The organism is Kitasatospora sp. NPDC001132 (genome assembly GCF_053598415.1).
Window position 1 is genome coordinate 386,833 of sequence record NZ_JBSFKF010000003.1, and the last position, 115,343, is coordinate 502,175.

At 73.0% G+C, this 115,343-nt stretch carries 88 protein-coding genes and 5 tRNA genes (1 of these 93 running past the window's edge); 24 read left to right on the forward strand and 69 right to left on the reverse strand.

What is annotated here, in order from left to right:
• Nucleotides 1–107: 107 nt before the first annotated feature.
• The 4 genes from ACWDBE_RS06380 to hrcA form a co-directional block, all read right to left on the reverse strand.
• Nucleotides 108–3,368 (reverse strand): S41 family peptidase, encoded by a 3,261-nt coding sequence (locus ACWDBE_RS06380; protein ID WP_449807383.1) that lies wholly within the window; start codon nucleotides 3,366–3,368, stop codon nucleotides 108–110.
• A gap of 107 nt (nucleotides 3,369–3,475) precedes the next feature.
• A complete protein-coding gene (locus ACWDBE_RS06385; RefSeq protein ID WP_449791807.1) occupies nucleotides 3,476–4,225 on the reverse strand; it encodes a 16S rRNA (uracil(1498)-N(3))-methyltransferase in 750 nt (249 codons plus the stop codon).
• A gap of 79 nt (nucleotides 4,226–4,304) precedes the next feature.
• Entirely contained in the window at nucleotides 4,305–5,444 is a 1,140-nt protein-coding gene (gene dnaJ / locus ACWDBE_RS06390) for a molecular chaperone DnaJ (RefSeq protein WP_387748296.1), read from the reverse strand.
• A 75-nt stretch (nucleotides 5,445–5,519) separates the two neighbouring features.
• Nucleotides 5,520–6,554: a heat-inducible transcriptional repressor HrcA gene (hrcA, locus tag ACWDBE_RS06395; RefSeq protein WP_449791806.1), complete on the reverse strand. Its 1,035-nt coding sequence runs from the start codon at nucleotides 6,552–6,554 to the stop codon at nucleotides 5,520–5,522.
• A 284-nt stretch (nucleotides 6,555–6,838) separates the two neighbouring features.
• On the opposite strand from hrcA, the gene htpX reads away from it, so the two are divergent.
• The 3 genes from htpX to ACWDBE_RS06410 all read left to right on the forward strand — a co-directional run bounded on the left by htpX (nucleotide 6,839) and on the right by ACWDBE_RS06410 (nucleotide 9,292).
• Nucleotides 6,839–7,759 carry a zinc metalloprotease HtpX gene (htpX, locus tag ACWDBE_RS06400; protein ID WP_449791805.1) on the forward strand — a complete coding sequence of 307 codons (921 nt, stop codon included), beginning with the start codon at nucleotides 6,839–6,841 and terminating at the stop codon, nucleotides 7,757–7,759.
• Between the two features lie 90 nt (nucleotides 7,760–7,849).
• The gene (gene pspAB / locus ACWDBE_RS06405) at nucleotides 7,850–8,434 is read left to right on the forward strand and encodes a PspA-associated protein PspAB (protein WP_449791804.1); all 585 of its coding nucleotides are present in this window, start codon (nucleotides 7,850–7,852) and stop codon (nucleotides 8,432–8,434) included.
• A 24-nt stretch (nucleotides 8,435–8,458) separates the two neighbouring features.
• Entirely contained in the window at nucleotides 8,459–9,292 is an 834-nt protein-coding gene (locus ACWDBE_RS06410; RefSeq protein WP_392920165.1) for a DUF3097 domain-containing protein, read from the forward strand.
• Here ACWDBE_RS06410 and ACWDBE_RS06415 read toward each other — a convergent pair.
• From ACWDBE_RS06415 to ACWDBE_RS06425, 3 genes are read right to left on the reverse strand one after another with little or no spacing between them, the layout of a single operon-like run.
• Nucleotides 9,283–9,840, reverse strand: a complete 558-nt coding sequence (locus ACWDBE_RS06415) for a Uma2 family endonuclease (protein WP_449807384.1) — start codon at nucleotides 9,838–9,840, stop codon at nucleotides 9,283–9,285. The two genes, ACWDBE_RS06410 and ACWDBE_RS06415, sit on opposite strands and share 10 nt — an antisense overlap.
• 40 nt (nucleotides 9,841–9,880) lie before the next feature.
• The gene (gene hemW, locus ACWDBE_RS06420) at nucleotides 9,881–11,110 is read right to left on the reverse strand and encodes a radical SAM family heme chaperone HemW (RefSeq protein WP_449791802.1); all 1,230 of its coding nucleotides are present in this window, start codon (nucleotides 11,108–11,110) and stop codon (nucleotides 9,881–9,883) included.
• 58 nt (nucleotides 11,111–11,168) lie between these two features.
• Nucleotides 11,169–13,091, reverse strand: a complete 1,923-nt coding sequence (locus ACWDBE_RS06425) for an AMP-dependent synthetase/ligase (RefSeq protein ID WP_449791801.1) — start codon at nucleotides 13,089–13,091, stop codon at nucleotides 11,169–11,171.
• Nucleotides 13,092–13,404: 313 nt separating this feature from the next.
• On the opposite strand from ACWDBE_RS06425, the gene ACWDBE_RS06430 reads away from it, so the two are divergent.
• Both ACWDBE_RS06430 and ACWDBE_RS06435 read left to right on the forward strand, forming a co-directional pair.
• A complete protein-coding gene (locus ACWDBE_RS06430; protein ID WP_449807385.1) occupies nucleotides 13,405–15,138 on the forward strand; it encodes an ABC transporter ATP-binding protein in 1,734 nt (577 codons plus the stop codon).
• Nucleotides 15,139–15,332: 194 nt separating this feature from the next.
• Nucleotides 15,333–17,231, forward strand: coding sequence for an ABC transporter ATP-binding protein (locus tag ACWDBE_RS06435; RefSeq protein WP_449807421.1), 1,899 nt, complete (start codon nucleotides 15,333–15,335; stop codon nucleotides 17,229–17,231).
• Between the two features lie 170 nt (nucleotides 17,232–17,401).
• Here the strand turns inward: ACWDBE_RS06435 and lepA are convergent, their stop codons facing one another.
• A complete protein-coding gene (gene lepA / locus ACWDBE_RS06440) occupies nucleotides 17,402–19,270 on the reverse strand; it encodes a translation elongation factor 4 (protein WP_449791800.1) in 1,869 nt (622 codons plus the stop codon).
• 329 nt (nucleotides 19,271–19,599) lie between these two features.
• Here lepA and rpsT point away from each other — a divergent pair, with 329 nt between their 5' ends.
• On the forward strand, nucleotides 19,600–19,869 hold the full coding sequence (gene rpsT / locus ACWDBE_RS06445; protein WP_350566336.1) for a 30S ribosomal protein S20: 270 nt from the start codon (nucleotides 19,600–19,602) through the stop codon (nucleotides 19,867–19,869).
• A gap of 448 nt (nucleotides 19,870–20,317) precedes the next feature.
• Nucleotides 20,318–20,995: a hypothetical protein gene (locus ACWDBE_RS06450; protein WP_449791799.1), complete on the forward strand. Its 678-nt coding sequence runs from the start codon at nucleotides 20,318–20,320 to the stop codon at nucleotides 20,993–20,995.
• Nucleotides 20,996–21,126: 131 nt separating this feature from the next.
• On the opposite strand, the gene holA is transcribed toward ACWDBE_RS06450, so the two are convergent.
• Nucleotides 21,127–22,125, reverse strand: a complete 999-nt coding sequence (holA, locus tag ACWDBE_RS06455; RefSeq protein WP_449791798.1) for a DNA polymerase III subunit delta — start codon at nucleotides 22,123–22,125, stop codon at nucleotides 21,127–21,129.
• Between the two features lie 94 nt (nucleotides 22,126–22,219).
• On the opposite strand from holA, the gene ACWDBE_RS06460 reads away from it, so the two are divergent.
• Nucleotides 22,220–22,513 carry a hypothetical protein gene (locus ACWDBE_RS06460; protein ID WP_449791797.1) on the forward strand — a complete coding sequence of 98 codons (294 nt, stop codon included), beginning with the start codon at nucleotides 22,220–22,222 and terminating at the stop codon, nucleotides 22,511–22,513.
• 445 nt (nucleotides 22,514–22,958) lie between these two features.
• Here ACWDBE_RS06460 and ACWDBE_RS06465 read toward each other — a convergent pair whose 3' ends face one another.
• The 15 genes from ACWDBE_RS06465 to ACWDBE_RS06535 all read right to left on the reverse strand — a co-directional run bounded on the left by ACWDBE_RS06465 (nucleotide 22,959) and on the right by ACWDBE_RS06535 (nucleotide 39,162).
• Nucleotides 22,959–25,667 carry a ComEC/Rec2 family competence protein gene (locus ACWDBE_RS06465; protein WP_449791796.1) on the reverse strand — a complete coding sequence of 903 codons (2,709 nt, stop codon included), beginning with the start codon at nucleotides 25,665–25,667 and terminating at the stop codon, nucleotides 22,959–22,961.
• A gap of 69 nt (nucleotides 25,668–25,736) precedes the next feature.
• Nucleotides 25,737–26,744: a helix-hairpin-helix domain-containing protein gene (locus ACWDBE_RS06470; RefSeq protein ID WP_449791795.1), complete on the reverse strand. Its 1,008-nt coding sequence runs from the start codon at nucleotides 26,742–26,744 to the stop codon at nucleotides 25,737–25,739.
• 225 nt (nucleotides 26,745–26,969) lie between these two features.
• Nucleotides 26,970–27,815 (reverse strand): DegV family protein, encoded by an 846-nt coding sequence (locus ACWDBE_RS06475; RefSeq protein WP_449791794.1) that lies wholly within the window; start codon nucleotides 27,813–27,815, stop codon nucleotides 26,970–26,972.
• Nucleotides 27,816–27,941: 126 nt separating this feature from the next.
• Nucleotides 27,942–28,757, reverse strand: coding sequence for a hypothetical protein (locus ACWDBE_RS06480; RefSeq protein WP_449791793.1), 816 nt, complete (start codon nucleotides 28,755–28,757; stop codon nucleotides 27,942–27,944).
• 338 nt (nucleotides 28,758–29,095) lie between these two features.
• Entirely contained in the window at nucleotides 29,096–31,987 is a 2,892-nt protein-coding gene (gene leuS / locus ACWDBE_RS06485) for a leucine--tRNA ligase (protein ID WP_449807386.1), read from the reverse strand.
• Between the two features lie 409 nt (nucleotides 31,988–32,396).
• On the reverse strand, nucleotides 32,397–33,692 hold the full coding sequence (locus ACWDBE_RS06490) for a hypothetical protein (RefSeq protein WP_449807387.1): 1,296 nt from the start codon (nucleotides 33,690–33,692) through the stop codon (nucleotides 32,397–32,399).
• A gap of 98 nt (nucleotides 33,693–33,790) precedes the next feature.
• A tRNA-Ala gene (locus ACWDBE_RS06495) sits at nucleotides 33,791–33,863 on the reverse strand.
• Nucleotides 33,864–34,242: 379 nt separating this feature from the next.
• Nucleotides 34,243–34,315, reverse strand: a tRNA-Ala gene (locus ACWDBE_RS06500).
• Nucleotides 34,316–34,358: 43 nt separating this feature from the next.
• A tRNA-Ala gene (locus ACWDBE_RS06505) sits at nucleotides 34,359–34,431 on the reverse strand.
• Nucleotides 34,432–34,643: 212 nt separating this feature from the next.
• Complete coding sequence (locus ACWDBE_RS06510; protein ID WP_449791809.1) at nucleotides 34,644–35,294, reverse strand: histidine phosphatase family protein; 651 nt, start codon at nucleotides 35,292–35,294, stop codon at nucleotides 34,644–34,646.
• Entirely contained in the window at nucleotides 35,291–35,749 is a 459-nt protein-coding gene (gene rsfS / locus ACWDBE_RS06515) for a ribosome silencing factor (protein WP_355265854.1), read from the reverse strand. Before rsfS ends, ACWDBE_RS06510 begins: the two co-directional genes overlap by 4 nt.
• Nucleotides 35,750–35,953: 204 nt before the next feature.
• A complete protein-coding gene (locus tag ACWDBE_RS06520; RefSeq protein WP_449807388.1) occupies nucleotides 35,954–37,879 on the reverse strand; it encodes a LytR C-terminal domain-containing protein in 1,926 nt (641 codons plus the stop codon).
• Nucleotides 37,880–37,893: 14 nt separating this feature from the next.
• Entirely contained in the window at nucleotides 37,894–38,526 is a 633-nt protein-coding gene (nadD, locus tag ACWDBE_RS06525; RefSeq protein WP_449791789.1) for a nicotinate-nucleotide adenylyltransferase, read from the reverse strand.
• Nucleotides 38,527–38,649: 123 nt separating this feature from the next.
• Entirely contained in the window at nucleotides 38,650–38,805 is a 156-nt protein-coding gene (locus ACWDBE_RS06530; protein ID WP_181970583.1) for a hypothetical protein, read from the reverse strand.
• 210 nt (nucleotides 38,806–39,015) lie between these two features.
• Nucleotides 39,016–39,162, reverse strand: a complete 147-nt coding sequence (locus tag ACWDBE_RS06535) for a hypothetical protein (RefSeq protein WP_392869904.1) — start codon at nucleotides 39,160–39,162, stop codon at nucleotides 39,016–39,018.
• A 329-nt stretch (nucleotides 39,163–39,491) separates the two neighbouring features.
• On the opposite strand from ACWDBE_RS06535, the gene ACWDBE_RS06540 reads away from it, so the two are divergent.
• On the forward strand, nucleotides 39,492–40,607 hold the full coding sequence (locus tag ACWDBE_RS06540) for a M48 family metallopeptidase (RefSeq protein WP_449791788.1): 1,116 nt from the start codon (nucleotides 39,492–39,494) through the stop codon (nucleotides 40,605–40,607).
• Nucleotides 40,608–40,694: 87 nt separating this feature from the next.
• On the opposite strand, the gene ACWDBE_RS06545 is transcribed toward ACWDBE_RS06540, so the two are convergent.
• From ACWDBE_RS06545 to proB, 5 genes are all read right to left on the reverse strand, one after another.
• A complete protein-coding gene (locus ACWDBE_RS06545; protein WP_449807389.1) occupies nucleotides 40,695–41,759 on the reverse strand; it encodes an SCO2583 family membrane protein in 1,065 nt (354 codons plus the stop codon).
• A gap of 154 nt (nucleotides 41,760–41,913) precedes the next feature.
• Entirely contained in the window at nucleotides 41,914–42,498 is a 585-nt protein-coding gene (locus tag ACWDBE_RS06550) for an SCO2584 family spore wall biosynthesis protein (RefSeq protein WP_449807390.1), read from the reverse strand.
• A gap of 89 nt (nucleotides 42,499–42,587) precedes the next feature.
• On the reverse strand, nucleotides 42,588–43,910 hold the full coding sequence (locus ACWDBE_RS06555; protein ID WP_449807391.1) for a glutamate-5-semialdehyde dehydrogenase: 1,323 nt from the start codon (nucleotides 43,908–43,910) through the stop codon (nucleotides 42,588–42,590).
• A 126-nt stretch (nucleotides 43,911–44,036) separates the two neighbouring features.
• Nucleotides 44,037–44,561 (reverse strand): hypothetical protein, encoded by a 525-nt coding sequence (locus ACWDBE_RS06560; protein ID WP_392869914.1) that lies wholly within the window; start codon nucleotides 44,559–44,561, stop codon nucleotides 44,037–44,039.
• Between the two features lie 165 nt (nucleotides 44,562–44,726).
• Entirely contained in the window at nucleotides 44,727–45,863 is a 1,137-nt protein-coding gene (gene proB, locus ACWDBE_RS06565; protein WP_449791784.1) for a glutamate 5-kinase, read from the reverse strand.
• Nucleotides 45,864–46,182: 319 nt separating this feature from the next.
• Here proB and ACWDBE_RS06570 point away from each other — a divergent pair, with 319 nt between their 5' ends.
• Nucleotides 46,183–46,953: a hypothetical protein gene (locus ACWDBE_RS06570; protein WP_449807392.1), complete on the forward strand. Its 771-nt coding sequence runs from the start codon at nucleotides 46,183–46,185 to the stop codon at nucleotides 46,951–46,953.
• Nucleotides 46,954–47,037: 84 nt separating this feature from the next.
• On the opposite strand, the gene obgE is transcribed toward ACWDBE_RS06570, so the two are convergent.
• The 6 genes from obgE to ACWDBE_RS06600 form a co-directional block, all read right to left on the reverse strand.
• The gene (gene obgE, locus ACWDBE_RS06575; protein WP_449791782.1) at nucleotides 47,038–48,519 is read right to left on the reverse strand and encodes a GTPase ObgE; all 1,482 of its coding nucleotides are present in this window, start codon (nucleotides 48,517–48,519) and stop codon (nucleotides 47,038–47,040) included.
• 158 nt (nucleotides 48,520–48,677) lie between these two features.
• A complete protein-coding gene (gene rpmA / locus ACWDBE_RS06580; RefSeq protein WP_030058248.1) occupies nucleotides 48,678–48,935 on the reverse strand; it encodes a 50S ribosomal protein L27 in 258 nt (85 codons plus the stop codon).
• A 14-nt stretch (nucleotides 48,936–48,949) separates the two neighbouring features.
• Nucleotides 48,950–49,267, reverse strand: coding sequence for a 50S ribosomal protein L21 (gene rplU / locus ACWDBE_RS06585; RefSeq protein WP_045696828.1), 318 nt, complete (start codon nucleotides 49,265–49,267; stop codon nucleotides 48,950–48,952).
• A 228-nt stretch (nucleotides 49,268–49,495) separates the two neighbouring features.
• Entirely contained in the window at nucleotides 49,496–53,110 is a 3,615-nt protein-coding gene (locus ACWDBE_RS06590) for an Rne/Rng family ribonuclease (protein ID WP_449807393.1), read from the reverse strand.
• Nucleotides 53,111–53,507: 397 nt separating this feature from the next.
• Nucleotides 53,508–54,308 carry a TIGR03936 family radical SAM-associated protein gene (locus ACWDBE_RS06595; RefSeq protein WP_449807394.1) on the reverse strand — a complete coding sequence of 267 codons (801 nt, stop codon included), beginning with the start codon at nucleotides 54,306–54,308 and terminating at the stop codon, nucleotides 53,508–53,510.
• 751 nt (nucleotides 54,309–55,059) lie between these two features.
• Nucleotides 55,060–57,003 (reverse strand): TIGR03960 family B12-binding radical SAM protein, encoded by a 1,944-nt coding sequence (locus ACWDBE_RS06600; protein ID WP_449791779.1) that lies wholly within the window; start codon nucleotides 57,001–57,003, stop codon nucleotides 55,060–55,062.
• Nucleotides 57,004–57,577: 574 nt separating this feature from the next.
• Here ACWDBE_RS06600 and ACWDBE_RS06605 point away from each other — a divergent pair.
• Complete coding sequence (locus ACWDBE_RS06605) at nucleotides 57,578–58,882, forward strand: M14 family zinc carboxypeptidase (protein WP_449791778.1); 1,305 nt, start codon at nucleotides 57,578–57,580, stop codon at nucleotides 58,880–58,882.
• 125 nt (nucleotides 58,883–59,007) lie between these two features.
• Here the strand turns inward: ACWDBE_RS06605 and rodA are convergent, their stop codons facing one another.
• The 8 genes from rodA to folC all read right to left on the reverse strand — a co-directional run bounded on the left by rodA (nucleotide 59,008) and on the right by folC (nucleotide 67,928).
• Nucleotides 59,008–60,207, reverse strand: a complete 1,200-nt coding sequence (gene rodA / locus ACWDBE_RS06610) for a rod shape-determining protein RodA (protein ID WP_449791777.1) — start codon at nucleotides 60,205–60,207, stop codon at nucleotides 59,008–59,010.
• Nucleotides 60,204–62,528, reverse strand: coding sequence for a penicillin-binding protein 2 (gene mrdA / locus ACWDBE_RS06615; protein ID WP_449807395.1), 2,325 nt, complete (start codon nucleotides 62,526–62,528; stop codon nucleotides 60,204–60,206). Before mrdA ends, rodA begins: the two co-directional genes overlap by 4 nt.
• Before the next feature lie 51 nt (nucleotides 62,529–62,579).
• Entirely contained in the window at nucleotides 62,580–63,218 is a 639-nt protein-coding gene (gene mreD / locus ACWDBE_RS06620; protein ID WP_449791775.1) for a rod shape-determining protein MreD, read from the reverse strand.
• A 3-nt stretch (nucleotides 63,219–63,221) separates the two neighbouring features.
• A complete protein-coding gene (gene mreC / locus ACWDBE_RS06625; protein ID WP_449791774.1) occupies nucleotides 63,222–64,193 on the reverse strand; it encodes a rod shape-determining protein MreC in 972 nt (323 codons plus the stop codon).
• Between the two features lie 115 nt (nucleotides 64,194–64,308).
• Complete coding sequence (locus ACWDBE_RS06630; protein WP_049648984.1) at nucleotides 64,309–65,334, reverse strand: rod shape-determining protein; 1,026 nt, start codon at nucleotides 65,332–65,334, stop codon at nucleotides 64,309–64,311.
• A 328-nt stretch (nucleotides 65,335–65,662) separates the two neighbouring features.
• On the reverse strand, nucleotides 65,663–66,076 hold the full coding sequence (ndk, locus tag ACWDBE_RS06635; RefSeq protein ID WP_030233800.1) for a nucleoside-diphosphate kinase: 414 nt from the start codon (nucleotides 66,074–66,076) through the stop codon (nucleotides 65,663–65,665).
• Nucleotides 66,077–66,184: 108 nt separating this feature from the next.
• Entirely contained in the window at nucleotides 66,185–66,535 is a 351-nt protein-coding gene (locus ACWDBE_RS06640; protein ID WP_449807396.1) for a DUF4233 domain-containing protein, read from the reverse strand.
• A gap of 1 nt (nucleotide 66,536) precedes the next feature.
• Nucleotides 66,537–67,928, reverse strand: coding sequence for a bifunctional tetrahydrofolate synthase/dihydrofolate synthase (folC, locus tag ACWDBE_RS06645; protein WP_449807397.1), 1,392 nt, complete (start codon nucleotides 67,926–67,928; stop codon nucleotides 66,537–66,539).
• 184 nt (nucleotides 67,929–68,112) lie between these two features.
• Between folC and ACWDBE_RS06650 the strand changes: the two genes are divergently transcribed.
• The 3 genes from ACWDBE_RS06650 to ACWDBE_RS06660 all read left to right on the forward strand — a co-directional run bounded on the left by ACWDBE_RS06650 (nucleotide 68,113) and on the right by ACWDBE_RS06660 (nucleotide 72,436).
• Nucleotides 68,113–69,546, forward strand: a complete 1,434-nt coding sequence (locus tag ACWDBE_RS06650; protein WP_449807398.1) for a glycosyltransferase family 2 protein — start codon at nucleotides 68,113–68,115, stop codon at nucleotides 69,544–69,546.
• A 48-nt stretch (nucleotides 69,547–69,594) separates the two neighbouring features.
• On the forward strand, nucleotides 69,595–70,740 hold the full coding sequence (wecB, locus tag ACWDBE_RS06655) for a non-hydrolyzing UDP-N-acetylglucosamine 2-epimerase (protein ID WP_449807399.1): 1,146 nt from the start codon (nucleotides 69,595–69,597) through the stop codon (nucleotides 70,738–70,740).
• Nucleotides 70,741–70,906: 166 nt separating this feature from the next.
• Complete coding sequence (locus tag ACWDBE_RS06660) at nucleotides 70,907–72,436, forward strand: chitinase (RefSeq protein WP_449807400.1); 1,530 nt, start codon at nucleotides 70,907–70,909, stop codon at nucleotides 72,434–72,436.
• A 36-nt stretch (nucleotides 72,437–72,472) separates the two neighbouring features.
• Here ACWDBE_RS06660 and ACWDBE_RS06665 read toward each other — a convergent pair whose 3' ends face one another.
• Together ACWDBE_RS06665 and ACWDBE_RS06670 are read right to left on the reverse strand one after the other, a co-directional pair.
• Nucleotides 72,473–72,997, reverse strand: coding sequence for a hypothetical protein (locus tag ACWDBE_RS06665; protein ID WP_449791768.1), 525 nt, complete (start codon nucleotides 72,995–72,997; stop codon nucleotides 72,473–72,475).
• A 284-nt stretch (nucleotides 72,998–73,281) separates the two neighbouring features.
• Nucleotides 73,282–75,921 (reverse strand): valine--tRNA ligase, encoded by a 2,640-nt coding sequence (locus ACWDBE_RS06670; RefSeq protein ID WP_449807401.1) that lies wholly within the window; start codon nucleotides 75,919–75,921, stop codon nucleotides 73,282–73,284.
• 192 nt (nucleotides 75,922–76,113) lie between these two features.
• Here ACWDBE_RS06670 and ACWDBE_RS06675 point away from each other — a divergent pair, with 192 nt between their 5' ends.
• Entirely contained in the window at nucleotides 76,114–76,983 is an 870-nt protein-coding gene (locus ACWDBE_RS06675; protein WP_449791766.1) for a hypothetical protein, read from the forward strand.
• Between the two features lie 77 nt (nucleotides 76,984–77,060).
• Here ACWDBE_RS06675 and clpX read toward each other — a convergent pair whose 3' ends face one another.
• From clpX to ACWDBE_RS06700, 5 genes are all read right to left on the reverse strand, one after another.
• Nucleotides 77,061–78,350: an ATP-dependent Clp protease ATP-binding subunit ClpX gene (gene clpX, locus ACWDBE_RS06680; protein ID WP_045696864.1), complete on the reverse strand. Its 1,290-nt coding sequence runs from the start codon at nucleotides 78,348–78,350 to the stop codon at nucleotides 77,061–77,063.
• Between the two features lie 278 nt (nucleotides 78,351–78,628).
• Entirely contained in the window at nucleotides 78,629–79,291 is a 663-nt protein-coding gene (locus tag ACWDBE_RS06685; protein WP_392884317.1) for an ATP-dependent Clp protease proteolytic subunit, read from the reverse strand.
• A 56-nt stretch (nucleotides 79,292–79,347) separates the two neighbouring features.
• The gene (locus tag ACWDBE_RS06690; RefSeq protein ID WP_392884367.1) at nucleotides 79,348–79,968 is read right to left on the reverse strand and encodes an ATP-dependent Clp protease proteolytic subunit; all 621 of its coding nucleotides are present in this window, start codon (nucleotides 79,966–79,968) and stop codon (nucleotides 79,348–79,350) included.
• 267 nt (nucleotides 79,969–80,235) lie between these two features.
• The gene (gene tig, locus ACWDBE_RS06695; protein ID WP_449792696.1) at nucleotides 80,236–81,618 is read right to left on the reverse strand and encodes a trigger factor; all 1,383 of its coding nucleotides are present in this window, start codon (nucleotides 81,616–81,618) and stop codon (nucleotides 80,236–80,238) included.
• 303 nt (nucleotides 81,619–81,921) lie between these two features.
• Nucleotides 81,922–81,995: transfer RNA gene (locus tag ACWDBE_RS06700), tRNA-Pro, on the reverse strand.
• 191 nt (nucleotides 81,996–82,186) lie between these two features.
• On the opposite strand from ACWDBE_RS06700, the gene ACWDBE_RS06705 reads away from it, so the two are divergent.
• A tRNA-Gly gene (locus tag ACWDBE_RS06705) sits at nucleotides 82,187–82,257 on the forward strand.
• Between the two features lie 83 nt (nucleotides 82,258–82,340).
• Here ACWDBE_RS06705 and ACWDBE_RS06710 read toward each other — a convergent pair.
• Nucleotides 82,341–82,898 (reverse strand): DUF6197 family protein, encoded by a 558-nt coding sequence (locus ACWDBE_RS06710; protein ID WP_449792695.1) that lies wholly within the window; start codon nucleotides 82,896–82,898, stop codon nucleotides 82,341–82,343.
• Between the two features lie 190 nt (nucleotides 82,899–83,088).
• On the opposite strand from ACWDBE_RS06710, the gene ACWDBE_RS06715 reads away from it, so the two are divergent.
• A complete protein-coding gene (locus ACWDBE_RS06715) occupies nucleotides 83,089–83,880 on the forward strand; it encodes a DUF6348 family protein (protein ID WP_449792694.1) in 792 nt (263 codons plus the stop codon).
• A gap of 57 nt (nucleotides 83,881–83,937) precedes the next feature.
• Here ACWDBE_RS06715 and ACWDBE_RS06720 read toward each other — a convergent pair whose 3' ends face one another.
• From ACWDBE_RS06720 to ACWDBE_RS06735, 4 genes are all read right to left on the reverse strand, one after another.
• Entirely contained in the window at nucleotides 83,938–84,135 is a 198-nt protein-coding gene (locus tag ACWDBE_RS06720) for a hypothetical protein (protein ID WP_359914825.1), read from the reverse strand.
• A gap of 478 nt (nucleotides 84,136–84,613) precedes the next feature.
• Entirely contained in the window at nucleotides 84,614–85,840 is a 1,227-nt protein-coding gene (locus tag ACWDBE_RS06725) for a PP2C family protein-serine/threonine phosphatase (protein WP_449792693.1), read from the reverse strand.
• 356 nt (nucleotides 85,841–86,196) lie between these two features.
• Complete coding sequence (locus ACWDBE_RS06730) at nucleotides 86,197–86,682, reverse strand: ribose-5-phosphate isomerase (protein WP_392884322.1); 486 nt, start codon at nucleotides 86,680–86,682, stop codon at nucleotides 86,197–86,199.
• A 132-nt stretch (nucleotides 86,683–86,814) separates the two neighbouring features.
• Nucleotides 86,815–87,414 carry a biotin transporter BioY gene (locus ACWDBE_RS06735; RefSeq protein ID WP_449792692.1) on the reverse strand — a complete coding sequence of 200 codons (600 nt, stop codon included), beginning with the start codon at nucleotides 87,412–87,414 and terminating at the stop codon, nucleotides 86,815–86,817.
• A gap of 265 nt (nucleotides 87,415–87,679) precedes the next feature.
• Between ACWDBE_RS06735 and ACWDBE_RS06740 the strand changes: the two genes are divergently transcribed.
• A complete protein-coding gene (locus ACWDBE_RS06740; RefSeq protein ID WP_449792691.1) occupies nucleotides 87,680–89,107 on the forward strand; it encodes an amino acid permease in 1,428 nt (475 codons plus the stop codon).
• Between the two features lie 131 nt (nucleotides 89,108–89,238).
• On the opposite strand, the gene ACWDBE_RS06745 is transcribed toward ACWDBE_RS06740, so the two are convergent.
• Entirely contained in the window at nucleotides 89,239–89,871 is a 633-nt protein-coding gene (locus ACWDBE_RS06745; RefSeq protein WP_449792690.1) for a mycothiol-dependent nitroreductase Rv2466c family protein, read from the reverse strand.
• A 225-nt stretch (nucleotides 89,872–90,096) separates the two neighbouring features.
• On the opposite strand from ACWDBE_RS06745, the gene pepN reads away from it, so the two are divergent.
• The gene (gene pepN, locus ACWDBE_RS06750; protein ID WP_449792689.1) at nucleotides 90,097–92,688 is read left to right on the forward strand and encodes an aminopeptidase N; all 2,592 of its coding nucleotides are present in this window, start codon (nucleotides 90,097–90,099) and stop codon (nucleotides 92,686–92,688) included.
• A gap of 146 nt (nucleotides 92,689–92,834) precedes the next feature.
• On the opposite strand, the gene ACWDBE_RS06755 is transcribed toward pepN, so the two are convergent.
• Both ACWDBE_RS06755 and acnA read right to left on the reverse strand, forming a co-directional pair.
• A complete protein-coding gene (locus ACWDBE_RS06755; RefSeq protein WP_449792688.1) occupies nucleotides 92,835–94,142 on the reverse strand; it encodes a glycoside hydrolase family 18 protein in 1,308 nt (435 codons plus the stop codon).
• A gap of 171 nt (nucleotides 94,143–94,313) precedes the next feature.
• Nucleotides 94,314–96,959 carry an aconitate hydratase AcnA gene (gene acnA / locus ACWDBE_RS06760; RefSeq protein ID WP_449792687.1) on the reverse strand — a complete coding sequence of 882 codons (2,646 nt, stop codon included), beginning with the start codon at nucleotides 96,957–96,959 and terminating at the stop codon, nucleotides 94,314–94,316.
• Between the two features lie 694 nt (nucleotides 96,960–97,653).
• Here acnA and ACWDBE_RS06765 point away from each other — a divergent pair.
• Entirely contained in the window at nucleotides 97,654–98,061 is a 408-nt protein-coding gene (locus tag ACWDBE_RS06765) for a type II toxin-antitoxin system VapC family toxin (RefSeq protein WP_449807402.1), read from the forward strand.
• A 96-nt stretch (nucleotides 98,062–98,157) separates the two neighbouring features.
• Nucleotides 98,158–98,691 (forward strand): superoxide dismutase family protein, encoded by a 534-nt coding sequence (locus ACWDBE_RS06770; RefSeq protein WP_449807403.1) that lies wholly within the window; start codon nucleotides 98,158–98,160, stop codon nucleotides 98,689–98,691.
• A 135-nt stretch (nucleotides 98,692–98,826) separates the two neighbouring features.
• Here ACWDBE_RS06770 and argF read toward each other — a convergent pair whose 3' ends face one another.
• From argF to ACWDBE_RS06785, 3 genes are all read right to left on the reverse strand, one after another.
• Nucleotides 98,827–99,828: an ornithine carbamoyltransferase gene (argF, locus tag ACWDBE_RS06775; protein WP_449807404.1), complete on the reverse strand. Its 1,002-nt coding sequence runs from the start codon at nucleotides 99,826–99,828 to the stop codon at nucleotides 98,827–98,829.
• A gap of 178 nt (nucleotides 99,829–100,006) precedes the next feature.
• Nucleotides 100,007–102,724, reverse strand: coding sequence for a polynucleotide kinase-phosphatase (locus ACWDBE_RS06780; protein WP_449807405.1), 2,718 nt, complete (start codon nucleotides 102,722–102,724; stop codon nucleotides 100,007–100,009).
• Nucleotides 102,721–104,307: a 3' terminal RNA ribose 2'-O-methyltransferase Hen1 gene (locus tag ACWDBE_RS06785; RefSeq protein ID WP_449807406.1), complete on the reverse strand. Its 1,587-nt coding sequence runs from the start codon at nucleotides 104,305–104,307 to the stop codon at nucleotides 102,721–102,723. The genes ACWDBE_RS06780 and ACWDBE_RS06785 overlap by 4 nt, the downstream gene beginning before the upstream one ends.
• A gap of 141 nt (nucleotides 104,308–104,448) precedes the next feature.
• Between ACWDBE_RS06785 and dapD the strand changes: the two genes are divergently transcribed.
• Nucleotides 104,449–105,453, forward strand: a complete 1,005-nt coding sequence (gene dapD / locus ACWDBE_RS06790) for a 2,3,4,5-tetrahydropyridine-2,6-dicarboxylate N-succinyltransferase (protein WP_449792681.1) — start codon at nucleotides 104,449–104,451, stop codon at nucleotides 105,451–105,453.
• Nucleotides 105,454–105,660: 207 nt separating this feature from the next.
• Here dapD and ACWDBE_RS06795 read toward each other — a convergent pair whose 3' ends face one another.
• The gene (locus ACWDBE_RS06795) at nucleotides 105,661–105,960 is read right to left on the reverse strand and encodes a DUF6087 family protein (protein ID WP_392884343.1); all 300 of its coding nucleotides are present in this window, start codon (nucleotides 105,958–105,960) and stop codon (nucleotides 105,661–105,663) included.
• Between the two features lie 136 nt (nucleotides 105,961–106,096).
• On the reverse strand, nucleotides 106,097–108,253 hold the full coding sequence (gene helR, locus ACWDBE_RS06800; RefSeq protein WP_449807407.1) for an RNA polymerase recycling motor ATPase HelR: 2,157 nt from the start codon (nucleotides 108,251–108,253) through the stop codon (nucleotides 106,097–106,099).
• 465 nt (nucleotides 108,254–108,718) lie between these two features.
• Between helR and ACWDBE_RS06805 the strand changes: the two genes are divergently transcribed.
• Nucleotides 108,719–108,955: a hypothetical protein gene (locus ACWDBE_RS06805; protein WP_449807408.1), complete on the forward strand. Its 237-nt coding sequence runs from the start codon at nucleotides 108,719–108,721 to the stop codon at nucleotides 108,953–108,955.
• On the opposite strand, the gene ACWDBE_RS06810 is transcribed toward ACWDBE_RS06805, so the two are convergent.
• The 6 genes from ACWDBE_RS06810 to ACWDBE_RS06835 all read right to left on the reverse strand — a co-directional run bounded on the left by ACWDBE_RS06810 (nucleotide 108,901) and on the right by ACWDBE_RS06835 (nucleotide 114,541).
• Complete coding sequence (locus ACWDBE_RS06810; RefSeq protein ID WP_449807409.1) at nucleotides 108,901–109,617, reverse strand: DUF6099 family protein; 717 nt, start codon at nucleotides 109,615–109,617, stop codon at nucleotides 108,901–108,903. The genes ACWDBE_RS06805 and ACWDBE_RS06810 overlap by 55 nt on opposite strands.
• Nucleotides 109,618–109,782: 165 nt before the next feature.
• Nucleotides 109,783–110,157: a nucleotide pyrophosphohydrolase gene (locus ACWDBE_RS06815; RefSeq protein ID WP_449792700.1), complete on the reverse strand. Its 375-nt coding sequence runs from the start codon at nucleotides 110,155–110,157 to the stop codon at nucleotides 109,783–109,785.
• Nucleotides 110,158–110,189: 32 nt separating this feature from the next.
• Nucleotides 110,190–111,692, reverse strand: a complete 1,503-nt coding sequence (locus ACWDBE_RS06820) for an AAA family ATPase (protein ID WP_449807411.1) — start codon at nucleotides 111,690–111,692, stop codon at nucleotides 110,190–110,192.
• A 152-nt stretch (nucleotides 111,693–111,844) separates the two neighbouring features.
• A complete protein-coding gene (locus tag ACWDBE_RS06825) occupies nucleotides 111,845–112,684 on the reverse strand; it encodes a putative RNA methyltransferase (protein ID WP_449792675.1) in 840 nt (279 codons plus the stop codon).
• Between the two features lie 139 nt (nucleotides 112,685–112,823).
• Entirely contained in the window at nucleotides 112,824–113,639 is an 816-nt protein-coding gene (locus tag ACWDBE_RS06830) for an ATP-grasp domain-containing protein (RefSeq protein ID WP_449792674.1), read from the reverse strand.
• Nucleotides 113,636–114,541, reverse strand: a complete 906-nt coding sequence (locus tag ACWDBE_RS06835; protein WP_449792673.1) for an ATP-grasp domain-containing protein — start codon at nucleotides 114,539–114,541, stop codon at nucleotides 113,636–113,638. Before ACWDBE_RS06835 ends, ACWDBE_RS06830 begins: the two co-directional genes overlap by 4 nt.
• Nucleotides 114,542–114,815: 274 nt before the next feature.
• Here ACWDBE_RS06835 and ACWDBE_RS06840 point away from each other — a divergent pair, with 274 nt between their 5' ends.
• On the forward strand, nucleotides 114,816–115,343 hold the 5' portion of the coding sequence (locus ACWDBE_RS06840; RefSeq protein WP_449807412.1) for a GNAT family N-acetyltransferase. The gene runs 342 nt beyond the window's last position; only the first 528 of its 870 coding nucleotides appear in the window; the start codon lies at nucleotides 114,816–114,818; the stop codon falls past the right edge of the window.

Sequence of the window (115,343 nt, forward strand, 5' to 3'; positions counted from 1 at the left end):
CGGTGCCGTCGATGTCGGAGTTGGCGACGTCGGAGGCCTCCGCGCGGGTGGGCCCGGCCGACTTCCCACTCCGGCTTCCCGCTACGAAGCCCCGCCACCGAGCCCCGCTACGCCCAGGGCAGCGGCGGCGCCGTGCGGGCCGGGGTCTCGGCGAGCCCCGCCAGCGCGAGCCGGACGCCCTCGGCCAGCTGGGGGTCCTCGCCGGCCGCCCAGTGGTGCGGGGCGAACGGCACCTCGACGTCCGGGTCGACGCCGTGGTTCTCCAGGCCCCAGCCGTAGTTCTCCATCCAGAGCGCGTACTTGGGCTGGGTGACCAGGGTGCCGTCGACCAGCCGGTAGCGGCTGTCGATGCCGATCACCCCGCCCCAGGTGCGGGTGCCGACCACCGGGCCGATCCCGAGCGCCTGGACGGCGGCGTTGACCACGTCGCCGTCCGAACCGGTGAACTCGTCGGCGAGCGCGACCACCGGGCCGCGCGGGGCGTCCGCCGGGTAGGGCACCGGGTGGTCGGTGTCCCGGATGACGTCCCAGCCGATGATCCGGCGGGCCAGCTTCTCGATCACCAGCTGCGAGGTGTGGCCGCCCCGGTTCCCCCGGACGTCGACGACCAGGCCCTCCCTGGCCATCTCGCTGCGCAGGTCGCGGTGCAGCTGGGCCCAGCCGGCCGTCTGCATGTCGGGGATGTGCAGGTAGCCCAGCCGCCCGCCGGACAGCTCGCGCACCGCGGCCCGCCGCCCGGCCACCCAGTCGTGGTAGCGCAGCGCCTCCTCGTCGGCGAGCGGGACGACCACCGGGTGGCGCCGGTCGGTGCCGTCCTTCCCGGCCACGGTCAGCTCGACCGGCTGCCCGGCGGTGCCGGCCAGCAGCGGCGCCGGCCCGGTGACCGGGTCCACCGGGCGGCCGTTGACGGCGAGCACCGCGTCGCCCGGGCGGATCGCCGCGCCGGGCGCGGCCAGCGGCGATCGGGCCCTGGGGTCGGAGGACTCCCCGGGCAGGATCCGGGCGATCCGCCACTGCTCGCCGTCCCGGACCAGGTCGGCGCCGAGCAGGCCCTGGCGCCGGGCGGGCTCGGTGTACCGGCCGTACGGCATCACGTAGGCGTGCGAGGTGCCGAGTTCGCCGTGCACCTCCCAGAGCAGGTCGACCAGTTCGTCGTGCGAGCCGATCCGCTCGACCAGCGGCCGGTAGCGCTCCAGCACCCCGGCCCAGTCGACGCCGGAGAGGTCGGGGCGCCAGAAGTTGTCCCGCATCAGTCGGCCGTTCTCGGCGTACATCTGCCGCCACTCGGCGGCCGGGTCGACGGTCACCCGCAGCCGGGCGAGGTCGACGGCGGTCTCCTCGTCGTCGCCGCCCTTGTGGTCGGCCGGGACGACCCGCAGTTCGCCCTCGTCCAGCACGGCCACCCGGGTGCCGTCCGCGCTGACCGCGAAGTCGTCCACGCCGTGCACCAGCTGCTCGACCCGGCGCTTGCGCAGGTCGAAGCGCTCCAGCACCGGGCGCGGCCGGTCGTCGTCCAACGAGGCGGCCTCGTCGCCGAGTTCGCCCATCAGCGGGGCCCTGGTCCAGAGCACGCCGTCCTTGGCGGCGGCCAGCTCCTCGAAGCGGCCGCCCTCGACCGGGAAGGGGACGATCCGGTCGGCGATGCCGTCCAGGTCCACCCTGGTCACCGGCGCGGCACCGGCCGCCGCCTCGCCGTCCGCCTTCCCGGCCTTCGGCTCGTCCTCCTCCCCGCCGAGCGGGCGCCCGGCCCGCCGCGGGCCGAACGGGGAGGGGGTGTCGGCGGCCAGCGTGACGAGGTAGGGGCGGCAGCCGTTCGGGAACGACAGGTCGAAGACGTGGGCGTCGTAGACCGGGTCGAAGTTGCGCACCGACAGGAAGGCCAGGTAGCGGCCGTCCGCGGTGAAGGAGGGCGAGGTGTCCACGAAGCGCGGCTGGGTGACCTCGCCGACGGTCCGGGTGGCCAGGTCGGCCAGCACGATCTGGCGCAGCGAGTGCGGGCCCATCCCGCGCACCGGGCGCGACCAGGCCAGCCAGGCCGAGTCCGGGCTGAAGGCGGGCCCGCCGGGCTCGCCGTCGGCGCTGCGATCCAGCTCGTGCACGGCGCCGTCGGCCAGCGAGACCAGCAGCACCCGGCCGTCGTGCACGCCGAGCGCGGCCCGCTTGCCGTCCGGGGAGACCGTCAGCGAGTTGACCCGGCCGAGCCGCCCCGCGGCCAGCCGGCGGCGCTCGGTGCCGTGCAGGTCGGGGGCGAACTCCAGGGCGTCCTCGCCCTCGGCGTCGGTCACCCACAGCACGCCCTGGGCGCCGTCCTCGCCGGGCACCACCCGGGCCAGGCGCCCGCGCACGCCGGGGGTCTCGTCCAGCACCCGGGCCGGGCCCTCGCGGTGGGTCAGCCAGTGCACGCTGCCGCGCACCACCACGGCGCTGCCCCGGCCGGTGCGGTCGGGGGCGACGGAGTCCAGCCAGTGCGCGGCGGGCACCGGGCGGGGGCGGCACCCGGCCCGCGGACCGGCGAGGCGGACGTCCAGCCGGCGCGGCTCGGCGCCCGCCAGGTCGTCCAGCAGCCAGAGGTCGCCGGCCCGGTGGAAGACCACCCGGGTGCCGTCGGTGGTGGCGCCCCGGGCGTAGAAGCCGTCCGGGTCGGTGGTGTGGCGGCGCAGGTCGGTGCCGTCCGGGCGGCTGGACCACAGCTCGCCGACGCCCTCGTGGTCGGACAGGAAGGCGATCCTGCCGTCGCGCCCGTCCTGCCCGGCCACCCACAGCGGCGAGTCCAGCTGCCCGTCCAGCTCCGCGTGGACGCGGGCGAACTCGTCCCGGCCGAGCCACAGCTTGCCGGCCCGCCCGCCCCGGTACCGCTTCCACCAGGCCGGGTCGCGGCCGTTGACGCTGTTCAGCAGCACCCGGTCACCGCCCGGCTCGAAGGCGAGGGCGCCGACCGGCCCGTACGGCAGCCGCTGCGGCTCGCCGCCGTCCAGCGGCACGGCGTGCGCCCAGGTGCGGCGGAAGCTCGACTCGCCGGCGGCGGTGGCGGCGATCGGGCGGCCGTCGGCCGTCCAGCCCAGCACCCGGGTCTGGTGACTGCCCCAGTGGGTGAGCCGGCGCGACGGGCCGCCGTCCACCGGCACCACGTGCACCTCGGGGGCGCCGTCCCGGGTGGTGGTGAAGGCGAGGTGACGCCCGTCCGGGGAGAACCGCGGGTGGTGGACCGGCAGGTGGTCCGCCGTCAGCCGCCAGGCCCGGCCGCCTTCCAGCGGGGCGAGCCAGAGGTCGTCCTCGGCGACGAAGGCGACCAGGTCGCCGTGCAGGTGGGGATGGCGCAGGTAGGCGCCCGCCGAGCTGTTCGGGGAGGTGCTCAGGGAGTCCGTCACCCGGCCAGCCTAGGCAGCCGCGCGTACGGTCCGCGCCGTTTTCCGCAGACTCCCGGCGCCGCCCGCGGACGGCCGTCACACGGCCGCGACCAGGGCGCCGGGGCGCGCTACGACCAGCGGCCGGTGCGCCCCAGCAGCAGTGCGCCGGCGGCGACCCCGGCGGTGGAGGTGCGCAGCACCGAGGGGCCCAGCCGGTACGGCTTGGCGCCGGCCTCGGCGAAGGCGGCCAGCTCCTCCGGGGAGACCCCGCCCTCCGGGCCGACCACCAGCACGATGTCCCCGGCCTCCGGCAGACCGGCGTGCGCCAGCGGCTCGGCGCCTTCCTCGTGCAGCACGGCGGCGAACGCGGCCCCCAGCAGCACCGGCGCCAGCTGCCGGGTGGTCATCACGTCCCGGACCTCGGGGAAGCGCAGCCGGCGGGACTGCTTGCCGGCCTCCCGGGCGGTGGCCCGCCACTTGGCGAGCGCCTTGGCGCCGCGCTCGCCCTTCCACTGGGTGATGCAGCGCGAGGCGGACCACGGGATCACCACGTCCACGCCGACCTCGGTCATCGTCTCCACGGCCAGCTCGCCGCGGTCGCCCTTGGGCAGCGCCTGGACGACCACGATCCGCGGCGCGGGCTCCGGCTCCCGTCGCACGGCGGCGACCGTCACGTCGATCCCGTCCTTGCCGAGCACCGTGTCGACCGTGCCGTCCACGCCGAGCCCCAGCCCGTCGGCCAGGGTCACCGCCTCGCCCGGCTCCAGCCGCTTGACCGCGGCCGCGTGCCGCCCCTCCGGGCCGTCCAGGCGCACCACGGCCCCGGGCGCGGCGGCGGCGATCCGCTCGGTCTCGACGAAGAAGACGGGCGCGGTCATGACGGAAAACCTCCAGAAGTGGGACGGACACACGGAAGGGGTGCCGGGGGCCGAGCCCCCGGCACCCCTCCGCGGACGACTACCGGCCGTTGAAGGCGTCCTTCAGCCGGGAGAAAAGGCCCTGCTGGCCCGGTGCGAACTGGCCGGACGGGCGCTCCTCGCCACGCAGCACCGCGAGGCGGCGCAGCAGCTCCTCCTGCTCGGCGTCGAGCTTGCTGGGCGTCTTCACCTCGACGTGCACTATCAGGTCGCCCCGGCCGCCGCCGCGCAGGTGGGTGATGCCCCGGCCGTGCAGCGGGATCGACTGCCCGGACTGGGTGCCGGGCCGGATGTCGACCTCCTCCAGGCCGTCCAGGGTCTGCAGCGGCACCTGGGTGCCGAGCGCGGCCGCCGTCATCGGGATGGTGACGGTGCAGTGCAGGTCGTCCCCGCGCCGCTGGAAGATGTTGTGGGTGGTCTCGGCGATCTCGACGTACAGGTCGCCGGCCGGGCCGCCGCCGGGGCCGACCTCGCCCTCGCCGGCCAGCTGGATCCGGGTGCCGTTGTCGACACCGGCCGGGATCTTGACGGTCAGGGTGCGGCGGGCCCGCACGCGGCCGTCGCCGGCGCACTCCGGGCACGGGGTCGGCACGACGGTGCCGAAGCCCTGGCACTGCGGGCAGGGGCGGGAGGTCATGACCTGGCCCAGGAAGGACCGGGTGACCTGGGAGACCTCGCCCTTGCCGCGGCACATGTCACAGGTCTGCGCCGAGGTGCCGGGGGCCGCGCCCTCGCCGCTGCAGGTGGTGCAGGTGACGGCGGTGTCGACCTGGAGTTCCTTGGTGGTGCCGAAGGCGGCCTCCTCCAGGGTGATCTCCAGCCGGATCATGGCGTCCTGGCCGCGGCGGGTGCGCGAGCGCGGGCCGCGCTGGCCGGCCGCGGCGCCGAAGAAGGCGTCCATGATGTCGGAGAAGCCGAAGCCCGCCGCGCCGGCCCCGAAGCCGCCCGCACCGCCGCCGCCCGGGGACAGCGGGTCCCCGCCGAGGTCGTAGACCTGACGCTTCTGCGGGTCGGAGAGCACCTCGTAGGCGGCGTTGATCTCCTTGAACCGCTCCTGCGTCTTCGGGTCCGGGTTGACGTCCGGGTGCAGTTCGCGTGCCAGGCGCCGGAACGCCTTCTTGATCTCGTCCTGCCCCGCATCCCGTCGGACGCCGAGTACCGCGTAGTAGTCCGTGGCCACCAAATGCTCCGCTTGTTCCGCCTGTAGTAGTGCTGCGACTGGACGCCGCCGTCGGAGGCCCGACGGCGACCCTTGCTAGGACTCGGCCAGGATCTGGCCCACGTACCGCGCCACCGCTCGCACCGCCCCCATTGTGCCCGGGTAGTCCATCCGGGTCGGACCGATCACACCCAGTTTCGCCACGCTCTCGTCGCCCGAACCGTAGCCGACCGAAACGACCGAGGTGGAATTCAGCCCCTCGTAGGCGATCTCCCGCCCGATCCGGACCGTCATCCCGGCGTCCGCGGTCTCACCCAGGAGACGGAGCAGGACGACCTGCTCCTCCAGGGCCTCCAGCACCGGCTGGATGGTGAGCGGGAAGTCGTGCCCGAAGCGGGTCAGGTTGGCCGTGCCGGCCAGCATGATCCGCTCCTCGTTCTGCTCGGCGAGCGTCTCGAACAGCGTCGCCAGGACCGTGCTGACGGTCGGCCGGTCGGCCTGCTCGAACTGCGCCGGCAGCTCCTCCAGCAGCCCCGGGACCTCCGGGAGGCGCCGGCCGGCGGCTCTCGCGTTGATCCGGGCCCGCAGGTCCGCCAGCACCGTCTCGCCGACCGGGCCCGGGCAGTCGACCATCCGCTGCTCGACCCGGCCGGTGTTGGTGATCAGCACCAGCATCACCTTGGCCGGGGCCAGCGCCACCAGCTCGATGTGCCGGACTGTGGAGCGCGTCAGCGACGGGTACTGCACCACCGCGACCTGCCGGGTGAGCTGGGCGAGCAGCCGCACGGTGCGGGCGACCACGTCGTCCAGGTCCACCGCGCCGTCCAGGAAGTGCCGGATGGCCCGGCGCTCGGGGGCGGTCATCGGCTTGATCTCGGCGAGCTTGTCGACGAAGAGGCGGTACCCCTTGTCGGTGGGGATGCGGCCGGCGCTGGTGTGCGGCTGGTGGATGTAGCCGTCCTCCTCCAGCGCCGCCATGTCGTTGCGGACGGTCGCCGGGGAGACCCCGAGGTTGTGCCGCTCCACCAGGGCCTTGGAGCCGACCGGCTCCTCGGTGCCCACGTAGTCCTGCACGATCGCGCGGAGCACCGCGAGCTTGCGTTCGTCCAGCTGGCGGACCTCACCGGCCATGGGGCACGCACCTCCGTCCTCGCACGTCGTCCGACCGTGTCCCTCGCTGCGGGCCGTTCCGGGGCCCTCGGCCTTGGCACTCTGAACGTACGAGTGCCAGAACCGTACCTGCCAGTGTACGGCCCGGGTCCTGTGGCAGGAACGGCCCGACCGGGGTGATCCTGCCCGCAGTTCCGGACACGGCCCGCGGGGCCCCGCCGGTTCGATCCTCCCGGCGCCGCAGTGGTGCCGGGAAGCCGTCCGGGTGGCAGCATCGAAAGCGACGGCGAACGGAGGAGCAAGCGATGTCGAGCTCGGGCCAGCACACCCGTTTCGCGCCCGACCGCGGCCTGACCAGCCGCATGGTCGCGACGATGTTCGTGATCGGGCTGCTGTACGTCGGTTTCACCGGCCTGCTGATCGCGCTGCTGCGCGGCGCCTGGCCACTGATCGTCCTGATCTCCGGCGGGCTGTTCGTGGCCCAGTTCTGGTTCAGCGACAAGATCACCGAGCGGGCGATGGGCGCCCGCCAGGTGTCCCCGGAACAGTTCCCCCAGCTGCACGGCACGGTCGACCGGCTCTGCGCCCTCGCCGACATGCCCAAACCCCGGGTGGCGGTCGCCGACAGCGACATGCCGAACGCCTTCGCCACCGGCCGCAACCCGCAGAACGCGGTGGTCTGCGTGACCACCGGGCTGCTGCGCCGGCTGGAGCCGGAGGAGCTGGAGGGCGTCCTCGCCCACGAGCTGTCGCACGTCGCCCACCGGGACGTCGCGGTGATGACGATCGCCGGCTTCCTCGGCGTCCTCGCCGGGGCGATGACCCGGATCGCCGTGTACGGCGGGTTCATGGGCGGCGGGCGCAACAACAACGACCAGAACGCGGCCGTCCTGGCGCTGATCATCCCGCTGGTGTCGATCGTCGTCTACGCGATCAGCTTCCTGCTCACCCGGCTGCTGTCCCGCTACCGCGAGCTGGCCGCGGACCGGGCCGCAGCGCAGCTCACCGGCCGGCCCAGCGCCCTGGCCTCGGCGCTCACCAAGGTGACCGGGCAGATCGCGGCCATCCCCAGCAAGGACCTGCGCCAGGCGCAGCCGTACAACGCCTTCTACTTCGCCCCCGCGCTGAGCGCCCGGGAGACCGCCTCGCAGCTGTTCTCCACCCACCCGACGCTGGAGAAGCGGCTGGAGCAGCTGGCGAGGATCTCCGGGCAGCTCGGACACTGAGCCCGACCCGACCCACCGATTCCGTCCCGACCCGTCCCAGCCGATTCCGACCCGACCCGTCCCAGTCCGTTCCGTCCCGAAAGGACCGCCGTGGGATTCCTGGACACCCTGTTCGGCCGCACCAAGCCCGTCAAGCCCGACCTCGACCAGCTGTTCGGCGTGCCGTCCGCCGCGCTCACCCTGGAGGCCGGGGCCGGGTTCACCCCCACCGGGCTCGGCTCGGTCTGCTTCGCCGCCGTCGAGGGCGCGGCCTTCGTCCAGGTCGAGCAGCAGGTCAGGGCGCTGCTGGACGCCGACACCGAGCGCGGCGGCGTCCCGGTGGAGGCCTCCAAGGACGGCTACGGCTACACCTGGCTGCTCGCCCGCCACCGGCCCGAGGAACTGCCGGAGCTGGTGAACGACCTGCACGCGGTCAACAGCGAGCTGGAGGCGAACGGCTTCGGGCCGCAGCTGCTCTGCTCGCTGGTGGCCTTCCGCAACCCCGAGGGGCAGTCGCTGGCCCTGGTCTACCTGTACAAACGGGGAACGTTCTACCCCTTCGCCCCGATGCCCGGCGGCGGGGAGCGGCGCAACAGCCCGCTGGAGCTGCAGGTCAACGCGATGCTGGGGAACGACCTGCGGCTGGAGAAGGACCTCAGCCGCTGGTTCCCGGTCTGGGGCGCGCCGGGCCTGTGACGGTCCGTCCGTAGACTCGCGACCATGCGCAGCCGCCAGTACGGACCCGACCTGACCCCGCCGTGGAAGAAGCAGCAGCCCGCCCCGGAGGTGCCCGCCGAGCGGGACCTGGTGGTCGAGGAGGCGGCGAGCGGCTTCTGCGGGGCGGTGGTGCGCTGCGAGAAGACCGCGGAGGGGTTCACCGTCACCCTGGAGGACCGGTTCGGCAAGCACCGGGTGTTCCCGCTGGTGCCGCGCGGCTTCCTGCTGGAGGGCAGGGTCGTCACCCTGGTCCGCCCGGCCGGCCCGGCGGCGCCCCGCACCCCGGCCCGTACCGCCTCCGGCTCGATCGCCGTCCCGAACGCCCGCGCCCGGGTCGCCCGCGAGTCCCGGATCTACGTCGAGGGCCGGCACGACGCCGAGCTGGTCGAGCGGGTCTGGGGCGACGACCTGCGGATCGAGGGCGTGGTCGTCGAGTACCTGCGCGGCATCGACGACCTGCCCGCGATCGTCGCCGACTTCGCCCCCGGCCCGGAACGGCGCCTCGGCGTCCTGGTCGACCACCTGCTCCCCGGCACCAAGGAGCACCGCATCGCCGCCCAGGTCACCGGCGCCTCGGTGCTGGTCGTCGGCCACCCCTACATCGACATCTGGCAGGCCGTTAAGCCCGCCAGCGTCGGCATCCCCGCCTGGCCCGCCGTCCCGAGGGGCGAGGACTGGAAGGAGGGCACCTGCCGCCGCCTCGGCTGGCCGGTGGACACCCCGGCGGCCTGGAAGCACATCCTGTCGAAGGTGAACAGCTACAAGGACCTGGAGCCCGAACTCCTGGGCCGGGTGGAGGAGTTGATCGACTTCACGGCCCTGCCGGGTCAGGAGTAGGTCTTGAACTCCGAGGTGTCGAGTGTGATGCCCGGCAGGTCCAGCGGAACGGGTTCGCCGAACTTGGTCGTCCGCTCCACCGTGTAGTCCGGGAGTCCGGAGGCGCTCGCCGGGGTCGGCTCGGTCAGGAGCACACAGACGGCCTTGATCGGGTCGACGACCAGGTACACCGGAATCGCGCCCTCCGCGTACAACTCCCGCTTGGTCCGGTAGTCGCGCAGGACGCTGGTCTTGGAGACGACCTCGACCACCAACGTGAGAAGGGGCGCGGGAACCAAACGGCCGGGCCCCTCGAAGGCGTCCCGCTCGAACACGACGAGATCCGGCTGGGGCTCGCTCGTCAGCCCGGGAAGGTCGATGTCCTGCGTGGTCAAGCGGTGCCACCGCGACCGGGGAAGCTGGTCGCGGATGGCTTCGACAATGATGTTGTGGACCAGATCCGGCCCGGCCATCAGCACGATTTCCCCCCTGATGAGCTCGGCTTTGAAGCCTTCGGGGACCTCCAGGTTCTCGAAGATCCCCGTCACCCGGTCATCGATGGCGGTCATGGCGCGCTCCCTCCGACGGCTGACACCACGTTAACGATACTCAGTCCACCAGGTCACGTACCACCGCGTCGGCCAGGAGGCGGCCCCGGAGGGTGAGGGCGGCGCGGCCCCGCTCGTAGGGGCCGGGGGCGAGGAGGCCGTCGGCGAGGTGGCGGGCGGCCCACTCGCGGCCGGTGGCGGTGAGCAGGTCGAGGGGGACGCCCTCGACGAGGCGCAGTTCGAGCAGGACGCGCTCGACGCGGCGGTCCTCGTCGGCCAGCAGCTCGCGGGCCTGGGCGGGGGTGCGCTGCTCGGCGAGGGCCCGGGCGTAGGCGGCGGGGTGCTTGGCGTTCCACCAGCGGACGCCGCCGACGTGGCTGTGGGCGCCGGGGCCGGCGCCCCACCAGTCGGCGCCGGTCCAGTAGAGCTCGTTGTGGCGGCAGCGGCCCTCGGGGGTGGTGGCCCAGTTGGAGACCTCGTACCAGGAGTAGCCGGCGGCGCTCAGCGCCTCCTCGGCGATCAGGTAGCGGTCGGCGTGCACGTCGTCGTCGATCATCGGCAGTTCGCCGCGCTTGACCCGGGCGGCGAGCCGGGTGCCCTCCTCGACGATCAGCGAGTACGCGGAGACGTGGTCGGGCCCGGCGCCGATGGCGGCGTCCAGGGAGGCCCGCCAGTCGTCGTCGGACTCGCCCGGGGTGCCGTAGATCAGGTCGAGGTTGACGTGCTCGAAGCCGGCCGCGCGGGCCTCGGCCACGCACGCCTCGGGGCGGCCCGGGGTGTGGTGGCGGTCCAGCAGTTTCAGCACGTGCGGGCGGGCGCTCTGCATGCCGAAGGAGAGCCGGTTGTAGCCGCCCTCGCGCAGTTCGGCCAGGTACGCCGGGTCCACCGACTCCGGGTTGGCCTCGGTGGTGATCTCGGCGTCCTCGGCGAGGCCGAACTCGTCGCGGATCGCGGCGAGCATCCTCACCAGGTCGCGGGCGGGCAGCAGGGTCGGGGTGCCACCGCCGAGGAAGACCGTCCGCACCGGGAGGTCCGTGTCCCCCAGCACCTTCCGGGCCAGGCGGATCTCGGCGACCACGTTGTCCGCGTAGGTGTCCTGCGAGGCGACCGCCCCGGAGGAGCGCAGCTCGGTGGCGGTGTACGTGTTGAAGTCGCAGTAGCCGCAGCGGCTGGCGCAGTACGGCACGTGCAGGTAGAAGCCGAACGGCCGCGAGCCCAGCCCGTCGAGGGCGTGCGCGGGCAGGGAACCGTCGGACGGCACCGGTTCGCCGTCGGGGAGTGCGGAGGGCATGAGCCCATTGTCCCGTACGGCCCGACCGAACCGGCGGGCCGTACGGGAGCTGGGGTGCTCAGGCCTCGTTGGCGCCCGCGTACATCGCGGCCACCGCGTCCGCGTAGGTCCGCTCGACCACCGGGCGCTTGATCTTCAGGCTCGGGGTGAGCTCGCCGTGCTCGATGTCGAGGTCGCGCGGCAGCAGGTGGAACTTCTTGATCGTCTGCCAGCGCTGGAGGTCGCCGTTGACCCGCTTGACGAAGCCCTCGATCAGCTGGTGCACGGCCGGCTCGACGGCCAGCTCGGCGTAGGACCTGCCGGCCAGGCCGTGCTCGGCGGCCCACGGCAGCAGGACCGCCTCGTCCAGGCCGATCAGCGCGGTGCAGTAGTTGCGACCGTTGCCGATCACCAGGATGTTGCTGACGAACGGGCAGACCGCCTTGAACTTGCCCTCGACCTCGCTGGGCGCCACGTACTTGCCGCCGGAGGTCTTGAACAGGTCCTTCTTGCGGTCCGTGATCCGCAGGAAGCCGTCCGGGGTGAGCTCGCCGATGTCCTCGGTGTGGAACCAGCCGTCCGGCTCCAGCACCTCGGCGGTCTTCTCCGGCAGGTTGTGGTAGCCGCGCATGACGCCCGGGCCGCGCAGCAGGATCTCGCCGTCCTCGGCGATCCGCACCTCGGTGCCGGGCAGCGGGCGGCCCACCGTGCCGATCCGCACGTCCTCCGCGCGGTTGACGCAGGAGCCGGCGCTGGTCTCGCTCAGGCCGTAGCCCTCCAGGATCGGCACCCCGGCGCCGAGGAAGAAGTAGCCGATCTCCGGGGCGAGCGCGGCGCTGCCGGAGACCGCGCCGCGCAGCCGGCCGCCGAAGGCCGCCCGGATCTTCGCGTACACCAGCTTGTCGGCCAGCGCGTGCTGCGCCCGCAGGCCCAGCGGGGCGGAGTCGGTCCCGGTGGCGACCCGGTTCTCCTGCACCACCCGGGCGTGCTCGCGGGCGACCTTGGCCGCCCACATGAAGATCTTGTACTTGGCGCCGCCCTCGGCCCTGGCCTTGCCCGCGATGCCGTTGTAGACCTTCTCGAAGATGCGCGGCGCCGAGGCCATGACGGTCGGCCGGATCGCCGGCAGGTTGTGGATGATCCGGTCCACCCGGCCGTCCACCGCCATCACGTGCCCGGTGGCGATCTGCCCGGAGATCAGCGTCTTGCCGAACACGTGCGACAGCGGCAGCCACATGAACTGCACGTCGTCGGGGCCCAGCAGCCCGCTGGCCTCCTGCGCCCGGCCCTCGTACGCCCAGCAGTCGTGCACCAGGCGCACGCCCTTGGGGCGGCCGGTGGTGCCGGAGGTGTAGATCAGGGTGGCCAGCTGCTCCTTGTCGAGCCCTTCGACGGCCTTCTCCACCGCGCCCGGGTGCTCGGCCAGGTACCGGGTGCCGCGCTCCTCCAGCTCGGCGAGGGTGATCAGGTCGAGGCCGGCGGTCTCGGGGGCTTCGGCGGGCGCGTCGAAGAGGATCACGGTGCGCAGCTCGGGCAGCCGGTCGATCTGCCCGACGGCCTTGGCCAGCTGGGCCGCGTTCTCGGCGAACAGCGCCCGGGAGCCGGAGTCGGAGAGGATGAACGCGGTCTCGTCCGCGTTGGTGCTCGGGTAGACGGTGGTGATCGCGGCGCCCGCGCACATGGCGCCCAGGTCGGCGACGATCCACTCGAGCCTCGTCGAGGAGGCCAGCGCCACCCGGTCCTCGGGCCGGATGCCGAGCGCCATCAGGCCGGCGGCCACCGCCTTCACCCGGGTCGCCGTCTGGGCCCAGGTGAGCGAGCGCCACTGCTCGGCGCCGGGCGCGCCGTCGGCGGCCTGCTCGTCCACGGGCGAGGGGTAGCGGTAGGCCTCGGCGTTCGGGGTCAGGGCGACCCGCTCCAGGAACAGGTGGGCGACGGAGGCGGGACGCCCGGCGACGAGGTCGGGCCTGCCGGAGCCGATCAGGGACTGCGCGGAACTCAACGAGGACCTCCGGTGGCGGGTGGCCGTGTGAGGGATTGTCGCGGCGTCCATGGGGGGCGGCCGCCGGGCCCCCGGTTCACCTGAGCGGTACCGGTCAGTAACAAAGGGGCAATCAGCAGCCTAGGGGGAAAGCGGTCATTCCGTAAGAGGGCAGTACCCGACGGCACGCCCCCGCACCCCCCGTGCCGCACCCTGCCGCAGGGCAAAGGCCGGGCAAACCTCCGGTTCCCACACGCCGAATGGCCCGCCCCGCACCATGGACCACCCAGAATTAGGGGTGGCCAACCCGACCGGCGACGACAAGAGTGTGCTAGTGCTGATCAGACTGCTGAGGGCGTACCTGCGCCCGTACTCCCGACCGATCACCCTGCTGGTGCTGCTCCAGCTGGTGTCCACCCTCGCGGCGCTCTACCTGCCGACACTCAACGCCGACATCATCGACGACGGTGTGGTCAAGGGCGACACCGGCTACATCCTGCGCGTCGGCGGGGTGATGATCGCCGTCACCGTCGTCCAGGCCCTGTGCTCCATCGGCGCCGTCTTCATCGGCGCCCGCACCGCCATGGCGTTCGGCCGCGACGTCCGCGCCGCCGTCTTCGACCGCGTGCAGAGCTTCTCCGCCCGCGAGGTCGGCCAGTTCGGCGCGCCCTCGCTGATCACCCGCACCACCAACGACGTCCAGCAGGTCCAGATGCTCGCCCTGATGAGCTTCACGCTCATGGTCGCCGCGCCGATCATGTGCGTCGGCGGCATCATCATGGCGCTCAACCAGGACGTCCCGCTGTCCGGCCTGCTGCTCGCCGTCATCCCCGCGCTCGGCGTCGTCGTGCTCCTCCTGGTCCGCGCGCTGCGCCCCAAGTTCCGCAGCATGCAGGAGCGGATCGACACCGTGAACCGGGTGCTGCGCGAGCAGATCACCGGCATCCGCGTCATCCGCGCCTTCGTCAAGGACGACCAGGAGCAGGCCCGCTTCGCCGGCGCCAACGAGGACCTCACCGACGTCGCCCGCCAGGTCGGCCGGCTGATGTCCGTCATGTTCCCCGCCGTCATGCTGGTGGTGAACGTCTCCAGCGTCGCCGTGCTCTGGTTCGGCGCGCACCGCATCGACAGCGGCGCCATGGAGATCGGCGCGCTCACCGCGTTCCTCTCCTACCTGATGCAGATCCTGATGAGCGTCATGATGGCCACCTTCATGTTCATGATGGTGCCGCGCGCCGAGGTCTGCGCCGAGCGCATCCAAGAGGTCCTCGGCACCCACAGCAGCGTCGTCCCGCCCACCGCCCCCGTCACCGAGACGGCACGCCGCGGCAACCTGGAACTGCGCGACGTCGACTTCCGCTACCCCGGCGCCGAGGCCTCGGTGCTGCGCGGCATCGACCTCACCGCCCGCCCCGGCGAGACCACCGCCATCATCGGCTCCACCGGCAGCGGCAAGTCCACCCTGCTCGGCCTCGTCCCCCGGCTCTTCGACGCCACCTCCGGCCGGGTCCTGATCGACGGCGTGGACGTCCGCGAACTCGCCCCCGCCGCGCTCGCCGAGAGCGTCGGCATCGTCCCGCAGAAGCCCTACCTCTTCTCCGGCACCGTCGCCAGCAACCTCCGCTACGGCCGACCCGACGCCACCGACGAGGAACTCTGGCACGCCCTGGAGATCGCCCAGGCCAAGGAGTTCGTCGAGAAGCTCCCCGAAGGCCTGGACGCCCCCATCGCCCAGGGCGGCGGCAACGTCTCCGGCGGCCAGCGCCAACGCCTGGCCATCGCCCGGACCCTCGTCCGCCGGCCCTCCGTCTACCTCTTCGACGACTCCTTCTCCGCGCTGGACTACGCCACCGACGCCAAGCTCCGCAAGGCGCTCGCCCGCGAGACCTCCGACGCCACCGTCCTGATCGTCGCCCAGCGGGTGTCCACCATCCGCGACGCCGACCGGATCATCGTCCTCGACGAGGGCGCCGTCGTCGGCACCGGAACCCACCACGAACTGATGGCCGACAACCCGACGTACCGGGAGATCGTGCTCTCCCAGCTCACCGAGCAGGAGGCGGCGTGACCAGCCCCGGAAAGCCCGAACTGAACAAGGGCCCGGCCCCCAGAGCCACCGCCCCCGCGGACGGCCCCGCGAACGCCGCCACGGCCGCCCCCGAGAAGGCCGCCCTCTCCAAGGACGACCCGAAGCCCGCCACACTGCCCAGCGACTCGCAGGCCGCCGCCGCCCGCCGCGGCCCGGCCGGCCCCGGCCGCTTCATGGGCGGCCAGGGCGCCGAGAAGTCCATGGACTTCAAGGGCTCCGGCAAGCGCGTCCTCGGCCTGCTGCGCCCCGAACGCAACACCCTGATCGGCGTCCTGATCCTCGGCGTGCTCGGCATCGGCTGCGCCGTCATCGGCCCCAAGATCCTCGGCGACGCCACCGACCTCATCTTCGCCGGCGTCATCGGCGCCCGCTTCCCGGCCGGCGCCTCCAAGGAACAGGCCATCGAAGGGCTGCGCGCCCACGGCGACGGCGGCATCGCCGACCTGCTCTCCGCCGTCGACTTCATCCCCGGCCAGGGCATGGACTTCGGCGCCATCGGCACCGTCCTGCTCTGGGTGCTCGGCGTCTACGTCGCCTCCGCCCTCTTCGGCATCGTCCAGGGCCGGCTCGCCACCCGGGCCATCCAGGCCGCCGGCTACCGGCTGCGCCAGGACGTCGAGGCCAAGCTCGCCCGGCTGCCGCTCAGCTACTTCGACAAGCAGCCGCGCGGCGAGGTGCTCAGCCGGGTCACCAACGACATCGACAACATCGGCCAGTCCATGCAGCAGACGCTGGGACAGGTCGTCAACTCGCTGCTCACCGTGGTCGGCGTGCTCGCGATGATGTTCTGGATCTCCCCGCTGCTCGCCGTGATCGCGCTGGTCTCGGTGCCGGTCTCGGTGGTCGTCGCCACCAAGGTCGGCAAGCGGGCCCAGCCGCAGTTCGTCCAGCAGTGGATGTCCACCGGCCAGCTCAACGCCCACATCGAGGAGATGTACACCGGCCACACCCTGGTCAAGGCGTTCGGGCGCCAGCAGGAGTCCGCAGAAACCTTCCGCGCGCACAACGAGGCGCTCTACCAGGCCAGCTACAAGGCCCAGTTCATCTCCGGCATCATCCAGCCCGCGATGATGCTGATCGGCAACCTCCAGTACGTGCTGGTCGCCGTCGTCGGCGGCCTGCGGGTGGCGAGCGGCGCGCTGTCCATCGGCGACGTCCAGGCGTTCATCCAGTACTCGCGGCAGTTCAGCCAGCCGCTCACCCAGGTCGCCAGCATGGCCAACCTGGTGCAGTCCGGCGTCGCCTCCGCCGAGCGCGTCTTCGAGCTGCTGGACGCCCCCGAGCAGAGCCCCGAGCCGGCCATGCCCGAACGGCCCGACGTGGTGCACGGCCGGGTCGTCTTCCAGGACGTGTCCTTCCGCTACGACCCCGAGAAGCCGCTCATCGAGGACCTCTCGCTCAAGGTCGAACCCGGCCAGACCGTCGCCATCGTCGGCCCCACCGGCGCCGGCAAGACCACCATGGTCAACCTGCTGATGCGGTTCTACGAGGTCAGCTCCGGACGGATCACCCTCGACGGCGTGGACATCGCCGCGATGTCCCGCGAGGAACTGCGCTCCGGCATCGGCATGGTGCTCCAGGACACCTGGCTGTTCGGCGGCAGCATCGCCGACAACATCGCCTACGGCGCCGAGTCGGCCACCCGCGAGCAGGTCATCGAGGCCGCCAGGGCGGCCCACGTCGACCGCTTCGTGCGCACCCTGCCGGACGGCTACGACACCGTCATCGACGACGAGGGCACCGGCGTCAGCGCCGGCGAGAAGCAGCTGATCACCATCGCGCGGGCGTTCCTCGCCGAGCCGTCCATCCTGGTCCTGGACGAGGCGACCAGCTCCGTCGACACCCGCACCGAGGTGCTCATCCAGCGGGCCATGGCCCGGCTGCGCACCGGCCGCACCAGCTTCGTGATCGCCCACCGGCTCTCCACCATCCGGGACGCCGACGTGATCCTGGTGATGGAGAACGGCTCGATCGTCGAGCAGGGCTCGCACGACGAGCTGATCGCCGCCGACGGCGCCTACGCCCGGCTCTACCAGGCGCAGTTCGCCGAGGCCGTGGCCGAGATGGACTGACGTCCCACCAGTCGGCGGGCCGGGGCGGGGACTTCCCGCCCCGGCCCGCCGCACTTCGGCCCCTCGCACTTCGGCCCGCCGGACGGGCGCGGGCGGAGGGGCCGCGGAAAAGCCGGAAGGGCCCGGGCGGGTGCCCGGGCCCTTCCGGCGCGCGTCGCCGCCGGCCGCCGTTACTTCTTCTCCTTCGGCGGCTCGGCGTCGGTGGACAGCGCGGCGATGAAGGCCTCCTGCGGGACCTCCACGCGGCCGACCATCTTCATCCGCTTCTTGCCTTCCTTCTGCTTCTCCAGCAGCTTCCGCTTACGGGAGATGTCACCGCCGTAGCACTTGGCGAGGACGTCCTTGCGGATCGCGCGAACCGTCTCGCGGGCGATCACCCGGGAGCCGATGGCCGCCTGGATCGGCACCTCGAACTGCTGGCGGGGGATGAGCTTCTGGAGCTTGCCCGCCATCATCACGCCGTAGTTGTAGGCCTTGTCCTTGTGGACGATCGCGGAGAAGGCGTCCACCGCGTCGCCGTGCAGCAGGATGTCGACCTTGACCAGCTGGGCGGTCTGCTCGCCGATGGGCTCGTAGTCCAGCGAGGCGTAGCCGCGGGTCTTGGACTTCAGCTGGTCGAAGAAGTCGAAGACGATCTCCGCGAGCGGCAGGGTGTAGCGCAGCTCGACCCGGTCCTCGGACAGGTAGTCCATGCCCTGGAGGTTGCCGCGGCGGGACTGGCAGAGCTCCATGATCGCGCCGACGAACTCGTTGGGCGCGAGGATGGTGCCGCGCACGACCGGCTCGTACACCTCGGCGATCTTGCCGACCGGGAACTCGCTCGGGTTGGTGACGGTGTGCTCGCTGCCGTCCTCCATGATCACCCGGTAGACCACGTTCGGGGCGGTGGAGATCAGGTCGAGGTTGAACTCGCGCTCCAGGCGCTCCCGGATGATCTCCAGGTGCAGCAGGCCGAGGAAGCCACAGCGGTAGCCGAAGCCGAGCGCGACCGAGGTCTCCGGCTCGTACACCAGGGCGGCGTCGTTGAGCCGCAGCTTGTCCAGGGCGTCGCGCAGCAGCGGGTAGTCCGAGCCGTCCAGCGGGTAGAGGCCGGAGAACACCATCGGGCGCGGGTCCTTGTAGCCGCCGAGCGGCTCGGTGGCGCCCTTGTGCATCGAGGTGATCGTGTCACCGACCTTGGACTGCCGGACGTCCTTCACACCGGTGATGATGTAGCCCACCTCGCCGACACCGAGGCCGTCCGCGACCTTCGGCTCGGGCGAGATGACACCGATCTCCAGCAGCTCGTGGGTGGCGCCGGTGGACATCATCGAGATGCGCTCGCGCTTGGTGAGCTGGCCGTCCACGACACGGACGTAGGTGACCACGCCGCGGTAGGAGTCGTACACCGAGTCGAAGATCATCGCGCGGGCCGGGGCGTCCTTGACGCCGACCGGGGCCGGGATGGTGTTGACGATGTGGTCGAGCAGGTCCTCGACGCCCAGGCCGGTCTTGGCGCTGACCTGGAGCACGTCGGAGGGGTCGCAGCCGATGATGTGGGCGATCTCGGCCGCGTACTTCTCCGGCTGGGCGGCCGGCAGGTCGATCTTGTTGAGGACCGGGATGATCGTGAGGTCGTTCTCCAGCGCCAGGTACAGGTTGGCGAGGGTCTGCGCCTCGATGCCCTGGGCCGCGTCGACCACCAGGATGGTGCCCTCGCACGCGGCGAGGGAGCGGGACACCTCGTACGTGAAGTCCACGTGGCCGGGGGTGTCGATCATGTTGAGGATGTGCGTCGTCCCGGCGTTCGGCCCCGTCTTCGGCGACCACGGGAGGCGGACCGCCTGCGACTTGATGGTGATGCCGCGCTCACGCTCGATGTCCATGCGGTCGAGGTACTGGGCACGCATCTGCCGGGGGTCGACGACGCCGGTGATCTGCAGCATCCGGTCTGCGAGCGTCGACTTGCCGTGGTCGATGTGGGCGATGATGCAGAAGTTGCGGATCAGCGCCGGGTCGGTACGGCTGGGCTCTGGCACATTGCTGGGGGTCGCGGGCACCTTGGTCCGATTCTCCGTTGGTCCGGGGCCGGGGGTGTCCGGGTCATCGCTGACCGGTTTTCCCGGGGACCGGACAGTCTCGTCCGATCGAAATAGTTCCTCCCATCTTCCCACGAGCACGGGGTGGGCTGCCGGTCGGGCGCGGAAGGGGTGCCGGTCGGCCCCGGTCGGGCGACGGGAGGAGCCTTCGCGGGCGGCCGGTTTGGGGCGGGCAGCGGGCCCCTGGTAGCGTGGGCTGCTGCACCTGGCCTCGGCATGCCCTCTCAGCTGGACCGAAGGCCGCCGGGTGTGACCCCGTTCAAATCTTTCAGACAGACTGAGGCTCCTTCGTGGCGAACATCAAGTCCCAGATCAAGCGCAACAAGACCAACGAGAAGGCGCGCCTGCGCAACAAGGCCGTCAAGTCCTCGCTGAAGACCGCTCTGCGCAAGGCCCGTGAGGCCGCTGCCGCCGGCGAGACCGAGAAGGCCACCGAGCTGGCCCGCGCCGCCTCCAAGGCGCTGGACAAGGCCGTGAGCAAGGGCGTCATCCACGCCAACCAGGCCGCCAACAAGAAGTCGGCCATCACCAAGCGCGTCAACGCGGCCGCCCAGGCCTGACGCCCCCGGGGGCTGTGCCCCCACCGCTTCGGGTCGACCGGCCCTCTACCCGGACCCCGAGGCGCGCAAGACTCGCACCGCACGCGGCCTGCGTTCGCCACGCGGGTGCGGTGCAACGAAGCAGTGCGGCAGGCGTCGCAGTCGGCCTCCTCCCCGGAGGCCACTGCGGCGCCTGTCGCGTTTCGTGGTCCGGCCGCTAGGGTCGGTCAGGTTCGACCGGGGTGCGGGGAGCACTCCGGCGCCAGGTTCAGGGGGGACTTCCATGACGACGCCACCGCCGCCACCGGCACAGAACGGACCGGGGTACGGCTTCCCGCCGCCGCAGCAGCCGGGCGGGGGCGCGCAGCCCGTACCGGGGGCTCTCGGGGCTCCGGGGGCTCCGGGGGCTCCGGGCCCGGCGGGAGCCGGCGGCTTCGGACCGCCGCCGGGGCTGCCCACCGCCCCCGGCATGGCACCCGTGTCCGGCATGCCCCCGGGAGCCGTCCCCGCGAGGACCGGGAACCTGCGGCGCAACGCCGTCTGGGCGTTCGTCGGCGCGGTGATCGTCTCGGCCGGCTGGGCCGCCGCCGTGATGGCGATCCCCGGCCTGGTCAGCAGCGACTCCTCGCCGCGCGGCCTGCGCGGCTACCACCTCTCCGACGACTTCTGCACCACCGGGAAGCCCACCAAGCTCCTCCAGACGTACTCCGTCTCGGACAGCTCCGCGCCGACCCACCACACCGACCGGCACCCGGCGCTGGACAGCATGAACTGCTCGATGTCGCTCAAGCGCACCGGCGGCAGCGACAGCGAGTACGCCAACCTCTACATGCGCGCCGACCTGCACAAGGCGGTCAACCCGGCGCCCGAGCTGGCGGCCAACAAGGAGCTCTACCGGGCACGCGGCTACCAGGTCACCGACATCGCGGGGATCGGCGAGGAGGCGTACTTCCTGTACAAGGACGACGGCTCGGGCCAGTACCACAGCGTCTACGCCGAGCTGGACATCCTCGACGGCGGGATGACGTACTACATCAACTACACGGCCAGCTACACCGAGGGCAAGGGCAAGCCGCCGTCCAGGGAGGAGCTGCGCGGCGCCCTCCAGTCCGACGGGCAGGACGCCGTGCGGGCCATGAAGAAGTAGGCCCGGGCCTCGCTGTGCCGTCTCGTCGGCCGCTTCCCGGCGTCGGCCGTTCTCCGACGTCGGCCGCTCTCCGACTCCGGCAGACGGGCAGGCCGGTAGGCGGGCGCCCCCGGCGCCGGCAGGCGGGCCGGTCAGTAGGCGGGACGGGAGCCCGCCCGGGCGGCCCGGGCGACGGCGACCACCGCGCGCTCCAGGGCGAAGGCCGGGTCGTCCGAGCCGCCCTTGACGGCGGCGTCGGCCTGGGCGATAGCGGTCAACGCGGTGGCCACGCCGTCACCCGTCCAGCCGCGCATCTGCTGGCGGACCCGGTCGACCTTCCACGGCGGCATGCCCAGCTCGCGCGCCAGGTCACCCGGGCGCATGTTCCGCCCGGCGCTCGCCAGCCGGCCGATGCTGCGCACGCCGGAGGCCAGCGCGTAGGTGATGCCGGTCGGCGGCTGGCCGACGGCCAGCGCCCAGCGCAGCCGCTCCAGCGCCTCCGCGGCCCGGCCGGTGACGGCCAGGTCCGCCACCTCGAAGCCGGTCGCCTCGGCGCGGCCGCTGTAGTAGCGGGCCACCACCGTCTCGTCGATCGTGCCCTCGACGTCCGAGGTCAGCTGGTGGCAGGCGGCCGCCAACTCGCGCAGGTCGCTGCCGAGCGCGTCGAGCAGCGCCTGGCAGGCCTCCGGCGTCGCCGAGCGGCCCAGAGTGCGGAACTCGCCCTTGACGAAGGCCAGCCGCTCACTCGCCTTGGTCAGCTTGGCGCAGGCCACCTCGCGCCCGCCGGCCTTGCGTCCCGCGTCCAGCAGGCCCTTGCCCTTGGCGCCGCCGGCGTGCACCAACACCATGATCACTTCTTCGGCCGGGGCCTCGATGTACGCCTTGACCTCCTTCACGGAGTCGGCGGAGAGGTCCTGCGCGGCCCGGACCACGATCACCTTGCGCTCGGCGAACAGCGACGGCGTGGTCAGCTCCGCCAGACTGCCCGGCTGCAGGCCGCCGGGCGGCAGGTCCCGCACGTCGGTGTCCGGGTCCGCCGCCTTCGCCGCCGCCACCACCTGGGCGACCGCGCGGTCCAGCAGCAGCTCCTCCTGGCCGACCGCGAGGGTCAGCGGGGCGAGCAGGTCGTCGGGTGCACTCTTCCTGGCCATCGCGTACCAGCATCCCACGGTCCGCGGACACTCCCGACGGGCCACCGGCGCTCCCGCCCGGCGGAGCGGGCGGCCCGACCTGGACAATGACGGGGTGACCGAGAACCGCACCACCGACCTCCCGGACGTCGACGACCCGTACGCCCGGCAACTGCTCGTCCTGCCCGACCGCGACGCCGCCGAGGAGGCCGCCGAGGAGCTCGGCGCCACCCAGCCCGACCTCGGCGAGCTCGAAGTCGTCCGCGACGCGCTCGCGGGCGAGGACGACGCCGAGGACGCCCAGTGGCTGATCGTGGCCGAAGCCCCGGAGAACGGCTGGACGCCCGCACTGCTCCACGCTCTCGACACCCTCGCGGCCGGCTACGAGGGCTGGCGCGAGGAGGCCTGAGAGCCGCAGGGCCGGTGACCGGCGCCTTCCTGATCAGAAGTGCGGAAAACCGGGGGCACCCAGGCGACCACTCCCCCGCACGGTCTGAACCACGGATCCGGGGCCCTCACGCTTGTTGCCATGGAGTGCCGCGGCGCTCTGCCCCCTCGCCCCTCCCGCGCTCCAAGGGACGAGGCTCTTCGCGGCGTGCTCCGGGCCAGGCCCGGAGCACGCCGCAACCTGTTCCCCCATGGCTTCGCGCATGGCTTAGCGCGGTCCCGCGGCACCCGGCTGCGGGCTGCACTTTGCCTGGGCGGCTTGCGAGTCTTCTCCGGCGCGCTCCGGGCCCACCCGGAGCGCGCCGGAACGTTTCTGCTGGCCCCGCTCCCGCTCCTCTCCCCTCCTCCCACAACCCCCTACCCCATCCCTGCCCCACGTGGTTGGTGGGAGGAGGAGAGCGCGGGGGTCACTGGGGCGGGGCTCGGGGGGCGGCAGGGGTCTGCCCAGGGTGGGCGGGGGTGAGGGCTTGGGCTTCGGGGGTGTGGGCTTCACGGGAGTTCCCGCCGTTCCCGCCGGGCCCGCCGTTCCCGCTGTTCCCGCTGTTCCCGCCGTGGCTGCGCGGGTGGCGGGCCGCGTGGGTGGGCTGGGGGTGGACGGCGGCGCCGAGGGTGGCCGGGGAGTCGCCCGTCACCGCGATGTCCCCCTCCCGGTCGGTCCGCAGCACGGTGGCGCCGAGTGCCCGCAGGTGGTCGACCGTCCTCGGGGACGGGTGGCCGTACGGGTTGCCCTCACCGCAGGAGACCAGGGCCAGCCGGGGCCGCAGGGCGCCCGCCAAGTCCCAGTCCTGGTGGGCCGATCCGTGATGCGCCACCTTCATGACGTCGACCCTCCCCACCCGGCCCAACAGCGCCGACTGGGCCTGCGGTTCGAGATCTCCGAGCAGTGCCATCCGTAGTCCTCCTGTCAGTGACACCATCAATGCGACGCTTGCGTTGTTCGGGCCCGGCGCTTCGACGGCCGCGTCGGGGACGGGCCACACCACCTCCCAGGCCAACTCGTGGCCGGCCGAGCGCCGTTCACCCCGACCGGCTCTGAGCAATCGGAGACCGGCGCCTGCGACCCAACCCGCCACCCGGGCGGCCTCGCCCGGTGGGTCGTCCAGCGTGGTGCCCTCGACCGCGCCGACCCTGCGGCCCCGCAACACCCCCGGGACGCCCTCGACGTGGTCGGCGTGGAAGTGCGTCAGCAGCAGTAAGGGCACCGTCGTGATGCCGAGGTCGCGCAGGCACCTGTCCGCGGCGTTCGGATCCGGCCCGGCATCGATCACCACCGCGCTGTCCGGCGCCCCGGTCGACAGGGCCAACATGTCTCCCTGCCCGACGTCGCACACCACCAGTCGCCACCCCGGCGGTGGCCAGCCGGTGGCGATCCGGGTGAGTTGTGGCGGGCGCAGCAGCACAGCCAGCAGGACCGCCGTCAGTGCCCCCGTCACCAGGGTCCGCGCCCAGCGCCGCCGCTTGGGCGCGGGCCTTCCTGGCTCCGACCGCCGGGGCAGCAGGAGCGGCGCCACCCAGCAGGCCGCCAGGACGGCCAGCGCGACCGTCGCCGTTCCGAACCACCCTCCCGGCCAGGCCAGTTGGCCACCCGGCACTTCGGCGCCGCGGCGCGCCACCAGGGCGAGCCAGCCGGCCGGCACCCCGGCCGGTTCCGCGAGCAGACGGGCCAGGGCCGGAAAGAGCGGTTGCAGGGCGAGCACCCCGAAGCCGAGCAGTGTCGCCGGGGCCACCGCCAACTCGGCCAGCAGGTTGCAGGGGATGCCGACCAGGCTGATGTGCCCGGACAGCACCACCGTCACCGGAGCGCACAGCGCCTGAGCGGCCGCCGCTGCCGCGAGCGCGCCCGCCAGGTGAGGCGGCCAGCGCCGGGCCCGCAGGGCCTCGGCCCAGTGCGGTCCGAGGACGAGCAGCCCGGCGGTGGCGAGCACCGAGAGCAGGAAGCCGAACGAGCGCGCCAGGAACGGGTCCAGCAGGACCAGCACCAGGACCGCTCCGGCGAGCGCGGGCACCGCCTTGCGAGGACGGCCGGTGGCCAGGGCCAGCATGCCGATCAGCCCCGTCCCGGCTGCCCGCAGCACGCTGGGCTCAGGACGGCAGACGGTGACGAAGGCCAGCGTCAGCGCGGTGCCCAGCAGCGCGCCGGTGCGCAGCGACAGCCCCAGCACCGCGGCCAGCCCGCGCCGCTCCGGGGTTCCGGCCCGCCCGGGCGCGCCCAGCAGCGCACCCAGGACGATCGCCAGGTTGGCCCCGCTGACCGCGACCAGGTGGACCAGGTCGGTGGCCCGGAAGGCGTCGTCGAGGTCGTCGGGCAGCCGCGAGGTGTCCCCGACGACCAGCCCCGGGAGGAGTCCGCGCGCGTCCGCGGGAAGCCCGTCGGTGGCCGCGCGCAGGCCTTCGCGCAGCCGGCCTGCGATCCGCTGCGGCAGGCTCGGCGGGGCCAGCTGCCGGGGCGGCCCGTGGACGACCAGCAGCGCGGCGGACTCGCTGTCGTGGCCCTCCCCCGCCGGCCGTACCTCGGCCTCCGTGGCCAGCCGCTGGGACGGGAGCAGCCGCTGCCAGGGCCCGCTCTCCGCCCCTCGGGCCATGACGGTCACCGGTGTACGCGTGCGGGTGCTCCGCCCGTCCGGGAGGAGGGTGACGCGGTCGGCCACCGCGTCCACGGTGAGGAGCCGCTGCCCACCGACGGCGCCGCCCCGGGAGGTGTGGATCTTCGGATCCCCGGCGACGGTCAGCTCCACGTCCACCACCGGGGCGGACGCGCCCGGCGCTCGTGGTCCGGCGGCCGTGGACGCGCGGGCGAGCGCCGGTAGTGGCCCGCGGTGAAGGTCGGCGGTGTGCAGCGGGGTGGCGATCGCGGCCGCCGCGCCCGTGAGCAGGACGGCGGCCGACGTCGCCGCGGCCCCGCGCCGGCGCAGGGCCCCCGGCCGGGTGAGCAGCAGGACGGCCGCGAGCGCGGCAGTGCCGGCCGCGGTGAGGACGAGGGGCTCGTACCCCGGTTCCAGCCGTAGGAGCGCCGCCGTGACCGCCCAGGCCGAGACGGCGGGCAGCAGCAGCCGGAAGTCGGCTCCCGGAGAGCGGGGCGCGGCGGCCGGACCGACCGGCATGGTGGCGACGGACACGGCGGTACCTCCCATCGATGGCTGGGGAAGCGGGCAGGGGGCGTGCGGGGGGCGACAGCGGTGGAAGCGTCAGAGGGTCAGCAGCGGGCGGAGTTCCGCGTACGTGCGGGCGCCGATGCCGCTGACCTGCCGGAGTTGGTCGAGGGAGCGGAAGGAGCCGTGCGAGGTGCGGTAGGCGAGGATGCGCTGGGCGAGAGTGGGGCCGACGCCGGGCAGGGAGTCGAGCTGTTCGAGCGTGGCGCGGTTGAGGCTGACGGGTGGTCGGGGCGCGGCGGGTCCAGGGGCTCCGCTTCCGCTCACGGCGGCCGGGGCGGGAGCGGGCTGCTGTTCTCCGACCAGGATCTGCTCGCCGTCCGTCAGGAAACGGGCCAGGTTGAGGCTTCGGGTGTCCGTGTCCGGCAGTGGACCGCCTGCCGCCCGTAGCGCGTCGGCCACCCGGGAGCCGCCGGGCAGGGTGTGGAGGCCGGGGAGGTGGACCCGCCCGCCGACGTCCACGACGACGGCCGCCGCCCCGGCACCGGGGACGGCCGAGGCTCCGGGCGCGGGCCCGGCCCTGGAATCGGCGGCGGAGGCGTCGGCGGGGATTGACGAATCGGACCCTGCCGGTGCCGCGACCGCCGCCAGCGCGGGCACCGCGATCGCCTGCGGGCGGGCCAGCCAGAAGTGCTGCACGGCGTAGCCGACCGCGAACAGCAGCAGGATGGCCAGCCCGGCCACCGCACGCCGGTCGAGCGCCAGCGCCGAGGCGAACGAGGGGAACGACCGGGGCCGCGGATGTGCCCCGGCCTCCGCCGGCTGCACGGCTTCGCCCGGGTCCAGCAGGCCGCCCCCACCCGGCGAAACCGGCATTCCGGCCGGTGCCGCTGACGCCAACGGCACCGCCGACGGTGACATCGACGGAGGCGGCCCGGTGGCAGCCGCAGCCCGCGCCCCCGTCGGCGGCGAGGCCGCCCCGGGCGGACCGCCGGCCGAGCTGCCCTCCGGTTCGTCCCCCACCGGCAGCAGCGCGGCCATCCGCAGCCGCACCGTCTCGTTGATCGCGTGGCGCTTCGCCGCGCCCAGGCTCATGGTCGTCATGCCGAGGACGGTAGGAGTCCTCGGGCGAGCGCGCGGAAATTGGCGAAACCCTGTGGATAACCCGGGGGTTGTGGACAAATAGTGTCACTCACAAGAGTGGACAGGACTCTCCGAAGTTGACCGAGCGGCCAACGGGCCCCACCGACGCCCCCACCGACGGCCCACCCGCCACCAGGCCGACCGACCAAGCCGGCCGACAGGCCCCCACCACCAGCACCGCCCGCCTCAGCGCGGCGCGACCACCACCGCCAGCAGCCCCGGCCCGACGTGCGCGCCGATCACCGCCCCCACCTCGCCCACGTACAGCTCCCGCAGCCCCGGCACCCGGGCCCGCAGCCGCTCCGCGAGCGGTTCGGCCCGGTCCTCCGCCGCCAGGTGGTGCACGGTGATGTCGACCTCCCGCTCCCCCGACCGCTCGACCGCGATCTCCTCCAGCCGCGCGATCGCCCGCGACGCCGTCCGCACCTTCTCCAGCGGTTCGATCCGCCCACCGTCCAGGTGCAGCAGCGGCTTGACCGCCAGGGCCGAGCCGAGCAGCGCCCGCGCCGCTCCGATCCGACCGCCCCGGCGCAGGTGCTCCAGGGTGTCGACGTAGAAGAACCCGCTGGTCCCGGCCGCCCGCCGTACGGCCGCCTCGGCCGCCTCCGCCAGGCCTTGTCCGGCCGCGACGGCCTCGGCCGCCGACAGCACCCCGTACCCGAGCGCCATCCCGACCAGTCGGCTGTCCACCACCCGCACCGGTACGGGCGCCTCGGCGGCGGCCAGCCGGGCGGCCTCGACGGTGCCGGACAGTTCGCCGGAGATGTGCACCGAGACGATCCCCTTCGCCCCGGCCTCGGCGGCGGCCCGGTAGGTGGCGGCGAAGGCCTCCGGGTTCGGCCGGGAGGTGGTCACCCGTTGCTTGCCGCGCAGCGCCTCGGCGACGTCCTTCGGGGAGATCTCGACGCCCTCGCTCAGGACGGAGTCACCGACCGCGACGCTCAGCGGGACCACCGTGATCCCGTGCCGGTCGAGGGCCTCCTGCGGCAGATAGGCCGTGGAATCGGTGACAAGCGCGAGGTCGGAGGGCATGAGCCGGAGGTTACTCCCCGTCGGTCCGGGAGGACAGCGCCTGGTCCGGGACGGCGGTGCCGGGCCCGGGCACCGGTCGAAGGTCGGTCGAACCGTCGGCCGAAGGCCTCGTGACGCGCCGCCGGCTCAGCCCGCCGAGGGCCCCGTCGAAGGCCCGGCCGAGGGCTTGCGCAGCCGCTGCGCCAGCTTGGCCAGCGGATCGGCGAGCCCGAGCAGCTCCTCCGCGCTCGGGCGCCCCTTCCCGTCGGTCAGACCGGCCCGAGCCGCACCCCCCGCGGGCCCTGCCGTACCCGCGGGCCCCGAAGAGCGCGCGGCCCCCGACGTACGCCCGGCACCCGACGTACGCCCGGCACCCGAGCCACCCGAGGCGCCCCCGGAGGAACCGCCCCCCGCGACCCAGTGCCGCAGCGCCCCCGCCTCGCTCTCGCACTCCTGGCTCAGCCGGCTCAGCTCGTCCTCCGCGAACCGGTGCATCCGGTCCTGCGCGGCCCAGCGCATGGTCTCCGCCGAGTGCGTGATCCGCTCGGCCCGCTCGCGCAGCTGGGGCAGCTTGACGGCGATCCGCGCGGTGTCGGGCTCGCGCTCCAGCATCCGCAGCTCGCCGTCGAGCTCGGCGGCGTGCTCGTCGAGCCGCTTCAGCAGGGCCAGCGACTCGCCGAGCTGGCCGTCCTGTGCGAGGCCGCTCTCCAGCACCTGCCGGGTGCCGTCGAGCGAGGTCCGCAGGCCGAGCCGGACGGAGGCGATCTGCGCGGCCGGGCCGACCGTGGTGTACTTCTTCGCCTTGAGGGTGGCGGTCTGCACGGCCCGACGGGCGTTGGCCTCGTGCTTCTCGATCTTCGCGCCGACGGCCTTGGCGGCCTTGACGGTGCCGACCACGGCCAGCGCCATCACCGCGACCCCGATGAGCAGGACCAGGCCGATCATCACGCCGAACACGTCCATCGCGCGCCACCTTCCGCCGTCGTTCCGGCCCTCACCGGGCCCAACGCGGGCCGCATCGCCGAGGGTTCCACGGTAGCCTCCGGAAGCCGCCCGAGGGCAGCCCGAGCGGCCCCCGCGGACGGAGATCAGGGTCAGATCCGGGATCTCCCCGAGGGCCCCGACCACGGCGAACGCCCCCGCGAGCACCCCTCGCGCCCCCCGTGGAACGCCCCCGTGGAACGCCCCCGTGGAACGCCGGACGGGCGGGCGCCCCGAAGGACACCCGCCCGATCAAGCCCGGCGAGAGCTCCACAGAACCCCCGCGAGAGCCCCGAGAGAGCCCGCGGCAACGACCGCACTCAGCCGGTGACGATGTTCACCAGCTTCGGCGCACGCGCGATCACCTTCCGCACCTCGGCCCCGCCGATCGCCGCGACGACCACCGGCTCCGCCAGTGCCAGCGCCTCCAGCTCGGCGTCCGAGATGCCCGGCGAGACCTCCAGCCGCGCCTTGACCTTGCCCTTGATCTGGACCACGCAGGTCACCGTCTCGTCGACCACGTACGCCGGGTCGGCGACCGGGTAGTCGGCGTGCGCCAGCGAGTCGCCGTGGCCCAGGCGGCGCCACAGCTCCTCCGCGATGTGCGGGGCCAGCGGCGCGACCATCAGCACCAGCTGCTCGGCCACCGTCCGCGGCGTGGAACCGCGCTTGACCAGGTAGTTGTTCAGCTCGATGGCCTTGGCGACGGCCGTGTTGAAGCGCAGCCCGGACATGTCGCCGCGGATGCCGTCGATCGCCTTGTGCAGGGCGCGCAGCGTCGCCTCGTCCGCCTCCTCCTCGGTGACGACCAGCTCGCCGGTGGTCTCCGAGACGATGTTGCGCCACAGGCGCTGCAGGAAGCGGTACGAGCCGACGACGGCGCGGGTGTCCCAGGGGCGGGAGACGTCCAGCGGACCCATCGACATCTCGTACAGGCGCAGGGTGTCGGCGCCGTACTCGTCGGCGATGTCGTCCGGTGCGACGGCGTTCTTCAGGGACTTGCCCATCTTCCCGGCCTCGCGCTTGACCGGCTCGCCCTGCCAGAAGTACCGGCCGTCGCGCTCCTCGACCTCGGCGGCGGGCACCGGGAAGCCGCGCTCGTCACGGTAGACGTCGGCGGTGATCATGCCCTGGTTGAACAGCTTGTGGAACGGCTCGACGGACGAGACGTGGCCCAGGTCGTGCAGCACCTTGTGCCAGAAGCGCGCGTACAGCAGGTGCAGCACGGCGTGCTCGGCGCCGCCGACGTACAGGTCGGCGCCACCGGCCGGCTTGGTCTCCGTCGGGCCCAGCCAGTACCGCTCGTTGGCCGGGTCGACGACCGCCGCGGAGTTCGACGGGTCGACGTAGCGCAGCTCGTACCAGCAGGAACCGGCCCAGTTGGGCATGGTGTTGGTCTCGCGGCGGTACTTCCTGACGCCGTCGCCCAGGTCCAGTTCGACGTTGACCCAGGCCTCGTTGCGCGACAGCGGGGTCTCCGGCGAGGAGGAGGCGTCGTACGCGTCGTAGGTGCGCGGCGAGTAGTCGTCGACCTCGGGGACCTCGACCGGCAGCATCGACTCGGGCAGCGCGTGCATGACGCCGTCCTCGTCGTAGACGATCGGGAAGGGCTCGCCCCAGTACCGCTGGCGGCTGAACAGCCAGTCGCGCAGGCGGTAGTTGACGGTGCCCTCACCGATGCCGCGCTCGGCCAGCCAGGCGGTGACGTGGGCCTTGGCCTCGACGACGCTCAGCCCGTCCAGGGACAGCGACAGATCGCCTTCGGAGCGGGCCGAGTTGACGATGACGGAGTCGTAGGTGTCGAACGCGTCGTCCCACTCGGCCGGGTCGGAGCCGCGCCCGTCCGTCGGCTCGACGACGCAGCGCATCGGCAGCGCGAAGGCGCGGGCGAACGCGAAGTCGCGGTGGTCGTGGGCGGGGACGGCCATGATGGCGCCGGTGCCGTAGCCCATCAGCACGTAGTCGGCGATGAAGACCGGCACGGACTCGCCGCTGACCGGGTTGACGGCGTAGGCGCCGGTGAAGACCCCGGTCTTGACCTTGGCCTCGACCTGTCGCTCGACGTCCGACTTGGCGGCGGCCGTGGCGCGGTAGGCGGCGACGGCCTCGGCGGGGGTCGCGGCGCCGCCGGTCCACTCGGTGGGCACGCCCTCGGGCCAGGCGGCGGGGACGATGGAGTCGACCAGGTCGTGTTCGGGGGCCAGCACCATGTAGGTGGCGCCGAACAGGGTGTCGGGCCGGGTGGTGAAGACGGTGATCTTCCCGCCGTCGACGGAGAAGTCGACCCGGGCGCCCTCGGAGCGCCCGATCCAGTTGCGCTGCTGCAGCTTGATGGCCTCGGGCCAGTCCAGCAGGTCCAGGTCCTCGATCAGCCGGTCCGAGTACGCGGTGATGCGCATCATCCACTGGCGCAGGTTGGACTTGAACACCGGGAAGTTGCCGCGCTCGGAGCGGCCGTCCGCGGTGACCTCCTCGTTGGCCAGCACGGTGCCCAGGCCGGGGCACCAGTTGACCGGCACCTCCTTGGCGTAGGCCAGCCGGTACTCGCCCAGCACCTCGTCGCGCTCGGCGCCGGACAGCTCGGCCCAGGCGCGACCGCCCGGGACCTCACGCGCGCCGGACTCGAAGTCGGCGACCAGCTCGGTGATCGGGCGGGCCTTGCGGGCGTCCTCGTCGTACCAGGAGTTGAAGATCTGCAGGAAGATCCACTGGGTCCAGCGGTAGTACTCCGGGTCGATCGTGGAGATCGAGCGGCGCGGGTCGTGGCCCAGGCCCAGCCGGCGCAGCTGCTGGCGCATGTTGGCGATGTTGGCCTCGGTGGAGACCCGCGGGTGGGTGCCGGTCTGCACCGCGTACTGCTCGGCGGGCAGGCCGAAGGCGTCGTAGCCCAGCGTGTGCAGCACGTTGTGGCCGGTCATCCGCTGGTAGCGGGCGAAGACGTCGGTGGCGATGTAGCCCAGCGGGTGGCCGACGTGCAGGCCCGCGCCCGAGGGGTACGGGAACATGTCCATGATGAAGCTGTGCGGCTTCGCGGCGACGTCGCCGGCCGCCGGGTCGGCCAGCGCACCGGTGGGGTTGGGGGCGTGGAACGTGCCCTCCTTCTCCCAGATGTCCTGCCAGCGGGACTCGATCTCCGCCGCCAGCGCGGCGCTGTACCGGAACGGCTCGGTCGCGGTCTCGGCCGCGCCGGACGCAGGGGTCGTCTCGCTCATGGTCCTTCAAGCTCCATCGATGTCAGTTGGCGAACCGCACAGGCGGCCGGCCCGGAAACCCGGCCCGGGACGGGGTCGGGGGCGGAAAACAAAAAATCCCCTCGCAGGAGGGGACGCCACGCCGACTCCGGCACCGCCCGAGGGCGCAGCCGGTCCTGGTCAGCGCGGCCGGCTAAGAAGCAGGCGCACGGTTCGCATGGGCTCAGGGTACCGCAAGCCGCTCGACGGGCTGCGGGGTACACCGCCGGGGCGGCCGCACGCAGGCCCACGGGCCCGTACGGATGCCTGCGAGGGCCGGTACGGAGGCCCGCAGGGGCCCGCACGGAATCCGCAGGGGCCGCACGGAGGCCCGCAGGAGCCCGCCCGGAGGGCGCGCGGGGCCGTGCGGCCCCGGCGGCACGGCCCCGCCCTACCGCGCCGCCGCCCGCCCCGCCGCGTCGAAGTCCCGCAGCGCCTTCGCCAGCCGCTCGGACTGCATCCCCGCCGCGGCCGAGCGCGCCAGCGAAGCCGTGCGGGCCGCCTCCCGCTGGTCGCCGAGCCTGCGGTGGGCCTCGGCGAGGCTCACCATCAGCAGCGCCTTGGAGCGGGCCCGCCCCGGCCCGAGCCCGGCCACGGCCTCGGCGAGCAGCACCTTGGCCAGCCGGTGCTGGCCGAGCGCCAGCCTCCCCTCCCCCACCATCCCGGCGAGGGCGGCCCGGGCCTCCTCGGCGCCGGGCAGGCCGTCCAGTTCGGCGAAGGCCCGGGCGGCGGCGGCCTCGGCCTGCTCGGCCTCGCCCCGGCGGCCGTACGCGCGGGCGAGCCGGCCGTACTGGCGGGCCTGGGCGGTGGGACCGAGCGCGGCACCGTGGGTGTCCAGGGCGGTCGCGAGCGCGGAGACGGCGTCCAGCCCGCGCCCGCCGGTGCCCTGGGTGGCGAGCACGACCAGCGCGCCGAGCACCGGGACCCCGAGCCGGGGGTCACCGCTGACGTGGGCGGCACGCAGCGCGGCGACGAAGGCGCGCTGGGCGGCCGCGTCGTGGCCGAGGTCGTACGCGGCCCAGCCGGCCAGCCGGGCGAGTCTGCTGGCCGTGCCGTAGAGCTCGCGGCCGAGCCGTTCGTCGTACGCGCCGAGTTCCAACAGCTTGGCCAGCATGGCGAGTTCGGCGCGGACGGGGCCGAGGACGAGGCCGCCGCCGCAGGCCCGTTCGAGCTTCTGCTTGCTGCGGTAGGACAGTCCGAGCTCGCCGGCCAGCCCGGGTTCGACGCGCAGTGCGCCCTCCCCGCCGCCGACGGGTGGTGGCGGGGAGTCGAGGCGGGCGGCGGCCTGGTCGAGGTCGGCGCTGCGGAACAGGTCGGTGAGGCGGACCGGTCCGGCGTCGGTGGCGGCCTCGCGCAGCGCGGTCTGGGCGGTGTCGGCGGTCCACGGGTCGGTGAGCAGCCGGGGCGAGAGGATCTTGGCGCCGCGGTGGCCGCCCATCCGTCCCCAGAGCTGCTCGTAGGTGACGGCGATGCCGAGGGTGCGGCTGAGCACCTCGCAGACCGCCTGGTCGTGCGGGCTGCGCGGCACCATGCCGCGGTCGCGCCACTTGTACGGGGCGGTGGAGCTGATGGCGAGGCCCGGCGGCAGGGCGAGGCTCACCTCACGGGCGAGCCGTTCCGGACTCCAGCCGAGCTGGTGGAGTATCCGGGCCAGTTCCTCGTTGCGCCTTCGCTCCAGATCGGCCATGGCACGACGGTAGCGGGATTCGGGGCTCTGCGACCGGTGGCGGGGGCAGAACGGCGAAGAGCCGCCTCCCGATTCCGGGAGGCGGCTCTCGACTACTGTGGAGCTATGGGGAATTGAACCCCAGACCTCTTGCATGCCATGCAAGCGCTCTACCAACTGAGCTATAGCCCCTTGACCTGCGATGTCACCGTGGTTCCCGGTTGTTTCCGGCCGTTTCCCCCGGCGACATCGACTACTTTACACGGTCCGGGGCGTGCTCCTGAAATCCATTCCCCGAGGCCCGCACCACACGCCCCGGGCGCCCCACTTCCCGCGCCCCGATGCCCTGCCCCACGCCCCGGACACAACCTCCCGCGCCCCGATGCCCTGCCTCCGCGCCCCGGGCGCACGCCTCCCGCCCCGGGCGCGCGGCAACCATCGCACGCCCCGCCTCCGCCCCTCCCAGGAATCGAGGGCCGCCACCGGAAGGCCGGACCGCCGGGCCGAAACACCGCGCGCCCGAAACGCCGGAAGGCCGCCACCTCTTGGGTGACGGCCTTCCGAACTCCTGTGGAGCTATGGGGAATTGAACCCCAGACCTCTTGCATGCCATGCAAGCGCTCTACCAACTGAGCTATAGCCCCGTGACACGGGCGACCCTGGCTGACCACGACCGCCGATGCGGAGTGGAGCTATGGGGAATTGAACCCCAGACCTCTTGCATGCCATGCAAGCGCTCTACCAACTGAGCTATAGCCCCGCACTCACCGGATCTCCCGCTTCCCTTCCGGGCCGCGTTCCTTCCCTGCGAACGAGGAAGACTCTAGCTGGTCAGGGCCGGAACTGCGAAATCCGCCCTTCCGGACCCCCGCCGAGCCCCCCTCCGGACCCCTCCGAGCCCCCGCCGCGCCCCGGCCGAGGGCCCCTGAGGGCCCCCGGCACCCGCTGCCGCCCGAGCCGGTGCGGCAACGGTCAGGTGTCGTCGCCGATGACCGGCTGCGGGAGCGTGCCCGCGTTGTGCTCCAGCAGGCGCCAGCCGCGCGCCCCGTGGCCGAGCACCGACCAGCAGCAGTTGGACAGCCCGCCGAACCGCTCCCACTGGGCCGGCTCCAGGTCGAGCAGCCGCCCGAGCATGGTGCGGATCGTCCCGCCGTGGCTGACCACCACCAGCGTGCCGTTCTCCGGGAGCTTGCCGACGGCCTCCAGGACCACCGGCACCGAGCGGTCGGCGACCTCGGTGGCCAGCTCGCCGTCACCGCCGCGCCGCACCGGCTCGCCGGCCGCCCAGGCCTCGTACTCCTCCGGGTAGCGCTCACGGATCTCGGCGTTGGTCAGGCCCTGCCACGAGCCCGCGAACGTCTCCCGCAGGCCCTCGTGGTGCTGCACGTCGAGCCCGGTGACCTCGGCCAGCTCCGCGGCGGTGCGCCGGGCCCGCTGGAGGTCCGAGGAGATCAGCAGGTCGGGACGGAGCCCGGAGAGCAGCCGGGCCGCCCGCTGGGCCTGCAGGACGCCCTGGCCGGTCAGCTCGATGTCCGTGGTGCCCTGGAATCGCGATTCGAGGTTCCAGGAGGTCTGTCCGTGCCGCCAGAAGACGATGCGCGGGCCCCGCGTGCCCCGGCTCAGTGCAGGTCCTCGGGCTTGCCGAAGTCGTCGGCGGGGGCGACGGCGTTGCCGGCCTCGTCGGTGTACGCGTCCGGGCGGTTGCGGGAGGCCAGGGCGTCCTCGGGAAGCGGCAGCTCGGGGCAGTCCTTCCAGAGGCGGTCCAGCGAGTAGAAGGAGCGCTCCTCGGAGTGCTGGACGTGCACGACGATGTCCAGGTAGTCGAGCAGGATCCAGCGGCCCTCGCGCTCGCCCTCGCGGCGCACCGGCTTGATGTCCAGCTGCTCGCGCAGCTGGTCCTCGATCTCCTCGGCGATCGAGCGGACCTGGCGGTCGTTGTTCGCGGAGGCGATCAGGAAGGCGTCGGTGATCGACAGCACCTCGCTGACGTCGAAGGCGATGATGTTGTGCGCAAGCTTGTCGGCCGCCGCCTGCGCGGCGACGGTGATGAGCTGCTGGCTGTGGTCGGTGACGGTCACGGTGTTCTTCCGGCTCGGCGGCTTGGGGCGCCCCGGCGCGCGGCCGGGGTCGCCTTCCAGGATCTCACGCCGCCCGGGCGGGCCCGGAACCGATTTACGCGCCCCCGGGCCCCGACCGTCACCGGGCCGGGGCCGGTGACGGTCGGTGGCGGTCGGGGCCGGTCGGAGCCTGAGCCGGCCCCGGATCGGGGCCGGGCCACCGCCCTACTGGTTCTTCGGCGGCTGGTAGTCCTTGCCGAGCACGACCAGCAGGTCCGCGTTCTGGGTGTCGCCGGTCACCTTCTTCACCGCCGTGTCCGGCAGCCCGAGGCTGGTCGCCAGCGACTTCGCCGCGCCCTGCCGGGTGTCGTCGGTGTAGCGGATCTCACTGGCGGCCTGCGGGGCGGCCTTGGCGCCGCCCGGGATGAAGGTCAGGCCGGAGTTGACGATCTGGACCTGCGCGGCGGCCGCCGCGGCGTCGTTGCCGCTGCCGTCCTGGAGCGCGACCCGGGCCGGGGCGTCGCCGACGGCCGCGGACTTCACGGTGCCGCCCAGCACGTCCTTGACCTGCTTGCCCGCCGTCGCCTCGTCCAGGCTGCCGTCCGGCTTGACGGTCAGCGCGGTGGTCCCGAAGTGGCCGTCCTTCGCCTGCTGGGCGAGCTGGACGAGCACCCCGGCGAGGGCGTCCTCGGGCAGCGAGGGGTCGAGCACCGCGTTCATCCGGTGCACGTCGTCCTTCGCGTCCTTGAACTCGGTCGGCATGGTGCGCACCACGGCGTCCATGACCTGCCCGAACCTGGCCAGCTGGGCGTCCCGGTTCTCGCCGGGGTTCTGCAGGGTGGCGTACGCGACCGCCGCCTTCCCGCTGAGCATGGTGTTCTTCCCGGCCGCGGACAGCAGCTTGCCGTCCGGCTTGCCGCCCTCGTGGGTCTCGGCGTTGGTGTCCACCCGGACGCCGCCGAGTTGGGAGACCAGCAGCTCCAGGTACGGGGTGTCCAGTCGCCAGGTGCCGGCGACCGGGGCGCCGAGCACGGTGGACAGGCCCTCGCGGGTCGCCGAGGCGCCGATGCCGTCCATGGACTGGCCGATCGTGGTGACCGGCGGGTCCCCCGGGCCGGGCAGCCGCAGGTTGTCGGGCAGCAGAAGCACCGTGCCCTTCTTCCCGGAGGCGTCGTTGACCAGCAGCGCGCTGGACACCTTGCCCTGGAGGTCGCGCAGGTGGACGACGTTGACCTGGCGCCCGCCGGCGGCGGTGGCCGCGCTCGGCTTGTCGCCGGCGAGGAAGAGGTAGCCGCCGACGCCGCCGGCCGCGAGCGCCACCACCACACCGAGGCCGATCAGCCGGTTGCGCAGCTTGCGGCGGCGCTCGGCGCGCACCTCGCTGCGGGACTCGGCGAACTTCAGCCAGTCGATGACGTCCTCGGTCTCCTCCGCCTCCTCGTCGACGAAGGTGAACTCGCCCGTCGTGTAACTGTCCCGGGGCGCCTTGCTCCCGGCCTTCCCGGCCCGCGCCCCTGCGACCTGCTCGGACGGCGGCCCGGCCTTGGCCGGCGCCGTCGCCGACTCCGGCTCGGCGGCGGGCCGGGGCACCCGCGGACGCGGCGGGGCGGCGGTGGCCGCCGCGGCAGCGGTGGGGGCGGTGGGCGCGGCAGCGGGAGGCGCGGCGGCCTCGGCCTGCGGCTCGGCGACGGCCGGGGCGGCGGCCTGGTACGGCTGCTGCTGGTACCCCTGGTAGCCCTGCTGCTGGTAGCCGTACGGGTCCTGCCCGTACACCGGCTGCCCGTACTGGTCGTACTGGTCGTACTGCTGCTCGTACTGCTGCCCGTACGACTGCGGCTGCTGCGGCGGGAACTGCCCGGTGTGGCCGCCCTGCTGGTACCCGTCGTACCCCTGGTAGCCCTGCTGCTGGTAGCCGTACGGGTCCTGCCCGTACACCGGCTGCCCGTACTGGTCGTACTGCTGCTGCTCGTACGACTGCGACTGCTGCTGGTGCTGGTGCTGTTGCTGCTGTTGCTGCTGTTGCTGCTGTTGCTGCTGTTGCTGTTGCTGCGGAGGCTGCTGCGCCTGCGGCTGCTGGTACCCCTGGTACGGCTGCTGGTACTGCCCGGTGGACCAGTCCTCCGGCCGCCGGCCGTCGTTGCGATCAGTCATGCACCGCTCCTGGATCAGTCCCCGCGCGGCGCGTACAGCGCCCGCTTGTCGATGTAGCGGACCACGCCGTCCGGGACGAGGTACCAGACCGGCTCCCCCTTGGCGACCCGGTTGCGGCAGTCCGTGGAGGAGATGGCCAGCGCCGGGACCTCCACCAGGGAGACCCCGCCCACCGGGAGCCCGGCGTCCGACAGGGTGTGTCCGGGACGGGTGCAGCCGATGAAGTGGGCCAGCGAGAAGAGCTCGTCGGAGTCGCGCCAGGACAGGATCTGGGCGAGCGCGTCGGCGCCGGTGATGAAGAAGAGGTCGGCGTCCGGGTGCAGGGCGTGCAGGTCGCGCAGGGTGTCGACGGTGTACGTCGGGCCGTCCCGGTCGATGTCGATCCGGCTGACCGAGAACTGCGGGTTCTCGGCGGTGGCGATGACCGTCATCAGGTAGCGGTCCTCGGCCGGGGTGACGTGGCGGTCGCTCTTCTGCCACGGCTGTCCGGTCGGTACGAAGACCACTTCGTCCAGGTGGAACGCGCTCGCGACCTCACTGGCGGCGACGAGGTGGCCGTGGTGGATCGGGTCGAAGGTGCCGCCCATCACGCCGAGGCGCTTCTTCGCCGGTTCCGGTCCGCCGGGATTCCCGGCCTGCTCTCCCATGCCGCCACACCTTACGCGACACCCGTTACGGTGCGGGAACGGCCGGGTGGGGGTTCTCCGCAGATGCGTGAGGGAGCGGCCGGCCGGTGGCCGGACGCTCCCCGAGCGGCCCCAGGACCGGGCTCAGCGGTCCCGGTTGAAGCGGGTGGTGATGAAGAGCAGGACCAGCAGGATGACCAGCGCGGCGCCACCGGTCAGGGCCGGGTTCAGACTGTCGTGGTTGCCCCCCTCGCCCTCGGCGAGCAGGTTCAGAACGGGGAGTGCGGCAGCAGTGCTCATGGTCGGCGGGACCTTCTCGGCTCGGTGAACGGACCTGGGGGTTGTTCCGGGCCGGTGAGGGCCCACCCGTCATCGTACGGGGGGTTACACCGCAACCGCTCGGCGGCCCACCGCCGCTGACCGGGCGTGAGCGCGCACCCGCGGAAGGGCCGGGAACGGGCCGGGGAAAGAACCGGGAAGGGGCCGGAGAAGGACCGGGAACCGGCCGGCCTAGTTGTTCTTGAAGGCGCGGGCCATGATCCAGACCAGCAGGCCGATGCCCACGAAGGACGCGATCACGATGATCCGCAGGAACAGGCCCGGACCGGTCTCGTCGGAGATGGGTGCGGCCAGGCTGACAAGCGTCTCGGTGGACATCTGCGGGGGCTCCTCGAACTGCTCGGTACCGCGGCCGGATCCGGTCTCGGTCGTCCAGGCCTCAGGTTAAACCGGCCTCACACCGGCGCCGCCCACCGGCCCCGGTGACGCGCCCGCCGGGCCGGCACCCTCCGCCCCGGCACCCACCCGCCCCGGCACTCAACGCCCAGTGACGCCCCCGCCGCCCGCCGGGCGGACCGCGCGTACGCTGACCCCTCGGGGACGAGTACGCAACCGCACACGTTGCACAGACAGTCGTTGCAGGCGAAGACCAGCGGGGGGCCGGCCAGCGGGCCGCGGCCGCCGTCGACCAGGAGGGTACTCAGACCATGACCGACACGACCGCGAAGACCCCGAGCCGCCGCCGCGAGCGCTTCCCCGGGATCTCCACCCGGGCCTGGGAGCACCCGGCGGACCGCTCGGCCCTGGTCGCGCTGCGCAGGCTGACCGGCTTCGACGACATCCTGAAGAAGTTGGCCGGCCTGGTCTCCGAGCGGGCGATCCGGCTGATGTTCCTGGCCACCGCCGTGAAGACCTCCGAGCGCCAGTTCCCGGAGCTCCACGACATGGTGCGCGACGCCGCCTACGTGCTCGACCTGGACCAGGTCCCCGACCTGTACGTCTCCCAGGACCCGACGGTCAACGCGTACTGCATCGGCATCGACACCCCGATCATCGTGATCACCAGCGGCCTGGTCGAGCTGCTGGACGAGGAGGAGCTGCGCTCGGTCATCGGCCACGAGGTCGGCCACGCGATGTCCGGCCACGCCGTCTACCGGACGATGCTGATGATCCTCACCAACATCGCCACCCGGATCGCCTGGGTGCCGCTGGGCAACCTGGCGATCACCGCGATCATCACCGCGCTCAAGGAGTGGTTCCGCAAGGCGGAGCTGTCCAGCGACCGGGCCGGCCTGCTCGCCGGGCAGGACCTCCAGGCCTCCATGCGGGCCCTGATGAAGCTGGCCGGCGGCCACAACCTGGCCGAGATGAACGTCGACGCCTTCCTGGAGCAGGCCGAGGAGTACGAGAAGGCCGGCGACCTGCGCGACGGCGTGCTCAAGGTGCTCCAGCTGCTGCCGCAGACCCACCCCTTCGCGGTGGTCCGGGTCGCCCAGCTGAAGAAGTGGGCGGAGAGCGACGACTACCGCTCGATCATGGCCGGCGCCTACCCGCGCCGCTCGGACGACCCGGACGCCTCGGTCACCGACCAGTGGAAGGCCGCCGCCGAGCACTACACGACCTCGGTCAAGGAGAGCAAGGACCCGCTGATGGGCCTGCTCCGGGACGTCGCCGGCGGCGCGGCGACCGTCGGTGGCAAGCTCCGCGACACCTTCACCGGCAACGGCGCCCGCAACGGCTCCTCGGGCAGCGGCTCCTCGGGCAACGGCTCGTCCGGCACCGGCGCCTCGGGCAACGGCTCCGCGGACCGCGACGGCAGCTGAGCCCACCGCGAACGCGACGGCGGCCGGTGTCCCGCCCGGGGCCCCGGCCGCCGCGCCGTTCCCGGCCCCCGCCAGGTCCGGCGCGCCTCAGCCGCCCGCCGCCAGCACCCCGCACACCTGCCAGCCCGGCCGGGCGTGATTGCCGGGGTCGACCGGCGTCGGCGGCGCGACCACCGTGCCCTGCGCGGTGGCCAGCACCGGCTGCAGGAAGCCCGCCGCCGAGGTGCCGCAGGGCTCCGGCCCGGCCTGCACCACCGAGTCCACCAGCCGCAGCTGGCCCGCGGCCAGGTCCACCCGGTCGAACTCGAAGGTCAGCTGCCGCCGCACGGTCTCCAGGGTGACCAGCGCTCCGGCCGGGGCCCCGGCCGGCTTCAGCGCGTAGACGAAGGTGTGGTCGGTGGTGATCTGCAGCGTCCCGCTGTCCGCCTCGTCGACCCGCATCGCACCGGCCACCTTCACGGTGTTCGAGGCCAGTGCGACCTGCGCCGGGTCGAAGCGGACCATCCAGCCGGTCACCGCGTGGTGCCGGTCGTCCACCGGCTGCGCCACGCTCGCGTCGAACTCCGCCTGCTCACCGGGCGTGACGAAGTCCCGCACCTCGGCGGTGGAGCCCTGGACCAGCACGGCCGGGGAGAACGAGGAGGCGACCAGGTAGCGCTGGACGGTGTCGAGCGCCTTGGCCACCTCGGCCCGGCTGAAGTGCCCGGTGGCGGCACCGGTCGGAGTGTTCAGCCCGAGCGCGCCGTTCCCGTACCCGGCTGGCAGCGCCGCGAACGGGTCCGCCCCGTCGGCGACCGGCTGGACGGCCGAGGCCGGCGCCAACGCGACCAGGCTGACGGTCAGTTGACTGCCCTCGGGCCGCGCGGCGGTCCCCTTCGGCGAGGTCACCCCGAAGTACACCGCGGCCCCGAAGGCCAGGAGGATGAGCAGCAGCAGCATGAGCGCCTGGCGCGGCACGGTGCCCAGCGGGCCGAGCCGCACCCGCGGCCGGGTGGCCTTGCCGAAGGAGCCCGACAGCCGCTCCCGGGCGGACAGTTCCCGGATCCGGGCAGCCCGGACGAACGATTCGTCGAAGACGACGGACCGGAATTCGTCCTCGTTGCCGGAACCGCCCTCGGGCGCACCCTCAGGAGGCTCTCGCGGGTCACCCACACCACCAGGGTAGGCGGACACCAGCGCCGCCACGAGGGTCCCGGCGTACATTCCCGGGAACGCTCCGTGACCACCGCCCCGGGGCGTGCGCCCGCGCCCGGGCCGACCGCGCCGCGCAGCAGACCGCACCGACCCGCCGACCGCGCCGACCGGGCTATCCGGTCGGCGCCGTGACCACCAGCGGGGGTTCCGCCGGGGCCTGCCCCGGGCCGACCCCGGCGCTGCTGCTGCCGGACTCGGGGCGTCTGGGTGTGCCCGCGGAGCCGCCCACGCCCTGGTAGACCGCCGCGACCGCGACCGCCAGCAGGCCCACGCCCATGATCACGGCGAGTACCCAGGCCACCGGCCGGTGCCAGCGCTGCTGGGCGACGTACCGCCCGCGGGCGCGCACCGGGTCGTAGCCGCGTCGCCACCGTCGCCGGGCCCTGCGGTCGCCCGACCGGTCCGGCCCCGACCACGGGTCGGGGTAGAGGTGGTCCGCGTCGAGCCCGCTCGGGTACGGGCGCAGCTCCAGCGGCAACCCGTCCCCGGCCGGGACGTCACGGCCCCAGCCCGGACCCGCGGTGTCCGGCTCGAACCTGGCCTCGGCGGCGGCGAGTTGCCGCTCCTTGGCGGTCGGCTCGTGCACGGCGGCGGACCGGACGAAGGCCTCATCGAGGACCACGGTGGCGAACTCGTCGTCCGCACCACCGTGGTCGGCGCCGTCGGGGTACGGGAAGCCCCCCACATCCTCAGCCACGGATTCAGCGTATTACCGGCCGGGCGATTTGTCTGTGGCTCCCGGCAGTTGGTCCGTCACATGTGTGACGGACACCCATCACACGCCGTTCAGCGGCCGTCCGCGGCGCCGCCGACGGTCTGCGTGCTCTCACCACGCACGTGCCCGTCACCAGTGACGATGTACTTGGTGCTGGTCAGCTCGGGCAGGCCCATCGGGCCGCGGGCATGCAGCTTCTGGGTGGAGATGCCGATCTCGGCGCCGAAGCCGAATTCGCCGCCGTCGGTGAAGCGGGTGGAGGCGTTGACGGCCACCGTGGTGGAGTCCACCAGCCGGGTGAAGCGGCGGGCGGCGGCCTGCGAGGTGGTGACGATCGCCTCGGTGTGGCCGGAGGACCAGCGGCGGATGTGCGCGACGGCGGCGTCCAGCGAGGGCACCACGGCGGCGGCGAGGTCCAGCGAGAGGTACTCGGCGCCCCAGTCCTCATCGGTGGCCGGCACCACGGTGGCCGGACCGCCCTCGGCGGCCTTCCGCACCGCCTCGTCGCCGTGCACGGTCACCCCGGCCTCGGCGAGCGCCGCCAGCGCGAGCGGCAGGAAGGCCTCCGCGACGTCCTGGTGGACCAGCAGCGTCTCGGCCGCGTTGCAGACGCTGACCCGCTGCGCCTTGGAGTTCAGCAGGATGCCGACGGCCATCGCCAGGTCGGTCTCGGCGTCCACGTAGACGTGGCAGTTGCCGGTGCCGGTCTCGATCACCGGCACGGTCGAGCCCTCGACCACGGTGCGGATCAGCGAGGCGCCGCCGCGCGGGATCAACACGTCCACGTAGCCGCGGGCGCGCATCAGCTCCTGCACCGAGTCCCGGCTCTCCCCCGGCACCAGCTGGACCGCGTCGGCGGGCAGCCCGGCCGCGGCGACGGCGTCGCGCACGACGGCGACCAGCGCGGTGTTGGAGCGGTAGGCGGAGGCGGAGCCGCGCAGCAGCACCGCGTTGCCGGACTTGAGGCAGAGCGCGGCGGCGTCCACGGTGACGTTCGGGCGGGCCTCGTAGATGATGCCGACCACCCCGAGCGGCACCCGGACCTGCCGCACGTCCAGGCCGTTGGGCAGGGTGTAGCCGCGCACCACCTCGCCGACCGGGTCGGGCAGGCCGGCCACGTCGCGCACGTCGGAGGCGATCGCGGCGATCCGCTCCTCGGTCAGGGTCAGCCGGTCGACCACCGACTCGGCCGTGCCGGCCGCCCGGGCCCGCTCCACGTCCTCGGCGTTGGCCGCGACGACCTCGGCGCTGCGGGCCACCAGCGCGTCCGCGATCGCCAGCAGCGCGGTGTCCTTCGCGGCGCGCGGCAGTGGGGCGAGCGCCGCGGCGGCCTCCCTGGCTCGGCGCGCTACGGCGAGGACGGGACTGTCGGCGGTGGCGAGATCGCTGGTCATGCCGCCAAGAGTAGCGACTGCACCGGCCCCGCCCGGGCGGTATTTCGCCCGGTGAGACGCCGCCTCGACGGCCCCGGCCCCGGCGGCCCGCAGCCCGAGGCCCCCGCCCCGACCGGGCGGCGCGGCTCAGTACGGGTGCACCCCGCCCAGGTGCGGCGGCGGATCACCGAAGCCCTCCGCCACCCGTTTGTGGTACGTCGCCCGGTCGACCACCTCCAGCCCGACGATCTCCCAGGGCGGCAGCTTCGCGGTGACCTTGTGTTCGCCCCACAGCCGCAGCGCGATGGCCGCCGCGTCGTGGAGGTCCCGGGCCTGCTCCCAGTAGCGGATCTCGGCGTGGTCGGCCGCGTAACGGGCGGTCAGGAAGAACGAGTGGTCGTGCGCCAGTTGCTCCAGCGAGGCGCGCAGCGAGGGCAGCGGGGTGACCTGCCCGGCCACGCTCAGCACCACGTGCCACAGCCGGGCCTGCTCGGGCACGGTCGGCGGCTGGGCCGCCCGGTCGCGTTCGGGCCGCAGCCGGCGCACCCCGCCGGGCCTCTGCGACGGCGGACCGGCCGGCTCGGCGGGGCCGTCCCCGCGTCCGCCGTCGATGCTGGTCAGCCGCCGGCCCGCCGTCCCTGCGGTCAGCGCTGCCTCGCGCCTGCGTTCCACCGGCGGCCTCCTGTTCGGCGATGTCCTGTCGTCCCCACCGGCCCCGTCGGCCTCGGCCGAGCGGGACGGCTGCGCCCCTCCTCGCCCGTGGCCGGGCCGCTCCCGGTACGGAGCGGCCCGCCGTCCGCGCTGCGCCGATCGGCCGGTGCCGGCCCGCCGGGCCGGTCAGTCGCGCAGAACGACCAGGTCATCGCGGTGGACGACCTCGCGCTCGTACGCGGCACCGAACTCCTGGGCCAGGTCGCGGGTGGACCGGCCGAGCAGGCGGGGCAACTCCCTCGCATCAAAGTTGACCAGTCCGCGAGCCACGATGTGGCCGTTTTCGGCAAGAAGGTCCACCGGATCACCCGCGGCGAACTCCCCGTCGACCCGGGTGACCCCGGCCGGCAGCAGCGAGGCGCCGCCGGAGACGACGGCCCGGACGGCGCCCTCGTCCAGGTGCAGCGACCCGCGCGGGCTGCTCGCGTGGGCCAGCCAGAGCATCCGGTCGGAGGTGCGGCTGCCGGTGCGCAGGAAGAGGGTGCCGGTGGGCCGGCCGGCCAGCGCGTCGGCGGCCTGGCTGGCGGCGGTGAGCACCACCGGGATGCCGGCGCCGGTGGCGATCCGGGCCGCCTCGACCTTGGTGACCATGCCGCCGGTGCCGACCCCGGCCTTGCCGGCGCTGCCGATCTCGATGCCGTCGAGGTCCCGCGGGCCGCGCACCTCGGCGATCCGGCTGGTGCCGGGGCGGGACGGGTCGCCGTCGTACAGGCCGTCCACGTCGGAGAGCAGCACCAGCAGGTCGGCCCGGACCAGGTGGGCGACGAGCGCGGCGAGCCGGTCGTTGTCACCGAACTTGATTTCGGCGGTGGCGACGGTGTCGTTCTCGTTGACGATCGGCATCGCGCCCATCGCCAGCAGCTGGTCCAGGGTGCGGTAGGCGTTGCGGTAGTGGGCGCGCCGGCTGGCGTCCTCGGCGGTGAGCAGCACCTGGCCGACCCGGATGCCGTACCGGGCGAAGGAGGCGGTGTAGCGGGCGACCAGCAGGCCCTGGCCGACGCTGGCGGCGGCCTGCTGGCGGGCCAGGTCCTTGGGCCGCCGGTCCAGGCCGAGCGGGGCGAGCCCGGCGGCGATGGCGCCGGAGGAGACGAGCACGACCTCCGGTGCCTCGGGGCGGCCGCGCAGCTTGGCGAGCGCGTCCACCAGGGCGTCGACGCGGTCGGCGTCCAGGCCGCCGGTCGCCGTGGTCAGGGAGGAGGAGCCGACCTTGACGACGATCCGTCGCGCGGTCAGCACCTCCTCGCGCAGAGAGTCCTCGCTCATCTCGCTGTACGCCCTTCCGGTGTGGTGGTGCGGGTGCGGCTGGGCCCGGGCCCGGCCGTCACCCCCGAAATCTACGCGATCGGCGCAGGTCACCCATGGGGTGTTTCACCGTCCGGACCCGGGCAGGTCACGGGCTCGCCACGGCCCGGCCGCCGATCGGGGGGCCTGGTATGGTCCCTGACCACAAGCCAGATCGGGGGACGGCTTCTTGCCCGCTGGACCCATGTCGTCATCGACCCTTCCTGTTCACGACGGGCGGCGCCGCACTGGGCAAAGGCCGGCAACGGTCGCGGCCGTGCGCCCAGGAGAAAAGCGCACCATGCGTTCGTACACCACCAAGCTGACCTTCGCCGCGCTCGCGGCGGTCACCGCCCTGTCACTCGCGGCCTGCGGACCGGACAACGCGGACACTCCGGCCGGCGCCGGCGGCGCCACCGGCGCTGCCCCGGCCCAGAGCGGCGCGGCCCCGGGGGCCACCGCCGGAGGCGCGGCCGGCGGTTCGACCGCGGCCCCGTCGGGCGCGGCGACCGGCGGTGCTGCCGCGGGCGGTGCGGCGACGGGCGGTGCGGCGACGGCCGGCGGGGCCGGTACGGCCGGCACCGCGGCCGGCGGGGCCGGTGCCGGTGCGGTCCCGGCGGCCGCGAGCAGCGTGAAGATCGGCCAGCCCGCCACCGTGGACTTCGCCGACAAGACCGCCAAGGTCGCCACCAAGCTGGAGATCACCGTCACCGGCGTCGAGGTCGGTTCGCTGCAGGACTTCGCCGCCGCCAAGATCAACCTCGTCGGCCTGGAAGGCCGCACCCCGATGTACGTCAGCTACACCATCAAGAACCTCGGGGACGCCAGCCTCTCCTTCACCGCCCCGGACTCGAAGTTCGTGCTCTTCGACACCACCGGCAAGAAGGGCCTCAACGCCATGACCGCCGCGACCCCGCTGCCCAAGTGCACCGGCGCGAAGTTCCAGGGCGTGGCCAAGGGCGCCGAGGTCAAGGGCTGCACCATCATCACCACCCCCGGGAACACCCCGGCCGCGGTCGGCTACACCGACCTGGTGGACCCGCTGAAGCTCCAGGCCTCCTGGACCAAGTGACGCTCCGTCGCCGCTGAACACGCGGACGGCCCCCGCCACCTGTCGAGGTGGCGGGGGCCGTCCGGCGTGAAGCACTCAGCGCGCTCAGTAGTCCTCGTCGTCGTCGCCCTCGATGGCGGCCTGGCGGCCGCTGGAGAGCGCCTCGAAGGCGAGGAACTCGGCCTCGGCCGCGTCCCGGCCCTTCTGCTTCTCGCGGCGGCGGTCGACCGCCGGGCGCTGGGTCTCGAAGCGGTGGTCCTCACCGCGGCGGCCGAGCATCTCGGCGCCGGCGGCCATGGTCGGCTCCCAGTCGAAGACGACGGCGTTCTCGTCCGGGCCGATGATGACGGTGTCGCCCTCGTGCGCCCCGACCTTCCACAGCTCCTGCTCGACGCCGAGGCGGGCCAGCCGGTCGGCGAGGTAGCCGACGGCCTCGTCGTTGGCGAAGTCGGTCTGGCGGACCCAGCGCTCCGGCTTGACGCCGCGGATGCGGTAGGCGCCGTCCTCCTCGGTGATGGTGAAGCCCGCGTCGTCGACGGCCTTGGGCCGCAGCACGATCCGGGTCGACTCCTCGGCCGGCTTGGCGGCGCGTGCCTCGGCGACGATCCCGGCCACCGCGAAGCTCAGCTCGCGCAGGCCCTTGCGGGAGGCGGCGGAGACCTCGAACACCCGGTAGCCGCGCTCCTCCAGGGAGGCACGGGTCAGGTCGGCGATGTCCTGGCCGTCCGGGACGTCGACCTTGTTGAGCGCGACCAGGCGCGGGCGGTCTTCCAGGCCGCCGTACTCGGCGAGCTCGGCCTCGATGGTCTCCAGGTCGCTCAGCGGGTCACGGCCGGGCTCCAGGGTGGCGCAGTCCAGCACGTGCACCAGCACCGAGCAGCGCTCCACGTGCCGCAGGAACTCCAGGCCCAGGCCGCGGCCCTGGCTGGCGCCCGGGATCAGGCCGGGCACGTCGGCGATGGTGTAGACGGTGTCGCCCGCGGTGACCACGCCGAGGTTGGGGATCAGGGTGGTGAACGGGTAGTCGGCGATCTTCGGCTTGGCGGCGGAGAGCACCGAGATCAGCGAGGACTTGCCGGCGCTCGGGTAGCCCACCAGGGCCACGTCGGCGACGGACTTGAGCTCCATGACGATGTCACGGGCCTCGCCGGGCTCGCCGAGCAGCGCGAAGCCGGGCGCCTTGCGGCGGGCCGAGGCCAGCGCGGCGTTGCCGAGGCCGCCGCGGCCGCCCTGGGCGGCGACGAAGCTGGTGCCGTGTCCGACCAGGTCGGCCAGCACGTTGCCCTTGCGGTCCAGCACCACGGTGCCGTCCGGCACCAGCAGGACGAGGTCCTCGCCGTCCGCACCGGTGCGGTGGCCGCCGGCGCCCGGCTTGCCGTTGGTGGCCTTGCGCTTGGGCGAGTGGTGGTACTCGAGCAGGGTGGTGACCTGCGAGTCCACGGTGAGGATGACGCTGCCGCCCTCACCGCCGTTGCCGCCGTCCGGCCCGCCGAGCGGCTTGAACTTCTCGCGGTGCACGGAGGCGCAGCCGTGGCCCCCGTTACCCGCGGCGACGTGAAGTTCGACGCGGTCCACGAAGGTGGTCATGGGTTTGCCTCCAGTGCGCGAGAGTCTGCTTGCTACCTGCGTAAAGCGCGAAGGGTGGACCGGAGAATTCCGGCCCACCCTTCACTGTGAGTCTTCTCAGACCCGGTGAGTCCACCCGGACCCGGTGGGTCCGCTCAGACTCGGGAGTCCGCGGGGACTCAGGCCTCGACGGCCACGATGTTGACGACCTTGCGGCCGCGACGGTTGCCGAACTGCACCGCACCGGCGGTCAGCGCGAACAGCGTGTCGTCGCCACCGCGACCGACACCGGCACCCGGGTGGAAGTGGGTGCCGCGCTGGCGGACGAGGATCTCGCCGGCCGAGACGACCTGGCCACCGAAGCGCTTGACGCCGAGGCGCTGGGCGTTCGAGTCACGGCCGTTACGAGTAGAGCTTGCGCCCTTCTTGTGTGCCATTTTTCGCTATCCCCTTACTTGCTGACCGAGTCGATGCTGGTGATGCGCACCGCGGTGTGCTGCTGACGGTGACCCTGACGGCGGCGGTAGCCGGTCTTGTTCTTGTAACGCAGGATGACGATCTTGTCACCCTTGGTCTGGTCGACCACCTCGGCGTGAGCCTTCACGCCGGCCAGGACCCACGGGTCGGAGGTGACAGCGTCACCGTCGACGACGAGGATGGTCGAGAGCTCGACCGAGTCACCCGGCTTGGCCTCGATACGGTCGATCTCCAGCACGTCGCCCACGGCGACCTTGTGCTGGCGGCCGCCTGCGCGAACGATCGCGTACATGCGGTACCTGCTTTCCTTGCTCGGTCGGAACCCCCGACGCCAGCCACCTGGGTACGGACACAGGAGCCTCTCCCGCGGCCCTCCGCGCGAACGCGGCGACCTCGGAAGGTGATGTGCTCGGGAGCATGGCGTAGACACGCCGATGGTCAAGAATACGGACCGGCCGCCCGGGGGGCAAACCGGCCCGTACGGCCCGGGGCGGGATCACTCCCGCCCCGGGCGTGGGCACTACTCGGCCGCCGTATCACCCTCGGCGGCCGCGGCCTTCTTGGCCGCCGCGCTCGTCCGCTTGGTCGCGGTCTTGCGGGCGGTGGTCTTCTTGGCCGCCGCGGTGGTCTTCTTGGCGGCGGTCTTCTTCGCGGCGGTCTTGCGGGCGGCCCGCTTCTTCGGCGCCGGCGCCTCCTCAGCCGGAGCCTCGGCGGCCTCAGTGGCCTCGGCGGCCTCGGCGGCCTCCGGAGCCTCGGCGGCGACCGCGGCCTCCGCGACCACGACCGGCTCGCCCGGCGCCTCGACGGCGGCCTCGGCAGCGGCGGCTTCCGCGACCGCCGGGGCGGCGGCCTCCAGGGCCGCCTCCAGCGCCGCTTCGGCCTTGGCCTGGAGCACCACGATCTCGGCGGAGTCCGGGGAACCCGCCGGAGCGGTCGCCTTGCGCACGGCGCGACGACGCGGACGGCCCGCCGGAGCGGCGGCCGGGGCCTCGGCCACCGGAGCCTCGACGACCGGGGCCGGCACGGCCTGCGCCGCCGCCTCGGCCGGGGCCTCGACGCCCGGGACCTCCAGGGCCAGCTGGCCCTCGATCTCCTCGCGCACCGGCTCGGCCGGCTCGGCGACGGCCTCCACCACCACCGGCTCGGCCACGACGGCCACCGCGGCCTCGACGGCCTGCGGCTCCTCGTGGCCCGCGCCGCCCTTGCCCCGGCGACGGCGCTTGCCACCACCGGCCTCGCCCGCCGCCGCGGGGGCGTGGACGTGGGCGCTCGGCTGCTCCATGTGCACGATCACGCCGCGGCCGTTGCAGTGCACGCACGGCTCGGAGAAGGACTCCAGCAGGCCCTGACCGACCCGCTTGCGGGTCATCTGGACCAGGCCCAGCGAGGTGACCTCGGCCACCTGGTGCTTGGTCCGGTCCCGGCCCAGGCACTCCAGCAGGCGTCGCAGCACCAGGTCGCGGTTGGACTCCAGCACCATGTCGATGAAGTCGATCACGATGATGCCGCCGAGGTCGCGCAGCCGCAGCTGGCGCACGATCTCCTCGGCCGCCTCGATGTTGTTCCGGGTGACCGTCTCCTCCAGGTTGCCGCCCTGGCCGACGAACTTCCCGGTGTTGACGTCGATGACGACCATCGCCTCGGTGCGGTCGATCACCAGCGAACCGCCGCTGGGCAGCCAGACCTTGCGGTCCAGCGCCTTCATCAGCTGCTCGTCGATCCGGTAGGTGGCGAACACGTCCACCTCGGAGGTCCACCGCTGGAGCCGCTCGGCGAGGTCCGGGGCCACGTGGGAGACGTACTCGTGGATGGTCTTCCACGCCTCGTCGCCGGAGACGATGACCTTGCTGAAGTCCTCGTTGAAGATGTCGCGCACGACCCGGACGGTCATGTCCGGCTCGCCGTACAGCAGCGCCGGGGCGTTGCCGGTCGTGGCCTTCTTCTGGATGTCCTCCCACTGCTGCTGGAGGCGCTGGACGTCGCGGGTCAGCTCCTCCTCGGAGGCGCCCTCGGCCGCGGTGCGCACGATGACGCCCGCGTCGTCCGGGACGATCTTCTTGAGGATCTGCTTCAGGCGGGCGCGCTCGTTCTCGGGGAGCTTGCGCGAGATGCCGGTCATCGAGCCCTCGGGCACGTACACCAGGTAGCGGCCGGGCAGCGAGATCTGACTGGTCAGGCGGGCGCCCTTGTGACCGATCGGGTCCTTGGAGACCTGCACCAGCACGGACTGGCCGGACTTCAGCACCGACTCGATCCGGCGCGGGCCGCCGTGGCCGCCCAGCGCGCCGAAGTTGACCTCGCCGGCGTACAGCACCGCGTTGCGGCCCTTGCCGATGTCGACGAAGGCGGCCTCCATCGACGGCAGCACGTTCTGGACCTTGCCCAGGTAGACGTTGCCGACGTACGAGGTGGCCTGCTCCTTGTTGACGTAGTGCTCGACCAGCACGCCGTCCTCGAGGACGCCGATCTGGGTCCGCTGGCCGCTCTGGCGCACCACCATGACGCGCTCGACCGACTCGCGGCGGGCCAGGAACTCGGCCTCGGTGATGATCGGCACCCGGCGGCGGCCCAGCTCGCGGCCCTCGCGGCGGCGCTGCTTCTTGGCCTCCAGACGGGTCGAGCCCTTGATGGACTGCACCTCGTCCGGGTCGAAGGACGGCTCGGTGGAGCGGCGGCGCGGCTCGCGCACCTTCACCACCGTGCGGACGCCGTCCTCGGTGGTCTCGGCGGTCTCGACGGCGCCGGCCTCACCGCTGCGGCGGCGACGGCGGCGGCGACGGCGGGACGAGGACAGGCCGCCGGCCAGGTCGTCGTCCTCCTCGCCCTCCTCCTCGGCGACGGCCTCGGCCGGCTCCTCGGCGGCGGGCTGCTCGGTCTCGACGGCCTCGGCGGCCTCGAAGTCCTCGGCCTCGCCACGGCGACGGCGGCGACCGCCCCGGCGGCGACGGCGCGACGGACGGCCGTCCTCCCACTCGTCCTCGGTCTCCGGACCGGCGGCGGGGGCCTCCACGGCGGGCGTCTCGACGGCCGGGGCCTCGACGACGGGCGCCGCGACCGGCGCCTTGGCCTGAGCCTTCGCCGGGGCCTGGGCGGCCGGCTTGCGGCGGGTCGGCTCGACCCGGGTACGGACCCGGCGGCGACGGCCGACGCCGCTGTACTCGAACTCGTCGTCCTCCTCGCGCCCGGCCTCGGCCGGGGCCTCGGCGGGAGCCGGGGCGACGGCGGGAGCCTGGGCGGCGGCGGGCTGCTCCGGCGCGGCCGGCGCGACGAAGGGCGCCGGCTCCTGGAACACCGGGGCCTGGAAGACCGCGGTGGCCGGGCGGACGGCGCGGCGGCGCACCCGGTGGTGCGGCTCGGCCTCGGCGGCCGGGGCGGCGGGGGCGGCAGCGGCGGGGGCCTCGGTGGCAGCCTCGACGGCCTCCTCCTCGGGCTCCTCGGCCTGCGGCTCCTCGGCGGCGGGCTCCTCCACCGGGGCCTCGACGACCGGCGCGGCCTCGACCACGCGACGGCGGCGGGTGCGGCGGGCCGGAGCGGCGGGGGCCTCCTCGGCCGCCGGCTCGGCGGGGGCCTCGACGACCGGCGCCTCCACGGCGGGGGCCTCGGCCTCGGCGGCGGGGGCACCGGCGGGCGCCTCGGCGCGCTTGCGGGTGCGGCGGGCCCGGGCGGGCTTCTCGGCCGTCTCCGCCTTGTCGGCCGTCTCCGCCTTCTCGGCCTTGTCGCTCTTGGCCGCCTTCTCGGTCTTCGTGGCCTTGGCGGCCTTCGGCGCCTTCGCGGTGGCCTCGGCCACCGGGGCCTCGACGGCCTCCGGCGCGGTCACCACGATCGCGGTGGCCTCCGGCGCCCCGGCCGGGGCCTCGGCGCGCTTGCGGGTCCGGCGGGCCCGGACCGGCTTCTCGGCGACCGGCTCGGCGGCCGCCTCAGCGGCCGGAGCCGCAGCGGTGACGGCCGCAGGCGCTTCGGCCGGCAGAACCGTCTCGGCCGCCTCGGTGGCCGCACCCTGCGGGGCGCCCGCCGGGCGGGACACCGCCCGGCGACGACGGCGCGGCGGCGCGGCGGACGCGCCCTCGCCACCGGTCGCGGCGGTTTCGTTCTGTTCCGTGGCCGCATTCTGCTGCGGATCGGTGTTATCGAGCATGCGGGTGGATCTCCCGTCAGGCCCCCGGGCTCCGCATCCGGGCACGGCACGGCACCGCTGGGCGGTCGGCATCGCGACGATGCCGGGACCGGACCCTTTGACGGTGCCGCCGCGCGGACGCGAGGCCGCACAGGGGCTCGTAGTCTCGCTCGGCGCCCCGCGCTCGGCGGGGTGTCGAAAGTCTTCTGGTCTGACCAGTCTTCTGAGGTTTTCCCAAGCTGCGCCTTCCCCCAACCCCGGGTGGCTCCCGGACGGGGTCCCGGACCGGCCAACCTTCGCGGTCGGCAGGCCCCGGGGTGGCAGGCCTGTGCTGCGACGACGCTCGCTCCCCTGGGGAGCCGCGGGAACCCTGGAGGACCGTCGGGCCCAGTGAGGCACTGGGCCCGGCCTCCCCCCGCTAGGCGGACGCGGTAGCGTGCGGCCCTGCGGCCGGCTCCGAGCCGACCGGGGCCGCGGCGCGGTCGAGCGCCAGCGGGTCGGTCACCGTGCCGGCCCCCTCGTCGAGCGGCCCCTGCGCCAGCCTGGTCACCTCTGCGGGGACCGGCGGCGCCAGGTCGGCCGTCGCACGGAGACCGGACAATACGTCGTCGGGTCGTACGGCGGGTGTGGCGTGTCGTACTACCAGGCGCAGTATCGCACAGGGACGGCCGGTCCGAACATCGCGGCCGGTTCCGGCCCCGGCATCCGCACCGGTCTCGACCTGCGCCGGGACGGCTTCCAGCGCCGCCACCGCACCCCGCGCGTCGAAGACCCGCAGGCCGTTCTTGGTGCGGCGCTCCACCTCGACCCGCTCGGCGGCGAGGAAACGCGCGACCGCCTCGGCGGCCACGTCGGGCTCGACGCCGTCCAGCCGGACCAGCCACTCGGAGGCCTCCAGGCGCTCCACGAAGTTCGGCGTCCGCACCTCGACCGCGTCGATCACGTCCAGGCCGGTCGGCAGCGACTCGTCCAGCTGCGCCCGCAGCTGCTCGGGGTCGCGGACCGCGGCCAGGCCGATCTCCAGGTACTCCGCCTCGCTCGCCACCCCGGTCGGGGCCGCGTTGGCGTAGGAGACCTTCGGGTGCGGGGTGAAGCCGGCCGAGTAGGCCATCGGAACGGCGGACCGGCGCAGGGCGCGCTCGAAGGCGCGCTGGAAGTCGCGGTGGCTGGTGAAGCGGAGCCGGCCGCGCTTGGTGTAGCGGAGGCGAATCCGCTGCACCGTCGGCGCGGGCGGCGGACCGTCGGGCGTACGGCGTGCCAGGGTTGCTCAGTCCTTCGTCACTATGTCCCGGTCCGGGTCACTGCACCGGACATCTGTCACCAGTAAGGGTACGCGCCCCGCCCGCCCCCTTTCCCCGCCGGTCCTGGCCCCTTCGCCCCACTCGCGCCCGAAAGGCAGCCGGCCGGCGGGCCCGCACGACCGCAGGGCTCGGCAGCATTCATCCAACGACAGCAGTGTTAGCAATATCATCCGTTTATCTATCGGCCATGCATGGCGATCCAGGGAATCACCCCGACATGGAATGCGCAATGCCCACTCTCATTCCTCTTGCGACTGTGCGAACAATGCCGCGACCAAACGTCTCGCGACCCTCCAGAAGAGCACCATCGCGATCACGGTGATCGCGGAAATCCTCAGATCGTGGCGTTTACCGGACCTGCCCGGCGGCCTCAATCAGGATGAGGCCAGACGGAGTGTTCCAGGTGCGCAATTACCGGCACTACCACTTCCCCAACAACGAGGCGTCGCTGGATTCCACTCCCAGCTACATGGCGACTTCGCGGCGACGAACAGCGCAGGTGCGCCCGGATCGAGACACTGACCCGGCATGAACGGCGGACCGTCGCCCGCTGCGTGACCCACTGACCCTTAGGCCGTAGCCCGCGGCCGGCACCACCCCACCCGCAGAACCAGTGGAGCCCTCCCCGAAAACCCGGGGAGGGCTCCACACGTCGCTCCGGGCGACGGGTTACTTCTGCTGGTCGGCGCCGCCGACGACCGTCAACGGCAGCAGCTTCTTGCCCGTCGGGCCGATCTGGATCTGGGTGTCCATCTGCGGGCACACACCGCAGTCGAAGCACGGGGTCCAGCGGCAGTCGTCGACCTCGACCTCCTCCAGGGCGTCCTGCCAGTCCTCCCAGAGCCAGTCCTTGTCGAGGCCGCTGTCCAGGTGGTCCCAGGGCAGCACCTCCTCGTAGCTGCGCTCGCGGGTGGTGTACCAGTCGACGTCGACGCCGGTGCCGGCCAGGCCCTTGTCCGCGCAGGCCATCCAGCGGTCGTACGAGAAGTACTCGCGCCAGCCGTCGAAGCGGCCGCCGTCCTCGTAGACCTCGCGGATGACCGCGCCGACCCGGCGGTCGCCGCGGGAGAGCAGGCCCTCGACGATGCCGGGCTTGCCGTCGTGGTAGCGGTAGCCGATGTTCTTGCCGTACTTGCGGTCGCCGCGGATCGAGTCGCGCAGCTTGGCGAGGCGGGCGTCGGTGTCCTCGGCGGACAGCTGCGGGGCCCACTGGAACGGGGTGTGCGGCTTGGGCACGAACCCGCCGATGGAGACGGTGCAGCGGATGTCGTTCTGGCCGGTGACCTCGCGGCCCTTCTGGATGACGTTCTTCGCCATCTCGCCGATCTGGAGCACGTCCTCGTCGGTCTCGGTGGGCAGGCCGCACATGAAGTACAGCTTCACCTGGCGCCAGCCGTTGCCGTACGCGGTGGCGACGGTGCGGATCAGGTCCTCCTCCGACACCATCTTGTTGATCACCTTGCGCATGCGCTCGCTGCCGCCCTCGGGGGCGAAGGTGAGGCCCGAGCGGCGCCCGTTGCGGGACAGCTCGTTGGCGAGGTCGATGTTGAAGGCGTCGACGCGGGTGGACGGCAGTGACAGGCCGATCTTGTCCTCGGTGTACCGGTCCGCGAGGCCCTTGGCGATGTCGCCGATCTCGGTGTGGTCGGCGCTGGACAGCGACAGCAGGCCGACCTCCTCGAAGCCGGTCGCCTTCAGCCCGCGCTCCACCATCTCGCCGATGCCGGTGATGCTTCGCTCCCGCACGGGGCGCGTGATCATGCCGGCCTGGCAGAAGCGGCAGCCGCGGGTGCAGCCGCGGAAGATCTCCACGGACATCCGCTCGTGCACCGTCTCCGCGAGCGGGACGAGCGGCTGCTTCGGGTACGGCCACTCGTCGAGGTCCATCACGGTGTGCTTGGACACCCGCCACGGCACGCCCGGGGCGTTCGGCACGACGCGGCCGATCCGGCCGTCGGCCAGGTACTCCACGTCGTAGAACTTCGGGACGTACACCCCGCCGGTACGGGCCAGGCGCAGCAGCAGCTCGTCCCGGCCGCCGGGGCGGCCCTCGGTCTTCCAGGCGCGGATGATCTCCGTGATGTCGAGGACGGCCTGCTCGCCGTCGCCGACCACGGCGCAGTCGATGAAGTCCGCGATCGGCTCCGGGTTGAAGGCCGCGTGGCCGCCGGCCAGGACGATCGGGTCCTCGTCGGTGCGGTCCTTGGCCTCCAGCGGGATGCCGGCCAGGTCGAGAGCGGTCAGCATGTTGGTGTAGCCGAGCTCGGTGGAGAACGACAGGCCGAACACGTCGAAGGCCTTCACCGGGCGGTGGGCGTCGACGGTGAACTGCGGGACGCCGTGCTCGCGCATCAGTGCCTCGAGGTCGGGCCAGACGCTGTAGGTGCGCTCGGCGAGCACGCCCTCGCGCTCGTTCAGCACCTCGTAGAGGATCATGACGCCCTGGTTGGGCAGGCCGACCTCGTAGGCGTCGGGGTACATCAGCGCCCAACGGACGTCGCAGGCGTCCCAGTCCTTGACGGTGGAGTTGAGCTCGCCGCCGACGTACTGGATCGGCTTCTGGACGTGCGGGAGGAGGGCCTCCAGGCGTGGGAAGACCGATTCGACAGTCATGTACTAGGAACCCTTACGACGTGATTCGATGCCGAGAGCCGGCACGGGAGGGGTGACCCTCAAGGGTAGCCCAATCCGGGGAACGGGCCGTCTGCCCCGGTTCACGGGCCCTCGGTGCTCCGGCGCGCCCCGGACGGCCGGAGTCCGCCCGCACACGCCCGCACCCGCCGGTACCAGCCGGTGCCCGCCGCCGACCGCCGGTGCCCGCCCCTGCCCGCCCCGGCACGTGCGGTGGGCGCCCGCCGGCCCGTGCCGTCCGCCGTTGACACGCCCGGACGGGCCGTGCGGTACTGACAGGGCTCCGCCAAAGAGATCTGCACCCCTTCCGGACAAGGAAGTTGAGTCGTACGCTCGGCCCTCGTCGGTTTTCCGGCCGGCGCGCCTCTTCCCTCACCACGGGCCGCCGCAGCACCAGCCCTGTCCGCCCTGCCAGGCCCGTCCCGCCCCGCTCGGCCGCCGTTCCCGGCCCCGCGGTGCCGCCCCGTCCGTCCCCGTCCCCCGCCCGCACGCCGTGCCCGGCGGCGCACCCGCACGCCCGCGCCCCGGCGGCCGTACGACCGGCGCTAGGAGAACCATGACCGACACCGGTCGGCGGATCCGCCCGCTCCGGCCCCTCGACACCCGGCCGGCCCGCTACCCCACGCCGGCCCAGGCCGAGTCCGCCGCGCGGCGGCTCGCGCTGCGGCACCCGGACCGCTGCCGGCTCCGCGAGGTGGGCCGTTCCCGGGCCGGGCGCCCGCTGATGCTGCTCTCCGTGGACCGCGGGCCGCGCGCGGTGCTGGTGGTCGGCGGCCCGCACCCCAACGAGCCGATCGGCACCGCCGGAACGGTCCGGCTCGCCGAGGTGCTGCTGGACGCCCCCGCCCGCCCCGGGCTCTCCTGGCACCTGCTGCTCTGCCTCGACCCGGACGGCGCCGCGCTCAACGCCGGCTGGCTGGACGGCCCGCTCACCATGCGGCGCCACTACGAGCACTTCTTCCGCCCCTCCTTCGAGGAGCAGCCCGAACTGCTGCCCGCCCCCGGCTCCGGCCGCCCGCCGATGCCGGAGAGCCTGGCACTGACCGGCCTGATCGACGAGCTGCGCCCCTTCCTCCAGTGCTCGCTGCACGGGGTGGACTTCGGCGGCGCGTTCGTGCAGCTCACCCGCCCGGTCCGGGGCCTGGCCGGGCGCTTCGCCCGCTCCGCGGAGCGGGCCGGCGTCCCGCTCGACGTGGACCCCTACGACGCGATCGGCTGGGCCAGCCCGGACCCCGGCACCTATCTGATGCCGGCCCCGGGCGCCGGGGGCTCCCGGGCCCTGCCGGACGAGCCCGAGCTGTCCACCTGGTCGTACGCGGCGGGGTACGGCGCGGTCAGCGCGGTCCTGGAGGTCCCGATGTGGGCCGTCGACGCGGTCGGCGACGCCCGCCCCCACCCGGCCGGGGCGCAGGCCCTCGCGGCGGCCGCCCGCGACCTCACCGTCCGCGCCGAGCAGCTCACCGCCCTGCTCCCGGCCGTCCCCGCGCACGGCGCGCGCGCGTACGGCGCCGAGGCGTCCGGCGCCCTGCTGCGCACCGTCGAGTCCAGTCTGGCGGTCGCCCCGCGGGTGGCCGGGGAGTGGCTGGAGCGCTGGGGCGCCGAGCCGCTCACCGTCTCCCGGGTGACCACCGCCGGACTGGTCGCGGCCCGGGTGCCGCTGCGGGTCGCGTCGATCCTGCTGCGGCTGCTCGCCGACGCCCGCGGGCCCGCCGCCGAGGCCTCCCGGGACCGCGCCCGCGCCGTCGTCGGCGACGGCCTGGACCGGCTGCGCCATCGTTTCGGCGTCCGCTGGGTCCCCGTCCAGGAGCAACTCGCGCACCAGACCCGCGCCGTCCTCGCCACCGCCGACTGCCTCCGCTAGGGCCGCGTCCACGACCACGTCCATGTCCGCGTCCGACCGGTCACACCGGCCGCGGCGCGACGGGCCGCGGCACGACGGCGGGGCCGGCCCGGGAAGTCCCGGACCGGCCCCGCCGCGGAGCGCGCTCAGGCCGCTATCGGCCGCTGGCTCCGCACCGCCTGGAGCAGCCCGATGGCCAGCCAGTTCGCGAACATCGACGAGCCGCCGTACGAGACGAACGGCAGCGGGATGCCCGCGACCGGCATGATGCCCAGGCACATCCCGATGTTCTCGAAGGCCTGGAAGGACAGCCAGGCGATGATCCCGGCCGCCACGATCGTCCCGTACAGGTCGGTCGCCTGCCGGGCGATCCGGCAGGCCCGCCAGAGGATGACGCCGACCAGCGCGATGATCGCCAGCGCCCCGATGAAGCCCAGCTCCTCGCCGGCCACGGTGAACACGAAGTCGGTCTGCTGCTCCGGCACGAACTGCCCGACGGTCTGGGTGCCGTGGAACAGCCCCTTGCCGGTCAGCCCGCCCGAGCCGATAGCGATCCGGGCCTGGGCGGTGTTGTAGCCGACGCCGTTCGGGTCCAGCTGCGGGTTGGCGAAGGCGGCGAAGCGGTCGATCTGGTACTGGCTCAGCAGCCCGAACTTCCAGATCGCCACGCACCCGGCGGTGCCCGCCATCAGCAGGCCGAGCACCCAGCGGTTCGCGGCGCCCGAGCCGAGCAGGATGCCGAGCACGATCGCGGCCATCACCATCACCGAGCCGGCGTCCGGCATCAGCATCACTATGGCCATCGGCAGGCCTGCCCAGAGCAGGCCCCGGAACACGGCCCGGTGCGAGGGGAACTCCCGCTCCCCCGCGTCCACCTGGTCCGACAGCACGACCGCCATCGCCAGCACGATCGCGAGCTTCGCGAACTCGGCCGGCTGGATCGAGAAGCCGCCGCCGAGCTGGATCCACGAGTGCGCGCCGTTGATGGTCGAGCCGAGCGGGCTGAGCGTCGCCAGCAGCATCACGATCACGCCGACGTACAGGAACGGCACGATCGTGCGGAAGCGCCGGCTCCCTATCGCTATCACGACGGAGCACAGCACCAGCCCGACCACGAAGTTGGTCAGGTGCCGGTACAGGAAGTACTGCGGGTCCCCGTGGGTCAGCGAGTCGCGCCCGCGGGTGGCCGACCAGACCAGCAGCGAGCTGCCGGCCGACAGGGCCAGCGCGGCCACCAGCAGTATCCAGTCCAGCCGCCAGAGCGGGGAGTCCTTGGCCAGGGCCTTGGAGACCCCGCTGCGCTGAGGGGCCAGCCGCAGCTGCCGGTACGAGCCGTAGGAGGTCATGCCCGTCCCCTTCCCGGTCCGCGCGAGGGTTCGAGCGCGGCGTCGGCCGCGGTGTACGACGCCGGACGGTCGGTCGGCGGCGTCCGGTCGAGGAAGGCCGTCGCGGGGACCGGCTGCGCCGCGTCCGCGTCGGGCAGCGCATCGGCCGGCACGACGCTTGCCGCCTGGAGCTGAGCCGGGCCCTGGCCCTGGACGCCCGCCCCCTGGCCGGCGCCGTACGCGACCGGCTTGATGATCGCGGTGCCGTCCGGGTTGAACTTCGGCAGCTCGGACTGCGGCGCGGGCAGCAGCGCCCTGCCGTTGTCGATGGTGCCCTTGTCGTCCACGCCGTACAGCGCCTGGTAGATCCGGCGGATGGCGTCACCGGAACCGCCGGAGCCGGTGCCGCCCTGGCTGATCGTCATGACGACGGCGTAGTCCTTGCTGTACGTGGCCAGCCAGGAGGTGGTCTGCTTGCCCTCGACCTCGGCGGTGCCGGTCTTGGCGTGCAGCGCGATCTTGTCCTGCGGCCAGCCGTTGAACTTCCAGGCGGCGGTACCGGACTTGATGACGCTCTCGGTGGCCTGGTCGATGTAGCTGAGCAGCTTCTGGTCGCCGGGGAACTGGGCGTCCGCCTGCGGGGCGATCTCGCGGACGAGGTCCCCGCCCGGGCTTATCACGGCCTTGGCGATGGTCGGCCGGTAGAAGGTGCCGCCGTTGGCCAGCGCCGAGTAGATCCGGGCCATCTGGACCGGGGTGACGAGGGTGTCGCCCTGGCCGATCGCGAAGTTGACGGCGTCACCGGCGCGCATCTGGTAGCCGTCGACGCAGTTCTCCCGGGCGATCTGGTCGGAGTAGCTGTTGCCGCCCTTCTGCCCCTGGGCGCACCAGGCGTCCTTGTTGTTGTCGTAGAAGGACTGCTTCCACTGCCGGTCCGGCACCCGGCCGGGCACCTCGGCCGGCAGGTCGATGCCGGTCTTGGCGCCGAGGCCGAACTGGTGGGCGGTCTTGAAGAACCAGTCGGCCGGGTCCTTCTTGGGCTTGATGCCGCCGTCCTTCATCCACTGGTCGTACGCCAGGCCGTAGAAGACGGTGTCACAGGAGACCTCGAGCGCCTTCTCCAGGGAGATCTGGCCGAAGTTCTCGCTCTCGAAGTTCTTGAACTCGCGGCCGCCGATGGTCATGCTCTTCGGGCAGTCGTAGCGGCCGTCCAGCGAGTAGCCGGCCTGCACGGCGGCGGTGGTGGAGATGACCTTGAAGGTCGAACCGGGGGCGGACTGGCCCTGTATGGCCCGGTTCAGCAGCGGGAAGTTGGACTCCTTGCTGGTCAGCGACTGGTAGTCCTTGCCGCTGATGCCGCCCACCCAGAGGTTCGGGTCGTAGGTCGGGGCGCTCGCCATCGCGACGATCCGCCCGGTGTGGACGTCCATCACCACGGCGGCGCCGGAGTCGGCCTCGTAGTTGCGGTTGGTGACCTTGTCGAAGGTGTTCCTGGCGTCGTTCATGGCCTGTGCCAGGTTGTCCTCGACCACCTTCTGCACCCGGGCGTCGATGCTGGTGACCAGGTTGTCGCCGGTCTGCGGGGCGACGGTGCCGGCGTTGCCGATCACCCGGCCGAGGTTGTCCACCTCCAGCTTGGTGATGCCCGCGGTGCCGCGCAGGTCGCGGTCGTACACCGACTCCAGGCCGGCCCGCCCGATCTGGTCGGCCGGCAGGTAGCGGTCCAGGCCGCTCTTGCCGGCGGTCTTGCTGACCTCCTCGTCGGTGACCGGCGAGAGGTAGCCGAGCACCTGGGCCATGTTGGCGCCCTCGGCGCCGGTGTAGTGGCGCACGGCGGTGGGCTGCGCGGTGACCCCGGGGAAGTCCTCGCGGCGCTCCATTATCTGCATCGCCTGCTGGGTGGTCGCCTCCTTGGTGACCGGGATCGGCTGGTACGGCGAACCGTTCCAGCAGGGCTGCGAGGTCTTGGCGTCGCAGAGCCGGACCTTCTCCTGCACGTCCTTGGCGGGCATCCCCAGCACCTCGGCCAGCCGGGACAGCACCGCCTTGCCGCCGTCCTTCTGCTGCAGCAGCGAGGTGCGGCTGACGGAGACCACCAGCCGGGTCTCGTTGCCGGCCAGCACCCGCCCGGACGCGTCCAGGATCTCGCCGCGGACGGCCGGCTCGACCACCTCGCGGATGTGGTTGCCGGTCGCCTTCGCGGTGTACTCCTTGGCGTTGCGGATCTGCAGGTACCACAGCCGCCCGCCGAGGGTGGCGAGCAGCGACAGCACCAGGATCTGCAGCACCACCAGACGGATCGTCACCCGTCGGGTGCGTCCGGTCTCGGGGATGTTGCTCACGTCTCGTGCGCTCCAGGATGCGGGGAGGTCGGGTGGTCGGGGCCGGGCCGGTTACGGGCGGCGGGCGAAGCCGGGCACGCGCCGCTTCTTGTACGACGGGCCGGAGGAGGTCTCGCGGGTGGTCCGGTAGCGGGACAGCGTGCCCAGGCCGGAGCCGCCCTCGTCGTCGTCCGCGGCGGTCACCGGGTCGCGCCCGAAGCGGCGGCCGAGGTACATCACCAGCGGCACCACGAAGGGCGCCAGCAGCAGGTCGTAGAGCAGGGCGCTGATCACCAGTCCGCCGAGGCCGACGTGCCGGGCCGCGGTGTCGCCGACCAGGGCGCCGACCATCGCGTAGAGCAGGGTGGAGGCGACCGCCGCGACGCCGACCACGACCAGCGAGCCGGCCACCGAGCGCTGGCGGCCGTGGTCCGGGCGCAGCAGTCCGGCGGCGTAGCCCATCAGGCAGAGCACCAGCGCGTAGCGGCCGATCGCGTGGTCGGAGGGCGGCGCGAGGTCGGCCAGCAGTCCCCCGAAGAAGCCGACCAGGCAGCCGCCGGTGGGCCCGTAGACCATGGCGAGGCCGACCACGACGAGCAGCAGTATGTCCGGAGTGGCTCCCGGGAGCTGGAGCCGGCCGAAGACGCTGACCTGGAGGATCAGGCCGAACAGGACGAGGCCGGCGGAGACGGGGATGCGGGCGAGGCGCATGGCTCAGTTCCCCCCAGTGGGCTGTGCGGGCGGGGCGGCGGGCACGACGGCCGGGGCCTGGCCGGGGAGCGCGGCCGGGACCTGGCCCGGCGCGGCGGCCGGCTGGCCCGGGGCGGGCGCCGGCGGCAGGACGGCGTCGCGCGGGTCGGTGCGCGGCGGCACGACCACCACGCCGACCAGGTCCAGCCGGGTGAACTGGACGAAGGGCTCGACCAGGACGGTCTTGGTCAGCTGGCCGGCGTTGGCCTGGACCTCGGTGACCTTGCCGACCGGGACGCCGGGCACGAACGGGCGGCCGCTCTGCGAGCCGAAGGTGACCAGTCGGTCGCCGGCCTTGACCTGGGCCTTGCCGTTGAGCAGGGAGACCTTCATCGGGCTGTCGCCGCCGCCGGAGGCGAAGCCGATCTCGCCGGTGCCCTCCAGCCGGGTGCCGGCCGAGAAGCCGGGGTCGGAGGCGAGCAGCACGGTGGCGGTGGTCGGGGCGACGGTGGTGATCCGGCCGACCAGGCCCTGGCCGTTGATCACCGTCATGTCGCGGGTGAGGCCGTCGTCGCTGCCTGCGTCGATGGTGATGGTCCAGGAGAAGCCCTGGGCCGGGCCGATCGCGATGACCTGGGCGGCCTTGACGGTGTAGCCGCCGGAGCCGGCGGTGCGCAGCAGGTCGTCCAGTTGCTTGGTGCGCCCGGCGGCCATGTCGGAGGAGGCGAGCTTCTGCCGCAGTTCGGTGTTCTCGCGGGCGAGCTGGTCGGTGCGGCCGCTGTCGGTGGCCGCGTCCCGGAAGGCGCGGACGGTGTCGGCGACCGGGTCGACGACGGTGGCGGCGCCGCGCTCGACCGGTCCGAGGACGCGGGCGGCGGCGTGCCGGGCCGGGCCGAGCGGGGAGTCCTCACCGCCCTTGATGTCCACGGTGATCAGCGCGAAGGCGACGGCCACCAGCAGGATCAGCAGCAGCCGGCTCTCTCGTGTGTCCCTCACGGTGCTGGTACTGCCCCTTCGTACCCGGCCGCCGCCCGGGGCCGTGGGGCCCGGGCGGCGGCCCGTTCAGTCGAGTGTCGGATGTGACGCGTGGTAGCGGTGGTGCGGCGACCTGTCAACGACGCGGTGAGGCGTCGAGTACCTGCTGGAGCGCCTCGAACTCCTCGACGCACTTGCCGGAGCCGAGCGCGACGGAGTCGAGCGGGTTCTCCGCGATGTGGATCGGCATGCCGGTCTCGCGGCGCAGCCGCTCGTCCAGTCCGCGCAGCAGGGCGCCGCCGCCGGTGAGCACGATGCCGCGGTCCATGACGTCGCCGGCCAGCTCGGGCGGGCACTGGTCGAGGGTGGTCTTGACCGCGTCGATGATCGCGTTGACCGGCTCGTCGATGGCCTCGCGGACCTCGGCGGCGGAGATGACGACGGTCTTGGGCAGGCCGCTGACCAGGTCGCGGCCGCGGATCTCGGCGTGCTCGTCCTTCTCGCCCTCGAGGCCGAAGGCGCTGCCGATGCTCATCTTGATCTGCTCGGCGCTGCGCTCGCCGAGGAGCAGCGAGTACTCCTTCTTGATGTGCTGGACGATCGCGTTGTCCAGTTCGTCGCCGGCCACCCGGATGGACTGGGCGGTGACGATGCCGCCGAGGGAGATCACGGCGACCTCGGTGGTGCCGCCGCCGATGTCGACGACCATGTTGCCGGTGGCCTCGTGGACGGGCAGGCCGGCGCCGATGGCGGCGGCCATCGGCTCCTCGATGATGTGCACCTGGCGGGCGCCGGCCTGGGAGGAGGCCTCGATGACGGCGCGGCGCTCGACGCCGGTGATGCCGGAGGGCACGCAGACCACGACGCGGGGGCGGGCGAGGTAGCGGCGGCGGTGGATCTTGAGGATGAAGTACCGCAGCATCCGCTCGGTGATCTCGAAGTCGGCGATCACGCCGTCCTTGAGCGGGCGGATGGCGACGATGTTGCCCGGGGTCCGGCCGATCATCTTCTTGGCCTCGGCGCCGACGGCGAGGATCCCGCCGGTGTTGGTGTTCACCGCGACGACGGACGGCTCGTTCAGGACGATGCCCTTGCCCCTGACGTACACCAGCGTGTTGGCTGTTCCGAGGTCGATCGCCAAGTCGCGGCCGATGAACGACAGGTTGCTCGCCATGGGGTGTGGGTGCCTTCCCGGGCTCGGAGTTCATGGGGGGTGGACGAATGCGCGCCCACGCTTGGGCGGAGACCAGCTGAGCTGCCTTACCGGGCCCTTGAGTCGCGTCCATCGTAGTCACGCCGCGCGGTACGGACATCGACGTGGGGCATACCGTCCATTGTCCGGGGCGTGATCGCTTCTCCGAGGATTGGGACGCCGTGTCGGCGCCGCCAGTTCCCTATTTCACGATAAGAATGCCCCGGCCGGGCCAATGGTCCCGACCGGGGCGGTACTAACGTCCCCCGGGCGTGTCGCCCGGTTCCGGCTCGCCGGATCAGGCGTGCGCGGGGAAGAAGATCTTGATCTCGCGCTCGGCGGACTCGGGGGAGTCGGAGGCGTGGATCAGGTTCTCGCGGGTGATCGTCGCGTAGTCGCCGCGGATGGTGCCGGCCCCGGCCTCCAGCGGGTTGGTGGCGCCGGCCAGCATGCGGATGCCCCTGACGACCTCCTCGCCCTCGACGATCAGCGCGATCGACGGACCGGAGGTCATGAACTCCAGCAGCGGCTCGTAGAACGGGCGGCCGACGTGCTCCGCGTAGTGCTGCTCCAGCGTCGCCCGGTCGAAGGTGCGCAGCTCGATGGCGGCGAAGCGCCAGCCGGCCTTGCGCTCGATGCGGCTGATGATCTCGCCGGCCAGGCCGCGGCGGACGGCGTCGGGCTTGAGCAGGACGAGAGTGCGCTGGGACACGGTGCGTCTCCTGGGGATTCGGTTCGGCAGACAGTCGGGTCGACAAGCGGTGCCGACAGGGCAGAGGCTACCTTGCGCACACGGCGTGTCGGTCGGCCGGTCCGGGCCTCAGGGGTGTACGGCGGCGGCCTCGGCGGCGGCCCGGGCGGCCTTGAAGTCGTCCACCTTGCGGCCGTAGTGCACCGAGCACCACCACAGGCCGGCGAAGACCACGCCGAGGCCGAACATGGTCGGCAGGATGAAGCCGGCGGCGATCAGTCCGATCTGCAGCGCCCAGCCGATCTGCACCGCGCCGGGGCGGTTGATCATGCCGCAGAGCGCGATGCACAGGGCCATCGCGATGCCGCTGACCGTCCAGATCTCCCCGGTGGAGACGTCGGAGAGCCGCATCGCGACCAGCGCCGCGAACATGATCAGGAGCGCTTCGCCGATCAGCGTCGAGGAGCAGAGCGTCCTCATGTCACTTCCTCCCGAGCAGCAGGCGGGCCTCGCCCACCGTGATGACCGAACCGGTGACCAGCACCCCGGCGCCACCGAGGTCGCCCTCCTCCTCGGCGAGGGTGACGGCGGCGGCGATGGCGTCGTCGAGCCGGGGCTCGACCTGGACGCGGTCCTCGCCGAAGACCTCGACGGCCAGGGCGGCGAGCGCGTCGACGTCCATCGCGCGGTGGGTGGAGTTCTGGGTGATGACGACCTCGGCCAGGATCGGCTCGAAGGCCTCCAGTACGCCGGCCACGTCCTTGTCCCCGGAGGTGCCGATCACGCCGACGAGCCGGGTGAAGCCGAAGGACTCGGTGAGCGCGGCCACGGTGGCGCGGGCTCCGTGCGGGTTGTGGGCGGCGTCCAGGATGATCGTGGGGCTGCGGCGGACGACCTCCAGGCGGCCCGGCGAGGAGACGCCGGAGAAGGCCTGGCGGATCTTCTCCACGTCCAGCTGCCCGCCGCGCGCGCCGCCGACGCCGAAGAAGGCCTCGACCGCGGCGAGTGCGAGGGCCGCGTTGTGCGCCTGGTACTCGCCGTGCAGCGGGATGAAGACGTCCTCGTACTCCTCGCCGCCGAGTCCGCGCAGCGTCACCAGCTGGCCGCCGACGGCGAGTTCGCGGCGGATCACGCCGAACTCCATGCCCTCGCGGGCGACCGTGGCGTCCACCTCGACGGCGCGGCGCAGGATGGTCTGGGCGGCGTCCAGCTGCTGCTGGGCGACGACGGCGACGGAGCCGGACTTGATGATCCCGGACTTCTCGCCCGCGATCTCACCGGTGGTCTCGCCGAGCTTGTCGGTGTGGTCCAGTCCGATCGGGGTGATCACCGCGACGGCGGCGTCGATGACGTTGGTGGCGTCCCAGGAGCCGCCCATGCCGACCTCGACCACGGCGACGTCCACCGGGGCGTCGGCGAAGGCTGCGTAGGCCATGCCGGTCAGCACCTCGAAGAAGGACATCGGCACCGGCTGGGCCGCGTCGACCATCTGCACGTAGGGCTCGATGTCGCGGTAGACCTCGACGAAGCGCTCGGGGGTGATCGGGGCGCCGTCCAGGCTGATCCGCTCGGTGACGGACTCCACGTGGGGGCTGGTGTAGCGGCCGGTGCGCAGCTCGAAGGTGTTGAGCAGCTGCTCGATCATCCGGGCGGTGGAGGTCTTGCCGTTGGTGCCGGTGATGTGGATGGAGGGGAAGGACCGCTGGGGCTGGCCCAGGATGTCCATCAGCGCCTCGATCCGGTCGAGCGAGGGCTCCAGCTTGTTCTCCGGCCAGCGTTCGGAGAGCTCCACCTCGACGTCGCGCAGGGCGTCGCCGGTGCCGCCGTCGGCGGGGCGGATGGTGTACGGGTTCGGGTCGGCCTTGTCGCTCACGACCACAGTCTACGGAGCGCCGACGGGTCCTCCTCACGGGGTGAGAACGACCACTTTGCCCGCTCTTTTCCATGATCATCTAGTTTTGTCCCTTTACTATTGATTTGGCGATTTGACCCGCAATGAAGCATCGATTCGCAGCCGATAGGAGCCTTCTACCTTTGATCATGAGGAGCATCGCGCCATGCCTGACGCCCTGCACGACTGGATCGTGCTCCGCCAGGACGCCGTCGTCTGGGTCGCCGGACTGATCTCGCTGGCCCTCGTCGGCTACATGGCCCTCGTCTTCGGACGCTTCCTCGTGTACTGGGCGGGCTCCCGGCACGCCTTCCGACACAACCGCCCCGCCGAACCCGGCGACCCCACCGCCTTCCGCTGGCACCTGGTCATCCCCTGCCGCGACGAGGAGGCCGTGGTCACCCAGACCCTGGACGGCCTGCGGGCCGCCGCGCCCGAGGCCCACCTCTGGGTGATCGACGACGACAGCGAGGACGCCACCCGCGAGCTGGTGCTCGCCGCCGCGGCCCGCGACCCGCGGGTGCACCTGGTCCAGCGCCGCCGCCCGCACGCCCGGATCGGCAAGGGCGCCGCCCTCAACGCCGCCTACCGGGAGATCTCCGCCTGGCTGCCCGAGGACGCGGACCGCTCCCGGGTGGTGATCGGCGTGGTCGACGCCGACGGGCAGCTCGACCCGGGCACCCTCGCCCAGGTCTGCAACGCCAGGGCGCTCGGCCGGCCCGACACCGGCGCCGTCCAGATCGGCGTCCGGATGCGCAACGCCGACGACGAGCTCCCGCTGCCCGGCCGCGGCCGGGCGGCCAACGCCCTGGCCCGCGCCCTGGTGCGGATGCAGGACGTCGAGTTCCAGGCCACCAACACCGGCATGCAGCTGCTGCGCCGCCGCACCGGCAGCGTCGGCCTCGGCGGCAACGGCCAGTTCGTCCGCCTCACCGCCCTCGACTCGCTGACCGCCGAGGAGGGCCGGGCCGGCCGCCCCTGGCCGGAGCGCGCCCTGCTGGAGGACTACGAGTCCGGCCTCGACCTGCGGCTGGCCGGCTGGCGGCTCACCCACGTCACCGAGGCCCGGGTCTCCCAGGAGGGCCTGATCTCGGTGCGCCGCTTCCTCACCCAGCGCACCCGCTGGGCCCAGGGCAACATGCAGTGCCTGCGCTACACCGGCCGGGTGCTGCGCTCGCCGCACTACACCCTCTCCGGCAAGGCCGAGGTGCTGTACACCTTCCTCCAGCCGGTGGTCTGCGTGCTGCTGGTGCTGCTCTTCCCGCTCTCGCTCGGGATCACCGGTGCCGGGGCGGTGCTCTTCCCCGAGGAGACCGCCGAGTTCCAGCTCAGGTTCGGCCCGTGGATGCTGCTCGTCTTCGTGCTCGCCACGCTGCCGATGGTGTTCTGGGGCTTCGCCTACCGCAGGACCGCCCACCCCGACCGCGGCCGGCTGACGGCGCTGCTCTGGGGCCTGCTGGTCTGGCTCTACGCCTACCACCTGTTCGTGGTCGCCACCCGGGCCGCGGTCCGGATGCTGCTCGGCCGCAACGGCTGGGCCAAGACCCGCCGCAACGCCGAGAAGGTCGCCCTCGGTGCCCCCACCGCGCTCGAGTCCTGAGCCGCCCCCACGCCTCCCCCACGCACCACGTCCCGACCGGAGTCCCGCATGAGCACGTGCCTGCCCCCGTCCAGCGTCGCCGTCGTCCTCGGCACCCGCCCCGAGCTGGTCAAACTCGCCCCGCTGATCCACGAACTCGGCGACGCCACCCGGCTGGTGCACACCGGCCAGCACTGGGACGAGGCGATGTCCGGCCGCTTCCTGCGCGACCTCGACCTGCCCGAGCCCGAGCTGCTCACCGGCGTCGGCGGCCGCCCGCGGGCCGGCCAGATCGCCCGGTCGCTGGGCCAGCTGGACGCCGCCTTCGCCGAGGACCGCCCCGCCGCCGTGGTCGTCCAGGGCGACACCAACGCCACTCTGGCCGGGGCGCTGGCCGCCAACGCCCGGGAGATCCCGCTGGTCCACGTCGAGGCCGGGCTGCGCAGCTTCGACCGGGCGATGCCCGAGGAGCACAACCGGGTGATGGTCGACCACGTCTCCGACCTGCTCTGCGCCGCCACCGGGGAGAACGTCGCCAACCTGCGCGCCGAGTCGCTGGCCGAGGAGCGGATCGAGCTCACCGGCAACACCGTCGTCGAGGTGGTCCGCCGTCAGCTGCCGGACAAGGCCGCCCGCGCCGCGCTGCTCGCCGCGCACGGGCTGCGCCCGGACGCGTACGTGCTGGCCACCGTGCACCGTCCGGAGAACACCGACACCGCCGAGGCGCTCGGCGCGGTGCTCGCCGAGCTGGACCGGATCGCCCGGGCCGGCACCCCGGTGCTGTTCCCGATGCACCCGCGCACCCGGGCCGCCGTCGAGCGCTTCGGCCTGGACGGCCTGCTGGAGCGCCTCGCCGTCACCGGCCCGGTCGGCTACGGCGACTTCCTGGGCCTGGCCGGCCACGCGGCGCTGCTGGTCTCCGACTCCGGCGGCGTGCAGGAGGAGTGCACCGTGCTCGGCCGCCCGCTGCTGGTGGTGCGCCGCTCCACCGAGCGACCGGAGGCGATGGCGGCCGGCTTCGCCGCTCTCGTGCGGCCCGGCGAGGAGCTGGGCTCCCTGGCCCGCGCCTGGCTCTCCGACTCCCCCGAGCGGCTCGCCCGGCTGGCGGCCACCCCGAGCCCGTACGGCGACGGCCTGGCCTCGGCCCGGATCGCCGCGCTGACCGCGGCGATCGCCGCGCCCGCAGAAGCCGAGGCGGTGCCACCGGCCGCCTGACGCCCCCTTGACAGCAGAATTGGTCTACTCCACCTTGTGAGGCAAGTCTCCGTTCCCGACCGGGACTTGAGTTGTCGGTAGCTCCCGCAAGCGCACCATCGACACCCCGGACGGCGTTCCTCCCCCACGAGGCGCCGCCGGGCCCTCCCCCACTGGAGATGGAGTCATGCCACCTGCCCGACACCGGCGCACCCGCGCCGTCCACTCGCTGCTCGCCGGTGCGAGCGCCGTCGCCGTCGGCCTGAGCGGCCTCGTACTCGCCGGCGGCACCGGAGCCCACGCCGCCGACACCGACCTGATCACCAACGGCGGCTTCGAGACCGGGAACCTGTCCGGCTGGACCTGTTCGAGCGGCACGGTCCAGAGCACCACCACCCACTCCGGCACGTACGCCCTGCAGTCCACCCCGGGCGGCGTCGACACCGGCGAGTGCACCCAGACCGTCCCGGTGAAGCCCTCCTCCTCGTACGCCCTGAGCTCCTGGGTCCAGGGCTCGTACGTCTACCTGGGCGCCCGCGGCACCGGCGGCACCGACCCGAGCACCTGGACCCCCGGCGGCACCGGCTGGACCCGACTGAGCACGAGCTTCACCACCGGCCCGAACACCACCAGCGTCACCGTCTACCTGCACGGCTGGTACGGGCAGCCGGCCTTCGCCGCCGACGACGTCTCGCTGCTCGGGCCCGGCGGACCGCAGCCGTCACCGAGCCCGACCGCCACGGCCTCGCCCAGCCCGACGCCCACCGCCACGGACACCGGCAGCCCCTCCCCCACCGCCACGTCCACCGGCAGGCCGCCGAACCTGCCCAAGCACATCCTCACCGGCTACTGGCAGAACTTCGACAACGGCGCCACCGTCCAGCGGATCAGCGACGTCCCGGCCGCCTACGACATCATCGCGGTCTCCTTCGCGGACGCCACCGCCACCCGCGGCGGCCTGGGCTTCACCCTCGACCCCACCCTCTCCTCCCGCCTCGGCGGCTACACCGACGCCCAGTTCAAGGCCGACATCGCGGCGAAGCGGGCGGCCGGGAAGCGCGTGGTGCTCTCCGTCGGCGGGCAGAACGGCACGGTCTGGGTGGGCGATTCCGCCTCCGCCGCGAACTTCACCGGCACCGCCTGGGCGCTGATGCAGAGTTACGGCTTCGACGGGATCGACATCGACCTGGAGAACGGCATCAGCTCCACCTACATGGGCCAGGCCCTGCACGCCCTGGCGGCGAAGGCGGGAAGCGGGTTCATCCTCACCATGGCCCCGCAGACGATCGACATGCAGTCGACCGGCATGGAGTACTTCAAGCTGGCGCTGAACGTGAAGGACATCCTCACCATCGTCAACATGCAGTACTACAACTCCGGTGCGATGAACGGCTGCGACGGGAACGTCTACTCGCAGGGCACCGAGAACTTCCTCACCGCGCTGGCCTGCATCCAGCTCAAGGGAGGGCTGCGGCCCGACCAGGTGGGCCTCGGGGTGCCGGCCTCCACCAGCGCCGCGGGCGGCGGGTACCTCGCCGCCGGCACGGTCAACAGCGCGCTGGACTGCCTCGCCTCCGGCACCAATTGCGGCAGCTACAAGCCGGACGCCACCTGGCCGGGCATCGGCGGCGCGATGACCTGGTCGACCAACTGGGACGCCAAGGCGGGCAACCCGGTCGCGAACACCATCGGTTCGCACCTGCACGCCATGCCGTAACCGGCGCGACCGGCCTGCCGGAGGCCCGGGCCGGGGTCAGACCCCGGCCCGGGCCTCCGGCACGTGCGCGGCACCGCCGTGCCGACGACGCAACTCGGCCGTGATCTCGGCCAGTTCACCGTCGGGCAGCAGCGGCAGCATCATCGCGACGCCCTGCAGCAGACCGCCCAGCAGGAAGGTGGTGTCGGGCGTCGCCGCCACCAGGCCGCGGACCTCGGCCACCTCGCCGGCCGCCACCGCCTCGATCAACTGGGCGGCGTTCGCGGTCTCCTCGTCCACCTCGACCGCACCGGTGTCCTCGGGGGCACGCCGGGCCATCGCCCGCAGCACCTTGTCGCCGACCTCGGGGGCGTACGCCTTGCGGACGGCCTCGGCGGCGATCCAGGCGAGCAGGGTGGTCACCTCGCGCTCGGCGTGCTCGGCGAACAGCAGGTCCAGCTCGTGGTCGAACGCGATCTGGTTGCCGTGCCGGAACGCGAGCAGCAGGGTCGCCGCCCTGGCCTTGGCCTCCTCGACCGCCTCGGCAGGCAGTTCGTCGGCCAACTCCTCGGTCACCACCACGCCGTGCCCTCCCGTCCGTCGCTCAGCAAAAACGCCCATTCGGAAACTCCGTGCACACGGTACACAGCTGACCTGCAAACTTCTGCGAACGCGCGCGGGCAAGACCGGAATCAATTCGCTCGGAATAGGACCTCACCCGGTCGCAGGATGATAATTAGCCGGAAGGGAGCAATGTTGCTGGGCTATTAGGCGTAGCGAAAGCGGCCCGGAAGGCAGCCCCGGAAAACGCCGAGGGCCGCACCCCGCGCGTCGCGGAGTACGGCCCCTTCGGCGAAACCGGCGGCTCAGCCCTGCGGCAGCGCCGCGAGCTGGGCGGTGATCCGGGCGATGTCGGCCTCGGCGGCCTCCTGACGGCCCCGGATCTTGGCGACCACCTCGTCCGGCGCCTTGGCGAGGAACGCCTCGTTGCCGAGCTTGGCGGTGGTCTGGGCCTTCTCCTTCTCGGCGGCCGCGAGGTCCTTGGCCAGGCGCTTGCGCTCGGCCGCGACGTCGATCGTGCCGGAGAGGTCCAGCGCGACGGTGGCGCCGGCGACCGGCAGCGAGGCGGTGGCCGCGAAGCCCTCCTCGGGGACGGTCAGCCGCAGCAGCGAGCGGATCGCGTCCTCGTGGACGGCCGGCACGGTGCCGGCCAGCTCCAGCCGGGCCGGGACGCGCTGCGCGGGCTGGAGGCCCTGGTCCGAACGGAACCGGCGGACCTCGGTGACCACCTGCTGGAGCGTGGCGATCTCCGACTCGGCGGCCGCGTCACGGTAGCCGCTGTCCTTCGGCCACTCGGCCACGACCAGCGACTCGGCGCCGGTGAGCGCCGTCCACAGCGCCTCGGTGACGAACGGGACGATCGGGTGCAGCAGCCGCAGCGTGACGTCCAGGACCTCGCCGAGGACCCGGCGCGAGGCGTCCGCCTGCGGGCCGCCCTTGCCCAGGGTGGTCTTGGAGAGCTCGACGTACCAGTCGAAGACCTCGTCCCAGGCGAAGTGGTACAGCGCGTCCGTGGCCTTGGCGAACTGGAAGTCGTCGTACAGCGCGTCCACCTTGGCGACGGTGGCGTTCAGCCGCGACAGGATCCAGCGGTCGACCGCGGTCATCTCCTCCGGCGCGGGCAGCGGGCCCTCGACGGTGGCGCCGTTCATCAGCGCGAAGCGGGTCGCGTTCCAGATCTTGTTGCAGAAGTTGCGCGAGCCCTTGACCCAGTCCTCGCCGATCGGCACGTCGGCGCCCGGGTTGGCACCGCCGGCCAGGGTGAAGCGGACGGCGTCGGCCCCGTAGGCGTCCATCCAGTCCAGCGGGTCGACCGCGGTGCCGGAGGACTTCGACATCTTCTTGCCGAACTCGTCGCGCACCAGACCGGTCAGGGCGACGGTCTTGAACGGCGCCTCGCCGTCCATCGCGTACAGGCCGAACATCATCATCCGGGCGACCCAGAAGAAGATGATGTCGTGGCCCGTCACCAGGACGTCGGTCGGGTAGAACTTCTCCAGGTCGGCGGTCTTCTCCGGCCAGCCGAGCGTGGAGAACGGCCACAGGCCGGAGGAGAACCAGGTGTCCAGGACGTCCGGGTCCTGGACCCAGCCCTCGCCGGTCGGCGGCTGCTCGTCCGGACCGACGCAGACGACCTCGCCCTCGGGGCCGTACCAGACCGGGATCCGGTGGCCCCACCAGAGCTGGCGCGAGATGCACCAGTCGTACATGTTGTCGACCCAGTCGAAGTAGCGGCGCTCCAGCTCCTTCGGGTGGATCTCCACCTTGCCGTCGCGGACGGCGTCGCCGGCGGCCTTGGCCAGCGGCTCGACCTTGACCCACCACTGCAGCGACAGCCGCGGCTCGACCACGGTGTGGCAGCGCGAGCAGTGGCCGACCGCGTGCATGTACGGACGCTTCTCGGCGACGATCCGGCCCTGCTCGCGCAGCGCGCCGACGACGGCCGAACGGGCCTCCAGCCGGTCCATGCCGAGGAAGGGGCCGTGCACGGTGATCGCACCGCGCTCGTCCATGACGGACAGGTTGGGCAGGTCGTGGCGCTGGCCGATGGCGAAGTCGTTCGGGTCGTGGGCCGGCGTCACCTTGACGGCGCCGGTGCCGAACTCCGGGTCGACGTGCTCGTCCGCGACGACCGGGATCTCACGGTCGGTCAGCGGCAGCTTGATGGTGCGGCCGACCAGGTGCTTGTAGCGCTCGTCCTCGGGGTGGACGGCCACCGCGGTGTCGCCCAGCATCGTCTCGGCCCGGGTGGTGGCGACGATGATCGAGTCGTCGCCCTCGCCGTAGCGGATCGAGACCAGCTCGCCCGGCACGTCCTCGTGCTCGACCTCGATGTCGGACAGCGCCGTGAGGCAGCGCGGGCACCAGTTGATGATGCGCTCTGCGCGGTAGATCAGGCCGTCGTCGAAGAGCCGCTTGAAGATGGTCTGGACGGCCTGGGACAGGCCCTCGTCCATGGTGAAGCGCTCACGCGACCAGTCCACGCCGTCGCCGAGGCGGCGCATCTGGCCGAGGATGCGGCCGCCGTAGCTCTTCTTCCACTCCCAGACCTTCTCGACGAAGGCCTCGCGGCCCAGGTCGTGCCGGGACAGGCCGGCCTCGGCGAGCTGCTGCTCGACCTTGTTCTGGGTGGCGATGCCGGCGTGGTCCATGCCGGGCAGCCAGAGCGTCTCGTAGCCCTGCATGCGCTTGCGGCGGGTCAGCGCGTCCATCAGCGTGTGCTGGAAGGCGTGGCCCAGGTGCAGGACGCCGGTGACGTTCGGCGGGGGGATGACGATGGCGTACGCGGGCTTGTCGCTGTTCGCGTCCGCGGCGAAGTACCCACGGTCTACCCAGCGCTCGTACAGCTCGCCCTCTACGTCCGCGGGGGTGTAGGTCGTCGGGAGGGTTGCTGCTTCGTCCCCGGCAGAGGTGCTCACGGGGCGCTGGTTCGTCGTGTCGGTCACGACGCACAGTTTACGTAACAGGGGGGAGGGTCACGAAACCACTTCCGGCGCGCCCGGGCGGGCCGCCGCCGGACGGCCCCCGCCCGGCACCGTGCGGTAGCGTGCCCGAAAACCCGTCCGGCGGACCGGACGGGTCCGGAACGACCGGACACCACGACAGGCCGCGGGTGCGGCGGGGGAGCACGAACGCAGATGTACGGCCAGGGACAGCAGTACCCGCAGGGACAGCCGCAGCCTTACGGCGGCCAGCCACCGCAGTACGGGGGGCAGCCGCCCCAGTACGGCCAGCCGCCCCAGCAGCCCTACGGCGCACCCCAGCCCCCGTACGGCCAGCCGCAGTACGGCCAGCCGCCGCAGCAGCCCTACGGCGCGCCCCAGCAGCCGTACGGTGTGCCGCCGCAGGCGCCGTACGGGCAGCCGGGCTACCCGCCGCCGCCCCAGCCCAAGGGCAAGGGCGGCCTGGTGATCGCGCTGGTCGTCGGCGCGCTGGTGCTGGGCGGCGGCGGCTTCGCCGCCTGGAAGTTCCTCGGCGCCTCGGGCGGCAGCGACTCCGGCGGCAGCTACAAGATCTCCACCCCGCAGAACCTCCCGGAGGGCTACGTCCAGAAGACCGCCAAGGAGGAGGCCGTCGACCCGTCCAAGCCCGAGGCGAAGGACGCCGACAAGTACGGCAGCAACCTCAACGTCGTGGTCGCCACCTACAACAAGGGCGGCGACCCGACGGACGGCATCTCCGTGGCCGGCCTGTACGGGACGATCAACGACCCCGGCCAGATCATCGAGGACTCCAAGAAGGGCGGGTCGGGCCTCGCCTGGAGCACTCCGCTGGCCGATTTCCCGGCCCAGGACGGCCACGCCTCCAACGGCCGGCTCTCCTGCGGCGTCTACACGCTGCAGGCCCTCAAGACCCAGTCCACGGTCTGCATCTGGGCGGACAAGTCGACCTACGCCCGGGTGACCTTCACCAAGGTCTCCGCCGGCGGGGGCGCCCAGGCCCTCACCGTCACCCAGGCCGCCGAGCGGACCCGGGCGATCCGGGACGCCATGAAGGTCGCCAGGTAACGCCCGCGCGCACGAGGAGGGGCCCCGCACCGGATCCGGATCCGGTGCGGGGCCCCTCTCGCATGCGGGTCTTCGGGTCAGGCGCTCTTCTCCCGGCGCTCGCGCTTGATCATGTCGCGCGGCACCAGGGTGGGGATGGCGTGCTTGGAGACCACGTCACCGGTGACCACCACGCGGGCGACGTCCTGGCGCGAGGGGACCTCGTACATCACGGACATCAGCACCTCCTCCATGATGGCCCGCAGTCCGCGCGCGCCGGTGCCGCGCAGGATCGCCTGGTCGGCGATCGCCTCCAGCGCGTCCCGGGAGAACTCCAGCTCCACGCCGTCCAGTTCGAACAGCTTGCGGTACTGCTTGACCAGCGCGTTGCGCGGCTCGGTGAGGATCTGGAGCAGCGCCTCGCGGTCCAGGTTGTGCACGCTGGTGATCACCGGCAGACGGCCGATGAACTCGGGGATCATGCCGAACTTCACCAGGTCCTCGGGCATCACCTGACGGAAGTGGTCGCTGGCGTCCGACTCCCGCTTGGAGCGGATGTTGGCGCCGAAGCCGATGCCCTTGGCACCCGCGCGGCCCTCGATGATCCGCTCCAGGCCGGCGAACGCGCCGCCGACGATGAACAGCACGTTGGTGGTGTCGATCTGGATGAACTCCTGGTGCGGGTGCTTGCGCCCGCCCTGCGGCGGCACCGAGGCGGTGGTGCCCTCCAGGATCTTCAGCAGGGCCTGCTGCACGCCCTCGCCGGAGACGTCCCGGGTGATCGACGGGTTCTCGCTCTTGCGCGCGACCTTGTCGATCTCGTCGATGTAGATGATCCCGGTCTCGGCCTTCTTGACGTCGTAGTCGGCCGCCTGGATCAGCTTGAGCAGGATGTTCTCGACGTCCTCGCCGACGTAGCCGGCCTCGGTCAGCGCGGTGGCGTCCGCGATCGCGAACGGCACGTTCAGCATCCGGGCCAGGGTCTGCGCCAGCAGCGTCTTGCCGGAGCCGGTGGGGCCCAGCAGCAGGATGTTGGACTTGGCCAGCTCGATGGCGTCCTCGCGGCCGTTGCCACCGCTGCGGCCCGCCTCACCGGCCTGGACGCGCTTGTAGTGGTTGTAGACGGCGACCGACAGCGCCTTCTTGGCGAGGTCCTGGCCGACCACGTACTGGTCCAGGAACTCGTAGATCTCGCGCGGCTTCGGGAGTTCCTCGAAGCGCACCTCGGAGGTCTCGGCGAGTTCCTCCTCGATGATCTCGTTGCACAGGTCGATGCACTCGTCGCAGATGTACACGCCTGGGCCGGCGATCAGCTTCTTCACCTGCTTCTGCGACTTGCCGCAGAACGAGCACTTGAGCAGGTCGCCACCGTCTCCGATGCGTGCCACGAGGTGCTTCCCCTTCGCCAGGGGCCCCGCAGGGTTCCGGGGCCTGGTGCTGTGGACCGTCAACGCCGACGGCGCTCGGTCTCGCTATCCGACGGTACTCTGCCGGGCTCGTGATTCCGTCCTCTTCGCCAGGTCTGCCCTACGCCCTGGGCGAATTGATACCGAACAGATGCCGTCGCGCGGGCCCGCCGATGGGCCGGGGCGGGGTGCGCACCCGGTGCGCACCCCGCCCCGACGCGCCCCTCCCGACCCGCTCGCGGGCTGGGAGGGAGCCGACCTCAGGAGGTCAGCGAGGTCTTGCGGGTGGAGATGATCTGGTCGACCAGGCCGTACTCGACGGCCTCCTCGGCGGTGAGGATCTTGTCGCGCTCGATGTCGTCGCGCACCTGCTCCGCCGACCGGTTGGAGTGCTTGGAGAGCATCTCCTCCAGCTGCTCGCGCATCCGGAAGATCTCCTTGGCCTGGATCTCCAGGTCGGACACCTGGCCGCGGCCGGTCTCGGTGTACGGCTGGTGGATCAGGATGCGGGCGTTCGGCAGCGCCATCCGCTTGCCGGGGGTGCCGGCGGCGAGCAGCACGGCGGCGGCGGAGGCCGCCTGGCCCATGCAGACCGTGGTGATGTCCGGCTTCACGTACTGCATGGTGTCGTAGATGGCCGTCAGGGCCGTGAACGAGCCGCCGGGCGAGTTGATGTACATCTGGATCTCGCGGTCCGGGTCCATCGACTCCAGGCACAGCAGCTGCGCCATGATGTCGTTCGCCGAGACGTCGTCGACCTGCGAGCCGAGGAAGATGATGCGCTCCTCGAACAGCTTGGCGTACGGGTCGTACTCGCGGATGCCCTGCGTGGTGCGCTCGACGAAGCGCGGGACGATGTAGCGGCCCTCGGCGCGCATGTCCTCGACGCGGGCCTGGGCGGCCGACAGGCTGGGGATGTTCATGGGGGTCCTTGTCCTCCGGGGCGTTGGGGCTGTGGTGTCGCGGGCCGGGCCGAGGCTCAGGCAGCGCCCGTGCCGCCGCCGCCGGGGACGTCCGCGGCGCTGTGCATGATCGCGTCGATGAGGCCGTACTCCAGGGCCTCCTCCGGGGTGAACCAGCGGTCGCGGTCGGAGTCGGCGGTGATCTGGTCGAAGGACTGGCCGCTGTGGTGCGCGATCAGCTCGGACATCCGCTTCTTGGTGCGGAGCAGCTGCTCGGCCTGGATGCGGATGTCGGTGGCGGAGCCGCCGAGGCCGGCGGAGGGCTGGTGCATCAGGATGGTCGAGTTGGGCAGCGAGAAGCGCTTGCCCGGGGCGCCCGCGGTCAGCAGGAACTGGCCCATCGAGGCCGCCATGCCCATCGCGATGGTGACGACGTCGTTCTTGATGTACTGCATGGTGTCGTAGATCGCCATGCCGGCCGAGATCGAGCCGCCCGGGGAGTTGATGTAGAGGAAGATGTCCTTGTCCGGGTCCGCGGCCAGCAGCAGCAGCTGCGCGGTGATCTTGTTGGCGATGTCGTCGTCGACCGCCTGGCCGAGGAAGATGATCCGCTCGTTGAGCAGCCGGTTGTAGACCTGGTCGCCAAGGCCGCCGAGCACGTCACCAGCGGCGGCGTGCGGCGCCATCGGGCCAGGCATCTGCATCTGCGGGAACGTCACTTAGCCACCTGCTCAGTCGGTTTGGACGGTCGCTCCACGGCCGTCACGGTGTCGCACAGCTTCCGGGTATCACGTCGTGATTGTTGCTGTCCAAGGACCCTAACGCGCAGGCCGGGCCGCAGAATCCCTCACGCAGAACTGTTCGCTGTGAGCGCAGGGTCGCGGCGGCCGCGGGTGGGACGACAGCGGGCCCGGACACCGTACGGCGTCCGGGCCCGCTGCAGCCTGGAGGGGCTACCGGGGCGCTCAGGCCTCGGTCTTCTCCTCGGCGGCGATCTCCTCGGCGGCGGCCTCGGCCGTCTCGTCCTCGTCGTCGAAGTTGATCTCGTTGCCCTCGGTGTCGACGACCTTGGCGGCCTCGACCACGGTGGCCAGCGCCTTGCCGCGGGCGACCTCGCCGACCAGCAGCGGAACCTGGCCGCCCTGGACGACCTGCTGGGCGAACTGGTCCGGGGTGAGGCCCGAGCCGGCGGCGCGGCGGATGAGGTGCTCGGTCAGCTCCTCCTGGTTAACACCCAGCTCCTCGTTGGCGACGATCTGGTCCAGGACGAACTGGGTCTTGATGCCCTTCTTCGCCTGCTCCTCGATCTCCGCGTCCCACTCCTCGCGGGTCTTGCCCTGGGTCTCCAGGAAGGCGTCGAGGGTGAGGCCCATCGGCTGGAGCTGGTGGTGCTCCACGTTGTGCTTGCGGGTCTCGACCTCGTCCTTGAGGAGCTTCTCGGGGTACTCGATCTCAACCAGGGCGAGCAGCGCGTCCAGGACCTTCTCCTGGGCCTGGGTGGCCTGGTCGTACTCCTTCATGCGCTCGAGGCGCTTGCGGGAGTCGGCGCGCAGGTCCTCCAGGGTGTCGAACTCGCTGGCCAGCTGGGCGAACTCGTCGTCCAGCTCGGGCAGCTCCTTCTCCTGGACGGCGGTGACGGTGACGGTGACCTCGGAGGTCTTGCCCGCCTGGGTGCCACCCTTGAGCTCGGTCTCGAAGGTCTTCTGCTCGCCGGCCGACAGGCCGATGACGGCCTCGTCGATGCCGTCGATCAGGCGGCCCGAGCCGATCTCGTAGCTGACGCCGTTGGCGGTGCCGTCCTCCGGCACCTCGCCGTCGACCTTGGCGACCAGGTCCACGACCACGATGTCGTCGGCCGTGGCGGCGCGCTCGACGTCCTTGACCGAGGAGAAGCGCTCGCGCAGCTGCTCCAGCGACTTCTCGATGTCCTCGTCGGAGACGGCGATCGGGTCGACGGTCACCTCGATGGAGGAGAACTCCGGCAGGGTGATCTCCGGGCGGACGTCCACCTCGGCGGTGAACTTGAGGTCGCCGCCGTCGGCGATCTTCTCGACACCCTCGATGTTGGTGATGTCGGGCTGTCCGAGGACCTCGATCTTGCCCTCGTCGACGGCCTGCGTGTAGAAGCGCGGCAGGGCGTCGTTGACGGCCTCCTCCAGCACGGCACCACGGCCGAAGCGCTGGTCGATGACCCGGTTCGGGATCTTGCCCTTGCGGAAGCCCGGGACCGAGACCTGCTGGTTGATCTTCTTGTACGCCGCGTCGAGGCTGGGCTTGAGCTCCTCGAAGGGCACCTCGACGGTGAGTCGAACCCGGGTCGGGTTCAGAGTCTCGACGGCGCTCTTCACGGTTAGGTCTCCTATGGGCTTGCGGTCAGGTTGTCTCCGCCCGTCCCCGTCACCCGGCCGGAGCCGGAAGGGGTCGGACGAGACGGGCGATGGGCGGTTGGAGCTGCATCTCCCGTGGGGTGGACGGTGAGCTTGACTCCTCGCCCTCGTGCGGTTGACCTGGGTGGACGCCACAGGGACTACCGCCAGCGCCCCATCCTACCGGTACCACGAAAGGCGGACGCCAGACGCCACCGTACCGCCGCCGTGCAGCTCCGATACAGAACAGGGCCCCGCCCCGGTGGGCGAGACCCTGCCGCACTGTCGGGGTGACCGGATTCGAACCGACGGCCTTCCGCTCCCAAAGCGGACGCGCTACCAAACTGCGCCACACCCCGTGGTGCCGAGAGGAAGCGTACACGCCGGGCCTGCACGGCTCGCCGAGTTGTTCAGCTTGTTCCGCGCGGGCGCGACGCGCCCGAACCGCGCGGGCGCGCAGGAAGGCGTGCGCGATGGGGTGTGCACTCGGGCGCCCGGACCAGGTAGGCTGTCCCCCGAACTTCCGGCCGGTGACGGCTGGGAGCGTCGTGCGGGCGTAGCTCAATGGTAGAGCCCTAGTCTTCCAAACTAGTCACGCGAGTTCGATTCTCGTCGCCCGCTCTCCGGTCCGGCCCCGGTGTGCTCAGCACACCGGGGCCGTCGGCGTTTCCGGGCCGGGCGGGCGGCCGAAGCCCGGAGCGTGCTCAGAGCCCGAGCCGGGCGGCCCGGGCGGCGGCCCGGTCCAGCAGCCGGTGGACATCGCCCTCCCGGGTGGTGGGGCGGTCGTTGTACTCGTCCGGGGAACGCGCCGGGCGGCCGGTGGCGTGCAGCACCTCCATCAGTTGGACCCGGGCGGTGCGCACGGTGGCCGGGGTGCCGTAGCCGTGCGCCAGGACGGCGGCCTGCGCGCCCAGCAGGCAGACCCGGCCGGCCTCGTCCCACATCGCGCCCTGGAGCCAGCCGTGCGCCCCGATGTAGCGGGAGGCGAGCCTGAGGTGGTCGGCCGCGCTGACCGGGACGGGGCGGGCGGGCCGGCCGAGCGCCCGGTCGAGCAGGGTGGCCCTGGGCTCGGGGTGGCCGGCCTGCCAGGGCCGCGGGGTGCTGCCGTACGGGCAGACGTACGGCACCGGGGTGCGCGCGGGGGCGGGCAGCGAGGCGAGGTAGGCCTCGATCTCGGCGACCAGCCCGGAGCCCGCGGGGCCGGACGGCGCCGGCCCGGGGGCGAGGAGGACGGGTGGCGGCGGGGCGGTGGTGCGGGGCATGCGGGTCCTCCGGGCGGACGGCTTTCAGGTTCCGCTGCCCAAAGTGGGGCATACAGGACATTCTCGCGACCGGAGGACCGCGGGGTCCGCGCGGTTTCCCGGTGGGCTGCCGGGCCGATAGCCTCGGCGCGTTCGAGCGCAGTTCGAGCGCGACCCCAACCGCCGCGCTCCCCGAGGTGGAGGAGTCCCGGTGCGTCCGCAGGAGCGACTGGCCGTCATTCAGCGCTGTGTGGTCCGGGAGATGGCGCGACTGGGCCAGGTGTTCCGCCCGGACGGCGAGGTGGTCCGCGGCCCCGGCACCACGGCGGTGGCGGTCCGCGAGCACCCCGGGGACGACGGCGCCGGACACGTGGACCTCGGCTTCGTGCTGCACCTGGGCCGGGCGGACGCCCCGGTGGTGTGGGACTGCGCGGCCGGCCTCGGCAAGACCGAGGAGGAGAAGCTCGCGAACGCGGTGAAGATGTGGGCGACCACCACCGCCTCGGTGCTGGTCGGGTTCGCGGACGGCCGCGGGGGGCACGCCGACCGTCCGGACCTGCCCGGGCTCCCGGGCTGGCGCGCGGTGCAGGGGCCTGCCGCGGTGTTCGGCTTCGGCAACGAGCACCTGGCGGGCTGGCTGGCCGAGCACCGGGTGCTGCCCGCGCTGGCGCCCGCGCTGCGCGCGGAGTTGACCGGCCCGGGGCCGGTGGGCGTCAAGCTCTTCCTGGGCGGGAAGGCGGGGGACGACGTCGCCGAGGTCCGGGTGGGCGGCGAGGTGTCGGAGGCGGCGTCGGCGGCACTGCGCGCGCTGGACTGGCCGCGGGGTGAACGGCTGTGCTGGGCGCGGCTGTTCGTCCTGCTGACGGCCGAGCCCACGACAGCGGGGCAGCACACGTCGGCGGGTGCCGTGGCACCCGCACCGATGCGTGTCCCGGCCCCGGCGGCGGCGCGCCCCCGGGGACTGTTCGCTCGCTGGCGGGAAGCCAGACGGGCCGGCCGGTGACGGTGGCTCGCCCGATCGCCTCCGGGCGTGCCGACGCCGGTGGTCGGCCCGGCCGGATCAGCCGCCGGTGATGCCGGAGATGCTGTGCGCCAGGTTGGCCAGCAGCGAGTTGATGGAGCCCGCGACCGTGGTCTCGTGCAGCATGAAGCCGAACAGGGCGGCGACGATCGCGTGCGGGATCTTCATCTGCTTGTTGCGGATGAAGATGATGCACAGGATCGCGAACAGGACCAGTGCGGAGACGGAGAGTGCCACCCGGACTCACTTCCTCGTTTTCATAGCGGGGTGCCACCACCCGGCGGCACCTGCGAAAGCCGGACCCCGGCCTGTCCGACGGTCCCGAGGCGGAATCGCGGACCGTCCGGCACGCCGCCGGCGAGGGAGCCCAGAGTCGACCGCTGTCTGTCGTGCCGCACGTGACGCCCCCCATCCCCCGAATCCTGAACAGTCCCGCCCGGACTCAGTGTGGTCGACCGTGCCGATTGCGTAAAGGTCTGAAAGTCAGCCCAACGCCGATACCCTGCGGTGCGAGACGACTTTCCGCCGACCGGGACGATAGCGGAGCCATCCTGACGAATCGTCGGCGGGGCCGGGCTGAGCGGCCGGAAAACGGTCGGGGGCGGGTAGCGGAAGCCCCTGGTCCGGTCAGTCGACGGGCCGTCCGATTTGGCTGAAGATCAGCTGCCAGGCTTGACAGCGGCGGGCGCCCCCGGCATGTGCCCCGGGACGGACGTCAGTCCCGCCAGAGCAGCAGCACGGCGCGGTCGTCGTTGATGTCCCGGGCGACCGTCTCGATCAGCGCGGCCGCGGCGCCGGCGCCCGTGCCGGGTCCGCCGCCGGGCACCAGCCGGTCCGCCTCCCCCATCAGCCGGTCCATGCCCTCCGTGAGGTCCCGGCCCGGCGCCTCGACCATGCCGTCGGTGCACAGCATCAGCACGTCGCCGCGGTTCAGCCGGCCGCGCACGCCGTCGAACTTGGCGCCGTCGTAGATCCCGAGCAGCGGGCCCTCGGCCTGCTTGACCTCCCAGCGGCCCTCCCCCGCCAGCCGCTGCATGCCCGGCAGGTGCCCGGCCGAGAGCAGTTCGTACTCGCCGGTGTCCAGGTCCAGCACCAGGTGGACGGCGGTGGCGAAGCCCTCCTCCCAGGACTGACGCAGCAGGTAGCCGTTGGCGGCGGGCAGGAAGTCGTGCGCGGGCAGCGAACCGACCAGGCCGCCGAAGGCGCCGGAGAGCAGCAGCGCCCGGGAGCCGGCGTCCATGCCCTTGCCGGAGACGTCCGCGAGGACCACCTCCAGCAGCCGCTGGCCGGGGCCGGTGCGCGCGGCGACCACGAAGTCCCCGGAGAAGGACTGGCCGCCGGCCGGGCGCAGCGCCATGTCCGCGTGCCAGCCGTCCGGCAGCTCGGGCACCCGGCTCTGCACCCGCAGCCGCTCGCGCAGGTCGAACAGCATGGTGGAACCGCCCCACCAGGGCACGCCGACCCGGGCCCGGAACTGGGCGAGCAGCAGGCCGCCCACCCCGGCGGCGCCGACCACCAGGGCCGCGCCCGGGGTCACGCCGTAGAGGTAGGCCTCGGGGTTGTCGCTGGCGACCCGCTGGCCGGTGTGGATCACGGACTCGGAGGAGAGGCCGAGCGCGGCCAGCGCGTAGAGCACGACCAGGCTGCCGGGGCGCAGCAGCAGGGCGCCGGCCAGGATCGGCAGGACCAGGGAGGTGGGCGGGGCCCAGTCGGGCATCCAGATGTTGAGCAGGATCAGCAGCGGCACGAGCAGGGCGAGCGCGCAGAGCACCGGCCAGTCGGCGGCGCCGCCGCGGAAGTAGTCCACACCGGCTGTGCGCAGCCTTCGGCGGACCCGGCGGACCCTCTTGCGCAACCGGGCCGTCACGGACTCGGACGCCGGGGCGGCGCCGGGCCTCGTCGCAGTCGTCTGGGGCGGTGTGCCCGGCGCTCTGCCAGCCATGGGGTCCGACCCTATCCACGGGCACCGCCCGGCGTCGACGGGCCGGGGGCGGTCACGGGTGCCGGAGCGCGGGGCGCCCAGTGGGTTTCGGCCGATCGGCGGGGTTGCGGGCGCGTCGTCAGGAGGCGTACGCGGGTTGGGCGTACGGACCGCGTGGGCGGCGCGTGCGCCCCGCGTGCGGGGGTGTCGGCGAGCGGTGGCCTGTGGCCGATCCCACAGGCGGTGCGGGGTCGTCCCGGGCGCGTCACGCGGCTTCCGGGGGCGCCCGTCCCGCGGTTTCCGACGTGTCCGGAGACGGCGGCGGCCGGTCGCACGGGAGCGTGCGGCCGGCCGGCCGGGGAGGGTGGGTGGTGGGATCAGCCCTGGGGGTGGTGGGCCGGGATCGGCGGGAGCTCGCCGGTGGTCTCGTACTCGCTCAGCATCTCGATCCGGCGGGTGTGCCGGGGCTCGCCGCTGTACGGGGTCTTGAGGAAGACCTCGACGAACTCGGTGGCCTCCTCCAGGGTGTGCATGCGGCCGCCGATGGAGATCACGTTGGCGTTGTTGTGCTGACGGCCGAGCTCGGCGGTCTGCACGCTCCAGGCCAGCGCGGCCCGGACGCCCTTGACCTTGTTGGCGGCGATCGCCTCGCCGTTGCCCGAGCCGCCGATCACGATGCCCAAGGCGTCCTCGTCGGCGGCGGTGCGCTCGGCGGCACGCAGGCAGAACGGCGGGTAGTCGTCCTCGGCGTCGTAGATGTGCGGCCCGCAGTCGACCGGCTCGTGGCCGGCCCCCTTGAGCCACTCCACGAGGTGGTTCTTCAGTTCGTATCCGGCATGGTCGGAGCCCAGGTACACGCGCATGCCATGAGTGTGGCATGCGCGTGCGCCCGGGCCCGACAACGGGTGCGCCGACCGGGGTGGCCGGTGGGACCGGCCGGTGGAGTCGCCCGGTGGGTCGGCGCCGGCCGGGCGGATCAGCGTCGGCCGGGCGGGTCAGCGCCGGCCGACCAGCCTCCAGGCCAGCGGCAGGGCGCCGGCGGCGAGGGCGGCCTTGAGGGCGTCGCCGACCAGGTACGGGTAGAGGCCGAGCTCGGCCGCCCGGGCGAGCGACACGTGCAGCGACAGGGCGAGGTACGGGACGCCGACCGCGTAGATGGCGAGGCTGCCGAGGACCATGGTGACGGCGGTGTTGACCGGCGTGCGGTCGGCGCCGCGGCGGGCCAGTGCGCCGGTCAGGGCGGCGGCCAGGACGAAGCCGAGCACGTAGCCGAAGGAGGCCGTCGCCCAGCCGGAGGTGCCCTCGGCGAACCAGGGCAGGCCCGCCATGCCGGCCAGCATGTACAGCACGAGCGAGGCGACGCCGCGGCGGGCGCCGAGCGCGGTGCCGACCAGCAGGGCGGCGAAGGTCTGGCCGGTGACCGGCACCGGCGAACCGGGGACGTTCACCGACAGCTGGGCGGCCACGCCGGTCAGCGCGGCGCCGCCGGCCACCAGGGCCAGGTCGCGGGCCTGGGCGCCGAGCCGGGTGGAGGCGGCGGGCAGCAGGTCGGCGAGGACGGCGCGGCGCGGTATCGGGGTGGTGGCAGTGGCCATCGGGGCTCCTCCGTGAGGTCCAGGTGAGTGAACACCTGTGAACCTACGCGGTGATCCACTGCGCGAACGGCACGGTTTCGGACAAACCCGGGCCGTCGGGCGTTGTCGGAACCGGCCCCGAACGACTCCTGGTCACAACATGATCACGTTAGGTTTCGACATGGTCCGCATCGTGAGCCCAAAGCGATCATCTTTGGCATGGACAGGGGCGCCGCCGGATATTGGACAGCTCATGTCGCATACCGCACAGTCTGGAACCGCCCCTATGGCCCCCACCCCCGCCCCTACGGCGACCGGGACCCCCGCAGGCCCCCGCCCGGCCGCCGATCCGGCGTCGGGTGGCCAGCAGCTCACCCACGGGCTGAAGCAGCGCCACCTGTCCATGATCGCCCTCGGTGGCGTGATCGGTGCCGGCCTCTTCGTCGGCTCCGGCGCCGGCATCGCGGCCGCCGGCCCGGCGATCATCCTGGCGTTCGTGCTCTCCGGCCTCCTGGTCATGCTGATCATGAGAATGCTCGGTGAGATGTCCGCCGCCCGCCCGGCCTCCGGATCGTTCTCGGTGCACGCCGAGAAGGAGATCGGCCCCTGGGCCGGGATCACGGCCGGCTGGATGTACTGGGTGATGCTCTGCTGCGGCGTGGCCGCCGAGGCCACCGCCGCCGGGAAGATCGTCAACGGCTGGATACCCGGCGTCTCCGCCTGGGTCTGGGTCGCCCTGTTCATGGTCTTCTTCTGCGCCAGCAACCTCACCGCGGTGAAGAACTTCGGCGAGTTCGAGTTCTGGTTCGCCGCGATCAAGGTCGCCGCCATCGTCACCTTCCTGGTCCTCGGCGGGCTCGGCATCGCCGGCGTGATCGGCCCCGGCGCCCCCGGCACCACGAACCTCACCGGCCACGGCGGCTTCCTGCCCAACGGCATCGACGGTCTGATCATCGGCCTGCTCGCCTCGGTCTTCGCGTACGGCGGTCTGGAGACCGTCACCATCGCCGCCGCCGAGTCCGACGACCCCAAGAAGAACGTCGCCAACGCCGTGCGCACCGCGGTGTGGCGGATCGGGATCTTCTACATCGGCTCGATGGCCCTGGTCGTCACCCTGGTCTCCTGGAAGGACCCGAAGGTCGTCACCGACGGCCCGTACGTCACCGTGCTGAGCCACCTCGGGGTGCCCGCCGCCGGAACGATCATGCAGGTGGTGGTGCTGGTCGCGCTGCTGTCCGCGATGAACGCCAACATCTACGGCGCGTCCCGGATGGCGTACTCGCTGGTCGGCCGCGGCCAGGGCCCCAAGGCGCTGGCCAAGGTCAGCGGCGGGGTGCCGCGCAGAGCCGTGCTGGCCTCCTGCCTGTTCGGCTTCGGCGCCGTGCTGGCCGCCAAGTTCTGGCCGGACACCGTGTTCACCTGGCTGATGAACACCACCGGTGTGGCGATCCTGGTGGTCTGGCTGTTCATCTGCGTGGTCCAGCTGCGGATGCGCCGCCGGCTGCAGCACGAGGCGCCCGAGCTGCTCACCGTGAAGATGTGGGGCTACCCGTACCTGACCTGGGTCGCGATGGCCGCGGTGGTCGGCATCCTCGCCCTGATGACCACCACCGAGGGCAACCGCGACCAGCTGTACGCGGCCGGCGTGCTGGTCGCCGGACTCACCGTCGCCGGGCTGCTCAAGCAGCGCCGGGACGCCGCCGCCCTGCGCTGACCCACCCGGACGCGCGGACGGCGAGGGCCCGGTACCGATGGGTACCGGGCCCTGCCGCGTTCCACGCCGCACTCACGCGTTCCGCGCGGTGCTCATGCGTTCCTCGCCGTGCTCACTCGAAGGAGCCGTGCTCACTCGAAGGAGGGGCCGGCCGTCCGGGTGCGCTTGATCTCGTAGAAGCCCGGGGTGGAGGCCACCAGCAGGGTGCCGTCCCACAGCCGGGCCGCGGCCTCGCCCTTCGGGGCGGGGGTGACCACCGGGCCGAAGAAGGCCACCCGCTCGCCGTCCGCGCCCTCGACCGCGATCACCGGGGTGCCGACGTCCTCGCCGACCAGGCCGATGCCCTCCTTGTGCGAGGCGCGCAGGGCCTCGTCGTACGCGTCCGTGCCGGCCGCGTCGGCCAGCTCGACCGGCAGGCCCGCGGCCACCAGGGCGGCCTCGACGGTCTCCCGGTTCTGCGGCAGGCCCTGGTTGTGGAAGCGCAGGCCCAGCTCGGTGTAGAGCCGGCCGAGCACCTCCGGCCCGTGCTGCTGCTCGGCGGCGATGCAGACCCGCACCGCGCCCCAGGCGTTGTCCAGCAGCTCCCGGTAGCTCTCCGGGAGGTCCCGGTGCTCGTTGAGCACCGACAGGCTCATCACGTGCCAGTGCACGTCGACCGGACGCAGCTGCTGGACCTCGATCAGCCAGCGGGAGGTCATCCACGCCCACGGGCAGGCCGGGTCGAACCAGAAGTCGGCGGTCTTGCGCTCAGCGGCAGTCGTCACTGCGTGTCGTCCTTCGTGAGGTGGTCCGAGGCGGGGAGGAGTTCCGTCCCCGGAACGCCAACACCCGCCCGGCGCCGGTGATTCCGGTGCGAACGCGGCAGCCTGTGCAATGGTACTGACGGCGCGGACCGTGAAAGGATGACCCCGCGCGCGGAGCACACCCCGCGCCGAGACCGCACCACCCACAGGCGCACCACCGTGCGAGCCGGACAAAGGAGTACCGCCGTGCCGGGCAAGAACCTCAGCCGCGACGAGGCGCAGCAGCGGGCCAGCATCCTGGCCGTGGACGGCTACCAGGTCCGGCTGGACGTGACCTCGGCCCCGGACCAGGCGGCCGGCACCTTCCGGTCCACCACCACCGTCGCCTTCCGCTGCTCCCAGCCCGGTGCGGACACCTTCCTCGACCTGCTCGCCCCCGCCGTCCGCTCGGTCACCCTCAACGGCCGCGCCCTCGACCCGGCCACCGCCTACGACGGCGCCCGGGTGCACGTCGACGGCCTGGCCGCCGAGAACGTGCTGACCGTCGAGGCGGACTGCGCCTACAGCCGCACCGGCGAGGGCCTGCACCGCTTCGTCGACCCGGTGGACGGCGAGACCTACCTCTACACCCACTACGAGCCGGCCGACGCCCGCCGGGTGTTCGCGAACTTCGAGCAGCCCGACCTGAAGGCCCCGTTCACCTTCACCGTGACCGCCCCCGCGGCCTGGGACGTGTGGTCCAACGCCCCGCACGAGAACGTCACCGCCGAAGGCGACGCCCGTACCTGGGAGTTCGCGCCGACCAAGCCGATCTCCACCTACCTCACCGCCGTCGTCGCCGGCCCGTACCACGTCGCCCGCGACCACTACCGCCGCGAGCTGGCCGACGGCACCGCGCTGGAGATCCCGCTCTCCGCGATGTGCCGCAAGTCGCTGGCCCCGTACTTCGACGCGGACGAGATCCTCGGCGTCACCAAGCTCGGACTCGACTTCTTCCACGAGGAGTTCGACTACCCGTACCCCTTCGGCAAGTACGACCAGGCCTTCGTCCCCGAGTACAACATCGGCGCGATGGAGAACCCCGGCTGCGTCACCTTCCGCGAGGAGTTCGTCTTCCGCTCGAAGGTCACCGACGCCGCGTACGAGGGCCGGGCCAACGTCATCCTGCACGAGATGGCGCACATGTGGTTCGGCGACCTGGTCACCATGCGCTGGTGGGACGACCTGTGGCTGAAGGAGTCCTTCGCCGACTTCATGGGCTCCTACGGCCTGATCGGCGCCCGCACCCGCTACTCCTCGGCCTGGGTCACCTTCGCCAACCAGCGCAAGGCCTGGGCCTACCGGCAGGACCAGTTCCCCACCACCCACCCGATCACCGCGGACATCCGGGACCTCGAGGACGCCAAGCTCAACTTCGACGGCATCACCTACGCCAAGGGCGCCTCCGTCCTCAAGCAGCTGGTGGCGTACGTCGGTTCGGAGGCCTTCTTCGAGGGCGCCCGCCGCTACTTCAAGCGCCACGCCTTCGGCAACACCGAGCTGGGCGACCTGCTGGAGGTGCTGGAGGAGACCAGCGGCCGCGACCTCAAGGCCTGGGCCGCCGCCTGGCTCCAGACCTCCGGGGTCAACGCGCTCACCCCGCAGGTCACCACCGACGCCGAGGGCCGGATCACCGAGCTGGCCGTGCTCCAGGACGGCACTGCGGACGATTCCGCGACTCCGTCGCGTGGTCTGCGCCCGCACCGGATCGCGGTCGGCCTGTACGACCGGGACGCCGACGGCGCCCTGGTGCGCACCAGCCGGATCGAGCTGGACGTCACCGGCGCCCGGACCGTCGTCGCCGAGGCCGTCGGGCTGGCCCGCCCGGCGCTGGTGCTGCTCAACGACGACGACCTGACCTACTGCAAGATCCGCTTCGACGAGGAGTCGCTGGAGGGCCTGCGCACCGGCCTCGGTGACATCCGCGACGAGCTGGCCCGCGCGCTGACCTGGTCCGCGGTGTGGAACCTCACCCGGGACGGCCTGATGCCGGCCCGCGACTACGTCGCCCTGGTACTGCGGTTCGCCGGCCAGGAGGGCAACATCGGCGTGCTCCAGTCGCTGCACGCCCAGGCCAAGACCGCCGTCGACCTGTACGCCGACCCGGCCTGGCGCGGCGAGGGCGGCCGGCTGCTCGCCGACGGCGCCCTGCGCGAGCTGCGCGACGCCGTCCCCGGCAGCGACCACCAGCTGGCCTGGGCCCGCTTCCTCGCCCAGACCGCGGGCGGCGCCGAGCACCTCGGCCTGGTCCGCGGCCTGCTGTCCGGCAGCGCCCGGATCGACGGCCTGGAGGTCGACCAGGACCTGCGCTGGGCGCTGTGGCTGGCGCTGGCCGCGTCCGGCCAGGCCACCGACGAGGAGCTGGCCGCCGAGCTGGCCGCCGACAACACCGCGAGCGGCAAGCGGCACCACACCCAGTGCCTGGCCGCCCGGCCCACCGCGGAGGCCAAGGCCGCCGCCTGGTCGGCCGTGATCGACTCGGACGAGCTGCCGAGCGCCCTGGTCGAGGCCAACACCGCCGGCTTCTCGATCCCCTCCCAGCGCGACCTGAGCGCCCTCTACGCGGCGCCGTACTTCAAGCTGCTGGAGCGGATCTGGGCCGAGCGGACGATCGAGATCGCGATGCGGATCGTCGGTGGCTTCTTCCCGATCGCCCAGACCGACGGTCAGACCCTGGCCGAGGCCGACGCCTGGCTGGCCGGGCACCCGCAGGCCGCGCCGGCGCTGCGCCGCCTGGTGCTGGAGCGCCGGGACGACCTGGCCCGCGCGCTGCGGGCGCAGGCCTGCGACCGGGCCTGACGGGCAGCGCACACCGCGACGGCCGCGGGCCGCGACGGCCGTACGCCGCCGTGACCGGGCCGCCGTGACCGGGCCGCCGTGAAAGAGGGCCCCGGCCGCTCCTGGATTCCAGGGAGCGGCCGGGGCCCTCTGCCGTGGGAGGCCGGTCAGTCGCGGCGCAGGCCGCGGTCCAGCGCGGCGATCGCGCTGCCCTGGGCGTCGTCGCCGTCCAGCGACCAGACCATCACCCCGGCCAGGTCGTTCCAGCGCGTGTACCGCGCCTTCTGGGTGAGCACCTCGGCGGTGTCGTAGCTGTAGAAGGTGGTGCCGTCGTACTTCCAGGACGCGCCGTGGTCGCGGTCCAGGTGGACCTTGCCCGGCAGCTCGTTGATCTCCCGGTAGGAGCGGTCGGGCGCGGACGCGGTGGCGCTCTGGAAGAGGCCGCCGCGCTTGCCGGGGGCGACGCCGGTCCAGCCGTGGCCGTACAGCGGGGCGCCGAGGACGAGCTGCTCGGAGGGCATCCCGCGCTCCTGGTAGTGGGTCACGGCGGTGTCGGCGCTGCGCTGCCGAGGGTCCGGGTCGGTCGGGTCGGAGTACAGGTTGGCCTGGTGGTTGGCCGGACCCTTGCCCTCCCAGGGGCCGTGCAGGTCGTAGGTCATCACGTTCAGCCAGTCCATCGACTCGCTCAGCTGCGGCAGTTCGAGCCGGTCGGCGACGGTCTCGTTGGCGGCCACCGCGGCGGTCAGCAGGTAGTGCTTGCCCTTCCTGCCGCTCAGCGCGTCCAGCTGGTCGCGGAACTCCCGCATCAGCAGGGTGAAGTTGTGCCCGTCCTCGGGGCGGACCACGTTTCCCGCGTCCCCGCCACCGCCCGGGTACTCCCAGTCGATGTCGATGCCGTCGAAGACGCCCGCGGCCGCGCCCCGGCCGCCCTCCGGTGAGTCGGCCAGGACCGGCAGGTCGCCCTTGAGGTAGAGGTCGATGCAGGAGGAGACGAACTTCTTGCGGGACTCGTCGGTGGCGGCCGCGTCGGAGAAGTACTTGGACCAGGTCCAGCCGCCCAGCGAGATGACCGTGCGCAGCTGGGGGTTCTTCGCCTTGAGCTTGCGCAGCTGGTTGAAGTGGCCCTTCAGCGGCTGGCCCGGGGCGTCGGCCACGCCGTCCACCGACTCGGCGGCGGAGAAGGAGCGCTGGTAGTCGTCGCGGGCGTCGCCCTGGCCGGGCTCGTTGCTCTCGAAGCAGGTGCCGTCGGCGGAGACGTTGCCGAAGGCGTAGTTGATGACGGTGAGCCTGGCCGCCTGGCCGGACTCCTGGACCCGCTTGGCGGAGCTGTCGGCGCCCCACTGGGTGAAGTAGCCGACCCGCTGGCCCTTCAGCTTCGGGCCGTGCCGTCCGTCGGCGGCGTTGGCGGTGGCGGGGGCGGCGAGCAGCGCGGCGACGGTGGCGGCGGCGAGCAGGGCTGAGGCGCGAGTGGGCATACCGGACCTGTTCTCTGTAGCGACGTCAAATGGTCTGGACCAGATGCCACAGAGGTTTAGTCCATCCGCCGTTCACCGCACAAGGGGTCGACGGCAACCGGCGCAGTATGCAAAAGCGGAGGGGCCGGACCGCGAAGTGCGGTCCGGCCCCTCTCAGGCCTGTGCCGGGACTCAGCCGATCAGCGAGCGCAGCACGTACTGCAGGATGCCGCCGTTGCGGTAGTAGTCCGCCTCACCGGGGGTGTCGATGCGGACGACCGCGTCGAACTCCTTGTCACCGGCCTTGACCTTGACGGTCTTCGGGGTGCGGCCCTCGTTGAGCTCGGTCACGCCGGTGATGGAGAAGGTCTCCTCGCCGGTCAGGCCGAGGGACTCGGCGTTCTCGCCCTCCGGGAACTGCAGCGGCAGGACGCCCATGCCGATCAGGTTCGAGCGGTGGATGCGCTCGTACGACTCGGCGATGACGGCCTTGACGCCCAGCAGCGCGGTGCCCTTGGCGGCCCAGTCGCGGGACGAGCCGGAGCCGTACTCCTTGCCGGCCAGGACGACCAGCGGGATGCCGGCGGCCTGGTAGTTCTGCGAGGCGTCGTAGATGAACGACACCGGCGCGTCGGCCTGGGTGAAGTCGCGGGTGTAGCCGCCCTCGGTGCCCGGCGCGATCTGGTTGCGCAGGCGGATGTTGGCGAAGGTGCCGCGGATCATCACCTCGTGGTTGCCACGACGGGAACCGTAGGAGTTGAAGTCGCGCTTCTCGACACCGTTGGCGGTCAGGTACTGCGCCGCCGGGGTGCCCGGCTTGATGTTGCCGGCCGGGGAGATGTGGTCGGTGGTGACCGAGTCGCCCAGCTTGGCCAGGACGCGGGCGCCGGCGATGTCGGTCACCGGGCTCGGGGTCTTGGCCATGCCCTCGAAGTACGGGGGCTTGCGGACGTAGGTGGACTCGGCGTCCCACTCGAAGGTGTTGCCGGTCGGGACCGGGAGCGACTGCCAGCGGTGGTCACCGGCGAAGACGTCCTGGTAGCCCTTGTCGAACATGGCCTCGTCGATGGAGCCGGCGACGACGTCGGCGACCTCCTGCTCCGACGGCCAGATGTCGGCGAGGAAGACGTCGTTGCCGTCGGCGTCCTGGCCCAGGGCGTCCTTGGTGATGTCGACGTTCATGTTGCCGGCGAGGGCGTAGGCGACCACCAGCGGCGGGGAGGCCAGGTAGTTCATCTTGACGTCGGGGTTGATCCGGCCCTCGAAGTTGCGGTTGCCGGAGAGCACCGAGACGACCGCGAGGTCGGACTCGTTGACGGCGGCCGAGACCTCCTCGGGCAGCGGGCCCGAGTTGCCGATGCAGGTGACGCAGCCGTAGCCGACCAGGTTGAAGCCCAGCTTCTCCATGTACGGGAGCAGGCCGGCCTTCTCGTAGTAGTCCATGACGACCTTGGAGCCGGGCGCCAGGGTGGTCTTGACCCAGGGCTTGACGTGCAGGCCCTTCTCCACGGCCTTCTTCGCCAGCAGGGCGGCGCCCAGCATGACGGAGGGGTTGGAGGTGTTGGTGCAGGAGGTGATCGAGGCGATCACGACCGCGCCGTTGTCGATCTCGTAGGACGAGCCGTCGGGGGCGGTGACGGCGGTCGGCTTCGAGGCCTCGGCGGAGTAGGTCGGCAGCGCCGCGGCGAACTTCTCGGCGGCCTCGGCCAGGATCACGCGGTCCTGCGGGCGCTTCGGGCCGGAGATCGACGGGACGACGGTGGAGACGTCCAGCTCCAGGTACTCGGAGTAGACCGGCTCGTGCGACGGGTCGTGCCAGAGACCCTGCTCCTTGGCGTACGCCTCGACCAGGGCGAGCTGCTGCTCGTCACGGCCGGTGAGCTTCAGGTAGTTGATGGTCTCGGCGTCGATCGGGAAGATCGCGCAGGTCGAGCCGAACTCCGGCGACATGTTGCCGATGGTGGCGCGGTTGGCCAGCGGGATGGAGCCGATGCCGTCGCCGTAGAACTCGACGAACTTGCCGACCACACCGTGCTTGCGCAGCATCTCGGTGATGGTGAGCACCAGGTCGGTGGCGGTGGTGCCGGCCGGCAGCTCGCCGGTCAGCTTGAAGCCGACGACGCGCGGGATCAGCATGGAGACCGGCTGGCCGAGCATGGCGGCCTCGGCCTCGATGCCGCCGACGCCCCAGCCCAGCACGCCCAGGCCGTTGACCATGGTGGTGTGCGAGTCGGTGCCGACGCAGGTGTCCGGGTAGGCCTGGCCGCCGCGGACCATGACGGTGCGGGCCAGGTGCTCGATGTTCACCTGGTGGACGATGCCGGTGCCCGGCGGGACGACCTTGAACTCGTCGAAGGCGGTCTGGCCCCAGCGCAGGAACTGGTAGCGCTCCTTGTTGCGGCCGTACTCGATCTCGACGTTCTGGGTGAACGCGTCCTTGGTGCCGAACTTGTCGGCGATGACCGAGTGGTCGATGACCAGCTCGGCCGGGGCCAGCGGGTTGATCTTCGCCGGGTCACCGCCCAGCTCCTTGACGGCCTCGCGCATGGTGGCGAGGTCGACCACGCACGGCACACCGGTGAAGTCCTGCATGATCACGCGGGCCGGGGTGAACTGGATCTCCTGGCTCGGCTGGGCGTTCTCGTCCCAGTTGCCGAGGGCGCGGATGTGGTCGGCGGTGATGTTCGCGCCGTCCTCCGTGCGGAGCAGGTTCTCCAGCAGCACCTTGAGGCTGTACGGCAGCCGCTCGGAACCCTCGACGGCGGAGAGCTTGAAGATCTCGTACGACTCGTCGCCCACCTGCAGCGAGCTGCGGGCGTCGAAGCTGTTCGCGGACACGACTGACTCCTTCTGGGTGCTTCGTGCGGTATCCGGCCGTCACACGGTGGTAAGGTCAGCCTTACTTAGGCCTACCTTGCCCGCATCGCCGGCGAGCGCCTCTCGGCAAGTATCTTGATGTCGAGATATATCGTAAGGGGCAGTTATCTCGATGTCGAGATAAACCATAGTGCATGCCGTGCCTCACCGGTCGTCCGGGCCGCGCCGCTTGCGCTCCAGCCTGATCAGCCGGACCGCACCCGCCACGACGGCGGCCGCCATCGGCAGCACCACCACAAGCTCACCACCGGATCCGCCGGTCGGCGAGGGGGCGATGTCGGCCGGCAGGGTCGTCGTCGCTCTTCGTCCTCCGTCGCGCCCGGTTCGCTCCCAGTTCCAGAACCGGCATCAGCAGCACCGGGAACTCCAGATACGCGCGGTAACTCGCCGACGCCGCGTACACCGACCGGCCCTGGGCGTAATCCACGGCGAACAACAGGGCCGGCAGCGCACCCGCGCCCAGCCCGGGCCCCAGGCCCGCACTCCGCGGAGCTCCGGCACCCGGGCGTCGGGCGGAGCCCGCCACGACAGGGCGCGGCCAGGAACGTCCCGTCCGCCCCGCCCTGGGCGCCCCCGGGCCCGGCTCCGCCGGATGGGAGCCGCCCCGGTACCGTGGCCGGTGAGTTGACGTGCGGGGACGGGCAGGGGCCGACTGATGATCGTGGTGGACGCATCCGCGCTGGTACTGGCACTCGCCGACCAGGGCCCGCGCGGGGTCAGGGCCCGCGCGGAACTCGCCTCCGGCGGCGAGTGGGTGGCGCCCGAGCACGTCGTCGTCGAGGTGATGCAGTCACTTCGCGGGCTCTACCTGGCCAAGGAGCTGACCGCAGAGCGGGTCGCCGAACTCGCCGAGGAACTGGCGGCGGTGACGATCCGCAAGGTCGAGGTGGCGCCGCTGCTCGGCCGGATCTGGGAACTCAAGGACAACCTGACCCCGGACGACGCCGCGTACGTCGCGGTCGCCGAGCGGTACGGGGTACCGCTGGTCACCGCCGACCTGCGGCTGATGCGGGCCAGCGGGCCGCGCTGCGAGATCCGGGGGATCCGGCGGGACGCGGACTGAGGACGTCGCCGGTACGGGGAGGGCCGGGGGTGTCCTGGGAGCCCCGGCCGCGTTAGCAGGGCGACCGTCGCCCCGCCCCTGGAAGGCCCCGTCCCGATGACCGCTCCGCTCGCCGCCGCCCTGCTTCCGCTGGCCCTGCTCGCCCCCGCCGCCTCGCCGGCCTCCGTCACCGAGGCCGCCTTCGACCCGGCCACCGCCTTCGTCCCGCCCACCGCGATCAGCTACGCGAGCGACCTGGTGCCGTACGGCTCGCACGCCCGCATCGTCACCGACCGCTCGCTGCCCGGGCGGACGGTGCTCACCCTGGCGGTCTCGGGGCTCGCCCCCGACCACGAGTTCCCGGCGCACCTCCACACCGGCGACTGCGGGGTCGACCCGGCCTCCTCCGGCCCGCACTACCAGAACGTGGTCGACCCGGTGCAGCCGTCCACCGACCCGGTGTACGCCAACGAGGGCAACGAGCTGCGGCTGGTGCTGCGGACCGACCGGCAGGGAGTGGGCAGCGCCGCCACCGCGGTGGCCTGGCAGCCGCGGCCGGGCGAGGCGCGTTCGCTGGTGCTGCACGCGGGCACCCCGGCCGGCCGGCACGCGGCGGGTGACCGGGTGGCCTGCGTCAGGCTGGACGGCTGAGGCCGGCACCGGCACCGGCGCCGGCGGCGCGGGGAGCCGCCCGTGGCCCGGGGAGCCGTTCGGGCCCAGGAGCCGTTCGGACCCAGGAGCCGTTCGGACGGGAAGGGTCCTCGCCCCTCGGCCAGGAGCCGGGAGTCAGGAGCCGAGGGTGGCGACCAGCACCGCCTTGATGGTGTGCATCCGGTTCTCGGCCTGGTCGAACACGATGGAGTGCGCCGACTCGAACAGTTCGTCGGTGCACTCCAGCTCGCTCATGCCGGTCGCCTCGTGCATCTGCCGCCCGACCACCGTGCCGAGGTCGTGGAAGGCGGGCAGGCAGTGCAGGAACTTCACGTCCGGGTTGCCGGTGGCCCGGACGGTGTCCATGGAGACCTGGTACGGCTTGAGCAGCTCGATCCGCTCGGCCCAGACCTCCTTGGGCTCGCCCATCGAGACCCAGACGTCGGTGTAGAGGAAGTCGGCGCCGGCCACGCCCTCGGCCACGTCCTCGGTGAGGGTGATCCGGGCCCCGGTCGTCTCGGCCAGGTCCCGCGCCGACTTCTGCACCTCCTCGGTCGGCCAGAGCGCGCGCGGGGCGACGATCCGGATGTCCATGCCGAGCATGGCGCCGGTGACCAGCAGCGAGTTGCCCATGTTGGAGCGGGCGTCGCCGAGGTAGGCGAGGGCGACCTCGGGGAGCGGCTTGGGCGTGTGCTCGGTGACGGTGAGCACGTCGGCCAGCATCTGGGTGGGGTGCCACTCGTCGGTCAGGCCGTTCCAGACCGGGACGCCGGCGTACTCGGCCAGTTCCTCGACGATCTCCTGGCCGTGGCCGCGGTACTCGATGCCGTCGAACATCCGGCCGAGCACCCGGGCGGTGTCCCTGATGGACTCCTTGTGGCCGATCTGGGAGCCCGTGGGGTCCAGGTAGGTGGTGGTGGCGCCCTGGTCGTGGGCGGCGACCTCGAAGGCGCAGCGGGTGCGGGTCGAGGTCTTCTCGAAGATCAGCGCGATGTTCCTGCCGCGCAGTCTGGGCTGCTCGGTGCCGGCGTACTTCGCCGCCTTGAGCGTGGCGGCGAGGTCCACCAGGAAGCGGAACTCCTGGGGCGTGAAGTCGAGCTCCTTGAGGAAGTGCCTGTTCCGGAGGTTGAAGGCCATGCCGGGCTCCTGGGGTGACGGGACTGGAGGAAGCGGCAAGTCTATACGATACTCGGAATTTCTATACAGGGCAGGGCCGGGACGGTCCCGCAGGAGGGGGTTCCGGAGGAGCCCACGGAGAGCCCACGGAGAGCCCGCGGGGAGCCCGCGAAGGGCTCCCCGCCTTCCGGCACCGCGCTCACAGTCGCGGATCGACCGGCTCCGACTCCAGCGCGAGCACCGCGAAGACCGGCTCGTGCACCCGCCACAGCGGCTCCCCCGCCGCCAGCCGGTCCAGCGCCTCCAGCCCCAGCGCGTACTCGCGCAGCGCCAGCGAGCGCTTGTGGCCCAGCGCGCGCAGGCGCAGCCGGTCGAGGTGCTCGGTGTAGTCCGGGCCGTAGATGATCCGCAGGTACTCCCGGCCGCGCACCTTCACCCCAGGCTGCACCAGGCCGCCCGGCCGGCCCTCGCCGCGCACCGTGCGCACCAGCGAGGCCAGCGGCTTGACCACCATGCCCTCGCCGCCCGCCGCGGTCAGCTCCTCCCACCACGCGGTGGCGGCGGCCATCGAGGCCTCGTCCTCGGTGTCCACCAGGATCCGGCGGGTACGGTGCAGCACCGGCTCCTGGTCCTGCGGGTGCTCCGGGTGCTGGGGGTCCTGCTGCGGGTGCTGCGGGTGCTGAGGGTGTTCCGTGCCGTCGGCGGCGCCGGTCCCGTCGGCGGCCACCAGGCGGTCGATCCAGGCCAGGTGCTCGTCGTGCGGGCGCACCGCCAGGTTCGCCCCCTCGGCCGCGAGCAGCTGGAACGGTGCGAGCCTGATGCCCGACAGGCCCTCCGTCGGCCAGCAGTAACGCCGGTACGCCTCGGTGAACGCCTGCGCGTCGGCCGCGCGCTGCCGCTGGCGGGCGGTCAGGTGGGCCAGGTCCAGGCCGCGCCCGGCCGCCCGCTCCAGCGCGGACAGCACCTCCGGCAGGACGGCGCCCGCCGCCGCGCCGACCGCCGCGTACTGGCGGCGCAGCAGTTCCACCGCCTTCAGCGACCAGGGCATCAGCTCGGCGTCCAGCAGCAGCCAGTCGGTGGCCAGCTCCTCGAACAGCCCGGCGCGCCCGGCGGCCTCCCGGACCCGGCCGAGCACGGCGCCGGTCAGCTCCTCGTCGGCGAGGAAGGCGCGGCCGGTCCGGGTCCAGATCGCACCGGGGCCGGCCACGCCGAAGCGGCGCTCCAGCGCGGCCTCGTCCCGGGCGACCAGCAGCACCGCGCGCGAGCCCATGTGCTTCTCCTCGCAGACCAGGTGCTGCACGCCGTCGGCCCGGTAGCCGAGGAAGGCCTCCTCCGGGTGCTCCAGGTAGCCGTCCCGGCGGGAGGTGGCGCTCGGTGCCATGGTCGGCGGCAGGTAGGCGAGCAGCCGCGGGTCCAGCGCGAAGCGGCTCATCACCTCCAGCGCCGCGGCCGCGTTCTCCTCCCGGACGGCCACCCGCCCGTGCAGCCCGGTCTCGACGATCCGGCGCCCGGCCACGTCGGCGAGGTCCAGCGGACGGCCCTCGCGGGCGCCCGGCGCGTCGGTGACCAGCGGACGCACCGGGGCGTACCACTCGCGCTCCGCCTCGACGCTCACCAGCTCGCGCTCCGGGTAGCGCAGCGCGGTCAGGCTGCCGCCGAAGACGCAGCCGGTGTCCAGGCAGACGGTGTTGTTGACGAAGCTCGCGACCGGCACCGGGGTGTGGCCGTAGACCACCAGCGCCCGGCCCCGGTACTCCTCCGCCCACGGGTAGCGCACCGGCAGGCCGTACTCGTCGGTCTCGCCGGTGGTGTCCCCGTACAGCGCGTGCGAGCGGACCCGGCCGGAGTTGCGGCCGTGGTACCTCTCCGGCAGGCCGGCGTGGCAGACCACCAGGGCGCCGCCGTCCAGCAGGTAGTGGCTGACCAGGCCGCGCATGAACGCGCGGACCTCGGCCCGGAACTCCTCGCTCTCCCCCGCCAGCTGGTCCAGCGACTCCTGGAGGCCGTAGGCGACGTTGACCTTCTTGCCGTCCATCGCCCGGCCCAGCTTGTTCTCGTGGTTGCCCGGCACGCAGAGCGCGTGGCCGGCCGCCACCATGCCCATCACCAGGCGCAGCACGCCCGGGGTGTCGGGGCCGCGGTCGACCAGGTCGCCGACGAAGACGGCGGTGCGGCCCGCGGGGTGCGCGGCGTCCACCGGGCGGCCCTCGGCGTCCCGGGTGAGCGTGTAGCCGAGCCGGGTCAGCAGGGTCTCCAGCTCGGAGCGGCAGCCGTGGATGTCGCCGACGAGGTCGAACGGGCCGGTGAGGTGACGCAGGTCGTTGTAGCGCTTCTCCAGCACGATCTCGGCGGTCGCGACCTCGGCCTCGCCGCGCAGGACGTGCACCTTGCGGAAGCCCTCGCGCTCCAGGCCGCGGAGGGAGCGGTGCAGTTCCCGGTGCTGGCGGGGGATCACATGGGCCGGCAGCTGACGGTCCGGACGCGAGCGGTTGCGCTCGGCGCACACCCCCGGTGGGACGTCCAGGACGATCGCGATCGGCAGCACGTCGTGCTCGCGGGCGATCGCGACCAGCTGCCGGCGGGCCTCGGGCTGCACGTTGGTGGCGTCCACGACGGTCAGCCGACCGGCCGCCAGGCGCTTGCCGACGATGTAGTGCAGGACGTCGAAGGCCTCGGCGGAGGCGGACTGGTCGTTCTCGTCGTCGGCGACCAGGCCCCGGCAGAAGTCGGAGGAGACCACCTGGGTGGGCAGGAAGTGGCGGCGGGCGAAGGTGGACTTGCCCGCGCCGCTGGTGCCGATCAGGACGACGAGGGAGACGTCGGTGACGGGGAGGCGGCGGGGGGTGGCGCTCTTCGCACCGTCCTGGTCCCGGCTCTCGCCGGGGGTGTCGGTCGTGTCGGTCGCGTCATCGGTCATCGGGGCTCGCCTCCTTCGGGCGTCGTGGTCGGGATGGTCGTGGCGGTCGGGGTGGGCGTGGTGGGTGCCGTGGTCGTAGCGGTCGGAGTGGACGTGGTGGGCGTGGTGGACGTGGTGAACAGGGCCAGCTGGGTCGGGGCGCCGACCTCCTCGTCCTGTGGACCGACCGGGCGCAGCTCCACGGTGTAGCCGTACGCGGCGGCGACCTTCCCGGTCCAGGCGCGGAACTCGGCCCGGGACCACTCGAAGCGGTGGTCGGCGTGCCGGACGGCGCCCGCCGGCAGGCTGTCCCAGCGGACGTTGTACTCGGCGTTCGGCGTGGTGACCACGACCGTCCTCGGCCGGGCGGCGCCGAACACCGCGTACTCCAGCGCGGGCAGCCGCGGCAGGTCCAGGTGCTCGATCACCTCGCACAGCACCGCCGCGTCGAAGCCCTTGAGCCGGACGTCGGTGTAGGTGAGCGCTCCCTGCACCAGCGACACCCGGGCCGCCTGACGCTCCGACAACCGCTCCAGGCCCAGCTTACGACTCGCCACCCGCAGCGCCCTGGTGGAGACGTCCACGCCGAGGATCCCGGTGAACCGGGCGTCCTTGAGCAGCTCGCCGATCAACTCGCCCTGGCCGCAACCGAGATCGGCGACGCGGGCGGCGCCGCTCTCGCGCAGCGCGGTGAGGATCGCGGCGCGGCGCTGCTCGGCGAGCGAGGGCTGCCTGGGTTCCGGCTGTTCCCGCACCTCCTCCTCGGGCCGGTCGTCGACCGCGTTGTCGATCTCCTCGACCTCGCGGTCGTCGGCCTCCGCCAGCCGGGCCAGCTCCAGTCGCTCCATCGCGGCCCTGGTCAGCGACCAGCGCCGGGCCAGGTAGCGGCGGGTGATCAGGGCGCGCTCCGGGTGGGCCGCCAACCAGCCCTGGCCGGCCGCGAGCAGCTTGTCCACCTCGTCCGGGGCGACCCAGTAGTGCTTGGCGCCGTCCAGCACCGGCAGCAGGACGTACAGCTGCTGGAGCGCGTCGGCGAGCCGGACCGCGTCGGAGGAGAGCGCGATCCGCACGTGGCGGGACTCGCCCCACTCGGGGAAGGACTCGTCCAGCGCGATCGCCGTCGTCTCGACCCGCCAGCCCAGCGGCTCGAACAGCCGGGCCACCAGGGCCGCGCCGCCGCCCTCGCCCGCGCCGTTCACGGGCACGGCGGGCAGCTCGATCCGCAGCGGGCGCACCCGCTCCGGCAGTTCCGGGCGGGCCGGGCAGACGCCCTTCATGGCGGACCTGAACACCGTCCGCAGCGCCACCGCGAGCAGCGAGGACGCGGCGTACGGGCGGTCGTTGACGTACTGGGAGAGCGCGAAGTCGGGCGAGCCGCCGCGCCCCCTGCCGTCGCCCCGACCCTTGCGGACCAGTGTGATCGGGTCGATGTCCAGCAGCAGTGCCGCCGTGCAGAGCTCGTCCCCCGCCTCGGGGTAGAAGACGTGGGCCTCGCCGTGCGACGTGGTGAATTGCTGGACCTTGCCGGGGTGCTTGTGCAGCAGGAACCCGAGGTCCGTGGCCGGGGCCTCGGCGCTGCCGGTGGTGGAGATCGACATGAACACCCGCTGAAGTATTGCCCAGCACCGGAGCGCCGAGCACCGGGTTTTCCCGCCCCGCGGGCCGCCGACCAGCACGTCCGCCGGGCGCGTCCGCCCGGCGGGCGTGTTCGGCACCGGGGCCCCGCATTGGTTAACGTGCACGGTGTGACTGCTGAATCCACCTCGCACGAATCCACCTCCGCGGCGACCGGCGCCGTGGCCGCCGGCCTGGCCACCATCGCCGCCGACGGCACCGTCCTCGACACCTGGTTCCCCGCTCCCGCGCTGGCCGCCGAGCCCGGCCCGGCCGGCACCGTCCGGCTGACCGCCGAGCAGGCCGAGGCCGAGCTCGGTGCCGGCGCGGCCGAGGCGCTGCGCGCCGACGCGCGCCGCGGCGTCGAGGTGGTCGCCGTGCGCACCACCATCGCCTCGCTGGACGAGAAGCCGCTCGACACGCACGACGTGTACCTGCGCCTGCACCTGCTCAGCCACCGGCTGGTCAAGCCGCACGGCCAGAACCTGGACGGCATCTTCGGCCTGCTGGCCAACGTCGCCTGGACCAGCATCGGCCCCGTCCCGGTGGACAAGGTCGAGCAGGCCCGCCTGGCCGTGCGCGCCCAGGGCGGCCAGCTGGCCGTGTACGGGATCGACAAGTTCCCGCGGATGACCGACTACGTCGCCCCGACCGGTGTGCGCATCGCCCACGCCGACCGCGTCCGGCTCGGTGCGCACCTGGCCGCCGGCACCACCGTGATGCACGAGGGCTTCGTCAACTTCAACGCCGGCACGCTGGGCACCTCCATGGTCGAGGGCCGGATCAGCGCGGGCGTCGTCGTCGGCGACCACAGCGACATCGGCGGCGGCGCCTCGATCATGGGCACCCTTTCCGGTGGCGGCAAGCAGGTCGTCTCGGTCGGCGAGCGCTGCCTGCTCGGCGCCAACGCGGGCATCGGCATCTCGCTCGGCAGCGACTGCGTGGTCGAGGCCGGCCTGTACGTGACCGCCGGCACCCGGGTCACCACTCCGGACGGCACGGTGGCCAAGGCCGTCGAACTGTCCGGCCAGGACAACCTGCTGTTCCGCCGCAACTCGCAGAGCGGCGCGGTCGAGGTCATCGCCCGCTCCGGCTCCTGGGGCGGTCTGAACGCCGACCTGCACGCCCACAACTGACCTACGGGCAGGGGCTGTCGGGGTCCGGCGCCGGGTGGCGCCGGACCCCGCGCGCTTCCGGACCCCGCGCGCTTCCCGGGAACCGCTCGTTCCCCGGGTTCGTCCGCGACCGGGGCGGCTCGTGGTCCGGGCGCGGCCGCGACCGGGACCGGTCGTGGTCCGGGCGCGGCTCGGGCACCGCTGCGCGTGGACCTGCCCGCGCGGGCGTCAGGGCTTGCGGTGGCGCCCCGGCGCCTTCCTCGGCCGCCGGGCCTGACGCCCGGGCCGCGGCGCTCCCGCGCCCTCGATCCCGTACAGGATCCGTTGGGCGGTGGCGTAGTCCTCGGCCACCGTCTCCGGCAGCCACTGGTAGCCGTCCCAGCGCACGATCAGCCTCGGTTCACCCGGCGTCACATGGGCACCCCGCTGTCGTCCGCCCGTGAGCCGTACGGCCCGCAACTGCCCGACCGGCCGTAGCCGTTGCGCCCGCCTGGCCGCCCACGACGCCAGCGGTTCCTCCTCGTCCATCGCCCCAGTCTGGCCTCCCGCCGCCGTCGCCCGACACCCGCGTCACCCGACCGGGCGAGGCGCGTTCCAGCCCCTTCGCTCCCTTCTTTTCCCACCCCGCTCCCTCCGCCGCTCGCCGCCGCCCGACGCCGTCTTCTCACGTGCTCCTGAGGACCACCAGCCGTTGCGTCGTCCTGGTCATCGCGACGTAGCGGTCGACGGCTCCCTCGACGCCCCCGCCGAACGCCTCCGGGTCGACCAGGACGACCAGGTCGAACTCGAGCCCCTTGGACAGCTCCGGGGTCAGCGACCGGACCCGCGGCCGCGCCTCGAAGCCGGGGGCGCCGATCACACAGGCGATCCCCTCGGCGCGCTCGGCGAGCCAGCCGTCCAGGACGGCGTCCAGCTCCGCCGCCGACCCGTGCGCGACGGGGATGCCGCTGCTGCGGACGGAGGTCGGCACGTTGGCGTCGGGCAGCGCGGCCCGGATCGCGGGCTCGGCTTCGGCCATGACCTCTTCCGGCGTCCGGTAGTTGATGCTCAGCGAGGTCACCGTGCTCCGGTCGAGCCCGATCCGCTCCAGCCGCTCCTGCCAGGACTCCGTGAAACCGTGCCTGGCCTGTGCCCGGTCCCCGACGATGGTGAAGCTCCGGGACGGGCAGCGCAGCAGCAGCATCTGCCACTCCGCGTCGGTCAGCTCCTGGGCCTCGTCCACCACGATGTGCGCGAACGGCCCGGCGAGCGGTTCCGGGTCGGCGACGGGCAGGGCCGTCTCGTCGACCAGGGTGTCCTGGAGGTCGCGCCCGCGCAGCATCGTCACCGCGCCCTCGCCGTCGTCGTCGGCCTGCAGGAGGTCGCCGATGACGTCGGCCATCCGTTCGCGCTCGGCGGCGGCCGCGGCCTCCCGCCGGCGCCGGCGCAGGTCCGCCTCCGGATCGCCGAGCCGCTGCCGGGCCGCGTCCAGCAGCGGCAGGTCGGAGACCGTCCAGGCCTGGGGCGCGTCCTTGCGCTGGAGCCGGCGGACCTCTTCGGGCGCCAGCCAGGGCGCGCACATCCGCAGGTAGGCGGGCACCGACCAGAGGTCGCCGACCAGGTCGGCCGCGTCGAGCAGCGGCCAGGCCCGGTTGAGCGTCTCGACCAGCTCGCGGTCCTGCCGCAGGGATCGGCGGAACAGCTCCGGCGAGACGTCCTCGTCCTCGTCCAGCTTGTCCATCAGGATCGTGGCCAGCTCCTCCCAGATCTGCTCGCGGGCCTCGTTGTGCGGGGTGCCCGGGTCCGGCGCGTCGAAGGCGTCGGACCAGTCCTCGGCGCTCAGCCAGAGGTCGGCCCAGTGGGTGGTGACCTCCATGCCCTCGGCCGGCGGCTCCTCGTAGAACCGGACGGCCTTCTCGATCGCCTTCACCATGTCGACCGAGGACTTCAGGCGGGCCACCCCGGCGTCCCGCTCGGCCCCGGCCTTCGCCCCCTCGGCGACGAGGTCCCGCACGGTGCAGGTGCGCACCCCCTCCTCACCGAGGCTGGGCAGGACGTCGGCGACGTAGGCCAGGTAGGGCTGGTGCGGGCCGACGAACAGCACGCCGCCGCGCCGGTGGCCGAGCCTGGGGTCGGAGTAGAGCAGGTACGCGGAGCGGTGCAGCGCGACGACCGTCTTCCCGGTGCCGGGGCCGCCGTCCACCACCAGGGCGCCCCGGGACCCGGCCCGGATGACGGCGTCCTGGTCCGCCTGGATGGTGGCCAGCACGTCCCGCATCCGGGCCGACCGGTTGCCGCCCAGGCTGGCGATGAACGCGGACTGGTCGTCCAGCGCGGCGTGCCCCTCCAGGGCCTCGGCGGTGAACACCTCGTCCCAGTAGTCGCCGATCCGGCCGCCCGTCCAGCGGTACCGGCGCCGGCTCGCCAGACCCATCGGGTCGGCGTGGGTGGCCGCGAAGAACGGCTCGGCGGCGGGCGAGCGCCAGTCGACCAGCAGTCGGCGCCCCTCACTGTCGGTGAGGCCGAGCCGCCCGATGTACACCGGCTCCGGGTCGTCCGCGAGGACGACCCGTCCCAGGCACAGGTCCAGCCCGAAGCGGCGCAGGGCACGCAGCCGACCGGTCAGCTTGTGCACCTCGACGTCCCGGTCCATCGCCTCCCGCCCGAGACCGCCCGGCGCGCGGCGGAGCGCGTCGAGGCGGTCGGACAGCTCGGCGATCGACTTCTCCAGGCTCTCCGCGACGGCCGCGAAGTGCCGCTCGTCCTCGCCGATCAGCTCGGGATCGGCCTTGGCGGCGAGGCGGGCGGGAAGGTCGAACGCGCTGGTGGTCCGGCTGTTCATGGCATCAGCTCCGATCTGAGGCCTGCGATTGTGCGCCCCCACGGGGGCCTTGCCGCAAGACCCCCCATGCGCTATACGTTGAGAGTGGCAAGGGGTGGGTTCTCCCCCGAGCCGTCTCCACCCCACCTCCGCTCCCCTCTCCGGACGTGTCCGCCGACGCCCCGCTCCACGTCGCCGACCACCACCCGGCTCCGCGTCACCGGCCGCCGTCTCGCTCCGTGCCCCGAGCCGCTCCGCGCCTAGCCGAGGCAGCGCCGCGACGGCAACCCCGCCTCACCCGGGAGGCTTACCGCGCGCCGGAGTTGGACCGCATCGGGTGGTGTCCGGGTGACGACATCCGGAGCGGTTCGTTGGGTGCAACGGCGGGGTGGGTGCCCCGGTGGCGGGCAACTGCCGCCTCCCGCCGTGCGGCCGAGCCACCGTCGGCCGCTCCACGCCGCACCACCGATCCGAAGAGGTCCCGTGATGTCCGAACCATCTGCCACGCCGCAGTTCCCGAGCAGCCCGACGGGCTCGGCCGACGGCACCTCGGCCGGACCCGCCACCCCCAAGAGCCTGCTGGAGCAGATGCAGGAACTGCTCGCCTCCGTCACCGCGGACCTCGACGAACTCCAGGGCTCCGTCCCCGGGAGCGGCGATTCCACCGCCTATCCGACCGGCACGGACACCTCCGAGGCCTCGGACGCCCCGGGCTCCCGGTAGCCCGCCGACCGTTCCTCCTCGGCCGGCCCGCCCGCCCCGGGCGGGCCACCGTCGCCCGGCGGGCCACTGCCGGAGGGCGAGCCGCGGCCACTCGCCACGCCGCCGCCCGGCGGACCGGCCTCGCCCGGCGGGCCGAGCCGGACCACCAGTAACGGCGCCCCACCACCGACCCGCTCCCGTTCCGCCCCGCCGAGCACCGCGGGCCGCGCGTCTCCGCCCCGGACCGCCGCCTCGCGCAGCCGCGCGGTGAGGTCCTTGCACTCCGACACCGCGTCCACGCCGTCGATGCACGTCCAGTACAGGCTCTCGGTGTCCGCCCCGCAGGCCAGCACCACCAGCGTCTCGCCGACCTCCTGGAGCAGCCCGTCGAGCGCTCCGAGAGCGGGCTGCAAGTCCCCGAGGTCGGTGAGCCGCGCGGCCCGGCCGCCGCTCACCAGGGCGGCGCGGACCACGGAGCGGTCCAGGCAGACCGCCGCGTGCGCCCCGGCCTCGGACAGCTGCTGCCCCAGCCCGGTGAGCTCCTCGTCCTCCGACTCCGCCAGCCTGGCGCCCACCGCCTCGGTGAGCAGCGCGGCCTGCCGCGCCTCGGCCAGGACGTCCGGTACGTGCCTGGCCTCGGACAGGGCGTGCCGGGCCGTCTTGATCAGTCGCAGCGCCTCCATGGCCACCGCTCCCCTCGCTCGTTGTCGCCGTCGCCCCGGCCGCCGGGAGGGCGGTCCGTGTGGTGACGGCTGGTCACGGCGAAAGCGTGCGAGGAAGAGCGCGAGCGCGCATCCACGTTGTCAGAAGCTGTGGACAAGTCGGGGGTTGTGGATAACTCCCGTCCCTCACAAGGGTTGGTCGTCCACCTCCGAGTTGACGCCGGCCACATTTTCACCTGGTTCGGCCGCGTCCACCGGCACCGGGAAGCGGAGCTCGTTCCGCTCGATCTTGGCCGCCAGGGCCGCCAGCGGATCCACCCCGACCGCTGTGCAGAACTGCAGCAGGTAGGCCAACACGTCCGCGACCTCGTCGTGCACCCGGTGCGCGCGCTCCGGGTCGGACATCACCGACGCCGCCTGCTCGGGCGTCAGCCACTGGAAGATCTCCAGCAGCTCCCCCGCCTCCACGCTCAGCGCCGCCGCCAGGTTCTTCGGGGTGTGGAAGGGCTCCCACCGCCGGGCCGCCGCGAATTCCACCAACCGCTGCCGCAGGGCCGCCACGGTGGGCTCCGCCGGCCCCGTCACTCGTTCGCTCACCCCTCCAGGTCTACCGCATCGCGGCCCACCGCCCCAGCGCCCGCCGTGGACGCCCCACCGCCCACCGGGGATCCGGCCGCCCCCGTCTGCTCCGCCGGCCACTCACCCGACGGCTCGTCCGACCGGTCCTCGTCCGCTGCCGCACCCCCTGCCGGCACTCCGTCGAACGGGTCCGCCGTCTCCCCGGCCGCCTCCCCGTGTCCACCCTGGACCGGCACCCGCGCCGTCTCCGGCCGCAGCACCGTGAACCCGGAGTCCGGATCCCGGCGGCACTCGACCAGCACCATCCCGTTGGGCGCGCCGCCCAGCACCTCCCGCGCCGCCGCCGGCTCCTGCAGGGCCGCGACCACCCGCAGCTGGCTGCGGTCCGCCATGTCCCGCGCCAGCCGCAGCAGCGTCGCGGTCTGCTCGCCGGAGAGCCCCGCTCCCAGGTCCTCGGCCAGCACGGTGAGCTGCCGGTGCGCCCAGGGCACCTCGGCGGCCACGTCGAGGTCGAGCACCCCGGCCCCGGTCAGCAGTACCGAGGCGAAGGCGAGGTGGCGCAGCATGCCGTCAGAGGCCTGGTCCGCGCCGGTGCGCCCGAGGACGCCCTCGTCGAAGACGGCGAGGACCCGCCGCACGCCCGCGCTCTCGCGCTCGGCGAGGGTGAGCCCGAGCAGCGGGTGCGGTGCGGCGGACTGCACGGCGCGCAGCAGTTGCCCGTACCGGCGCGGGCACTCGTTGCTCAGCCGGGCGACGACGGCGGAGATGTTGGCGGCGTTGCTGCGCAGCCGGGCCTGCGGGTCGGCCCGCGCCCAGCCGCGCATCAGCGCGGGGACGGGGTGCAGCGGGAAGACCTCGCGCAGGGCGGTGAGCAGGTCCTCGGTGGCGGCGAGGACGAGGCACTCCCCAGCCGACGAGCCCGCGACGCGCAGCGGCAGCTGGGCGGTGATCATCGTGCCGCTGGGGAACGGCGCGCGGATGTCGCCCTGGCGGGTGTCGTTGTGCCAGCACACGTTGACCCGCCGGTTGCGGACGTCCTGTTCGCCGGTGTCCATCAGGGTCCGGCCGTCGAGGGTGAGCGACTCCCGGGCGATCCGGACCGGGCCGTCGGTGCGGACGACCACGTCGAGCCGGATCAGGCCGTGCGGCGAGCGGACGGTGCAGCCGAGGATGATCGCGTCCCGTCCGTGCGGGACGCACCCGTCCAGGCCGCCCCGGACGGGTGCGGCGAGCGGGCCGGTGCGTTCGGGCAGCCCGTCCAGCGAGTCGGCGATCTCCTCGCCGAGGGCGAGCCGGGACAGCACGGCCAGCGCGTCGAGCGCGTTGGACTTGCCGACCCCGGCGGGCCCGTGCAGCACCGTGAGGGGGGCGAGCGGCAGCACCGCGCGCCGGTAGGACTTGAACGAGGTGAGCCGGAGCTCCTCGACGGTGGGGCGCGGCACGGGCGGCCGGTCGGGCCCCGGGGCGCCCGGTCGGAGCTGGGACGGCCTTGCGGGCCTGGTGGCGTCGCGGTTCACCCGTCGGACGTTAGCCGCAGGCCGAGCGGCAGAAACGTGCCTGCGCGGCAGATTCATCCCAACGTGGCGCTCGACGGCGGTGCGCGGCCGGCACCGCACGCAGGGGCGGTACGCGTCGGTGCTCAGCGCCGGCACGCGGCCCGCGTCGATGCTCAGCGCCGGTACGCGGCCACCGTCACCGAGGCCGTCACCTCGACCGGCTCCGGCAGCTCCGCGAGCGCGGCGCCCAGCCGCTCCGGGTCGGTGTGCCAGGCGCTCGGCCCCATGCCGACGACGGTGCGCACGTCCTGCGGGCCCAGCCGCAGGGTGAACTCGACCTCCTGCCGCCCCGCGGGCTCCAGGTGCGGCCCGAGCTTCTCGTCGATCCGCCGCTGCTTCTCCTCGTCCACCGACAGCAGCCCCAGCGCGTCGACGAGTTCGCGCAGGTGGCGGGCGGTCGGCGAGACCAGCAGCAGGGTGCCGCCGGGGCGCAGCACCCGGCGGATCTCGGGCCCGTTGCGCGGGGCGAAGACGTTGAGCATCAGCTCGGCCGAGGCGTCCCGCAGCGGCAGCGGGCGCCAGGCGTCGCACACCACGGCGCCGATCCGGGGGTGCGCCTTGGCGGCGCGGCGCAGCGCGAACTTGGAGATGTCGAGGGCCGCGCCGACGGTGCCGGGCAGGGCGTCCAGGACGTGTGCCAGGTAGTGGCCGGTGCCGGCGCCGAGGTCGGCGACCAGGCCGTCGGACTCGCCGGTGACCACGGCGGAGGCGGTCTGCGCCAGCGCCTCGGCGATCGGCCGGTAGTGCCCGGCGGCGAGGAAGTCCGCGCGGGCCGCGACCATCTCGGCGGTGTCTCCGGTGCCGGTGTGGGCGTCGCCGGCGAGGAGGCTGACGTAGCCCTGCTTGGCGAGGTCGAAGCTGTGCCCGGCCGGGCAGCGCAGGCTGCGGTCGTGCCGGGTGAGGGCCTGCGCGCAGTGCGGGCAGGCCAGGTAGCGCTCGATGTCCTGGAGCAAGGTTCCGTCTTCTCTCGCCGTACGCCCCGGCCGGTCGGGGCGCCAGCCAGCCTAACGACCTCGGCGGGTCGGCGCCCCGGGCCACCGCCCCGCCCCCGGCGAAGGGCCCCACCGCGCACCCCGGCCCCCGCCCCGTGCCCTACCGCACACCCCTCCCGAGCCCGAGCCCGGCGAGCGCCCGCCCCCGTTCCTCCCCCACCCGCAGCGCGAGCGCCACGAGCGCCTCCGGCGCGCCGGGCCGGCCGCGGACCCCGGGGAAGGCGTTGACGTCCACGATGACCGGCTCCGTCGGCCCGTCGAGCAGGTCCACCCCGTACACGTCGAGTCCGAACACCTCGCCCACGCGCAGCGCGAGCGCGGCCCGCGCGGCGGACGGCTCCCACTCCTCCGCCCGCCCCGACTTCCCTGTGCCGGTGGCGAGTTCGGACTGCCGCCGGGCCGCGAACACCTGCCCGTCGACCACCCACAGCTTCTGGTCCCAGCCCGTCCCCGGAACGAACGACTGGGTGACGACCGGCTCGTCGGGCCAGCGCCCGGCGAGTTCGCGCAGCCGGGCCGGCCCGTCCACCCGGGCGACCAGGTCGTGCCGCCTGCTGTGCCGGCTCTTGACCACGAACGGGTAGGCCGGATCGGCGAGTTCGCCCAGCCGCCCGACCGCCTCGGTCGCTGCGAAGGGCAACCCGGCGGCGCGGGCGAGGTCGGCCATCCGCACCCGGTCCTGGCACAGCCCGGTGGCCGCCGCCGAGTTGACCACCGGCGCGCCCCGCCGCTCCAACTCCCCCGCCAACGCCAGCGCCTGCGGCGTACGGGCCTTGAGCAGGTAGACGTCCGCCGGCCCGGCCACGGACCCGGCGGGCGGGACGACCTCGACCTCGTGCCCCTGCCGTACCAGCAGCTCGGCCGCGGCCGCCAGCACCGGGTGCCCCGGGTCGCCGGTGATCAGCCCGACCCTCATCGCAACTCCCCCTCGCCGAAGCCGAGTTGCCCGTACGGGTCGCCGCCGGCGGGCACCAGTTCGGCGGGCCCGCCGGGCACCGACACGGCCGTCCCGCTGCGCGCGAGCCGCAGCACCGCCCGGGCGACCCTGGCCACCGCGTCCGGTACCTGCCGGAAGCTCGGGAAGTCGTTGACGTCCACCACCACCGGCCCGTCCGGCCCCAGCAGCACGTCCACCCCGTACAGGTCCAGCCCGAACACCTCGCCGACCTGCGCCACGATCCGCGCGACGCTCCCCGGCAGCGGCACCCGCCGCTCCCGCACGCCCTGCCCGGGGTGCAGCGGGGAGGAACGTTCCGTCGCGAAGAGCTCGCCGTCGACGCAGTACACCTTGAGGTCGGTCCCGGAGTTGGGCACGTACGGCTGCGCGATCAGCAGCCCCTCCCCCGCCAGCTCGGGCCCGACCTCCAGCAGCCGGTCGGGGCTGCGCACCAGTCGGACGGCGCGCCCGGAGCTGCCGTCGGCGGGCTTGACCACCAGCGGGTACTCGGTGGCCGGGATCTCCGCCAGCCGCTCCCAGCGCGCGGCCGCGTACGTCACCGGGACGGGCAGGCCACGGGTACGGCCGATGACCGCGGCGAGCGCCTTGTCCCTGACCCCGCGGATCGAACGCACGTCGTTCACCGTGGTGAGGCCGACGGCGGCGGCCGACTCCAGCAGGGTCAGCCCGGGTCCGCCGGAGACGGTCTTGAGCACCCAGGCGTCGTGGCTGCCGGCCCGGACCTCCTCGGAGATCGCCAGCAGCGAGTCCCCGGGGCGCAGCACGTCCACCCGGTGCCCCCACGCCGTGAGTTGGCGCGCCACGTCGAGCGGCATGCCGTCGTGCCGGTAGTGTTCCTCCACCAGAAAGCAGAGCCTCATCGGCCTGTCTTCCCCCTTGCCTCGCCTAGTGCAGACGTCCGCCGTCCCCCTCGGCAGAGCTGTAAAGGCTTCAGCATGCACGTCGTGTCCGCACAAGATCGCTGCGAGCGGGTAAGCGTTCGGCAACAATCGGCCCGGAACGACGACAGCGGACCCCGGGTCGACGGCGCGGACCCCGGGTCGAGGGGGTGACCCCGCGCCCCCGACAGGAGCGGACCGCGCGACCTCGACAAATCGGTGGCACCGCACCGCCGCCCCTGCTTGGATGCACGCCGTGACCTCTGACGATCATGCTCCCGACCGCCCCCTGCTCGACGAGATCGAGCGCTACTACGACGCCGTTCCGCGCGGCGCCGCCCGCACCGAGGACTTCGGACCGCTGACCCTGTTCGTCCGCGAGGATGCCGGCTGGCCGTACTACGCCCGCCCGACCCTCGACCACACCGGCCCGGCCGCCACCGCCGAGGACGTCCGCCGGGTGCTGGAGCGGCAGCGGGAGCTGGGCGTGCCGGAGGCCTTCGAGTGGGTGGCCGAGCAGACCCCCGGGCTGCGCGCGGCGGTCGAGGCGGCGGGCCTGACGGTGCACGAGCACCCGCTGCTGGTGCTGGGCCCGCAGGACGAAGCGGCCCCGGTGCCCGAGCTGCCGGAGCGGGTGGAGGTCCGAGTGCTGGCGCCGGACGCGCCGGAGCTGGCGGCCGCCATCGCCGTCCCGCACCTGGCCTTCGACGATCCGGGCACCGCCGTCGGCCCGGCCGGTGCGGCTGAACTCGCCGAGTCCGCGGCGAAGTTGACGGCCGACGGC

Excerpts from the sequence above, each read along its gene's own strand:
- ACWDBE_RS06385 (WP_449791807.1), bottom strand. The coding sequence starts at position 4,225 with ATGACCGCGCCCGTCTTCTTCGTCGAGACCGAGCGGATCGCCGCCGCC.
- hrcA (WP_449791806.1), bottom strand. The coding sequence starts at position 6,554 with ATGGCCGGTGAGGTCCGCCAGCTGGACGAACGCAAGCTCGCGGTGCTC.
- htpX (WP_449791805.1), top strand. The coding sequence starts at position 6,839 with ATGTCGAGCTCGGGCCAGCACACCCGTTTCGCGCCCGACCGCGGCCTG.
- ACWDBE_RS06410 (WP_392920165.1), top strand. The coding sequence starts at position 8,459 with ATGCGCAGCCGCCAGTACGGACCCGACCTGACCCCGCCGTGGAAGAAG.
- ACWDBE_RS06415 (WP_449807384.1), bottom strand. The coding sequence starts at position 9,840 with ATGACCGCCATCGATGACCGGGTGACGGGGATCTTCGAGAACCTGGAG.
- hemW (WP_449791802.1), bottom strand. The coding sequence starts at position 11,110 with ATGCCCTCCGCACTCCCCGACGGCGAACCGGTGCCGTCCGACGGTTCC.
- ACWDBE_RS06435 (WP_449807421.1), top strand. The coding sequence starts at position 15,333 with ATGGGCGGCCAGGGCGCCGAGAAGTCCATGGACTTCAAGGGCTCCGGC.
- ACWDBE_RS06450 (WP_449791799.1), top strand. The coding sequence starts at position 20,318 with ATGGCACCCGTGTCCGGCATGCCCCCGGGAGCCGTCCCCGCGAGGACC.
- holA (WP_449791798.1), bottom strand. The coding sequence starts at position 22,125 with ATGGCCAGGAAGAGTGCACCCGACGACCTGCTCGCCCCGCTGACCCTC.
- ACWDBE_RS06470 (WP_449791795.1), bottom strand. The coding sequence starts at position 26,744 with ATGACGACCATGAGCCTGGGCGCGGCGAAGCGCCACGCGATCAACGAG.
- ACWDBE_RS06475 (WP_449791794.1), bottom strand. The coding sequence starts at position 27,815 with ATGCCCTCCGACCTCGCGCTTGTCACCGATTCCACGGCCTATCTGCCG.
- ACWDBE_RS06480 (WP_449791793.1), bottom strand. The coding sequence starts at position 28,757 with ATGGACGTGTTCGGCGTGATGATCGGCCTGGTCCTGCTCATCGGGGTC.
- leuS (WP_449807386.1), bottom strand. The coding sequence starts at position 31,987 with ATGAGCGAGACGACCCCTGCGTCCGGCGCGGCCGAGACCGCGACCGAG.
- ACWDBE_RS06490 (WP_449807387.1), bottom strand. The coding sequence starts at position 33,692 with ATGGCCGATCTGGAGCGAAGGCGCAACGAGGAACTGGCCCGGATACTC.
- ACWDBE_RS06520 (WP_449807388.1), bottom strand. The coding sequence starts at position 37,879 with ATGACTGATCGCAACGACGGCCGGCGGCCGGAGGACTGGTCCACCGGG.
- nadD (WP_449791789.1), bottom strand. The coding sequence starts at position 38,526 with ATGGGAGAGCAGGCCGGGAATCCCGGCGGACCGGAACCGGCGAAGAAG.
- ACWDBE_RS06530 (WP_181970583.1), bottom strand. The coding sequence starts at position 38,805 with ATGAGCACTGCTGCCGCACTCCCCGTTCTGAACCTGCTCGCCGAGGGC.
- ACWDBE_RS06535 (WP_392869904.1), bottom strand. The coding sequence starts at position 39,162 with ATGTCCACCGAGACGCTTGTCAGCCTGGCCGCACCCATCTCCGACGAG.
- ACWDBE_RS06540 (WP_449791788.1), top strand. The coding sequence starts at position 39,492 with ATGACCGACACGACCGCGAAGACCCCGAGCCGCCGCCGCGAGCGCTTC.
- ACWDBE_RS06555 (WP_449807391.1), bottom strand. The coding sequence starts at position 43,910 with ATGACCAGCGATCTCGCCACCGCCGACAGTCCCGTCCTCGCCGTAGCG.
- proB (WP_449791784.1), bottom strand. The coding sequence starts at position 45,863 with ATGAGCGAGGACTCTCTGCGCGAGGAGGTGCTGACCGCGCGACGGATC.
- ACWDBE_RS06570 (WP_449807392.1), top strand. The coding sequence starts at position 46,183 with ATGCGTTCGTACACCACCAAGCTGACCTTCGCCGCGCTCGCGGCGGTC.
- obgE (WP_449791782.1), bottom strand. The coding sequence starts at position 48,519 with ATGACCACCTTCGTGGACCGCGTCGAACTTCACGTCGCCGCGGGTAAC.
- rpmA (WP_030058248.1), bottom strand. The coding sequence starts at position 48,935 with ATGGCACACAAGAAGGGCGCAAGCTCTACTCGTAACGGCCGTGACTCG.
- rplU (WP_045696828.1), bottom strand. The coding sequence starts at position 49,267 with ATGTACGCGATCGTTCGCGCAGGCGGCCGCCAGCACAAGGTCGCCGTG.
- ACWDBE_RS06590 (WP_449807393.1), bottom strand. The coding sequence starts at position 53,110 with ATGCTCGATAACACCGATCCGCAGCAGAATGCGGCCACGGAACAGAAC.
- ACWDBE_RS06600 (WP_449791779.1), bottom strand. The coding sequence starts at position 57,003 with ATGACTGTCGAATCGGTCTTCCCACGCCTGGAGGCCCTCCTCCCGCAC.
- ACWDBE_RS06605 (WP_449791778.1), top strand. The coding sequence starts at position 57,578 with ATGACCGACACCGGTCGGCGGATCCGCCCGCTCCGGCCCCTCGACACC.
- rodA (WP_449791777.1), bottom strand. The coding sequence starts at position 60,207 with ATGACCTCCTACGGCTCGTACCGGCAGCTGCGGCTGGCCCCTCAGCGC.
- mreD (WP_449791775.1), bottom strand. The coding sequence starts at position 63,218 with ATGCGCCTCGCCCGCATCCCCGTCTCCGCCGGCCTCGTCCTGTTCGGC.
- ACWDBE_RS06640 (WP_449807396.1), bottom strand. The coding sequence starts at position 66,535 with ATGAGGACGCTCTGCTCCTCGACGCTGATCGGCGAAGCGCTCCTGATC.
- ACWDBE_RS06650 (WP_449807398.1), top strand. The coding sequence starts at position 68,113 with ATGCCTGACGCCCTGCACGACTGGATCGTGCTCCGCCAGGACGCCGTC.
- wecB (WP_449807399.1), top strand. The coding sequence starts at position 69,595 with ATGAGCACGTGCCTGCCCCCGTCCAGCGTCGCCGTCGTCCTCGGCACC.
- ACWDBE_RS06660 (WP_449807400.1), top strand. The coding sequence starts at position 70,907 with ATGCCACCTGCCCGACACCGGCGCACCCGCGCCGTCCACTCGCTGCTC.
- ACWDBE_RS06675 (WP_449791766.1), top strand. The coding sequence starts at position 76,114 with ATGTACGGCCAGGGACAGCAGTACCCGCAGGGACAGCCGCAGCCTTAC.
- ACWDBE_RS06685 (WP_392884317.1), bottom strand. The coding sequence starts at position 79,291 with ATGAACATCCCCAGCCTGTCGGCCGCCCAGGCCCGCGTCGAGGACATG.
- ACWDBE_RS06690 (WP_392884367.1), bottom strand. The coding sequence starts at position 79,968 with ATGCCTGGCCCGATGGCGCCGCACGCCGCCGCTGGTGACGTGCTCGGC.
- ACWDBE_RS06710 (WP_449792695.1), bottom strand. The coding sequence starts at position 82,898 with ATGCCCCGCACCACCGCCCCGCCGCCACCCGTCCTCCTCGCCCCCGGG.
- ACWDBE_RS06725 (WP_449792693.1), bottom strand. The coding sequence starts at position 85,840 with ATGGCTGGCAGAGCGCCGGGCACACCGCCCCAGACGACTGCGACGAGG.
- ACWDBE_RS06730 (WP_392884322.1), bottom strand. The coding sequence starts at position 86,682 with ATGCGCGTGTACCTGGGCTCCGACCATGCCGGATACGAACTGAAGAAC.
- ACWDBE_RS06735 (WP_449792692.1), bottom strand. The coding sequence starts at position 87,414 with ATGGCCACTGCCACCACCCCGATACCGCGCCGCGCCGTCCTCGCCGAC.
- ACWDBE_RS06740 (WP_449792691.1), top strand. The coding sequence starts at position 87,680 with ATGGCCCCCACCCCCGCCCCTACGGCGACCGGGACCCCCGCAGGCCCC.
- ACWDBE_RS06755 (WP_449792688.1), bottom strand. The coding sequence starts at position 94,142 with ATGCCCACTCGCGCCTCAGCCCTGCTCGCCGCCGCCACCGTCGCCGCG.
- ACWDBE_RS06765 (WP_449807402.1), top strand. The coding sequence starts at position 97,654 with ATGATCGTGGTGGACGCATCCGCGCTGGTACTGGCACTCGCCGACCAG.
- ACWDBE_RS06770 (WP_449807403.1), top strand. The coding sequence starts at position 98,158 with ATGACCGCTCCGCTCGCCGCCGCCCTGCTTCCGCTGGCCCTGCTCGCC.
- argF (WP_449807404.1), bottom strand. The coding sequence starts at position 99,828 with ATGGCCTTCAACCTCCGGAACAGGCACTTCCTCAAGGAGCTCGACTTC.
- ACWDBE_RS06780 (WP_449807405.1), bottom strand. The coding sequence starts at position 102,724 with ATGACCGATGACGCGACCGACACGACCGACACCCCCGGCGAGAGCCGG.
- ACWDBE_RS06795 (WP_392884343.1), bottom strand. The coding sequence starts at position 105,960 with ATGGACGAGGAGGAACCGCTGGCGTCGTGGGCGGCCAGGCGGGCGCAA.
- helR (WP_449807407.1), bottom strand. The coding sequence starts at position 108,253 with ATGAACAGCCGGACCACCAGCGCGTTCGACCTTCCCGCCCGCCTCGCC.
- ACWDBE_RS06805 (WP_449807408.1), top strand. The coding sequence starts at position 108,719 with ATGTCCGAACCATCTGCCACGCCGCAGTTCCCGAGCAGCCCGACGGGC.
- ACWDBE_RS06810 (WP_449807409.1), bottom strand. The coding sequence starts at position 109,617 with ATGGAGGCGCTGCGACTGATCAAGACGGCCCGGCACGCCCTGTCCGAG.
- ACWDBE_RS06830 (WP_449792674.1), bottom strand. The coding sequence starts at position 113,639 with ATGAGGGTCGGGCTGATCACCGGCGACCCGGGGCACCCGGTGCTGGCG.
- ACWDBE_RS06835 (WP_449792673.1), bottom strand. The coding sequence starts at position 114,541 with ATGAGGCTCTGCTTTCTGGTGGAGGAACACTACCGGCACGACGGCATG.